The sequence below is a fragment of the Pseudomonas sp. GM_Psu_1 genome (genome assembly GCF_026544185.1).
Taxonomy (GTDB): Bacteria; Pseudomonadota; Gammaproteobacteria; order Pseudomonadales; family Pseudomonadaceae; genus Chryseomonas; species Chryseomonas oryzihabitans.
The window spans coordinates 1-113,722 of record NZ_JALNUX010000011.1 but is presented as its reverse complement, the minus strand read 5'-3'; the positions used below and the strand labels follow the sequence as shown (position 1 = coordinate 113,722).

Annotated in this window: 98 protein-coding genes, 1 tRNA gene, 3 pseudogenes and 1 riboswitch (1 of these 103 cut by a window edge); of the genes and pseudogenes, 55 read left to right on the top strand and 47 right to left on the bottom strand. The window is 66.9% G+C overall.

The features are described 5' to 3' along the window. The 5 genes from OXS31_RS18130 to OXS31_RS18110 all read right to left on the bottom strand — a co-directional run. Positions 1-98: the start of a polyamine ABC transporter substrate-binding protein gene (locus OXS31_RS18130; RefSeq protein ID WP_169853377.1), read on the bottom strand. Its footprint begins 961 nt before the window's first position; the window shows 98 of its 1,059 coding nt (coding positions 1-98); its start codon is at positions 96-98; its stop codon lies off the left edge, out of view. Positions 99-247: 149 nt separating this feature from the next. Further along, complete coding sequence (locus OXS31_RS18125) at positions 248-1,345, bottom strand: polyamine ABC transporter substrate-binding protein (protein ID WP_007160773.1); 1,098 nt, start codon at positions 1,343-1,345, stop codon at positions 248-250. A 105-nt stretch (positions 1,346-1,450) separates the two neighbouring features. Next, positions 1,451-2,809: an aspartate aminotransferase family protein gene (locus tag OXS31_RS18120; RefSeq protein WP_144956957.1), complete on the bottom strand. Its 1,359-nt coding sequence runs from the start codon at positions 2,807-2,809 to the stop codon at positions 1,451-1,453. Between the two features lie 22 nt (positions 2,810-2,831). Continuing rightward, the gene (locus tag OXS31_RS18115) at positions 2,832-4,190 is read right to left on the bottom strand and encodes a glutamine synthetase family protein (protein ID WP_027600160.1); all 1,359 of its coding nucleotides are present in this window, start codon (positions 4,188-4,190) and stop codon (positions 2,832-2,834) included. Between the two features lie 34 nt (positions 4,191-4,224). Beyond that, entirely contained in the window at positions 4,225-4,974 is a 750-nt protein-coding gene (locus OXS31_RS18110; protein WP_027600159.1) for a gamma-glutamyl-gamma-aminobutyrate hydrolase family protein, read from the bottom strand. A 406-nt stretch (positions 4,975-5,380) separates the two neighbouring features. Between OXS31_RS18110 and OXS31_RS18105 the strand changes: the two genes are divergently transcribed. Together OXS31_RS18105 and aguA are read left to right on the top strand one after the other, a co-directional pair. Continuing rightward, positions 5,381-6,757, top strand: a complete 1,377-nt coding sequence (locus OXS31_RS18105; protein ID WP_007160769.1) for a glutamine synthetase family protein — start codon at positions 5,381-5,383, stop codon at positions 6,755-6,757. A 141-nt stretch (positions 6,758-6,898) separates the two neighbouring features. After that, positions 6,899-7,996 (top strand): agmatine deiminase, encoded by a 1,098-nt coding sequence (gene aguA / locus OXS31_RS18100; protein WP_027600871.1) that lies wholly within the window; start codon positions 6,899-6,901, stop codon positions 7,994-7,996. A 60-nt stretch (positions 7,997-8,056) separates the two neighbouring features. On the opposite strand, the gene OXS31_RS18095 is transcribed toward aguA, so the two are convergent. The 3 genes from OXS31_RS18095 to desA form a co-directional block, all read right to left on the bottom strand. Then, positions 8,057-9,433 (bottom strand): OprD family porin, encoded by a 1,377-nt coding sequence (locus OXS31_RS18095; protein ID WP_027600872.1) that lies wholly within the window; start codon positions 9,431-9,433, stop codon positions 8,057-8,059. 776 nt (positions 9,434-10,209) lie between these two features. Continuing rightward, on the bottom strand, positions 10,210-11,187 hold the full coding sequence (locus OXS31_RS18090; protein WP_027600873.1) for a sensor domain-containing diguanylate cyclase: 978 nt from the start codon (positions 11,185-11,187) through the stop codon (positions 10,210-10,212). Between the two features lie 113 nt (positions 11,188-11,300). Further along, positions 11,301-12,494 (bottom strand): delta-9 fatty acid desaturase DesA, encoded by a 1,194-nt coding sequence (gene desA, locus OXS31_RS18085; protein WP_027600155.1) that lies wholly within the window; start codon positions 12,492-12,494, stop codon positions 11,301-11,303. Positions 12,495-12,744: 250 nt separating this feature from the next. Between desA and oscA the strand changes: the two genes are divergently transcribed. The 6 genes and pseudogenes from oscA (at position 12,745) to OXS31_RS18055 (ending at position 18,483) form a co-directional block, all read left to right on the top strand. After that, positions 12,745-12,930: a sulfur starvation response protein OscA gene (gene oscA / locus OXS31_RS18080; protein ID WP_027600154.1), complete on the top strand. Its 186-nt coding sequence runs from the start codon at positions 12,745-12,747 to the stop codon at positions 12,928-12,930. A gap of 77 nt (positions 12,931-13,007) precedes the next feature. Further along, positions 13,008-14,009, top strand: coding sequence for a sulfate ABC transporter substrate-binding protein (locus tag OXS31_RS18075; RefSeq protein ID WP_027600874.1), 1,002 nt, complete (start codon positions 13,008-13,010; stop codon positions 14,007-14,009). A 106-nt stretch (positions 14,010-14,115) separates the two neighbouring features. Next, complete coding sequence (gene cysT / locus OXS31_RS18070; protein ID WP_027600152.1) at positions 14,116-14,928, top strand: sulfate ABC transporter permease subunit CysT; 813 nt, start codon at positions 14,116-14,118, stop codon at positions 14,926-14,928. 10 nt (positions 14,929-14,938) lie between these two features. Further along, positions 14,939-15,805, top strand: a complete 867-nt coding sequence (gene cysW, locus OXS31_RS18065) for a sulfate ABC transporter permease subunit CysW (protein WP_044341592.1) — start codon at positions 14,939-14,941, stop codon at positions 15,803-15,805. Between the two features lie 6 nt (positions 15,806-15,811). Next, positions 15,812-16,780, top strand: a complete 969-nt coding sequence (locus tag OXS31_RS18060) for a sulfate ABC transporter ATP-binding protein (protein WP_145250030.1) — start codon at positions 15,812-15,814, stop codon at positions 16,778-16,780. A 142-nt stretch (positions 16,781-16,922) separates the two neighbouring features. Further along, positions 16,923-18,483: pseudogene (locus tag OXS31_RS18055) on the top strand (methyl-accepting chemotaxis protein). Here the strand turns inward: OXS31_RS18055 and OXS31_RS18050 are convergent. From OXS31_RS18050 to gabD, 3 genes are all read right to left on the bottom strand, one after another. Then, positions 18,480-19,676 carry an HDOD domain-containing protein gene (locus tag OXS31_RS18050; protein ID WP_145250027.1) on the bottom strand — a complete coding sequence of 399 codons (1,197 nt, stop codon included), beginning with the start codon at positions 19,674-19,676 and terminating at the stop codon, positions 18,480-18,482. The pseudogene OXS31_RS18055 and the gene OXS31_RS18050 sit on opposite strands and share 4 nt — an antisense overlap. Positions 19,677-19,789: 113 nt before the next feature. After that, positions 19,790-21,070: a 4-aminobutyrate--2-oxoglutarate transaminase gene (gene gabT / locus OXS31_RS18045; protein ID WP_027600147.1), complete on the bottom strand. Its 1,281-nt coding sequence runs from the start codon at positions 21,068-21,070 to the stop codon at positions 19,790-19,792. Positions 21,071-21,294: 224 nt separating this feature from the next. After that, entirely contained in the window at positions 21,295-22,743 is a 1,449-nt protein-coding gene (gene gabD, locus OXS31_RS18040; RefSeq protein WP_267401171.1) for an NADP-dependent succinate-semialdehyde dehydrogenase, read from the bottom strand. A gap of 342 nt (positions 22,744-23,085) precedes the next feature. Between gabD and OXS31_RS18035 the strand changes: the two genes are divergently transcribed. From OXS31_RS18035 to sugE, 4 genes are all read left to right on the top strand, one after another. Next, positions 23,086-23,162: transfer RNA gene (locus OXS31_RS18035), tRNA-Arg, on the top strand. 253 nt (positions 23,163-23,415) lie between these two features. Then, a complete protein-coding gene (locus OXS31_RS18030) occupies positions 23,416-23,646 on the top strand; it encodes a hypothetical protein (RefSeq protein WP_039975808.1) in 231 nt (76 codons plus the stop codon). A 103-nt stretch (positions 23,647-23,749) separates the two neighbouring features. After that, positions 23,750-24,136, top strand: a complete 387-nt coding sequence (locus tag OXS31_RS18025) for a hypothetical protein (RefSeq protein WP_042137044.1) — start codon at positions 23,750-23,752, stop codon at positions 24,134-24,136. 177 nt (positions 24,137-24,313) lie between these two features. Further along, positions 24,314-24,631 (top strand): quaternary ammonium compound efflux SMR transporter SugE, encoded by a 318-nt coding sequence (gene sugE, locus OXS31_RS18020; RefSeq protein ID WP_007160753.1) that lies wholly within the window; start codon positions 24,314-24,316, stop codon positions 24,629-24,631. Positions 24,632-24,817: 186 nt separating this feature from the next. On the opposite strand, the gene OXS31_RS18015 is transcribed toward sugE, so the two are convergent. Further along, complete coding sequence (locus OXS31_RS18015; protein ID WP_145250024.1) at positions 24,818-25,288, bottom strand: hypothetical protein; 471 nt, start codon at positions 25,286-25,288, stop codon at positions 24,818-24,820. A 28-nt stretch (positions 25,289-25,316) separates the two neighbouring features. Here OXS31_RS18015 and OXS31_RS18010 point away from each other — a divergent pair, with 28 nt between their 5' ends. Beyond that, the gene (locus tag OXS31_RS18010; RefSeq protein WP_267401154.1) at positions 25,317-26,477 is read left to right on the top strand and encodes a PQQ-dependent sugar dehydrogenase; all 1,161 of its coding nucleotides are present in this window, start codon (positions 25,317-25,319) and stop codon (positions 26,475-26,477) included. Between the two features lie 33 nt (positions 26,478-26,510). Here OXS31_RS18010 and OXS31_RS18005 read toward each other — a convergent pair whose 3' ends face one another. After that, a complete protein-coding gene (locus OXS31_RS18005; RefSeq protein ID WP_267401151.1) occupies positions 26,511-27,848 on the bottom strand; it encodes a DUF4214 domain-containing protein in 1,338 nt (445 codons plus the stop codon). 276 nt (positions 27,849-28,124) lie between these two features. On the opposite strand from OXS31_RS18005, the gene OXS31_RS18000 reads away from it, so the two are divergent. The 7 genes from OXS31_RS18000 (at position 28,125) to OXS31_RS17970 (ending at position 36,009) form a co-directional block, all read left to right on the top strand. Continuing rightward, positions 28,125-29,198: a saccharopine dehydrogenase C-terminal domain-containing protein gene (locus tag OXS31_RS18000; RefSeq protein WP_074583995.1), complete on the top strand. Its 1,074-nt coding sequence runs from the start codon at positions 28,125-28,127 to the stop codon at positions 29,196-29,198. Between the two features lie 67 nt (positions 29,199-29,265). Then, entirely contained in the window at positions 29,266-30,237 is a 972-nt protein-coding gene (locus OXS31_RS17995; RefSeq protein ID WP_074583996.1) for a Gfo/Idh/MocA family oxidoreductase, read from the top strand. 77 nt (positions 30,238-30,314) lie between these two features. Further along, positions 30,315-31,955, top strand: coding sequence for a methyl-accepting chemotaxis protein (locus OXS31_RS17990; RefSeq protein ID WP_144956878.1), 1,641 nt, complete (start codon positions 30,315-30,317; stop codon positions 31,953-31,955). Positions 31,956-32,120: 165 nt separating this feature from the next. Then, positions 32,121-32,375, top strand: coding sequence for a hypothetical protein (locus tag OXS31_RS17985; RefSeq protein ID WP_077171556.1), 255 nt, complete (start codon positions 32,121-32,123; stop codon positions 32,373-32,375). Between the two features lie 381 nt (positions 32,376-32,756). Continuing rightward, positions 32,757-33,650 carry an SDR family oxidoreductase gene (locus OXS31_RS17980; protein WP_267401144.1) on the top strand — a complete coding sequence of 298 codons (894 nt, stop codon included), beginning with the start codon at positions 32,757-32,759 and terminating at the stop codon, positions 33,648-33,650. A 5-nt stretch (positions 33,651-33,655) separates the two neighbouring features. Beyond that, a complete protein-coding gene (locus OXS31_RS17975) occupies positions 33,656-35,455 on the top strand; it encodes a glycoside hydrolase family 15 protein (protein WP_145250010.1) in 1,800 nt (599 codons plus the stop codon). Further along, complete coding sequence (locus OXS31_RS17970; protein WP_027600888.1) at positions 35,452-36,009, top strand: DNA-3-methyladenine glycosylase; 558 nt, start codon at positions 35,452-35,454, stop codon at positions 36,007-36,009. The genes OXS31_RS17975 and OXS31_RS17970 overlap by 4 nt, the downstream gene beginning before the upstream one ends. A 142-nt stretch (positions 36,010-36,151) precedes the next feature. Here the strand turns inward: OXS31_RS17970 and OXS31_RS17965 are convergent, their stop codons facing one another. Together OXS31_RS17965 and OXS31_RS17960 are read right to left on the bottom strand one after the other, a co-directional pair. Continuing rightward, entirely contained in the window at positions 36,152-37,105 is a 954-nt protein-coding gene (locus OXS31_RS17965) for a magnesium transporter CorA family protein (RefSeq protein ID WP_027600889.1), read from the bottom strand. Positions 37,106-37,114: 9 nt separating this feature from the next. After that, positions 37,115-38,674 carry a RimK family protein gene (locus tag OXS31_RS17960; protein ID WP_267401136.1) on the bottom strand — a complete coding sequence of 520 codons (1,560 nt, stop codon included), beginning with the start codon at positions 38,672-38,674 and terminating at the stop codon, positions 37,115-37,117. Positions 38,675-38,848: 174 nt separating this feature from the next. On the opposite strand from OXS31_RS17960, the gene OXS31_RS17955 reads away from it, so the two are divergent. Beyond that, a complete protein-coding gene (locus tag OXS31_RS17955) occupies positions 38,849-39,139 on the top strand; it encodes a DUF2845 domain-containing protein (protein WP_042137026.1) in 291 nt (96 codons plus the stop codon). A gap of 204 nt (positions 39,140-39,343) precedes the next feature. On the opposite strand, the gene OXS31_RS17950 is transcribed toward OXS31_RS17955, so the two are convergent. The 5 genes from OXS31_RS17950 to pstS all read right to left on the bottom strand — a co-directional run bounded on the left by OXS31_RS17950 (position 39,344) and on the right by pstS (position 44,651). After that, positions 39,344-40,630 (bottom strand): putative porin, encoded by a 1,287-nt coding sequence (locus tag OXS31_RS17950; RefSeq protein ID WP_007160739.1) that lies wholly within the window; start codon positions 40,628-40,630, stop codon positions 39,344-39,346. A gap of 311 nt (positions 40,631-40,941) precedes the next feature. Further along, positions 40,942-41,706 (bottom strand): phosphate ABC transporter ATP-binding protein PstB, encoded by a 765-nt coding sequence (pstB, locus tag OXS31_RS17945; RefSeq protein ID WP_017638707.1) that lies wholly within the window; start codon positions 41,704-41,706, stop codon positions 40,942-40,944. A gap of 5 nt (positions 41,707-41,711) precedes the next feature. Further along, positions 41,712-42,587, bottom strand: a complete 876-nt coding sequence (pstA, locus tag OXS31_RS17940; protein WP_007160737.1) for a phosphate ABC transporter permease PstA — start codon at positions 42,585-42,587, stop codon at positions 41,712-41,714. Further along, positions 42,587-43,561 (bottom strand): phosphate ABC transporter permease subunit PstC, encoded by a 975-nt coding sequence (gene pstC, locus OXS31_RS17935; RefSeq protein ID WP_007160736.1) that lies wholly within the window; start codon positions 43,559-43,561, stop codon positions 42,587-42,589. The genes pstA and pstC overlap by 1 nt, the downstream gene beginning before the upstream one ends. Positions 43,562-43,637: 76 nt before the next feature. After that, positions 43,638-44,651, bottom strand: coding sequence for a phosphate ABC transporter substrate-binding protein PstS (pstS, locus tag OXS31_RS17930; RefSeq protein WP_027600129.1), 1,014 nt, complete (start codon positions 44,649-44,651; stop codon positions 43,638-43,640). A 394-nt stretch (positions 44,652-45,045) separates the two neighbouring features. Beyond that, positions 45,046-45,212, top strand: a riboswitch (yybP-ykoY riboswitch). Between the two features lie 5 nt (positions 45,213-45,217). On the opposite strand from pstS, the gene mntP reads away from it, so the two are divergent. Beyond that, a complete protein-coding gene (gene mntP, locus OXS31_RS17925; RefSeq protein ID WP_007160734.1) occupies positions 45,218-45,790 on the top strand; it encodes a manganese efflux pump MntP in 573 nt (190 codons plus the stop codon). Further along, positions 45,790-46,626 carry a hypothetical protein gene (locus OXS31_RS17920; RefSeq protein WP_027600893.1) on the top strand — a complete coding sequence of 279 codons (837 nt, stop codon included), beginning with the start codon at positions 45,790-45,792 and terminating at the stop codon, positions 46,624-46,626. The genes mntP and OXS31_RS17920 overlap by 1 nt, the downstream gene beginning before the upstream one ends. Here the strand turns inward: OXS31_RS17920 and OXS31_RS17915 are convergent. Both OXS31_RS17915 and OXS31_RS17910 read right to left on the bottom strand, forming a co-directional pair. Then, the gene (locus tag OXS31_RS17915; protein WP_027600127.1) at positions 46,623-47,165 is read right to left on the bottom strand and encodes a cytochrome b/b6 domain-containing protein; all 543 of its coding nucleotides are present in this window, start codon (positions 47,163-47,165) and stop codon (positions 46,623-46,625) included. The two genes, OXS31_RS17920 and OXS31_RS17915, sit on opposite strands and share 4 nt — an antisense overlap. A 79-nt stretch (positions 47,166-47,244) precedes the next feature. Further along, a complete protein-coding gene (locus tag OXS31_RS17910) occupies positions 47,245-48,918 on the bottom strand; it encodes a phosphoethanolamine transferase (RefSeq protein WP_027600126.1) in 1,674 nt (557 codons plus the stop codon). A 244-nt stretch (positions 48,919-49,162) separates the two neighbouring features. On the opposite strand from OXS31_RS17910, the gene OXS31_RS17905 reads away from it, so the two are divergent. Beyond that, positions 49,163-50,143, top strand: coding sequence for a cation diffusion facilitator family transporter (locus OXS31_RS17905; protein ID WP_267401126.1), 981 nt, complete (start codon positions 49,163-49,165; stop codon positions 50,141-50,143). Here OXS31_RS17905 and OXS31_RS17900 read toward each other — a convergent pair. Together OXS31_RS17900 and OXS31_RS17895 are read right to left on the bottom strand one after the other, a co-directional pair. Beyond that, entirely contained in the window at positions 50,140-50,688 is a 549-nt protein-coding gene (locus tag OXS31_RS17900) for a cytochrome b/b6 domain-containing protein (RefSeq protein WP_267401123.1), read from the bottom strand. The genes OXS31_RS17905 and OXS31_RS17900 overlap by 4 nt on opposite strands. After that, entirely contained in the window at positions 50,688-50,954 is a 267-nt protein-coding gene (locus OXS31_RS17895; protein WP_042137015.1) for a PepSY domain-containing protein, read from the bottom strand. Before OXS31_RS17895 ends, OXS31_RS17900 begins: the two co-directional genes overlap by 1 nt. A 153-nt stretch (positions 50,955-51,107) precedes the next feature. On the opposite strand from OXS31_RS17895, the gene OXS31_RS17890 reads away from it, so the two are divergent. Both OXS31_RS17890 and OXS31_RS17885 read left to right on the top strand, forming a co-directional pair. After that, positions 51,108-51,773, top strand: a complete 666-nt coding sequence (locus OXS31_RS17890; RefSeq protein WP_042137013.1) for a response regulator — start codon at positions 51,108-51,110, stop codon at positions 51,771-51,773. Continuing rightward, a complete protein-coding gene (locus OXS31_RS17885) occupies positions 51,770-53,131 on the top strand; it encodes an ATP-binding protein (protein ID WP_267401118.1) in 1,362 nt (453 codons plus the stop codon). The genes OXS31_RS17890 and OXS31_RS17885 overlap by 4 nt, the downstream gene beginning before the upstream one ends. 10 nt (positions 53,132-53,141) lie before the next feature. Here the strand turns inward: OXS31_RS17885 and OXS31_RS17880 are convergent, their stop codons facing one another. Further along, entirely contained in the window at positions 53,142-54,356 is a 1,215-nt protein-coding gene (locus tag OXS31_RS17880; protein WP_267401116.1) for an MFS transporter, read from the bottom strand. 79 nt (positions 54,357-54,435) lie between these two features. On the opposite strand from OXS31_RS17880, the gene OXS31_RS17875 reads away from it, so the two are divergent. Both OXS31_RS17875 and OXS31_RS17870 read left to right on the top strand, forming a co-directional pair. After that, positions 54,436-54,930 (top strand): MarR family transcriptional regulator, encoded by a 495-nt coding sequence (locus OXS31_RS17875; protein WP_042137007.1) that lies wholly within the window; start codon positions 54,436-54,438, stop codon positions 54,928-54,930. Positions 54,931-54,935: 5 nt separating this feature from the next. Next, on the top strand, positions 54,936-55,742 hold the full coding sequence (locus OXS31_RS17870; protein ID WP_267401111.1) for a helix-turn-helix transcriptional regulator: 807 nt from the start codon (positions 54,936-54,938) through the stop codon (positions 55,740-55,742). Here OXS31_RS17870 and OXS31_RS17865 read toward each other — a convergent pair. Further along, positions 55,705-56,769 (bottom strand): 2-isopropylmalate synthase, encoded by a 1,065-nt coding sequence (locus OXS31_RS17865; RefSeq protein WP_108582451.1) that lies wholly within the window; start codon positions 56,767-56,769, stop codon positions 55,705-55,707. The two genes, OXS31_RS17870 and OXS31_RS17865, sit on opposite strands and share 38 nt — an antisense overlap. Before the next feature lie 151 nt (positions 56,770-56,920). Further along, entirely contained in the window at positions 56,921-58,282 is a 1,362-nt protein-coding gene (locus OXS31_RS17860) for an MFS transporter (RefSeq protein WP_081875226.1), read from the bottom strand. 318 nt (positions 58,283-58,600) lie between these two features. On the opposite strand from OXS31_RS17860, the gene OXS31_RS17855 reads away from it, so the two are divergent. The 3 genes from OXS31_RS17855 to OXS31_RS17845 all read left to right on the top strand — a co-directional run bounded on the left by OXS31_RS17855 (position 58,601) and on the right by OXS31_RS17845 (position 61,344). Next, positions 58,601-60,688, top strand: a complete 2,088-nt coding sequence (locus tag OXS31_RS17855) for a PAS domain-containing protein (protein ID WP_267401096.1) — start codon at positions 58,601-58,603, stop codon at positions 60,686-60,688. Positions 60,689-60,714: 26 nt separating this feature from the next. Beyond that, positions 60,715-60,849, top strand: coding sequence for a hypothetical protein (locus tag OXS31_RS17850; RefSeq protein ID WP_256204021.1), 135 nt, complete (start codon positions 60,715-60,717; stop codon positions 60,847-60,849). 213 nt (positions 60,850-61,062) lie between these two features. Further along, positions 61,063-61,344 (top strand): hypothetical protein, encoded by a 282-nt coding sequence (locus OXS31_RS17845; RefSeq protein ID WP_181084956.1) that lies wholly within the window; start codon positions 61,063-61,065, stop codon positions 61,342-61,344. Between the two features lie 9 nt (positions 61,345-61,353). Here OXS31_RS17845 and OXS31_RS17840 read toward each other — a convergent pair whose 3' ends face one another. Further along, a complete protein-coding gene (locus OXS31_RS17840) occupies positions 61,354-62,136 on the bottom strand; it encodes an aldolase (protein WP_267401068.1) in 783 nt (260 codons plus the stop codon). A 132-nt stretch (positions 62,137-62,268) separates the two neighbouring features. Between OXS31_RS17840 and OXS31_RS17835 the strand changes: the two genes are divergently transcribed. Beyond that, on the top strand, positions 62,269-64,086 hold the full coding sequence (locus OXS31_RS17835) for a nucleotide pyrophosphatase/phosphodiesterase family protein (protein WP_267401065.1): 1,818 nt from the start codon (positions 62,269-62,271) through the stop codon (positions 64,084-64,086). Positions 64,087-64,093: 7 nt separating this feature from the next. Here the strand turns inward: OXS31_RS17835 and OXS31_RS17830 are convergent, their stop codons facing one another. Then, a complete protein-coding gene (locus tag OXS31_RS17830) occupies positions 64,094-64,924 on the bottom strand; it encodes a PhzF family phenazine biosynthesis protein (RefSeq protein ID WP_267401062.1) in 831 nt (276 codons plus the stop codon). 700 nt (positions 64,925-65,624) lie between these two features. Beyond that, positions 65,625-66,389 carry a FadR/GntR family transcriptional regulator gene (locus OXS31_RS17825; RefSeq protein ID WP_027600112.1) on the bottom strand — a complete coding sequence of 255 codons (765 nt, stop codon included), beginning with the start codon at positions 66,387-66,389 and terminating at the stop codon, positions 65,625-65,627. Between the two features lie 152 nt (positions 66,390-66,541). Between OXS31_RS17825 and OXS31_RS17820 the strand changes: the two genes are divergently transcribed. The 5 genes from OXS31_RS17820 to OXS31_RS17800 all read left to right on the top strand — a co-directional run bounded on the left by OXS31_RS17820 (position 66,542) and on the right by OXS31_RS17800 (position 71,204). Beyond that, positions 66,542-67,282: an SDR family oxidoreductase gene (locus OXS31_RS17820; RefSeq protein WP_007160714.1), complete on the top strand. Its 741-nt coding sequence runs from the start codon at positions 66,542-66,544 to the stop codon at positions 67,280-67,282. 43 nt (positions 67,283-67,325) lie between these two features. After that, positions 67,326-68,174: an ureidoglycolate lyase gene (locus tag OXS31_RS17815; RefSeq protein WP_108582447.1), complete on the top strand. Its 849-nt coding sequence runs from the start codon at positions 67,326-67,328 to the stop codon at positions 68,172-68,174. A 107-nt stretch (positions 68,175-68,281) separates the two neighbouring features. Beyond that, a complete protein-coding gene (locus tag OXS31_RS17810; RefSeq protein WP_074585514.1) occupies positions 68,282-69,574 on the top strand; it encodes an L-fuconate dehydratase in 1,293 nt (430 codons plus the stop codon). Further along, positions 69,571-70,431 carry an amidohydrolase family protein gene (locus tag OXS31_RS17805; RefSeq protein ID WP_267401052.1) on the top strand — a complete coding sequence of 287 codons (861 nt, stop codon included), beginning with the start codon at positions 69,571-69,573 and terminating at the stop codon, positions 70,429-70,431. Before OXS31_RS17810 ends, OXS31_RS17805 begins: the two co-directional genes overlap by 4 nt. Continuing rightward, positions 70,428-71,204 (top strand): SDR family oxidoreductase, encoded by a 777-nt coding sequence (locus OXS31_RS17800; RefSeq protein WP_267401050.1) that lies wholly within the window; start codon positions 70,428-70,430, stop codon positions 71,202-71,204. The genes OXS31_RS17805 and OXS31_RS17800 overlap by 4 nt, the downstream gene beginning before the upstream one ends. Positions 71,205-71,408: 204 nt before the next feature. On the opposite strand, the gene OXS31_RS17795 is transcribed toward OXS31_RS17800, so the two are convergent. Both OXS31_RS17795 and OXS31_RS17790 read right to left on the bottom strand, forming a co-directional pair. Continuing rightward, on the bottom strand, positions 71,409-71,546 hold the full coding sequence (locus OXS31_RS17795; RefSeq protein ID WP_169742428.1) for a hypothetical protein: 138 nt from the start codon (positions 71,544-71,546) through the stop codon (positions 71,409-71,411). A 60-nt stretch (positions 71,547-71,606) separates the two neighbouring features. Next, positions 71,607-72,170, bottom strand: a complete 564-nt coding sequence (locus OXS31_RS17790) for a TetR/AcrR family transcriptional regulator (protein ID WP_027600106.1) — start codon at positions 72,168-72,170, stop codon at positions 71,607-71,609. A 73-nt stretch (positions 72,171-72,243) separates the two neighbouring features. Between OXS31_RS17790 and OXS31_RS17785 the strand changes: the two genes are divergently transcribed. The 4 genes and pseudogenes from OXS31_RS17785 to OXS31_RS17770 all read left to right on the top strand — a co-directional run bounded on the left by OXS31_RS17785 (position 72,244) and on the right by OXS31_RS17770 (position 75,516). Next, a complete protein-coding gene (locus tag OXS31_RS17785) occupies positions 72,244-73,116 on the top strand; it encodes an alpha/beta fold hydrolase (RefSeq protein WP_267401047.1) in 873 nt (290 codons plus the stop codon). 63 nt (positions 73,117-73,179) lie between these two features. Further along, positions 73,180-73,540: pseudogene (locus tag OXS31_RS17780) on the top strand (NAD(P)(+) transhydrogenase (Re/Si-specific) subunit beta); the annotation flags it as partial. A 258-nt stretch (positions 73,541-73,798) separates the two neighbouring features. Next, positions 73,799-74,920, top strand: coding sequence for a hypothetical protein (locus tag OXS31_RS17775; protein WP_267401045.1), 1,122 nt, complete (start codon positions 73,799-73,801; stop codon positions 74,918-74,920). Between the two features lie 113 nt (positions 74,921-75,033). Beyond that, entirely contained in the window at positions 75,034-75,516 is a 483-nt protein-coding gene (locus OXS31_RS17770) for a hypothetical protein (RefSeq protein WP_267401043.1), read from the top strand. Between the two features lie 58 nt (positions 75,517-75,574). Here the strand turns inward: OXS31_RS17770 and OXS31_RS17765 are convergent, their stop codons facing one another. From OXS31_RS17765 to OXS31_RS17750, 4 genes are all read right to left on the bottom strand, one after another. Then, complete coding sequence (locus tag OXS31_RS17765) at positions 75,575-76,735, bottom strand: histidine kinase dimerization/phosphoacceptor domain -containing protein (RefSeq protein WP_267401041.1); 1,161 nt, start codon at positions 76,733-76,735, stop codon at positions 75,575-75,577. A 78-nt stretch (positions 76,736-76,813) separates the two neighbouring features. Continuing rightward, complete coding sequence (locus OXS31_RS17760) at positions 76,814-77,065, bottom strand: hypothetical protein (protein WP_042136971.1); 252 nt, start codon at positions 77,063-77,065, stop codon at positions 76,814-76,816. A gap of 102 nt (positions 77,066-77,167) precedes the next feature. Continuing rightward, positions 77,168-77,668 carry a GNAT family N-acetyltransferase gene (locus OXS31_RS17755; RefSeq protein WP_169854777.1) on the bottom strand — a complete coding sequence of 167 codons (501 nt, stop codon included), beginning with the start codon at positions 77,666-77,668 and terminating at the stop codon, positions 77,168-77,170. Positions 77,669-77,784: 116 nt separating this feature from the next. Further along, positions 77,785-78,954: an MFS transporter gene (locus OXS31_RS17750; RefSeq protein WP_267401039.1), complete on the bottom strand. Its 1,170-nt coding sequence runs from the start codon at positions 78,952-78,954 to the stop codon at positions 77,785-77,787. 96 nt (positions 78,955-79,050) lie between these two features. Here OXS31_RS17750 and OXS31_RS17745 point away from each other — a divergent pair, with 96 nt between their 5' ends. Then, positions 79,051-79,944, top strand: a complete 894-nt coding sequence (locus OXS31_RS17745) for a LysR family transcriptional regulator (protein ID WP_267401037.1) — start codon at positions 79,051-79,053, stop codon at positions 79,942-79,944. Positions 79,945-79,949: 5 nt separating this feature from the next. On the opposite strand, the gene OXS31_RS17740 is transcribed toward OXS31_RS17745, so the two are convergent. Together OXS31_RS17740 and pip are read right to left on the bottom strand one after the other, a co-directional pair. After that, entirely contained in the window at positions 79,950-80,174 is a 225-nt protein-coding gene (locus OXS31_RS17740) for a hypothetical protein (RefSeq protein ID WP_267401036.1), read from the bottom strand. Further along, complete coding sequence (pip, locus tag OXS31_RS17735; protein ID WP_267401034.1) at positions 80,171-80,929, bottom strand: prolyl aminopeptidase; 759 nt, start codon at positions 80,927-80,929, stop codon at positions 80,171-80,173. The genes OXS31_RS17740 and pip overlap by 4 nt, the downstream gene beginning before the upstream one ends. 370 nt (positions 80,930-81,299) lie before the next feature. Here pip and OXS31_RS17730 point away from each other — a divergent pair, with 370 nt between their 5' ends. Together OXS31_RS17730 and OXS31_RS17725 are read left to right on the top strand one after the other, a co-directional pair. Then, a complete protein-coding gene (locus OXS31_RS17730) occupies positions 81,300-82,712 on the top strand; it encodes a sugar porter family MFS transporter (protein WP_267401033.1) in 1,413 nt (470 codons plus the stop codon). A gap of 154 nt (positions 82,713-82,866) precedes the next feature. After that, positions 82,867-84,810 carry a methyl-accepting chemotaxis protein gene (locus OXS31_RS17725; protein WP_108582432.1) on the top strand — a complete coding sequence of 648 codons (1,944 nt, stop codon included), beginning with the start codon at positions 82,867-82,869 and terminating at the stop codon, positions 84,808-84,810. 501 nt (positions 84,811-85,311) lie between these two features. Here the strand turns inward: OXS31_RS17725 and OXS31_RS17720 are convergent. Then, positions 85,312-86,748 (bottom strand): dihydrolipoyl dehydrogenase, encoded by a 1,437-nt coding sequence (locus OXS31_RS17720; RefSeq protein ID WP_267401030.1) that lies wholly within the window; start codon positions 86,746-86,748, stop codon positions 85,312-85,314. Between the two features lie 233 nt (positions 86,749-86,981). On the opposite strand from OXS31_RS17720, the gene OXS31_RS17715 reads away from it, so the two are divergent. Both OXS31_RS17715 and OXS31_RS17710 read left to right on the top strand, forming a co-directional pair. Next, positions 86,982-87,503, top strand: a complete 522-nt coding sequence (locus OXS31_RS17715; RefSeq protein ID WP_144956771.1) for a hypothetical protein — start codon at positions 86,982-86,984, stop codon at positions 87,501-87,503. Positions 87,504-87,854: 351 nt separating this feature from the next. After that, positions 87,855-88,898: an acyltransferase gene (locus OXS31_RS17710; protein ID WP_027600083.1), complete on the top strand. Its 1,044-nt coding sequence runs from the start codon at positions 87,855-87,857 to the stop codon at positions 88,896-88,898. Between the two features lie 19 nt (positions 88,899-88,917). Here OXS31_RS17710 and crcB read toward each other — a convergent pair whose 3' ends face one another. Continuing rightward, complete coding sequence (crcB, locus tag OXS31_RS17705; RefSeq protein ID WP_027600082.1) at positions 88,918-89,295, bottom strand: fluoride efflux transporter CrcB; 378 nt, start codon at positions 89,293-89,295, stop codon at positions 88,918-88,920. Between the two features lie 12 nt (positions 89,296-89,307). Continuing rightward, positions 89,308-90,477: a Na+/H+ antiporter NhaA gene (gene nhaA, locus OXS31_RS17700; RefSeq protein WP_267401021.1), complete on the bottom strand. Its 1,170-nt coding sequence runs from the start codon at positions 90,475-90,477 to the stop codon at positions 89,308-89,310. A 258-nt stretch (positions 90,478-90,735) separates the two neighbouring features. On the opposite strand from nhaA, the gene OXS31_RS17695 reads away from it, so the two are divergent. From OXS31_RS17695 to OXS31_RS17675, 5 genes and pseudogenes are all read left to right on the top strand, one after another. Then, positions 90,736-91,905: an HPP family protein gene (locus tag OXS31_RS17695; RefSeq protein ID WP_181902003.1), complete on the top strand. Its 1,170-nt coding sequence runs from the start codon at positions 90,736-90,738 to the stop codon at positions 91,903-91,905. 106 nt (positions 91,906-92,011) lie between these two features. Further along, a complete protein-coding gene (locus tag OXS31_RS17690) occupies positions 92,012-92,443 on the top strand; it encodes a DUF4398 domain-containing protein (protein ID WP_027600079.1) in 432 nt (143 codons plus the stop codon). Between the two features lie 29 nt (positions 92,444-92,472). After that, positions 92,473-92,847, top strand: a pseudogene (locus OXS31_RS17685) (DUF4398 domain-containing protein); the annotation flags it as partial. 115 nt (positions 92,848-92,962) lie between these two features. Next, positions 92,963-93,970: an NAD(P)-dependent alcohol dehydrogenase gene (locus OXS31_RS17680; protein ID WP_108582429.1), complete on the top strand. Its 1,008-nt coding sequence runs from the start codon at positions 92,963-92,965 to the stop codon at positions 93,968-93,970. An 83-nt stretch (positions 93,971-94,053) separates the two neighbouring features. Beyond that, on the top strand, positions 94,054-94,446 hold the full coding sequence (locus OXS31_RS17675; RefSeq protein WP_007160683.1) for a response regulator: 393 nt from the start codon (positions 94,054-94,056) through the stop codon (positions 94,444-94,446). Here the strand turns inward: OXS31_RS17675 and OXS31_RS17670 are convergent. Beyond that, positions 94,443-94,826, bottom strand: coding sequence for a response regulator (locus OXS31_RS17670; protein WP_007160682.1), 384 nt, complete (start codon positions 94,824-94,826; stop codon positions 94,443-94,445). The genes OXS31_RS17675 and OXS31_RS17670 overlap by 4 nt on opposite strands. A 244-nt stretch (positions 94,827-95,070) precedes the next feature. Here OXS31_RS17670 and OXS31_RS17665 point away from each other — a divergent pair, with 244 nt between their 5' ends. Continuing rightward, positions 95,071-98,412 (top strand): PAS domain S-box protein, encoded by a 3,342-nt coding sequence (locus OXS31_RS17665; protein WP_267401006.1) that lies wholly within the window; start codon positions 95,071-95,073, stop codon positions 98,410-98,412. A gap of 1,075 nt (positions 98,413-99,487) precedes the next feature. Here OXS31_RS17665 and prpF read toward each other — a convergent pair. The 4 genes from prpF to OXS31_RS17645 all read right to left on the bottom strand — a co-directional run bounded on the left by prpF (position 99,488) and on the right by OXS31_RS17645 (position 109,114). Further along, a complete protein-coding gene (prpF, locus tag OXS31_RS17660) occupies positions 99,488-100,633 on the bottom strand; it encodes a 2-methylaconitate cis-trans isomerase PrpF (RefSeq protein WP_027600075.1) in 1,146 nt (381 codons plus the stop codon). A gap of 20 nt (positions 100,634-100,653) precedes the next feature. Further along, on the bottom strand, positions 100,654-101,544 hold the full coding sequence (gene yghX, locus OXS31_RS17655; RefSeq protein ID WP_027600074.1) for a YghX family hydrolase: 891 nt from the start codon (positions 101,542-101,544) through the stop codon (positions 100,654-100,656). 109 nt (positions 101,545-101,653) lie between these two features. Further along, positions 101,654-105,772, bottom strand: coding sequence for a CheR family methyltransferase (locus tag OXS31_RS17650; protein ID WP_267401000.1), 4,119 nt, complete (start codon positions 105,770-105,772; stop codon positions 101,654-101,656). 1,008 nt (positions 105,773-106,780) lie between these two features. Beyond that, positions 106,781-109,114, bottom strand: a complete 2,334-nt coding sequence (locus OXS31_RS17645) for a DNA polymerase II (RefSeq protein WP_267400998.1) — start codon at positions 109,112-109,114, stop codon at positions 106,781-106,783. A 210-nt stretch (positions 109,115-109,324) separates the two neighbouring features. On the opposite strand from OXS31_RS17645, the gene OXS31_RS17640 reads away from it, so the two are divergent. Further along, positions 109,325-110,017 carry a 3'-5' exonuclease gene (locus OXS31_RS17640; protein WP_077171514.1) on the top strand — a complete coding sequence of 231 codons (693 nt, stop codon included), beginning with the start codon at positions 109,325-109,327 and terminating at the stop codon, positions 110,015-110,017. A gap of 85 nt (positions 110,018-110,102) precedes the next feature. After that, positions 110,103-111,146, top strand: coding sequence for a zinc-dependent alcohol dehydrogenase family protein (locus tag OXS31_RS17635; RefSeq protein WP_267400997.1), 1,044 nt, complete (start codon positions 110,103-110,105; stop codon positions 111,144-111,146). Positions 111,147-111,151: 5 nt separating this feature from the next. On the opposite strand, the gene OXS31_RS17630 is transcribed toward OXS31_RS17635, so the two are convergent. Continuing rightward, on the bottom strand, positions 111,152-111,643 hold the full coding sequence (locus tag OXS31_RS17630; RefSeq protein ID WP_169742435.1) for a hypothetical protein: 492 nt from the start codon (positions 111,641-111,643) through the stop codon (positions 111,152-111,154). A 243-nt stretch (positions 111,644-111,886) separates the two neighbouring features. Between OXS31_RS17630 and OXS31_RS17625 the strand changes: the two genes are divergently transcribed. After that, on the top strand, positions 111,887-112,906 hold the full coding sequence (locus OXS31_RS17625; protein ID WP_144948034.1) for a branched-chain amino acid aminotransferase: 1,020 nt from the start codon (positions 111,887-111,889) through the stop codon (positions 112,904-112,906). The last annotated feature ends 816 nt before the right edge of the window (positions 112,907-113,722 follow it).

Here is a 113,722-nt window from a genome sequence, read left to right as displayed (position 1 = left end):
AAATCCTCGAGCGTGGTCTCGCCGACGTAATCGCTCCAGTTGTAGACGCGTACCGTCGGCTCGGCGACGGCGGTTCCCATGACGGTCAGGGTGGTCATGGCCAGCAGGGTTTTACGCAACGAAAGCACGGGCGGCTCCTTTCATGGTGGGCATCGGCGACGACACCCTTTCAGCGGTCCATACAGACGTACGGCACGCCGGAGTGACTCCGGCGTGCCGTCCTGTCAGCCGCACGCGGCGGCAGAACTCACTTGCCGGACTTGATGGTGGTCCAGGTACGAGTCATCAGACGCTGGGTTTTGGCCGGAAGATCCGGGAAGGCGTACAGCTTGGCCATGGTTTCCTGGGTCGGATAGATCCCCGGGTTTGTGCGGATCTCTTCGGCCACCAGCGGGGTCGCCGCCTTGTTGCCGTTGGGATACTGCACGTAGTCGCTGACCGCCGCGATCACCTTGGGCTCCATGATGTAGTTGATGAACTTGAGCGCCCCCTCGGGGTTCTCGGCATCCTTGGGAATGGCCATGGTGTCGAAGAAGGTGCCAGCGCCTTCCTTGGGAATGTTGTAGGCCACGGTCACGCCGTTCTTGGCGTCGGCCGCGCGGGCCTTGGCCTGGGCGATGTCGCCGGAATAGCCGACCGCCACGCAGACGTTGCCGTTGGCCAGGTCCGAGATGTACTTGGAGCTGTGGAAATAGGTGATGTAGGGACGCACCTTGAGGAACAGGTCCTCGGCCGCCTTGATCTCCTTGGGATCCTGGCTATCCGGCTTGTAGCCGAGGTAGTGCAGACCGGCGGGAATGATCTCGGTGGGCGAATCCAGCACCGCCACGCCACAGCCCTTGAGCTTGGAGAGGTTCTCGGGCTTGAAGATCAAGTCCCAGGAATCCACCGGGGCATTGTCGCCCAGGGCAGCCTTGACCTTGGCCGGGTTGTAGCCGATGCCGATGGTGCCCCACAGGTAGGGGATGGCGTACTGGTTGCCCGGATCGCTGACTTCCAGGGTCTTCATCAGCTGCGGGTCCAGGTTGCTGTAGTTGGGCAACTTGGACTTGTCCAGCGGCTGGTAGACGCCGGCCTTGATCTGCTTGGCCAGGAAGGAGTTGGACGGCACCACCACGTCGTAGCCGGAACGGCCGGCCAGCAGCTTGGCCTCGAGGGTCTCGTTGCTGTCGTAAACGTCATAGACCACCTTGATCCCCGACTCCTTCTCGAAGTTGGCGATGGTGTCTTCGGCAATGTAGTCGTTCCAGTTGTAGACGTGCAGGACCTTGGGGTCCGCCGAGGCGTTACCGGCAAAGAGGCCGGCCAGGCTCAGCGCTAGAAGAGTCTTGCCAAAAACATTCATGCGGTGGTGCTCCTCAAGTCATCGTTGGTCTTTTGATTCGGTGCGCGGCCAGCGCCCGCGCGCAGTCTGGCAAGGTCCGCCGCCGCGCTCAAGCCTTGCCGGCCATTAGCCACGCTGGCGCAGCAGCTCATGGGTCTGATCGAGACTCAGGCGCGCCAGGGTAACCAGCTCGTCGATGGACTCAGGCGTGATCACCAGCGGCGGCGCGATGATCATGGTATCGCCCACCGCGCGCATCACCAGGCCATTGCGGAAGCAGTGCTCGCGACAGAGCATGCCCGCCCCACCCTCGTACCGCGACCGCGTCTTCTTGTCGCGCACCAGCTCCAGCGCCGCCACCATGCCGACGCCACGGGTCTCGCCCACCAGCGGGTGGTCGGCCAGCTCCGCCCAGCGTTTCTGCAAATAGGGTGCCGTGGTGCTGCGAACCCGGTCGACGATGCCTTCGTCGCGCAGGATGCGGATGTTTTCCAGGGCCACGGCGGCCGCTACCGGATGCCCGGAATAGGTGAAGCCGTGATAGAACTCGCCGCCCTCGTCGAGCACCCTGACCACCTCGTCGCGCACCACCACGCCGCCCATGGGCACGTAGCCGGAGGTGAGCCCCTTGGCGATGGGCATGAGGTCCGGAGCGTTGCCGTAGTACTGGCTGCCGAACCATTCGCCGGTACGGCCGAAGCCGCAGATGACCTCGTCGGCGATGAAGAGGATGTCGTACTTGGCGAGGATCTGGCGCACCCGCGGCCAGTAACTTTCCGGCGGCACGATCACCCCGCCGGCGCCCTGGATGGGCTCGGCGATAAAGGCGGCGACGCGCTCTTCCCCGACCTCGAGGATCTTCCGCTCCAGCTGATCGGCCGCCCAGATGCCGAATTCCTCCGGGCTCATCTCGCCGCCTTCACCGAACCAGTAGGGCTGCGGGATGTGCACGATGTCGGGCAGCAGGCCGCCCTGCTCGTGCATCGCCGCCATGCCGCCCAGGCTGGCCCCGGCCAGGGTCGAGCCGTGGTAACCGTTCCAGCGCCCGATGACCACGCGCTTCTCCGGCTGGCCCTTGGTCGCCCAGTAATGGCGCACCAGGCGCAGCACGGTGTCGTTGGCCTCCGAGCCGGAACCGGTGAAGAACACGTGGTTCATGCCCTCCGGCGCCAGCTCGGCGATGGTCTTGGCCAGCTCCAGCGCCGGCGGGTGGGCGGTCTGGAAGAACAGGTTGTAGTAGGGCAGTTTGCGCATCTGGCGGCTAGCCGCCTCGACCAGCTCTTCCCGGCCGTAGCCGACGTTGACGCACCAGAGTCCGGCCATGCCGTCGAGGATGCGCTGACCCTCGCTGTCCCAGAGGTGCACGCCCTCGGCGCGAGTGATGATGCGCGCGCCCTTTTCGTTGAGCTGGCGATAGTCGGTGAAGGGCGCCAGCAGATGCCGGCGACTCAGGTCCTGCCAATGGGCGGTGGTAAAGGTGTTCACGAAGCCTCTCCTCGGATCGCGGTCAGACGCTGAGCAGCAGGAATTCCCGCTCCCAGGAACTGATCACGCGCTTGTAGTTCTCGTGTTCGGCGCGCTTCACCGCGACATAGCCGCGGGTGAAACGACTCCCCAGATAGCGTTCCAGGGTGGCCGACTGCTCCATGCGCTCCAGGGCGGCTTCCAGGGTCAGCGGCAGGCGCAGGTTGCGACGTTCGTAGCCACGCCCCTGCACCGGCGCGCTGGGCGAGACGTTCTCGATCATGCCCAGATAGCCGCACAGCAGGCTGGCCGCCAGGGCCAGGTAGGGGTTGGCATCGGCGCCCGCCAGGCGATTCTCCACCCGGCGATTCTGCGGATCGGAATCCGGCACCCGCAGGCCCACGGTACGGTTCTCCTCGCCCCACTCCACGTTGACCGGCGCCGAGGTGTCGGGCAGGAAGCGGCGGAAGGAATTCACGTTTGGGGCGAACAGCGGCAGCGCCTCGGGAATGTACTTCTGCAGGCCACCGATGTGGTGCAGGAAGAGTTCGCTCATGCTGCCATCGGGGTTGGAAAACACCGTCTTGCCGGTCTTGAGATCCACCACGCTCTGGTGCAGGTGCATGGCACTGCCGGGCTCGCCGGTCATGGGCTTGGCCATGAAGGTGGCGGTGACGTTGTGCTTGAGCGCCGCCTCGCGCAGGGTGCGCTTGAAGACGAAGATCTGGTCGGCCAGGTGCAGCGGATCGCCGTGGCGGAAGTTGATCTCCATCTGTGCGGTGCCTTCCTCGTGGATCAGGGTATCCAGATCCAGTTCCTGGGCCTCGCACCAGTCGTACATGTCTTCGAACAGCGGATCGAATTCGTTGGCGGCATCGATGGAAAAGGACTGGCGCCCGGTTTCCTGGCGCCCGGAGCGGCCTACCGGCGGCTGCAGCGGATAGTCGGGGTCGTCGCTGCGCTTGGTCAGGTAGAACTCCATTTCCGGTGCGACGATGGGTTGCCAGCCATGCTCGGCATAGAGCTTGAGCACCTTCTTGAGCAGGTTGCGCGGCGACAGCTCGATGGGGATGCCGCGCTTGTCGTAGGTGTCGTGGATCACCAGGGCGGTGGGCTCCAGTGCCCAGGGCACCAGGAACACCGCGCGATCGTCCGGGCGACAGTGCATGTCGATGTCGGCCGGGTCGAGCAGTTCGTAGTAGATGTCGTCGTCGACATAGTCCCCGGTCACGCTCTGCAGGAGCACGCTCTCCGGCAGGCGCATGCCCTTTTCGTTGAGAAACTTGGCAGTGGGGGAAATCTTGCCGCGGGCGATGCCGGTCAGATCGGCGACCAGGCATTCCACTTCGGTGATCTTGCGTTCTTTCAACCAGGCGGTGAGCCGGTCAAGCGGGGTGCTCATAAAGACCTCGAAGGTTCGAGCGGGGTGAACAGCATCAGCGCTCGGCAGCGCGCGCCTTGCAGGCCTTGCCGAACGCCTTGAACAAGGCGAGATAGACCGGGTGACTGCGCACCTTCCATTCCGGGTGCCACTGCACGCCACAGGCGAAGGCGCGGGCCTCGCGGACCGAGACGGCCTCGATCAGGCCATCGGGGGCCAGCGCCTCGGCGCGCAATCCCGGTGCCAGGCGATCGATGCCCTGGCCATGGATGGAATTCACCTCGAAGCGCGCCGGCAGGCCGAGGGCCTCGAACAGGCCACCCGGCCGGACCTCGACGGGATGGTGCAGGCCATAGTGTTCCTCCAGGGTCTCGCCGCGTTCGCGGTGGTCCATCAGGGAATCGACCTCGTGCACCTTCTGGTGCAGGCTGCCGCCAAAGGCCACGTTCATTTCCTGGAAGCCGCGGCAGATGCCCAGCACCGGCACGCCTGCCGCCACGGCGGCACGCAACAGCGGCAGGGTCACGGCATCGCGGGCCGCATCGTGCAGGGTGCCGGGCTCGCTGGGCGCGCCCTGGTAGTGATGGGGCTCGACATTGGAGGGCGAACCGGTGAACAACAGACCGTCCAGGCGCTCGAGCAGGGCGTCGGTGGCGATGAGGTCGGCCAGGGCCGGGATCACCAGCGGCATGCCCTCGGCCCCCTCCACCACCGCGCGCAGATATTTGTCACCGGCGATGTGAAAGGGATGCAGGCCTAGTTGCCTGGTACAGGCTGTGACACCTATGAGGGGCAGCGCGGACATGGGGCACCGGGTTGAACAGGAATCATCCGAGCCTAGTCTTGTTCGTTATTTTTCACAACCACCGGCAAAAAGTTTCGAGATTCTGCACAGAAGCGGCTAAACAGAGGCGTTTCAGCCCGACTAAATGCGCCAAAAACAGGCGCCTGCGCACCACCTCCGAGCAGGGTTGCCTCCAGTTGACTTTGGTCCGCCTTTCGGATTGACTCCAGGGTGGTAACTCCGCTGATTGATATTTTTAACAGGGGCGCTGACAAAGCGTCGGAGCGCAGGCGAGACCGTACTCTCAGGTCGCTGTCGGATCGACAGCGGGCACTCGTGCCCTCACTGCGGTTGGCCCACTGGGCAAACAGGCGCATCAGGCGCTAACCGTTTTGTCGAGCGCAGCCAAAAGCAAAGGTGTTTCATCATGTCGGTACCCCCGCGTGCCGTTCGTTTGGATGAAGCGACCGACTTCCTCAGGGAACACCCTGAGGTCCAGTTCGTCGATCTTCTGATTGCGGATATGAATGGCGTGGTGCGTGGCAAACGCATCGAGCGCAACAATCTGCCCAAAGTCTTCGAGAAAGGAATCAACCTCCCCGCTTCGCTGTTCGCCCTCGACATCACCGGCTCCACCGTCGAAAGCACCGGTCTCGGCCTCGACATCGGCGACGCCGACCGCGTCTGCTTCCCCATCACCGACACCCTTTCCATGGAGCCCTGGCAGAAGCGCCCCACCGCGCAGCTGCTGATGACCATGCACGAGATGGAAGGCGAGCCCTTCTTCGCCGACCCCCGCGAAGTGCTGCGCCAGGTCGTCCAGCGTTTCGACGAGCTCGGCCTCACGGTCTGCGCCGCCTTCGAGCTGGAGTTCTATCTGATCGATCAGGAGAACATCAACGGCCGCCCGCAACCGCCGCGTTCGCCCATTTCCGGCAAGCGCCCCCAGTCGGTCCAGGTCTACTCCATGGACGATCTGGACGAATACGCGGACTGCCTGCAGGACATCATCGACGGCGCCCGCGCCCAGGGCATTCCGGCCGACGCCATCGTCGCCGAATCAGCTCCGGCGCAATTCGAGGTCAACCTCAACCACGTCGCCGATCCGATCAAGGCCTGCGACTACGCCGTGCTGCTCAAGCGCCTGATCAAGAACGTCGCCTACGACCATGAGATGGATACCACCTTCATGGCCAAGCCCTACCCGGGCCAGGCGGGCAACGGCCTGCACGTGCATATCTCCCTGCTGGACAAGGAAGGCCGCAACATCTTTGCCGGCGAGGATCCCGAGCAGAACGCCGCATTGCGTCATGCCATCGGCGGTGTGCTCGAGACCCTACCCGCCTGCATGGCCTTCCTCTGCCCCAACGTGAACAGCTATCGCCGCTTCGGCTCGCAGTTCTTCGTGCCCAATGCGCCGAGCTGGGGCCTGGACAACCGTACCACCGCCCTGCGCGTCCCCACCGGCACGCCCGAGGCGCACCGCATCGAGCATCGGGTGGCCGGCGCCGACGCCAATCCCTACCTGCTGCTGGCCGGCGTCCTGGCTGGCGTGCACCATGGTCTGACCCGGCAGATCGAGCCCGGTCCGGTCACCGAGGGCAACTCCTACGAGCAGCACGAGCAGAGCCTGCCGAACAACCTGCGCGATGCCCTGCGCTACTTGGACGACAGCTCGGTGATGGCGGAGTACATCGATCCGAAGTACATCGACATCTTCGTCGCCTGCAAGGAACACGAGTTGGAGGAGTTCGAGCACTCCATCTCCGACCTCGAGTACAACTGGTACCTGCACACCGTGTAAGCGCCAGCCTGCCGACCGGTCCCGCACCGGTCGGCAGCTGTTCTGCATGACCTCTGGCGCCCTGCGCGTGTTCGCGCCCACGGCGCCCTTTCGATCCTTTCCCTTATCAGCCCACGACGACTCTGGACGGAGAGCCTCGCCATGACCACCCTCACCACGCCGCGTGCCGACGGCTTCCACATGCCCGCCGAATGGGCCGACCAGCGCCAGATCTGGATGGTCTGGCCCGAGCGCCCGGACAACTGGCGCCTGGGCGGCAAACCCGCCCAGGCCGCCTTCACTGCCGTCGCCCAGGCCATCGCCCGTTTCGAGCCGGTCACCGTCGGCGCCTCGGCGCAGCAATACGAGAATGCCCGTGCTCGCCTGCAGCATCCGCATATCCGCGTGGTGGAAATCAGCAATGACGACGCCTGGTGTCGTGACACCGGCCCGACCTTCGTCAGCGATGGCCAGGGCGGCGTGCGCGGGGTGGACTGGAGCTTCAACGCCTGGGGTGGCCTGGATGGCGGCCTCTATTTCCCCTGGCAGCGCGATGACCAGGTGGCGGGCAAAATCCTGGCGATCGAGAATCTGCCGGGCTACCGCACCCCGGACTTCGTCCTCGAAGGCGGCTCCATCCATGTCGATGGCGAAGGCACCCTGATCACCACCGAGGAATGTCTGCTCAACGCCAATCGCAATCCGCACCTGGATCGCGAGACGATCGAGCGCTACCTGAGCGACTACCTGGCGGTGGACAAGGTCATCTGGCTGCCCCACGGTCTCTACAACGACGAGACCAACGGCCACGTGGACAACTTCTGCTGCTACGTGCGCCCGGGTGAGGTACTGCTGAGCTGGTGCGACGATCAGGCCGATCCCAACTACAGCCGCTGCCGCGAGGCCCTGGCCGTGCTGGAACGCGAAACCGATGCCCGCGGCCGCACCTTCAAGGTGCATCGGATCGTTACTCCGGGCCCGCTGTTCGCCAGCGATGAGGAATGCCGTGACGTGGATGCCTGCCTTGGCACTCAGCCACGCCGGGCCGGCGAGCGGCTGGCCGCGTCCTACGTCAACTTCCTGATCGTAAACGGAGGCATCATCGCCCCGACCTTTGGCGTCCCCGAGGATGCCGAGGCCCTTCGCACCCTGCAGGCCTGCTTCCCGGAGCACGAGGTGGTGCAGGTTCCCGGCCGCGAGATCCTGCTCGGCGGTGGCAACATCCACTGCATCACCCAGCAGCAGCCGACCGGTCGCTGATTTCCGGCGGAAACGAAAAAGCCCGTCTCGCGACGGGCTTTTTCTTGACCTGAGCGCGGCTTAGAGCAGCGGCAGGGTGTAGCTGACGATCAGACGGTTTTCGTCAACGTCACGCTGGCCCGGTACACCGGCTTGAGAAACGGCCGGCAGGTCGGAACGCAGCATGGCGTTACGCCAGGTGAAGCCCAGACCTTTCAGCTGGCCTTCTGGGATGACGTAGCTGACGGTCAGGTCGCGTTCCCATTCCATGGCGTCGCCAGTACGGGTACGGATGTTGTCACCGCGCTGATAGATGACGCCAGCGGTCAGACCCTTGACGCCCAGCTGAGCGAAGTCATAAGAGTAGCGAGCCTGCCAGGTGTCTTCGCCGGAACGGGTGAAGTTGTTGATCTGAATATCGGTGATGGCATAGGTCGAAGCGCCACCGTTCTCGTTCAGGTAGGGGAAGGCGCTGTTGCCGTTGCTGCCCTGATAACCCAGACCAAAGGTGTGGCCGTAGATCGAGTAGGTGAACAGGCCGCTGTAGAGGCGGTTGTCGATCTCGCCAGTGGTACGGGTACCACCGTAGTAGCCGCTGGACACGTAGAGGCCGGTGCTGTCGGCCTTGCGGTTTTCGCCCTGGCTGTTGCTATCGAAATAGCGCAAGTCGGTCTTGAAGGTACCGTCGCCCAGCTTGACGCTGTGCACCAGACCCAGGAAGTGCTGGTTGTAGAAGTCTTCCAGCTGACCGAAGTAGTACTGCAGGGTCAGGTCTTTGGTGACCTTGTAGTCGGCACCGACGAAGCGGAAATGATCGCTGTTGCGACGCAGGGCGGCATTCGCGGCACCGTTGGAACCGGCGATGGACAGATCGTCTTCGTCGGTGGAGTTACGGTTCTTGGCACGCTCGAGCTGGCCGGCGGTCAGGGTCACGTTCTTGATGTCCTTGGACGTGACTTGAGCACCTTGGAAGGTCTGCGGCAGCAGGCGACCGTCGTTGGAGACCACGACCGGCAGCTTCGGCATCAGGGTGCCGTAGCGGAACTCGGTTTCGGAGATCTTCATCTTGGCAGTAGCGCCGACATTGGAGAACTCGTCAACGGCGCTGTTATCGGTATCACGCGGGAACATGGTGCCGTTCTGCACGCTGCCACCGCTGGCGCCGTTGGCCTTGCCACCGCTGTCCAGACGCAGACCCAGCATGCCGATTGCATCAACACCGAAACCGACGGTGCCCTGGGTGAAGCCGGACTGATAGTTAAGCAGGAACCCCTGACCCCAATCCATCACGCGGGAAGGATTGGCAGTACCGTTGCGGTTGTCTGTGTTGATGTAGAAGTTACGCAGACTGAGGGTGGCTTTGCTGTCTTCGACGAAGCCGGCAGCGTGGGCAGCGGCGATGACGGACAGGTTCAGACAGGCCGCGGAGACCGCGACCACCAGTGGCTTCTTGACCATGTGTGCTCCAGGGGTGAATCGTTGTTATGCAGCCACCAGAGGTGTCAGCGCCTGCTGGTGGTATGCCCGACGGGCCGTGCGGAAGGGAAAGCTAGAGGGCTTTTGTTTCAATTTGGAGAATTATCCCGGGCCTGGTCGACTTTTAAGTTGCGACCTCCAGCACAGGGTCCCTGCCACCGTCTTCCACGTTGCGAAAGCTAATTGCAAAAAAGCATTTCGTCTAGCGATACCTGGGTGAAAACCCGCCCTGTGGTCTTCCGCTCTGACTGTTCGGTCATGACTCGAGGGAACCTGCGCTGCCCACCCCCTGGGAAAGGTTTGCCTTTTGCTGGGAAACCAGCCTTCCCAACCCAGCGCCGTGACGCTCTAGAGCGGGCGTTTCGAGGGATATTCGGCAACCTTCCAGCTAGCTACTTTTGCCCCGCGAGTCCTGAATTCAAATGAATTTCCGTTCTTCTTCAAGGACTTGTAATTTTTTGCGACTGAGCTGCCAGCCGATTTCCGCAGCAGTCGAGCGCTTTCGTTGCTGACTGGGCGCCACCTGCTTTGCAACAAAAGTCTTTCCAATCGGCGCGGTGACGCTTTTCAGCCTGCAGGCCAGGCGATGGCGGCACGCTGAAGCGAAAGATCGGCGAATGAAGGGAGACGATCGCGTGAACTTTGGAGAGGCCGGGCAGCCGCCCGGCTGGTAGGACAGCGGAGACGCGACGCGCGCAGCCGGCTGAATCGGCGGCCAGGCCATCCGGGATATCGCCGGGCCGCCTGGCAAAGGGACCTCAGCCCTGGACGATCTGATCCTTGCCCTGGCGCTTGGCCCGGTACATGGCTTCGTCAGCCCGGACATAAAGGGTGTCGAGGGACTCGTCGCCCTCGCGCAGGACGGTGACGCCCTGACTGATGGTGACCTTCAGCGGCCCCTCGGCAGTGGGCACCGCCAGTTGCCGCACGGCCCGTTGCAGGCGTCCGCCGATCTGCAGTGCCAGGTCGCTGTCGCAACCCGGCAGTAGCAGGGCGAATTCCTCGCCCCCGATACGGCCGAACAGATCGCCCCGGCGCGTGGTCTGGGCACCGCATTCGGCAACACGCTGTAACACTTGATCACCCATCTGGTGACCGAAGCGGTCGTTGATCTTCTTGAAGTCGTCGATGTCGAGCAGCAGGAAGGCCAGGGGCTCGCCTTCGTTCTGGGCGAATTCGAAGGCGCGCTGGGCGCTTTCGAAGAAATGCCTGCGGTTGCTGCTGCGCGTCAGCACATCGGTGGTGGCGAGCCGCTGCAGCTCTTCCTCCATGCGTTTCTTGTCGGTGATGTCTTCGGCGATGCCCACCACCAGCAGGGGCATGCCGGCTTCGCTGCGCTGGCTGACAAAGCACTTGTCGCTGAGCCAGCGGATCTCGCCGTCGGCGCGGATGATGCGGTACTCGCGCGACTCCACGGCACCCTGCTCGATCACCTGTTCCAGGGTGCGCTGAGCGTATTCCAGGTCGTCGGGATAGATGTTGTTGAGCCAGGTGCTGTAGTCGCTCAGGACCAGCGACTGGGAACGACCGAAGATCTGCTCGTAGGCGGGGCTGACATAGATGATCTGGCGGTTGCGCCAGTCCAGCGCCCAAAGTACGGCATTGACGCTTTCCAGCAGGGCGCTGAAGAGCTGCTCACGATCACGCAGGCGATCTGCCTCGGCCCGCGAGTGCAGGAGAGCCAGAAGATTCTCTTCCGGGGTGGGAAGAGCAGACAGTGGGGGTTGTTCATCCATATACAAATGCGCCTACGCGGGGTCCTGAGGGAGTTAGAGACAGCTGAAACCAGCCTGGTTCAATCCCCGCATAGGGCAGCCCACGGCTTCGGTGGGCTTTTGTGAAGCCTTTCTCAGGCGGTTCCGGCCGGCCGCAGGGAATAGGTTTTCAGCTGTTCGGCGAATTCGCGCAGGGACTGGATACCACTGGCTTCGGCCTCGCCGATCCACTGCCGGGTCGCGGCCAGCATGTCATGGCCATTGGCACTCGTCCGGGCCCAGATCTGCTGCAGCGCCAGGCGCTTTTCGTAGATCAGCTTCAGCGCCTGGCTGTGTTCGAGCAGCTCGTCGATGCGCACCTGATGGCGGGCCTTGAGCAGGCTGGTCTCGCGGGCCAGCAGCCCCCTGGCACGGCGGAACAGCGGACGCTGGGAGGGCGTGGCGCTGACCCGCTCCTGCCGCAACAGCGGGCCGATCACCTGCTTGCGATACTGGGCCATGATCTGGAAGCGGTTGTTGAGGATGGCCATGGCGGTGTCCATGTCCAGCTGCCCCTTGCCTTCGATGCGATGGGCGATGGGGGCGACGCGATTGACCTTGGCCAGGCGCAGCCAGGTGAACAGCTTGATCCAGGCCCAGCCCATGTCGAATTCCCAGCGCTTGACCGACAGCTTGGCCGAGTTGGGATAGGTGTGGTGATTGTTGTGCAGCTCTTCGCCACCGATCACGATGCCCCAGGGGATGAGGTTGGTGGCGGCGTCGCGGCATTCGAAGTTGCGATAGCCCACGGCATGGCCGAGGCCATTGACCACGCCCGCGGCCCAGAAGGGAATCCAGACCATCTGCACCGCCCAAACTGTGAGACCCAGGGCGCCGAACAGGGCGATGTCGATCAGCAGCATCAGCACCACACCCATATTGCGGGTGCGCGGATTGGAATAGAGCTTGCGCTCGATCCAGTCGTCCGGACAGTTCTTGCCATAGATGCGCAGGGTATCGGCGTTGTTGGCCTCGGCCTTGTACAGCTCGGCGCCGCGGCGGACCACGGTGGCCAGGCCCTTGTGCACCGGACTGTGCGGGTCCTCTTCGGTTTCGCACTTGGCGTGGTGCTTGCGGTGGATGGCGGTCCACTCGCGGGTGTTCATTGCCGTGGTCAGCCACAGCCAGAAGCGGAAGGCGTGCTTGAGCGCGGGATGCAGCTCCAGCGAGCGGTGGGCGGAGTAGCGATGCAGGTAGACGGTGACACTGACAATGGTCAGGTGGGTCAGCAGCAGGGTGACCACCACCAGTTGCCAGACCGACAGGTCGAGCAGGCCGTTGTAGCTCATGGACGCAGAGGACCTCGCGCGAGTTGTGTAGTGCAACTGTCACGGAAAGTTCAGTGAACAGGCGTTCGCGCATTATTGCCGGGGCGGGCGATAAATCCAGCCCTCCCTTTTGCTACACAACGTGTCCTTCACAGACTGCTAATTCTAAAAGTGAATAAACAAAGCACTATTAGCAATTTTAAGAAATAAAGATCGGCATCCTAAGATGGCCCACCTCTTCGCCCATCTCTGCCTCCGAGGACGCCATCCCATGAGCTCCGTTCCGTTCCGCAGCCTGGAAAACCAGGACGAAACCGCACTGCTCCGCGATATCCAGCAGGCTTTGCGCGGACTCAGGTTCGGCGCCATCGAGATCACCGTGCACAACGGGCAGGTGGTACAGATCGAGCGCAAGGAAAAATTCCGGCCCCAGAGCGGCCACACCAACAAGCACTGAGTTCTCGAGGTCAGCGGACGAGCGGGCAAGGTGCCCGCCAGACGGTGTCCGGCATTCTCACGTCAAGGAGCCTTTTCATGTCGATTCGCCGTTTCGCCCTGGCCGCGCTGGCCGGTGCCCTGTTCGCCACCCAGGTCCACGCCGTTGAATTGCTCAACGTCTCTTACGATCCGACCCGCGAGCTCTACCAGCAGTACAACGCCGCCTTCGCCAAGCACTGGAAGGCCGAGACCGGCGAAGACGTGACCATCAAGAATTCCCATGGCGGCTCCGGCAAGCAGGCGCGCTCGGTGATCGATGGCCTGCAGGCGGATGTGGTGACCCTGGCGCTATCCGGCGATATCGATGCCCTCAACCTGCGCCAGCAGCTGGTCGACCCCAACTGGCAGAAGCGGCTGGCGGACAACAGCACCCCCTACACCTCGACCATCGTCTTCCTGGTGCGCAAGGGCAATCCCAAGGGCATCAAGGACTGGGACGACCTGGTGAAGAAGGACGTCCAGGTCATCACTCCCAATCCCAAGACCTCCGGCGGCGCCCGCTGGAACTTCCTCGCCGCCTGGGCCTATGCCAAGGCCAAGTACGGCAGCGATGCCGAGGCGCTCAAGTTCGTCACCGAGCTCTATCGCCACGCCCCGGTGCTGGATACCGGCGCACGCGGCGCCACCATCAGCTTCGTGCAGCGTCAGCTGGGCGACGTGCTGATCGCCTGGGAGAACGAAGCCTATCTGTCGCTCAAGGAAGAAGGCGGCGACCAGTTGGAGATCGTCACCCCGTCGCTGTCGATCCTGGCCGAGCCCCCGGTAGCGGTGGTGGACAAGGTGGTCGACAAGAAGGGTACCCGCAAGCAGGCCGAGGCCTACCTGCAGTATCTCTACAGCCCCGAGGGCCAGCGCATCGCCGCGCAGAACTTCTATCGTCCCCGCGATGCCAAGGTGGCGGCGGAATTCAAGGATCAGTTCAAGCCGGTCAAGCTGGTGACCATCGACCAGGAATTCGGCGGCTGGAAAGAGGCGCAGCCCAAGTACTTCGCCGACGGCGGGGTGTTCGACAAGATCTTCGCCGACATCAACAAATAGCGCCCCGGCCGGGACGGCTCACGCTGACCGGCCCGGAACAGGTATCGTTCCACCCCTCTGCGCCCTGGCGAATGCATCGCCGGGGCGCCTTGCAGAAGGACGTCTCATGTCTCGCCGTCTCTCCCCGGTCATACCCGGCTTCGGGTTGACCCTGGGATTTTCCCTGACCTACCTCGCGCTGATCGTGCTGATCCCGCTGGGCGCCATGTTCCTCCACGCCAGCCAGCTGACCCTCGGGCAGTTCTGGTCGCTGATCACCGGGCGCCAGGTGCTGGCCGCCTTGCAGCTGTCCTTTGGCACGGCCCTGCTCGCCGCCTTCGTCAATGGCATCCTCGGCACCCTGTTGGCCTGGGTGCTGGTGCGCTACGAATTCCCCGGGCGCAAGCTGATCGATGCCATGGTCGATCTGCCCTTCGCCCTGCCCACCGCGGTGGCCGGCATCGCCCTGACGGCCCTCTATGCGCCCAACGGCCTGATCGGTTCGCTGTTTCCCTTCAAGATCGCCTATACCCCGATCGGCATCACCCTGGCGCTGATCTTCGTCACCCTGCCCTTCGTGGTGCGCACCCTGCAGCCGGTGCTGGCGGACATCCCCAAGGAGATCGAGGAAGCCGCCACCTGCCTGGGCGCGCGCCCCTGGCAGGTGTTTCGCTACGTGCTGGTGCCGACCCTGCTGCCGGCCTGGCTGACCGGCTTCGCCCTGGCCTTCGCCCGCGGCGTGGGCGAGTACGGCTCGGTGGTGTTCATCGCCGGCAACATCCCGTTCAAGACCGAGATCCTGCCGCTGCTCATCGTCTCCAAGCTGGACCAGTACGACTACACCGGCGCCACCGGCATCGGCGTGTTCATGCTGCTGGTGTCCTTTGTCATGCTGCTGCTGATTAACATCCTGCAGCGCCGCATCCAGCCCAACATCTAAGGACGTCCGCATGAGCCTCATGACTTCCACCAAGGCCGATGCGCGCGCCAACAAGCAGCGCACCCCGGTGGCCATCGCGCTGATCGCCAGCGCCTGGCTGATCTTCCTGCTGGTCCTGGTGCTGCCGCTGTACATGGTGCTGAGCCAGGGCCTGGCCAACGGCATCGGGGCCTTCTGGGACGCCATCAGCGAACCGGATGCGCTCTCCGCGCTCAAGCTGACGCTGTTCGCCACCGCCATCTCGGTGCCCCTCAACCTGGCCTTCGGACTGGCCGCGGCCTGGTGCGTCACCAAGTTCGAATTCACCGGCAAGAGTCTGCTGATCACCCTGATCGACCTGCCCTTCTCGGTCTCGCCGGTGATCGCCGGTCTCATCTATGTGCTGCTGTTCGGCGCCCAGGGGCTGCTGGGCCCCTATCTGCAGAGCGTCGATGTGCAGATCGTCTTTGCCGTCCCGGGCATCGTGCTGGCGACCATCTTCGTCACCTTTCCCTATGTGGCCCGCGAATTGATCCCGCTGATGCAGGAACAGGGCACCCAGGAGGAAGAGGCGGCGCGTCTGCTGGGCGCCAGTGGCTGGCAACTGTTCTGGCACGTGACCTTGCCCAACGTGAAATGGGCGCTGATCTATGGCGTGGTGCTCTGTACCGCCCGGGCCATGGGCGAGTTCGGCGCGGTGTCGGTGGTCTCCGGCCATATCCGCGGCCTGACCAACACCCTGCCGCTGCACATCGAGATTCTCTACAACGAATACAACATCGTCGCCGCCTTCAGCGTGGCGATCCTGCTGCTGATGATGGCCCTGGTGATCCTGCTGCTGCGGCAGTGGAGCGAGAGTCGCCTGAGCCGCCAACTGCAGCACCGTGACGAGGAATAAGGCGCCATGAGTATCGAGATCCAGGGCATCAACAAGAGGTTTGGCGCCTTCCAGGCGCTCAAGGACATCAACCTGCACATCGAGAGTGGCGAGCTGGTCGCCCTGCTCGGCCCCTCGGGCTGCGGCAAGACCACCCTACTCCGCATCATCGCCGGCCTGGAAGCGCCGGACACCGGCAACATCGGCTTCCATGGCGAAGACGTCTCCGGGCGTGACGTGCGCGATCGCAACGTCGGCTTCGTCTTCCAGCACTACGCGCTGTTCCGCCACATGACGGTGTTCGACAACGTGGCCTTCGGCCTGCGCATGAAGCCGCGCCGCGAGCGGCCGAGCGAGGCGCAGATCGCCAGCAAGGTGCACGAACTGCTGAACATGGTGCAGCTCGACTGGCTGGCCGATCGCTATCCCGAGCAACTCTCCGGCGGTCAGCGCCAGCGCATCGCCCTGGCCCGAGCCCTGGCGGTGGAGCCCAAGATCCTGCTGCTCGACGAACCCTTCGGTGCCCTGGATGCCAAGGTGCGCAAGGAGCTGCGGCGCTGGCTGGCACGGCTGCACGAGGAGATCCACCTGACCTCGGTGTTCGTCACCCACGACCAGGAAGAAGCCATGGAGGTGGCCGACCGCATCGTGGTGATGAACAAGGGCCAGATCGAGCAGGTCGGCTCGCCCGGCGAAGTCTACGAGCAGCCGGCGAGCGACTTCGTCTATCACTTCCTCGGCGACTCCAACCGCCTGGCTCTGGGCGAGCAGGAGCTGCTGTTCCGTCCCCACGAGGTGGAGCTGGAGCGTGAGCCGCGACCGGGTTACCACGCCGCCGAAGTGCGCGACATCCGGCCGCTGGGCGCCACCACCCGGGTCACCCTGAGGGTGCCGGAGCAGAGCGAGGTGATCGAGGTGGAACTGGTCAAGGACCACCCGGTGCTGGCCGGGCTGCAACGGGGTGCGCCGCTGCATTTCCTGCCGCGTACGCCCTGACCCGCCGCAGGCGGCTAAGACGAAAGTCGTAGCCGCCGGGACCAGACAGCGGTTGCAACCTCCGGAAAGCCGGCTCCATGATCGACGAAGCTGACAGCCGTCACACTTCGTCCTCGATCGAGCAGAATAACAAGGAGGTCGCATGCCCAGGCGCTGGCCCGTCGCGTTGTCGCTTCACCTGGCCAGCCTCGTGGCGGCCTTGCTGCTCTGGCAGGGGCTGGCGCTATCCACCGTTGCTGGCATGGGGCTGGTCCTGATGGCCGCTCTCTGGCCCTGGTTGCTGCTGCGCAAGCCCGAGGCACCACCCGCTTCCACCCAGTCTTTCGATGAACTGACCGGCGATCTCTCGCGCAGCACGGCGCGCAACGCCGTGGCCATCGCCGGCGTGGCCTTTGCCGCCCAGCAGCTGGCGGCTCGGGTCCAGTCCCAGGCCAGCACGGCCGCGCAGATTTCCAGCAGTGCCTCAGCCCTCACCCAGACCGAGCACGACAGCGCCGCCAGCGCCCGCCAGCGCCCGCCAGGCCCTGGCGGTGGCGCAGCAGGTGCACCAGCGCAGCGAGGCCGGTCAGGACGCCCTGAGTACGGCGATCGCCGCCATCCGTGCCCTCAGCGAGCACGCCCGCCAGAGCCGCGAACTGATCGCCGGCCTGAGTGCCCGCACCGACAAGATCCAGCAGGTCACCGAGGTCATCCAGGGCATCGCCAGCCAGACCAACCTGCTGGCGCTCAATGCCGCCATCGAGGCCGCCCGGGCCGGCGAGCACGGGCGCGGTTTCGCCGTGGTCGCCGACGAGGTCCGGGGCCTGGCGGCGCGGACCTCCAGCGCGACCGGCGAGGTGGGGCTGATCGTCGCCGACATCAGCCAGCAGACCGACGCCGTGGTGGCGCAGATCCAGCAACTGGCCCAGGCGCTGGAAGACGGCGTGCGCCAGGTCGAACGTACCGGCGAAGGCCTGCAGGAGATCGCCGAGCTGGCGCAGACCGCCGAGCGCCAGGCCGCGGACATCGCCCAGGGCACCTCGGCCAATCTCGCCCAGCTGGAAAGCCTGGCCCAGGCGGTGGAGCAGGTGCACAGCGATCTGGCCGACAGCGAGCGCCAGACCAGCCGGCTCAGCAGCGCCGCCGACGAACTGGTGGACATGGCCGAAGCCAGCAGCGAACGTCTGGCCGAGGTCGGCCTGGACAGCTATCACCAGCGCATCTTCGAACTGGCGCGCCAGGGCGCGGATGCCATCGGCCGGCGCTTCGAGGAAGACCTGGCCGCCGGGCGCATCACCCAGGACGCCCTCTTCGACCGCCAGTACCAGCCGGTGCCCGGCAGTCAGCCGGCCAAGTACCGCACCCGTTTCGACAGCTATACCGATGGCGTGCTACCGGCGATCCAGGAGCCGCTGCTGGACCAGCATCCCGGCCTGGTCTTCGCCATCGCCTGTACCCCGGAAGGCTATGTGCCCACCCACAACCGCGCCTTCGCCCATGCGCCCACCGGCGACGTGGCGGTGGATACCGCGCGCAGTCGCAGCAAGCGCCTGTTCAGCGACCGCACCGGCAAGCGCTGCGGCAGCCATCAGCGCCGCCTGCTGTTGCAGACCTACATGAGAGACACCGGCGAGGTGATGCACGACCTTTCGGTGCCGATCCTGGTGAATGGCCGCCACTGGGGTGGACTGCGCCTGGGCTATCGCCCCGATACCGCGCGCTAGCCTAGCTTGAGCTGGGTGACGGCCAGCTGCCAGACCGCCGCCTCCAGCCCCAGCATGCGCCCGGCCTTGTGCTCCAGCAGGGCTTCGAGGGACTCGCCCGGGGCGGGATTCGCCGCCTGCGCCGCCAGGTGCAGGATCAGCGACGGCTTGGGTAACACGCCCTGCAGGCTGTGTACCGCGGCCACCAGTTCGCGCAACTCCAGCGGCAGTCGCCAGTGCCGCTGCAATTCCGCGGAGAATTCCAGGCTGTAGCTCAGCAGCGCGCGCTCCAGCGCGGCTTCGTCGATGGCCCCACCGCCGTCGCACCAGCGCTGCACGCCTTGCAGCACGGCCAGCTCACCCAGGCGGTGCAGCAGGCCGGCGGTATAGCAGCGTTCGGCGTCTTCGCGCACATAGCGCAGCGCCAGCAGCCGGGCGCAGTCAGCAGCGCGCTGAGCCAGGTGCAGATAGCCTTCGGCGCGTCCGGCCAACAGCGGCTCGGCCAGGCGGGTTGCCCGCCGCAGGCTCAGGCCCAGGACCAGATTGAGGGTGAAGCCGACGCCCAGCCGCGGCAGGGCCTGGCCGAGGGTCTGGCAGGACTGGCCGACGCGCTGGGAAGCGCTGTTGGCCGCGGCGATCAGGGTCGCCGTGACCAGCGGATCCTGGCCGAATTCCGTTTCCAGTTCGCCCAGGCTGCAGCTCTCGCTCTCGCGGCAGCGCTGGATGATGGCGGGCAGGTCAGCGAACAGCGGCACGGCGTCGATTTCGGCGGCCATGCGCTGCAGATGATCGTCCAGGGAGCCCAGGGCCGCGGCACTGGCTGCCTGAGAGGCGTCTCCGGCCGGCGGCAACAGACTGTGCAGGCGGCGCAACACCTCTTCCGCCGCATAGGGTTTGACCAGATAGGCCGTTGGTGCCAGGCGCAGGGCAGCGCGCACATAGGCGGCATCGGAATGGTCGGACAGCAGGATCACCGGCTGCAGCGGCTGGGCGCCGCGCTGGCGAATGCGCCGCAACAGGTCGAGGCCGTCGCAATCGGCCGGTCGCTCGACGATGATCAGGGCGCATCTCTTGCGCTGATCCAGTTCGGCGAGGGCCTGATAGCCATGGCCGTATTCATGCACCAGGGCATCGGCACGTACGGCCAGCACCAGCGACTTGAGCAGGTCACGGGTCCAGGGATTGGCGTCTACGATGAGTATCAGGGGCGGCATCCCAACCCACTCCTGCTTGAGGAAAGCGAAGCGGCGGATGATGCTGCAAAGCGAGGTTCGTGCCAAGCGTGTCACAAAAAAACCGCCCTCCAGGAGGGCGGTTTGGGCAGGACTCAGGCCAATTCGGCAAAACACTCGCCGATAATGGCCAAGCCGCGATCCAGCTCTTCGTCGCTGGCGGTCAGGGGCACCAGGATCCGCAGCACGTTGCCGTAGCTGCCGCAGCTGAGCAGGATCAGGCCCTTCTGACGCGCCCGGACCACGATCTGACTGGTCAGCTCGGCATCGGGCTGCTCGATGTCGCCGCCCTTGCCCAGCTCCATGGCGATCATGGCGCCCAGGCCACGGACGTCGCAGATCTGCGCGTGCTGGGCGGCCAGTTCACGCAGACCGGCGGTGAGGCGTTCGCCCACGGCCTTGGAGCGGTCCAGCAGGTTCTCTTCCTTGAAGGTCTCGATCACCGCCAGGGCCGCGGCGCAGGCGATGGGGCTGCCGGCGTAGGTGCCACCCAGGCCACCGGGGGTGACGGCATCCATCACCGTGGCGCGACCGGTCACGCCCGACAGCGGGAAGCCGCCGGCGATGGACTTGGCGAAGGTCACCAGGTCGGCGTCGACGCCCATCTGCTCCATGGCGAAGAAGGTGCCGGTCCGGCCGGCACCGGACTGGACTTCATCGGCGATCAGCAGGATGCCGTGGGTGTCGCACAGGGTGCGCAGGCGCTGCATGAATTCCTTGGGCGCGGCATAGAAGCCGCCCTCGCCCTGCACCGGCTCGAGGATGATGGCGGCGATGTCGCCGGGGGCGGCATCGTTCTTGAAGATGCGCTCGACGCTGGCGATGGCGTCATCGACGCTGATGCCATGCAGTTCGCAGGGGTAGAGCGCGCGATAGACGCCGCCGGGCATCAGGCCCATGCCGGCCGAATAGGGCGCGACCTTGCCGGTCAGCGACAGGGTCATCATGGTGCGGCCGTGGTAGGCGCTGGAGAAGGCGATGACGCCGGCGCGCTGGGTGGCGGCGCGGGCGATCTTGACCGCGTTCTCCACGGCTTCGGAGCCGGAGTTGAACAGCGCGGTCTTTTTCGGGAAGTTGCCCGGCACCAGTTCGTTGAGCTTTTCGCAGACCTCGACATAGGGCTCGTAGGCCAGCACCTGGAAGCAGGTGTGGGAGACCTTGGTCAGCTGCTCCTGCACGGCCGCCACCACGCGCGGATGCAGGTGGCCGGTGTTGAGCACGGCGATGCCGCCGGCGAAGTCCAGGAATTCGTTGCCCTCGACGTCCCAGACCTTGGCGTTCTCCGCGCGGGCGACGAAGATCGGGTGGGTCTGGCCGACGCCACGGGCGACGGCGGCGCTGCGGCGGTGCATCAGGGAATCATTGGTGTGGCTCATTGCAGTCCTCGATGGCCGCTCATCGTGGCGGCCGGCTACGGGAAAGGCGCGGACCGGATTCCGGGCAGCATACGATGATCGACTGCCAACGGCCCGGCGTCCGCGCCGGGGGAAAGCTTTGGTTCAGGCTGAGGGTCTGTCGGGCTTCGACGATAGAGCCGTCTCAACCCAACCTACGGGTGCTGGTAGGTTGGGTTGAGCGCAGCGAAGCCCAACGAGGGCGATCAGACGCCCAGGCAGAGGTACTTGATCTCCAGGTATTCCTCGATGCCGTACTTGGAGCCTTCGCGGCCCAGGCCCGAGGCCTTGACGCCGCCGAAGGGGGCGACCTCGTTGGAGATCAGGCCGGTGTTGATGCCGACCATGCCGTACTCCAGCGCCTCGGCCACGCGGAACACGCGGGACAGGTCGCGGGCATAGAAGTAGGAGGCCAGGCCGAATTCGGTGTCGTTGGCCAGCTCGATTACCTCGGCCTCGTCCTTGAAGCGGAACAGCGGCGCCAGCGGGCCGAAGGTCTCTTCCTTGGACACCTTGGCGCTCTTGGGCACATCGGCGAGGATGGTCGGCTCGAAGTAGCTGCCACCGTTGGCGTGGGCCTTGCCCCCGGCGATGACCTTGGCGCCCTTGCTCACGGCGTCGTCGATGTGCTCCTTGACCTTGGCCGCGGCCTTGGCGTCGATCAGCGGGCCGATGGTCACGCCCTCTTCCAGGCCGTTGCCGACCTTGAGCTTGGCCACGGCGGCCTTGAACTTCTCGGCGAAGGCGTCGTAGACGCCGTCCTGGATGTAGAGGCGGTTGACGCAGACGCAGGTCTGGCCGGCGTTGCGGTACTTGGAGGCGATGGCGCCTTCCACGGCCTTGTCCAGGTCGGCGTCGTCGAAGACGATGAAGGGCGCGTTGCCACCCAGCTCCAGCGACAGCTTCTTGATGGTGGGCGCGCTCTGCTCCATCAGCTTGGCACCGATCTCGGTGGAGCCGGTAAAGGAGATCTTGCGCACGATGGGGCTTTCGGTCAGCTCGGCGCCGATCTCGGCGGCGGAGCCGGTGACCACGCTCAGCACGCCCTTGGGAATGCCGGCGCGCTCGGCCAGCTCGACCAGGGCCAGGGCCGAATAGGGGGTCTGGCTGGCGGGCTTGATCACCATGGTGCAACCGGCGGCCAGGGCCGGACCGGCCTTGCGAGTGATCATCGCGGTGGGGAAGTTCCACGGCGTGATGGCGGCGGTGACGCCGATGGGCTGCTTGATCACCAGGATGCGCTTGTCAGCCTGGTGGCCGGGGATGGTGTCGCCATAGATGCGCTTGGCTTCTTCAGCGAACCACTCGATGAAGGAGGCGGCATAAGCGATCTCGCCCTTGGCCTCGGCCAGCGGCTTGCCCTGCTCCAAGGTCATCAGCCGGCCCAGGTCGTCCTGGTTCTCGATCATCAGCTCGTACCAGCGACGCAGCTTGGCCGAACGCTCCTTGGCGGTCAGCGCCCGCCAGGCCGGCAGGGCGCGGTTGGCGGCGTCGATGGCGCGCTTGGTCTCGGCGCGACCAAGCTTGGGAATGGTGCCCAGGGTCTCGCCGGTGGCCGGGTTGTCCACTTTGACGGTGGCACCGCTGTCGGCGTCGATCCAGGCGCCGTCGACATAGGCTTGCTGGCGAAACAGGGAAGCGTCTTTGAGCTGCATTACGGTCTCCTTGGCTGAAAGGGCCGGAAGCAAGGGCATGACACCCCTGCGCCTGCGATAGGGTCAGGCCTGGAAACGCTGGCATCGCCACCGTTCAGTGCCCGCTCGAGCAACGTCCGAACCGCCCTGGGCGTTCGAAATATTGAACGCATCCTAGGAGAATATTGAACCCCCGCGCAAGAGCGCCGGAGCGGTTTTCGCGCGGACTTCCTCCTTGTTTATGCAGCCCTTGCCAAGCCCCGCGAAACAGTCGTTCAAAATCAACAACATCGTGCATGCGGGCATGGACGGTCGGAGGCAAGGTGAGTATGATGGCGACCGATTCAGCGTCACCGAATCGCTGCACTCGTAGCTCAGCTGGATAGAGTACTGCCCTCCGAAGGCAGGGGTCGTGGGTTCGAATCCCGCCGAGTGCGCCATCTCCTGTTCACCGTCGCGTGAACCTCAGCAAAGCCCGCCATCGCGCGGGCTTTGTTGTTTATGGCTGTCGCTCAAGCCGTTCCGAGACGCTCAAAACGTTCTGTAAAAGGCGATCGCCAGATCACCGGCGTGAATTATCTGACCATTATCCCTGGCGCTAACGCGATTCTGCTCTAAGCTCTGACCTCTAGACCCGCTCCAACAGGCCGGCCGGATGCCGATACCCTGGTGATCACCCTGCAAGGACGCCTCATGAGATACCTCCTGACCAGCTCGGTCACCCTCTTTCTCGCCGCTCCGCTCCTGACCGAAGACACCGCCCTGGCCCAGGCCGGCCATGCCCTGCGTCCGGGGATAGAGGCAGCGGCGCACGCCCTCAACCTGTCGCTGCTGCAGAGCAGCGCGGTTGGCAGGGGGCCGGTGGCCGACGGCGCGCGGCTGCAGCTGGCGGCGCTGGAACGGCAGGCGCGGCTGGACGACTAGGGCTTCAAGGCGTTTGCCAAGGCCCGGCGCAGAGCCATTCTTGAACGAAGCGCCCGTCCCGGGCTCTCAAGGTCTCCACCATGGCCACCCCGAGGAGACCTGGATGAAATCCCTGATTCCCCTGTTGCTGCTGCCCCTCGCCCTGGGTGCCTGTACCCGGGAGCCGCTTCGGCACGACGATCTCGGCCTGCCCAGCTGCAATCTGCAGCAGCAGCGTGAATTGCCGGGCGAGCTGGGCGGCGCCATAACCGATCCGCGGCAGGCGCATGTATCCATGCGCGCCAATGTGCTGCTGGCGGATGTGAGCACGGCGCGCAAGGCGCAGCGGATCAGTCAGGAACAGGCGACCGCCTTCAGCGAGCGCATTGCCGCGGTGCGCAGCCAGACCGATGCCCTGGTCGGGCAGCAAGGCTTTCTCAGCGCGGCCGAACGCGCCAGCTTCGACCGGGAATTCGACGGGATCGCCATGCAGATCTGCCAGCCGCGCTAGCGGGTGATGGGTAGCGACTGCCAGGCCGGGTCGAACGGCGCGGCCATGAACGGCTAGGATAGTAGAGCCGATCAGGCGGTGGAGCAGCCTGCCGCCCTTCTCTCTTGGCCCCCGGGGACGACCCCGGCGATTGGTGGGCAGCGTTCCGGGACGGCCCGGTTTTACAGGAGGCCGTCGTTGGCTTGGTTCTATCTGGTGTGCGCGGGACTGCTCGAGGTGGTCTGGGCGTTCTATATGAAGCAGTCCGCGGGCTTCACCCGTCTCACGCCCACGCTGATCACCGGGGTCGCCATGGTGGCCAGCGTGGCGCTGCTGTCGATCTCAATGCGCAGCCTGCCGCTGGGCACCGCCTATACGATCTGGACCGGTATTGGCGCGGTCGGCGCCTTCATGGTGGGCATTCTGGTGCTGGGCGAGGCGGCGAGTCCGCTGCGCATCCTGGCCGCCGCGCTGATCGTCAGCGGGCTAGTGCTGATGAAGCTGACCTCGTCCTAGGTTCTGTACGAAAACTGCCTGCGCTCGGTGATGCTTTGTTGAAAACCGCCTGGCTGGCCAGCCCCGTCGGAATGCTCATTTACCGCTCGTAAACTCGCTCGCGAGCCCGGTCCGCCTCCTCCAGCGCTTTTCGCCTCGCCTGACCTTCGCTCGGCGACTTTTCGTACAGAACCTGAGCGCCCTCCCCTAGCGCGGGATCACCGAGCGCGCCAGCCAGATGAATAGCAGCCCGCCGAGCAGTCCACCCACGGCCATCGCCAGCAGCCCCTCCAGGGTGCGCGTCGCATAGATGAGCACCGGCATGGGCGCGAAGGCGTCGATCAGGCGGATGGCGGCGATCAGGCTGAGGCTGCTGGCCAGCGGCAGCAGGCAGGCGCGATAGGCACCGCCGTGACGACCGAGCCAGAGGGCCGCGGCAAAGGCTGGTAACCAAGCGGCGAGCACGATCGCGGCATAGACGGGTCCGAAGCCCAGCAGATCCGCCAGCGAGGTCCGCCAGCGCGTGGGCAGGTCGATCGGCTGGCCGAGCCCCTGGAGGGCGGCCAGGTTGTACTGGGTCTGCACCAGGCTGCCCCAGGCGGTGGCCAGCAGCAGGGCCGCGGCGAACGCCAGCAGGGTGCGCGGTTGCAACAGGGCGCGCCAGAGCGGTTGAGGCATGGTCGGAAGATCTTTTGGAGAGAGGCAGATGCTAGCGAAAGCGGGTACCCGGAGTAGACCTCAAGCGTTACCTAAAGCTTCCGGCCGCTGGGCCTGGCTGGCTTGGCTGGCCCTGCTGGCGGTTCCGCTGGCGCTGGCGACGCCGGCCTATCGGATCGAGACGGTGGCGACCGGACTGGACCGGCCCTGGTCGCTGGCCTTCCTGCCCGATGGCCGGGCGCTCCTGACCGAGGGCGCCGGGCGCTTGCGGCTGCTGGTCCCCGACGGCGCAGGTCGCCTCGGGCTGCAGGCGCAAGCCATCACCGGACTGCCGGACCTCTACACCGAAGGCCAGGCCGGACTGTTCGAGGTGCTGCCGGATCCGGACTTCGCGCGTAACCAGCTGATCTATCTCTCCTATGCGACAGGTACGCGCCAGGCCAATCACTTGAGGGTGGTACGCGCGCGGCTGGAGGGCGAACGCCTGCAGGACGTCCAGCCGTTGTTCACCAGTCAGCCGGCCAAGGCCTTCGGCCAGCACTTCGGGGCGCGGATGGCCTTGCTCGGCGACGGCACCTTGGCCATCGCCCTGGGTGATGGCAACGTGGAACGTACCGACGCCCAGCGACTGGATACCCATCTGGGCAAGATCGTGCGCATCACCCGCGACGGCCAGGTGCCGGCGGACAATCCCTTCATCAAGCGACCCGGCGCCCTGCCGGAGATCTACAGCCTGGGCCATCGCAATCCCCAGGGCCTGGTCTGGGTGGCCGAGCGCCAGGCGCTGTACGAGCACGAGCACGGCTCCAAGGGCGGCGACGAACTCAATCTGATCCGCAGCGGTGCCAACTATGGCTGGCCGCTGACCACCGGCGGCGTGGACTACACCGGCGCGCGCATCTCGCCCTTCCGTGAATTGCCGGGCATCACTCCACCACTGCTGGAGTGGACCCCCTCCATCGCCCCGGCCGGCATGACCTGGTACGACGGCCAGGGCTTTCCCGCCTGGCGCGGCAGTCTGTTCGTGGCGGCGCTGCGGGAAAAATCGGTGCGGCGAATACCGCTGTTGAACGGCCAGCTTGGTCAGCAGGAGCTCCTGTTCCAGGAGCTGGACCAGCGTCTGCGCGACGTGCGCAGCGGACCGGACGGCAATCTCTGGCTGTTCACCGATGGTGAGGACGGGCAGCTGTTGCGGGTGGTGCCGGGGTAGGAGGGGCCACTGCGAGAGACCCCAATGGCCTGATCAGGCCGCGACGAAGGTGTTGCTGGTACCCAGCAGGGTCAGTTCGTCGCTGGGGTTGTTGTAGGCGTCGTAGACGAAAGCCCCTGGCAGGTAGAGGCTGTACTGATGGCCCTCCTGCAATTCACTGGTCAGATGGATGTCCAGCAGATTGGTCAGCTGACGCACCGTGGCAGCCCCTTCGAAGCCGATCTTCTCACCCGTGGTGACATCGAGCAGAAAGGCTTTCTCCAGCAGCGCCGGGTCCACCTTCACCGGTATCGGATAGGTTTCCGAGTAGAGGTCCCGCGTGCCGCGATAGATCGAGTCGTCGAACAGCAGGCTGATGAAGTCATCCGCATAGGGATTGAAGTAGGACTGCTGATTGATACCGGTCAACCGTGGCGGCGTGAGATCGGCGGGCAGGACGGTAAGGTCCCGCGGCAGCGCTGTTACCGCGACGTTTCCGGCGGTATCCGTGGTCTCGACCAGGATCGAGCCTTGCGCATAGAAGCCAGGCTCCAGCTTGGGCGAAGGCCAGCGTCCTTCTCCCTGCTGCCAGGTCTGACCGCCGTCGCTGGAACTGCGCCACTGCTCGATGTCGCCATCGTCGAAGAAACGGAATTGCAGCAGGTTCTCGGTGGTGGGGCCACGCGTGCTGAGCAGATGAAGCTCCGCGCCTTGGGTGTCGATCCGCCACTGCGCCTGGTTCGCCAGGGTCTGGGCGTTACTCGCGCTATCGAGGTAACTGACCTGCAGCTGACCTGCCTGGTAGTAGCCCGCGTTGAGCTGCAGGGTATGGCTGCCGGCGCTCGCGGCGGTCCAGCTCTGCCCGCCATCCAGGCTGTAACTCCAGGCCGTCACCCCATCCGGCAAGGTCACGTCCACCTGGCCGTTGCGGGTGATGCCATCGGTGGCCGACACCCCGGTGTCCTCGTGCAGGGCGACGCCCGGCGTGAGCGGCTCCCATTGCGCGAGGCGCGTCTGGAACAGCTGCTGATCGGCGCTCTGGCCATCCGGGCGGCCGAGGTAGTCGATCATCTCGACGATGACCGCGGCGCGGGCATCCTGGTGGGTGCTGCCAAGCGTCTCCAGCCGGCCCAGCCAGAAGGCCTTGCCACCGGCATCGGCGCTGCGGCCAAGCAGATCGCCATAGCAGCCGTCGATGAAGGCGCTGGCGCTCTCGTCGGCGGGTTGCGCCTGCAGGCGCTCGGCACCATTGAGGAACAGGCGGACCAGTTGGGCGTTGCTCAAGCCCTCGTCCAGCTTGGCGACCCAGAAGCGAAAGCCTTCCGCATCCGGGGCACGGCCCAGCACGCCCCAGTAACAGGCGTTTACCCATGCTGCATTGTCCACGACCATGGTCTCTCCTCCTTGAAGCGGCCACCCGCTGTGGCCGATTCCCTGGCTTATAGAAGGCGGCGGTACGCGGCGCCGACCTGTATCCAGATTCCTGTGGCGTGCTCGACAGCCTTTCGCCTAGGGCGATAAGCAAAAAGCCAGATGAAACGAGCACCTCCATCGAATCGTCGAAACCCCCGACGATTCGTCAAATAAGAGACGACAGTTCGACGCTCTGACGCTCACATCTGACAGCGCCACTTTTTAAGCTGGAGCCTCAACCACGGAGGATCCGCCATGAAAGTCACCCTGCTCGGCGCCGGCCATATCGGCTACACCATTTCGCAATTGCTGCACGCCAGTGGCGACTATCAGGTGACGGTGGCGGATCGCGACGAGCGCGCCCTGGCGGCTATTGCGGCCCTGGGCGTCAAGACCCGGACCCTGGATACCGCCGACGCCAGCGCCCTGGCCGCGGCCCTGGACGACCAGGACGTGGTGCTCAATGCCCTGCCCTATCACCTGGCGATTTCCGTGGCCCAGGCGGCCAAGGCCACCAATACCCACTATTTCGACCTGACCGAAGACGTCAAGGCGACCAAGACCATCCGCCAGCTGGCCGAAGGCGCGAGCAATGCCTTCATGCCCCAGTGCGGTCTGGCGCCGGGCTTCATCGGCATCGCCGCCCACTCCCTGGCCAAGCGCTTCGACAGCGTGCGCGAGGTGAAGATGCGCGTCGGCGCCCTGCCGGAATTTCCCACCAACGCCCTCAAGTACAACCTGACCTGGAGTGTCGACGGCCTGGTCAACGAGTACTGCCACCCCTGCGAAGCCGTGCGCAACGGCGAGCTGCAACTGGTGCAGCCGCTGGAAGGCCTGGAGCACTTCTCCCTGGACGGCGTGGAATACGAGGCCTTCAACACCTCGGGCGGCCTGGGCACCCTCTGCGAGACCCTGCAGGGCCAGGTGGAAACCCTGGACTACAAGACCGTGCGCTATCCCGGTCATCGCGACCTTATGAAATTCCTGCTGGAAGACCTGCGCCTGGCCAGTGACCAGGAGCAGCTCAAGACCATCCTGCGCGGCGCCGTGCCCACCACCATGCAGGACGTGGTGCTGGTGTTCGTCACCGTCAGCGGGATGCGCGGCGGCAAGCTGGTGCAGGAGGTGTTCAGCCGCAAGATCTTCGCAGCCGAGCGCGACGGTCGCCTGACCAGCGCCATCCAGATCACCACCGCCGCCGGTATCTGCACCGCCCTGGATCTGTTCCGCGAAGGCAAGCTGCCGCAACGCGGCTTCATCGCCCAGGAGCAGGTGGACATGGAGGCCTTCCTGGCCAACCGTTTCGGCAAGGCCTACCAGCCGGTCTGATCGGCGAAGCTTAGCGGCAGACCAGGGGTCCCATAACGGAACAGTTGCCGTTAGAGGACCCCTCGTCATGCTCAGCGTCGCCATCGTCGGTTGCGAACAGATCCACGCCCAGGACTACCTGGAGACCAGCCTGGCCGATCCGCGGGTGCGGGTGGTGGCGGTGGCCAGCGAACGCGATCCCGCCCGCGCCCGGCGCCTCGCCGCCCCTCAGGATCTGCCGGTAGTGGACGACTTCACCCGGCTGCCCGAAGTGGACCTGGCCTTCGTCACCACCGCGATCGAGGATCACGAGGCGGCGGTGAGCGCCCTGCTCCCGCGCGCCCGACATCTCTTCGTGGAAAAGCCGCTGGCCGTCTCGGCAGCACGAGCCACCGCCCTGGCCGAACAGCTCGCCGGGCATTCCTGCTTCAGTGGCTTCTATCTGCGCACCGATCCGGCCCTGCAGCTGTTGCGCCAGCGGGCGCGGGACGGCGCCATCGGTGATCTAAGTCACCTGTCGCTTACCGCCGGCCACCCCGGGCTGCTGGAGGGCTGGCTCAGCGACTGGCCGGCGCACCTGGACGAGCGCCGCATGGGCTATGGCGCCTTTGGCGATCTGGCGGTGCATCTGCTGGATTTCAGCGCCTGGTTATGCGGTGAGGCCCTGACCGTCACGCACAGTCGGCTGGACCGCGATCCGCGCTGGCCACTGGATCATGGCGGCGAGGCCCTGCTCCAGGCCGGTGCTCTGCCGATTCATCTGCGTGCCAGCGCCACCCTGCGCGGTCCGCGCCTGGCCATTCGACTGGACGGCAGCGAGGGAACCCTGGAGCTCTCCGCGGGGCGGCTGGTGCTGCACGACGCCAAGGGCCATCGCCAGGTGCTGGTCGAAGGGGTGGACCCCGGCGTACCCCAGGGCGCCCAGGCGGTGTTCGATCAGTTGCTCGGCCAGCCGCGGCCGGAACTGGCCAGCCTGGCGGAGGCGCTGGCGGCCAATCGACTGCTTGATGATCTCTATGGGCGCGTTGAAGGCGGATTCGAACGCTCCGGGGCCACCTAAAGGTCGGACTGTTGGTGCCGATAGCGAGGGTATCCAGCGCAACTTGCTGATACCCACCTCGCAGAAAGGAAGGCTCCATGGTCTGGTTCAACAATCTGGCGCTGGCGAAGAAACTCGCCGTGGCCTTTGGTCTTTGCACGGCGATCACCCTGGGCATTGGCGCAGTGGGCATGAATGGACTCAACAGCCTCAATGCGCTGCTGAATAACCTGCTGGGCGACAATCTGCGCTCCATCGTTCTGCTCAACGATGCCAAGAGCAATGTCATCGGTCATAACCGCGACCTCTTCCGCCTGCTGTCCATGGCCTATGGCGAGGCACCCCAGAACGACCAGGAGGCCGTCATCGCCTCCATGAAGAGCAACCAGGCCGATGCCGAAAAGCCCTTCGCCGCTTACCGGGCCACCCCGCTGGAAGACGATGAAAAGCAGGCTGGCGATGCCTTCGAGCGTGACTGGAAGACCTATATCGCCGGTGTCGACAGCATCCTGGCGCGCTTGGCCGCCAAGGACGTGGCCGGTGCGGCCAAGCTGCTGAACGAGCAGGTGCAGCCCACCTATCGCAAGACCATGGCCTCCTTCAAGATCATGGTGGAATCCAACAAGCGCCAGAGCACTGAAGCCGGGGTCGAGGCAAAGACTACCTATGACAAGGCCTTCTGGACGCTCGCCGGCGGCCTGCTGCTGGCCACGCTCTGCGCCCTGGCGCTGGGCATCATCATCACCCGAATGATCGTCACGCCGATCCGCCAGGCGGTGACCAGCGCCGAGCGCGTCGCCCAGGGCGACCTGACCCAGGCGATCCAGAGTTCGCGCCGTGACGAGGCCGGGCAACTGCTGCAAGCGCTGGGTGGCATGCAGCGCAGCCTGAAAGACACCGTGCAACAGATGGCCGGTGCCTCCAGCCAGCTCGCCGCGGCCGCTGAGGAACTGCACGCCGTGACCGAGGAGACTTCCCGGGGTCAGGTCCGCCAGCACGATGAACTGCAGCAGGCTGCCACCGCCGTCAACCAGATGACCGCGGCCGTGGAAGAGGTGGCGCGCAATGCCACCTCCACCTCCACCGCCTCCCAGGACACCAGCCGCGAAGCCCAGCAGGGTCGCGAGCAGGTGCAGCAGGCGGCCCAGGCCATGGCGGTGATGACCGGCGAGATCACCGATTCCACCCAGAAGGTGCAGACGCTGGAAGGCCAGGTGCGCGAGATCGGCAAGCTGCTGGAGGTGATCCGCGGGATCGCCGAGCAGACCAACCTGCTGGCGCTCAATGCCGCCATCGAGGCCGCCCGGGCCGGCGAACAGGGCCGCGGCTTCGCGGTGGTGGCGGATGAGGTCCGCGCCCTGGCCCATCGCACCCAGGGTTCCACCGGCGAGATCGAACGCATGATGAGCGCCGTGCGCAGCAGCGCCGAGGAAGCGGTGAGTGCCATGCACAAGAGCCAGTCCCTGGCCGACAGCACCCAGGCGCGCGCCAACCAGGCGGGTGAAGCCCTGGACCGCATCGCCGCCGGGGTCGCCCAGATCGAGGAACGCAACCTGGTGATCGCCAGCGCCGCCGAGGAGCAGGCCCAGGTTGCCCGCGAAGTGGACCGCAATCTGGTCAATATCCAGGACCTCTCCACCCAGACCGCCACCGGTGCCCAGCAGACGGCCGCCTCCAGCCAGGAGCTGTCGCGACTGGCCACCTCGTTCCAGGGCCTGGTGGCGCAATTTCGTTATTGATCGGCCGTTCAGGAAACTTCCGACCAGCGGTCAGCGTGCCCTCGCCCCTGCGAGGGGCAGGCTTTCGGCATGGCCATGGACCGGCTGACCCGGCGCGCCCATGTTCGCAATTGAACATTGCGCGCCCGCGCGGCTCTGAGCTGAAACACCTGAATGGATGCTCCCATGCGTTTTACCTACGATGCCCGTCGCAGCTATCGCCTGATCGGCCTGGACGATGGCCGTCTGGCAGGCCAGTTGCTGTGCGGGCAGCTGTACATCATGGTCGGAGGGGATGGTAAGCAACCAGAGTCCTATGCCCAGCTGGAAGACGATCAGCTGCGCACCGCCGAAGGCCGGCTGATCGGCTGTCGCGAGGCGGATATCCTCACCCTGCAACGGACCGGTGTCGCCCTGCGACTGGAGCCGCTCGACGCCTGAGCGAGACGCCTAGCGCGGCCCCCTTTGCTCCGGGCCTCCGCCGGGCCCGCCGTGGCCACCATGACCACCCCCTCCAGGCGGTGGCATGAACAACCAGCATCCGGACAGGGACAACAGGGCCGCCAGCACGGCCACCTTGACGCCTTTCATCACCACCTTTACCTCCACTCCAGAAGAGCCCTTCCCTTCTCGTCGTCACTGGACGCCCGGGCGGGCCGGAAAAGGCGTAGTCGTGGGTAAAAACGGGGTAAGAAAGCTGTCCAGCTCGATACAACCCCTATGAATCGGCGGGAACCTCTCCTGCGCGTTGCGGCTCCATTTCCTTGAACGTCATCGAAAAGATGCCAAACGGGCGCCTTTTGGCCCCCTTCAGGAGATGTCATGTCCAGCGACAACCAATACGCCATGCAGAACCCCCTCACCCAGTATCCCCAGCCGGAATTTCCCAAGCAGCCCCAGGAGGCTCCGGGTCTGGCCCAGGTCATGGAGCCGCGCCCCGATCATGGCGAGACCAGTTACAAGGGTTTCGGTCGACTGGCCGGGCGCAAGGCACTGATCACCGGTGCGGATTCGGGGATCGGTCGGGCTACGGCCATCGCCTATGCCCGGGAGGGTGCCGATCTGGTGCTGAACTACCTGCCCGAGGAAGAGGCCGACGCCCAGGAAGTGGTCAAGCTGGTGGAAGCCGAAGGTCGCAAGGCCGTTTGCGTTCCCGGTGACCTGAAGGACGAAGCCTTCTGCACCCAACTGGCCAGCAAGGCCAAGGAGGCCCTGGGCGGTCTGGACATCCTGGTCAACGTGGCCGGCAAGCAGACCGCGGTGCAGGACATCGCCGAGCTGACCACCGAGCAGTTCGACGCCACCTACAAGACCAACGTCTACGCCCTGTTCTGGCTGTGCAAGGCCGCCCTGCCGCATCTGCCGGCCGGCGCAGCCATCATCAACACCACCTCGATCCAGGCCACCCAGCCTTCCGAATTCCTGCTCGACTACGCCTCGACCAAGGCGGCCATCACCAACTTCACCAAGGCCCTCGCCAAGCAGGTCGCCAGCAAGGGCATCCGCGTCAACGCCGTGGCCCCCGGTCCCTTCTGGACCCCGCTGCAGCCCAGCGGCGGCCAGCCCCAGGAAAAAATCCCCACCTTTGGTGGCGAGACGGTGTTCAAGCGTCCCGGCCAACCGGCGGAACTGGCACCCATCTATGTGCTGCTGGCTTCCCAGGAATCGAGCTATGTGACCGGTGAGGTCTATGGCGCCACCGGAGGCATGGGCTGACGGCCGTGGCGGCCTTCGACCCCGCCCGCCAGGACGGCTACGCGCCCCTGGCGGGCTATGCCGCCCTCTCCGACGGCCGTTCGGTCGCCCTGGTGGCGCCGGACGGCTCGCTGGATTGGTGGTGCGTACCCAACATGGATTCCGCCCCGCTGTTCGACCGCCTGCTGGACGCCCCGGCCGGCGGTTTCTTTTCGATCGCCCCGGTGGCCGACTACCGCGTCGAGCGGGCCTACCGGGAAGACAGCAATGTGCTGGAAACCTGTTTCCACACTGTGGATGGCAGCGTGCGCCTGACCGAATCGCTCAACAGCGGCTCGGCCGGTCGCCTGCCCTGGTGCGAACTGGGGCGCCGGGTGGAAGGCCTGTCCGGACGGGTCGAGCTGCGCATCGAACTGGTGCCCGGCACCCAGGGCCAGACCGTCTCGCCCTGGATGCGCAGCACGCCCAATGGCGAGGTCATGCACGTGGACGGGGTCATGGCCACCCTGAGGTATTGCGAGCGGCTGGAGATCCTCCAGTGCGACGACCGCCGACTGGTGGCACGCCTGGTGCTGGAAGCCGGGCAACGCAGCGTCCTGGCGCTGACCGCGACCGAGAACGAACCGCTGGTGGTGCCCTCGCTGGACGAGGTGGACCAGCGCATCGACCGCAGCGACCAGGCCTGGCGCGAGTGGGCCCAAGGTTTTGCCTATCGCGGCGAATTCCTCAGCGAGGTGAAGCGTTCGGCGCTGGCCCTCAAGCTCTTGCTCTACTCCCCCACCGGCGCCATCGTCGCCGCGGCCACCACCTCGCTGCCGGAACGCATCGGCGGCGACAAGAACTACGAATACCGCTATGCCTGGGTGCGCGATGCGGTCTTTACCATCAAGGCCTTCCTGCGCCTGGGTGCCCTCGGCGAGGCCCAGGCGGCCCTGGCCTGGATCCAGAACGTCATCCGCCGCCACGGCAATCGCCTGCACACCTGCTTTACCCTGCAGGGTGAGCTGGCACCGGCAGAGCGCACCATTCCCGTGCCGGGCTATCGCGACTCCCAGCCGGTCCGCGTCGGCAACCGGGCCAGCGCCCAGTGCCAGCTGAGTCTCTATGGCGACTTGCTGGAGACCTTTCGCCTCTATGCCAGCAAGGGCCATGTGCTGGATTTCGCCACTTCCAGCCTGCTCACCGACCTGGCCAATCTCTGCGCCGATGGCTGGCGCCAGCCGGATGCCGGCATGTGGGAGCTGCCCGAAGAGCGCCACTACACCCTGTCGAAGCTGGGCTGCTGGTTCGCCCTGGATCGCGCCGTGACCCTGGCCCGCGAAGGGCACATCCCCGACGCCATGTGTGGCCGCTGGGAGCGCGAGCGCGATCGCATCCGCGACTGGGTCAACGAACACTGCTGGAGCGAGCGCAAGCAGGCCTATACCTTCTATGCCGGCACCGAACGCCTGGACGCCGGGCTGCTGCTCGGTATCCGCTTCGGCTTCGACGGGGGTGAGCGGTCGGTGAGTACCCTGGCGGCCATTCGCCGCGAGTTGGCCCGCGGTCCGCTGGTTTATCGCTACAGCGGCGCCGAACGGGAGGAAGGGGCCTTTCTTGCCTGCTCCTACTGGATGGTCGAGGCGCATGCCGTGCTGGGCGAGGTGGATCAGGCGCGCGAACTGATGCGCGAGGTGCTGGCCGCCAGTCTCAATGGCGTCGGCCTGATGACCGAGATGCGCGATCCCCATGACGGCGCAGCCCTGGGCAACTTTCCCCAGGGCTTGAGTCACCTGGCCATGGTGCATGCGGCGCTGATTCTGGAAGAACCGGAGCCTGAGGCGTGAGCGATCTGGATTTCAGCCGTCCGGTGGACGAGGTCGCCCGGCAACTGGTCGGCGCCACGCTCAGGGTCGCGGGCGTCGGCGGCCTCATCGTCGAGACCGAGGCCTATGACGGCGAAGACCCGGCCTCCCACAGCTTTTCCGGCCCGACTCCGCGCAACCGCGCCATGTTCGGCCCGCCCGGCCATGCCTATGTCTATCGCTCCTACGGCATCCACTGGTGCTTCAACCTGGTCTGCCGCGAAGCCGGGCATGGCGCCGGCGTGCTGATCCGCGCGCTGGAGCCCCTGTGGGGGCTGGAGGTGATGCGCGAACGCCGGGGCGGGCTGGCCGATCGCCTGCTCTGTGCCGGTCCCGGCCGGCTGTGCCAGGCCCTCGCCATCGACGGCAGTCACGATGGCCTGCCGCTGACCGAGCCGCCCTTCCTGCTGGAGCCGGCGGCTGCCGAGGTGGCGGTGCTCGCGGGCCCGCGTATCGGCATCAGTCGCGCACGCGAGGTGCCCTGGCGCTTCGGTCTGGCCGGTTCGCGCTATCTGAGTCGTGGCTTTCCTGGCTGAGCACCGCCGCGCGGTGCTGGCGCCGGCCGCGACGCAGATCGACGATCAGGGTCAGGAGGCCGAAGGCCAGAATCGCCAGGACGATGCCCAGGCCGAGTAGCTGCTTTACCATATTGTCCTCTGATGCTGTCGATGAAGCGCGCTAGGCCGCGCGCGCGGCGGATTCGGCCCGACGCCGCAACGAGCGGCGCAGGATCCAGGTCAGGGCGAGACTCAGGGCCGCCATGGCCGCCAGCAGCAGCGAATAGGACAGCCACCAGGGATGGCCGGCGGTCATCATGCTGAATTCGGACATGCCGCCGATGCCGGCGATGAGGTTGAGCGGCAGGAACACCACGTTGATCAGCGTGAGGTTGCGCAGGGTCAGGTTCATGCTGTTGTTGGCCAGGTTGCCGCGGGCATCCATGAGGCGGGCGAACACCGTGGCGTAAAGGTCGGCCTGGCGGCGGCACTGGTCGTTCTCGATGATGAGGTCTTCCAGGCGCGCCCGCAGCGCCTCGCCCAGTTCGCGCCTTTCGGCGACCTGCCGCAGTCGGTCGAGCACCGCGCCGTTGCCCTGCAGGGCGTTGATGTAATGGATCAGGCTCTCGCTGAGATTGAACATCTGCAGCAGATGCTCGTTGCCCAGGGAGCTGTCGAAGCGCTGCTGCAATTCGCGGCCGACCAGCCTGATGACCTTGAGATGCCCCTGGTAATGATGGACGCTGCGAAACAGCAACTCCACCAGCACATCCAGCGGATCGTGCAGCGGCTGCACCGGCCCCTCGCCGGCCAGCAGCGACGGGCCGGCGGAGATGACCACCAGCCGCTCGGGATGCCAGAGCAAGCCGAAGGAAGACACCTCGAAGGCGAAGCGCGCCCCGCCGGCATAGCGTTCCGGACGCTTCCAGATCAGGAAGAGTTCGTCGCCCTGCACTTCCAGGCGCGAGACCTCGTCCGGGTCGAGCGCCGAGGCCAGGCGGTGGCTGTCCAGGGGAAAGGCCTGTTGCAGCCAGGCGCGCTCCCGGGCATCCGGATCGCTGCACAGCAGCACCGGCGCCGAGCGGTCGCCCGCCGGCAGCAGGCCACCCTCCCGCAGGGTGAAGGCTTCGATCATGGCGTGCTCCTACCAGCCCTGGCGCCGCTGCTCCAGGCGCCGGACGAAATCCTCCAGCACCCGTCGATAGAGGCTCTCGCCCAGCAGGCCGTCTTCGATACCGGCGTCCAGATTGGGGTTGTCGTTGACCTCGATGACCACCAGCCGATCCCGATCCTGCTTGAGATCGACGCCATAGAGGCCATCGCCGATCAGGGCGGCGGCCTGCACCGCCAGCTCCACCACCGCGGGAGGCACCGCGGCGATGGCCACCGCCTCGCAGCGCCCTCCGGTACTGCCGGATTCCGCCTTGTGGTTGTAGATCTGCCAGTGACCGGCGGACATGAAGTAGCGACAGGCATAGAGCGGCTCACCGGCGAGCACGCCGATGCGCCAGTCGAATTCGGTGTAGAGGTACTCCTGGGCCAGCAGCAGCACCGAGCGCTCGAACAGCTCCGCCGCGGCCTGGCGCAATTCGGCGGCGTCGGCCACCTTGAGCACGCCGCGGGAAAAGCAGCCGTCGGGAATCTTCAGCACCAGCGGATAGCCCAGGCGCCGCCCCACCTCTTCCAGGTCCTGGGGTCGTTCGCGATAGAGGATTTCGGTACGCGGCATGCCCAGGCCGTGCTGGGCCAGCAAGTCGCTGAGAAACACCTTGTTGGTGCAGCGCAGGATGGAGGCGGGATCGTCCAGCACCACCAGGCCTTCGCTCTCGGCCTTGCGGGCGAAGCGATAGGTGTGGTCGTCGACCCGGGTGGTGGCGCGGATGAACAGGGCGTCGTATTCCGCCAGCCGGCCGTAGTCCTTGCGCTCGATCAGCTCCACGGCCACCCCCAGATCACGCCCGGCGGCGACGAAACCGGCCAGGGCCGCGGCATTGGAGGGCGGCAAGGACTCCTCCGGGTCATGCAGGATGGCCAGGTCGTAGCGCGCCTGGCGCCGCGAGGCCGGTTGCCGCCAGATGCGTCGGTTGAACGCATCCAGGGCATCGGCGAAGGCGTATTGCTGGGCGTCCTGCAGGCGGTGCAGGGCGCCGCTCTTGATCCCGGCGATGTGCCAGTGGCGACTGTGGCGCAACTCCACCTGCAGGATCGGGCACGGGAAGGCGTCGAACAGCTGCCTGGCCAGCGCCTGCAGCGGCGCGAACTCGGTGCGGCCAAAATAGAGGTTGAGGGTGAAGCCCTCGGTGGCGCCCAGTGGGTGCTCGGCCAGGGCCTGGTCCACCAGGGCGTCGAGGTCTTCCAGCAGCAGGCCGTAGAGCGCCTTGCGATTGAGTTCGCTTAGGGTCCGCACCGAGGGGATGACGCGATGACCGCGCGCCTCCGCCAGCAGCGAGCAATAGTAGCCATGGCCCAGATAGCGGTAGTTGCGACAGAGGTTGAGCACCTGGATGCGGCCACCGCCCGCGGTGAGACGGCGGTCTTCCAGGTACTCCTGGGCCGTGACGATGCTTTCGCTGGGCAGGTAGTCCGACCAGTCTTCCTTGCGCTCGACGATGATCAGCAGGGTGCTGCTGGCCGGCAGGTGCAGCACGGGTTCGGGACGGGGAACGGGGGTGGCGACGGGCAGGCGGGCTTGAATCGCGACCATGATGCGGACCGGGCTCTGGCGGAAGGGGTGTCCAGCAATACGCCTTCCGCCGGCGGCTGTCCCGCGCCGTTACGCAGGCTTTATGCCCTGGCGGCGGAGTTGACCGAGACTTTGCGCCGGGCACGTCGTTCGGCGGTTGGCTAAGCTTGGCGAACGTCCTGCCCTGGAGTCCTCATGAAGCCCCGTCAGCTGCTGCCGATCGTCCTGCTGTGTCCCCTCCTCGCCCAGGCCAGCCTGCGCTGTGGCCAGAGTCTCGTCGAGGAAGGCGACAGCGTCGAACAGGTCCTCGCCGCCTGTGGCGCTCCTGCCGAGCGCAAGATCAATCCGCCGGCACTGCGCAACAACAACGTGCCCAAATTCAATGCCGCCGAGACCCAGTTCTGGACCTATGCCCCGGAGAACGGCGCCTCGCGTCACCTCAAGTTCATCGACGGCAAGCTGGTGGAGATCAGGGTGGAGCGTTAGTGGGCGGGAGCTTCCCTCACCCCAACCCTCTCCCAGAGGGAGAGGGGGAAAAGCAGCAGCCCCGGCGTAGGGGCGGAGCGGCTTCTGCGTAGGTTGGGTTGAGCGCAGCGAAGCCCAACAGGTGCCAGGCGAGTCTCTCCATCGCGCAGGCAAAAAAGAACCGCCCGAGGGCGGTTCAAGCGGAGCACGACCTGAGGGCCGTGGTTAGAACTTGGCTTCCAGGTCCAGCTGCAGGGTCTTCACGTCGGCATCGGTGCGGAAGCGGCTGGCGGTGTCGGACTCGGCGAGGAAGTAGGTCAGGCCGACGCCGAAGTTCTTGTCGATGTCGTAGCCGAGCTTGAGCTTGTGGCCGCGGGCGCCGGTCGAGCCGTTGCCGAAGTCGGAGTCGGTGAAGGCGCCCACCACGGCGTTGCGCTGGACATCGCGGTAGTTGTATTCCAGGCCGACCCGCTGCATCAGCTTGGTCTTGGCGCCCACCAGCCAGGCGGTGTCCTCGCCGTCGTCGGCCTTGTCGTTGACCACGTACTGGCCATAGAAGGACAGCGGCACCCACAGCTTGGTCAGGTCCAGCTGGGCGAAGCCCTCGTAGAGCTGGAAGCGGTCGGTGGTGTTGCCATTCACCGCCAGGGCGCAGGGCGAGGTGACCGAACCGGTGGTCGGGCAGGTGCTGTCCTGGTCCTTGTCGTAGGCGTAGACGCTGCCGCCGACCATCAGCTTGGCGGCATCGCCCAGGTTGAAGCGACTGCCCAGCTGGCCGGCGTAGAGGCGCAGGTCGTGCTTGAACTCATAGCCCTCGCCGTCGACGTTGTCCTTGAGCACATAGTAGCCGGTGCTGCCGAACAGCTCGGCGCCGCCGCCGAGGTCGTATTTGTAGGTGCCGGCCAGGCCTTCAGGGTTGATGTCGGCGTCCCAGATGACGTCGCCGGTGCTGACCCACTGCTGGCCCATCTTGCCGCCCACCAAGTGCAGATTCGGCAGCGCCGTGGGGTGGTAGTCGATATAGGCCTGATCCAGCCAGAGCTGCTTCTTGTTGAAGTAGCCGTTGAGGTCCTGGTTGGTGGAGCGGGCATCGTCGCCGCCGCCGGTGGCGATGCGGATGCCGGTGTCCACCTGCGGATTGATCTCGCTGTAGGCGCCCAGTCGCGCCCGGATGCGCTGGCGGTCGCGGTCGCGACCGTTGTCCGGCTCGCCGCTGATGTCGATGCTCTCGTGGCGCACCCGCACATCGCCCTTGATCTGGGTCTTGGCGGCCCAGGCCAGTTTCTTCTCGAAGTCGGAGGTCTTCTGCTGCTGGGCGACCTGGGCGGCGCGCGCCTGCTGCTCCTGCTGCAGGTCGCCGCGCAATTCGGCGTACTGGGCGGGGGTGATGGAGCCGTTGGCCTTGAGCATGTCGAGCAGCTTCTCATCGACAGCGGCACTCGCGGTGGCCGAGCAGGTGGCCAGGAGCACGCCCGAGAACAGCGCCGTGAATCGATAAGGGTTAACAGACATCGGCAGATCTCCTTTCAAGACAATCCAGGGGGTGGTGGCTGGCAGTGCAGCCCGTCACGAAGCTGGCTCAGTCTCGGCAGAAGAGATGTCGTTTTGCCTTCAATAAAGTAAAACTTTTAATACAAGCCTTTGAAATTAAATGAAAATTTCACGGTAACGCCATGCGTTGCCAGCTTGGGAAAAGTCTTTCTCGGACGTGAAGACAGTTTTCTCCGCCGAGAAACCAGGCGACCGCCCTGCCCCGCCCCTTTCCGCTCGCCCATGAAAAAGGCCACTCCGGGGAGTGGCCTTGCCGAGAGCCGGCGAAATCCTCAGCCGAAGCGACCGGTGATGTAGTCCTCGGTCTGCTTCTTGTCCGGCTTGGTGAAGATCTTGTCGGTCTTGTCCACTTCGATCAGCTCGCCCAGGTACATGAAGGCGGTGACGTCGGAGCAGCGCGCCGCCTGCTGCATGTTGTGGGTGACGATGACCACGGTGAACTCCTGCTTGAGTTCGGCCAGCAGCTGTTCGATGCGCGCGGTGGAGATGGGGTCCAGGGCCGAGGTCGGCTCGTCCAGCAGCAGCACCCGCGGACGCAGGGCGATGGTGCGGGCGATGCACAGGCGCTGCTGCTGACCGCCGGAGAGACCCAGGGCGCTCTGGTTGAGCTTGTCCTTGACCTCGTCCCACAGCGCCGCGCCGCGCAGGGCCTGTTCTACGCGATCCTGCAACTCCACCCGGGACAGCCGCTCGTGGTGGCGGATGCCGTAGGCGACGTTGTCGGCGATCGACATCGGGAAGGGCACCGGCTTCTGGAACACCATGCCGATGGTGCTGCGCAGGCGGCTCAGCGAGTACTTGGGATCGAGGATGTTCTCCCCGTCCATGAGGATCTCGCCGGTCGCTTCCAGCCCCGGGTATTCCGAGTAGATGCGGTTGAAGATGCGCAGCAGCGTGGACTTGCCGCATCCGGACGGGCCGATGATGGCGGTGATCTGCTTGGCCGCGATGTCCAGGTTGATCGACTTGAGCGCCTGGTGGCCCTTGTAACGGAAGCCGACGTCGCGCGCCTGCAGTTCCGGTATCTGCGTCTGCATGGTAGTCACTTGGAATCCCGGTTACGAAAGAAGAAGCGAGAGGAGAGGTTCAGGAGCAGCACGAACAGCGTCAGCAGTAGGGCGCCGGCCCAGGCCAGGTGCTGCCAGTTCTCGAACGGACTCATGGCGAACTGGAAGATGGTCACCGGCACGGTGGCCATGGGCTTGAGCACGTCGGCGTTCCAGTACTGGTTGCCGAAGGCGGTGAACAGCAGCGGTGCGGTCTCGCCGGTAATGCGGGCGATGGACAGCAGCACCCCGGTCACCACGCCGGCGCGGGAGGCGCGCAAGAGGATCTGCAGGGTCACCTTCCACTGGGGGATGCCCAGGGCCAGGGCCGCTTCGCGCATGGCCGGCGGCTGCAGCTGCATCATCTCGTCGGTGGTACGGGTCACCACCGGCACCACCAGCATGGCCAGCGCCAGGGAGCCGGCGAATCCGGAGAAGCCCAGGCTGCCGCCGGAGTACTGGTTCAGGGTCACCACCACGGCGGTGTAGATGAACAGGCCGATGACGATGGACGGCGCCGACAGGAGGATGTCGTTGACGAAGCGCACCACCAGGCCCAGCTTGGAGTGGCGGGCGTATTCGGCCAACCAGAGTCCGGCGAGGATGCCGATGGGCGCGCCGATGGCGGTGGCCAGCAGGGTGATCAGCACGCTGCCGAACAGGGCGTTGGCCAGACCGCCGTCGGCGGCGCCGGGCGGCGGCGTCATCTCGACGAAGATGGCCGGGCTCAGGGCGCTGACGCCCTTGATCAGGGTGGTACCGAGGATCCAGGCCAGGAAACCCAGGCCGAGCACGGCGGCGGCGCTGCCGAAGATCAGCGCGATGCCGTTCTTGATCCGCCGCTTGCGATAGAGATAGGCGTCGATGTGCATCAGTTACCTGCCTTGCGCGACAGTTGCGTCAGCATCAGCCGTGCCGCCAGCAGCACGAAGAAGGTCACCACGAACAGCAAAAAGCCCAGGGCGATCAGCGACGAGCGGTGCAGATCGGTGTAGGCCTCGTTGAATTCGTTGGCGATCACCGAGGCGATGGAGCTGCTCGGCATCATCAGCGATAGGGAGAACTGGTGGGCGTTGCCCAGCACGAAGGTCACCGCCATGGTCTCGCCCAGGGCGCGGCCCAGGCCGAGGAAGGCGCCGCCGACCACCGCCGAGCGGGTGTAGGGCAGCACGATGTCCCAGCAGACTTCCCAGGTGGTGGAGCCCAGCGCATAGGCCGATTCCTTGAGCTGCGCCGGCACGCTGCGAAACACCTCGTACATCACCGAGGTGATGAAGGGCAGGATCATGATCGCCAGGATGATGCCGGCGGTCAGCATGCCGATGCCCAGCGGCGGCCCCTGGAACAGCACGCCGATCACCGGGATGGCGCCGAGGTAGTCGTTGATGAAGGGCGAGATGTGCGCGGCCATGAAGGGACCGAAGACGAACAGGCCCCACATGCCGTAGATGATCGAGGGGATACCGGCCAGCAGTTCCACCGCCGTGGCCACCGGACCGCGCAGCCAGGTCGGGGCGATCTCGGAGAGGAACAGGGCGATGCCGAAGGCGGTGGGCACGGCCAGCAGCAGGGCGATGAAGGAGGTCATCAGGGTGCCGTAGATGGGCACCAGGGCGCCGAACTTCTCGGCCCCGACATCCCATTCGGCCGAGGTGATGAAGTCCAGGCCAAAGGTCATGAAGGCGTGGCGACCGCCCCAGAGGGTGGACGCGGCGGCGCCGACCAGTACCAGCAGTACCAGGAGCGCGGCGGAAAACAGCAGCCGGCGGAACCAGACATCGGCGCGGGTATCCCGGCGGATGCGCTGTTCCTGAGCGGCGGAGAGGGGCAGGGTCTGGTCGGTCATGGAGCTTTCCGTCTACCTGGAAGGACGCGCGAAACCGCCTGGACCCCAGGGGATCCAGGCGGCGGGACAGGCGTGCTTACTTCTTGAAGTCGGACGCCCAGTAGCCTTCGATCTGCTTGACCAGGGTGTCCGGGACCGGGACGTAATCCAGGGCCGCGGCATCCTTCTGGCCATGCTCCAGGGACCACTTGAAGAAGTCGAAGGCGACCTTGCTGCGCTCTTCGTTCTTGGGTTCCTTGTACATCACGATCCAGGTGGTGGCGGTGATCGGCCAGGCGTCGGCGCCCGGGGCGTTGGTCATCAGCAGGTTGAAGTCCTTGGCGCTCTTCCAGTCGGCGGTGGCGGCGGCGGCCTGGAAGCTCTTGGCTTCGGGCTGCACGAAGTTGCCGGCGGCGTTCTTCAGCTGCACATGGGTCATCTTGTTGGTCAGCGCATAGGCGTACTCGACGTAGCCGATGGAGCCCTTGATCTGCTTCACGTAGGCGGCGATACCCTCGTTACCCTTGCCACCCACACCGACCGGCCAGTTGACGGTGGTGCCGAAGTTGTACTTCTCCTTCCACTCCGGGCTGACCTTGGCCAGGTAGTTGGTGAAGTTGTAGGAGGTGCCCGAGCCGTCGGAACGACGCACCACGGTGATGGCGCCCTCGGGCAGCTTCATGCCGGGGTTCAGCGCGGCGATGGCCGGGTCGTTCCAGGTCTTGATCTCGCCCATGAAGATCTTGGCCATGGTCGGGCCGTCGAGCTTCAGCTTGCCGGGCTCGATGCCATCCACGTTGATCACCGGCACGATGCCGCCGATGATGGTCGGGAACTGGCCCAGACCGCCCTTCTGCAGGTCGTCGGTGCTCATGGGGGCGTCGGTGGCGCCGAAGTCCACGGTGCCGGCCTTGATCTGGGCGATGCCGCCGCCGGAGCCGATGGACTGGTAGTTGATACGGTTGCCAGTCTTCTCGCTGAAGCCTTGCGACCACTTCGACAGAACGGGGAAGACGAAGCTCGAGCCGGCGCCCGTGACATCCACGGCGTGAGCGGCGGTGCTCAGGCAAAAGGCCGACAACAACAGAGAGAGGCTGAACGTGCGTTTCATGGTGGCTCCATTACCTAGTGAGGGCTGGCGCTAGGCTATTGCCGAAATGTGACAATTAAGTGTCAGCGGCATGACGAAACGGGGACGGCAGAGCGCCATCATGGGCGACGGGCTGGCGCTCGGCCTCGCGACCAGTGAGGGCACGCTTCCCGCCCTGCTCGGCGGGAGCAAGCGACCTCCGGGCATCCATGGGCGACGTCCGCGCAGGGCACCGGTAGCCGCTAGTCGTCTCTCACAGCATCCTGTGCCGAGCCCCCAATCCAGCAAGAGCGCGCCCTGCAGAGCATTCACCGTCGCTTTTGGAGGACTCGACGGCAGAAGATTTAGCCAAGGCTATATATATTAGAACTATCTACAAGATAGACTTTCTCTATCCGGATGGGTAAGGTGGCGGCCTCTTTGGGGAGTAGCCTGCTTCCACCGCGGTGGAAAGCGTCCTGATCAACATACTCGGCAACCGCCGTGGTCAGGACAGCCAGTCAGGGTTGGCGAGACCAGAGGCATCACCGCGCCACGCCGGGCGTGCGGGGATGTCTTGTGGATCGAGCCCGGCCGGCGCTGTCACGATGAACCCCGCTTCCCTGATGTTTCTGGCCTTCGCCATGTCCACCGATGCCTTCGCCGCCGCGGTCGGCAAGGGTGCCAGCCTGCACAAGCCCTGCCTGCGCGAAGCCCTGCGCACCGGCGCCATCTTTGGCGTCATCGAAGCCATCACCCCGGTAATCGGCTGGGCCGTCGGCCTCACCGCCGCCCAGTACGTCCAGCCCTGGGATCACTGGATCGCCTTCACCCTGCTCACCGTGCTCGGCCTGCGCATGATCTGGGCCGGCTTCGGCGCGCCCGAGGCCGAGGAAGAAAAGCCCCGCCAGCATTCCTTCATGCTGCTGGCCCTGACCGCCGTGGCCACGAGCATCGATGCCCTTGCCGTGGGCGTGGGCCTGGCCTTCATCGACGTCAACATCATCACCGCCGCCCTGGCCATCGGCCTCGCCACCATGATCATGGTCACCACCGGGGTGATGCTGGGCCGGGTGATGGGCAACCTGGTCGGCAAGCGCGCGGAGATGCTCGGTGGCGTGGTGCTGATCGTGATCGGCGCGGCCATCCTGCATGAACACCTGGCCGCCGTTGCCAGCTGATGGCTCGCCTCTGGCGTAGCGCCCTCCTCGTCCTGGCCGCCCTGCTGCTGGCCGCATTGGGCTTTCTCGCCTGGCAGCGCTTCTGGCCGGCCCAGGCCGCTCCCGGCTGGCGCTACGAAGTGGCCCATGCCGACATCGCCAAGGCCAGCGCTCTGGCCTGGCAGGGCGATGCCCTGCTCACCGCGGAAGAACTCAAGGATGGCAAGGGCCGCCTGCTGCGCATCGATGCCCAGGGCCGGCGCAGCGTGCTCAGCGAGGGGCTGTACAAGCCCGACGGCCTGGTGCCCTACCAGGACGGCTTCGCCTACAGCCAGGAAGGCGGCACCCATCCCATCCGCTGGTTCGACGCCGCCGGCAGTCGCGATCTCTTCACCGGTATCAACGCCCAGGGGCTCTGGGCCGAAGGCAAGCGGCTCTATGCCGTGGAAGACCGCAAGGGGGCCGGCCGCCTGCTGCGCTACGACGCCGCCGATGGCAGCCTGACCGTGCTGCGCGACCACCTGGACGAGGCGGAGTCCTTTACCCGCTGCCCGGACGGCAGTGCCTTCTATACCGAGAAATCCCGCGGCCTGGTGCGCCAGCTGAGCGACGATGGCCGGGATCCGCCGGCGCTGCGCGATCTGCGCGAGCCGAGCTTTCTGCTCTGCGACCGCCGCGGCCTGTGGATCAGCGAAGACTCGACCCACCGCGCCCGTCTGCTGCTCTGGGATCGCCAGTCGGCCCCGCGCGCCATTCTGACCTTCCTGCGCGCGCCCCAGGCCTTGCTGCCGCGGGGCGACGGCTATCTGCTGGCCGAAGGCGGTCGCGACCGCATCATCGCCCTCGAACCGCGTTAAAGCATGCGCTTCAAGGTGTCGTCCTTGCGCACCAGGTGATGCCAGAGCGCGGCCAGCAGGTGCAGGCCGATCACCCAGTAGAAGGCCTTGCCGAGCCAGAGGTGCACGCCCTTGAGCGTCTTCGCCAGTGCCGGGTCCACCGGGAAGGGCGAAGGCAGCGCCCAGGTGCTGGACGGGATCTTGACCGCGCCGATGGTCAGCCAGACGGTGAACAGCCCGAGCAGCGGCTGGGCCAGCAGAAAGGCATAGAGCGCGTAGTGGGTCAGTCGGCCGATGGTCTCCAGGCTTCGCGTCAGCGGCGGCGTGATCGGCGGTACCGGATGGCGGTGGCGTACCAGCAGCCGCGGCAAGACCAGCGCCAGGACCAGCAGGCCCACCCAGAAATGGCTGAGCGTCACCCACTGGCGCTCCAGCGAGCCCCGCTCGAACTGCCCGCGGTTGAGGATCAGCACATAGGCCAGCAATACCAGCAGGGCCATGAGCCAGTGCAGCAGCCGGGCGCTGCGCGCATAGCGGGAGACAGAGGAAGCGGAAGGCATGACGGGATCCTGCGACTGAGATGAAGAGGCGCCGGCAGTGTAGCGGCGCCCCGGAGCCAAGGGTAAGACGGCCGCGGCGCTAACCGCAGGGCGCTGACGAGGTATCCAGCAGCAAGGTGCTCAGCTGCTGCGGCGGCTGGTGCACCAGGCCGGAGGGCGATTCGCAGACACGCTGCACGAAATTGTCGCTGAACAGCAGCTTGCCATGGACGAAGTACTCGTCGGGGCGGCGATTGGGATTGTCGATACGGGTCCCCAGCCGCTGCGCCAGCCAGCTGCCGGCCTCGTAGTGGCTGATCCAGCGCTCGCCCTGCAGCTCGGCCAGGGCCTCTGCCGGGGCCTCCCGCGCCACCACGATCACCGGCACGTCGCTGACCTCGGGCACCAGGTCGTTGTGCCCCCAGTGACCGCCCTCCCCCAGCCGCTGGCCATGGTCGCCGGTGATGATCAGATAGCGCTCGCCGTCCAGGCGGTCGAAGTCGGCGAGGATCTCGGCGAGCAGGCCGTCGAGATAGTGCAGGGAATTATCGTAGGCATTGGCCTGGCCCTCGGCCCCGCTATCCGGCCAGGGCGCCGGGGTGCGCTCGTGGCGATAGTTCTGCGCATAGGGCAGGTGCGCGGTGCGCAGGTTGAGCACCACGAAGTTGCGCGGCGCCCACCGCTGTTCGTCGAGGATCTCCAGCAGGGCACGGTCCTGGCGTTGCAGGAAGCGCAGCGGATGGTCCTCGCGGGTGATGGCGACGTCCAGGTAGCGACTGCCCAGGTGCGCCAGCAACTTGGACTCCTGGGACGACAGCCAGTGGGTGCGAAAGCCGGCGGCCTGGGCGAAGCGAAACAGGTTGATCTCGCCGCTGCGCAGGCGCCCGTCCTGGCCCGGTTCGCGGATCGGATTGAGCAGGTAGGGCAGGCTCACATCGGTGGCCACCCCTGCCGCCACGCCGGGGCGGATCAGCGTCTGGGGATTGGCCGCCAGATAGGCCGACAGCTGTGGCGTGGTATCGCGCGCATAGCCAAAGGCGCCCAGGCGATCGCTGCGCAGGGAATCGGCCACCACCAGCCAGACGTGCCGCGCGCTGCTGGGCACCGGGGCCAGTCCATAGGGCGCATAGGCGGTGGGCGGCAGGACGACGTCGTCACGCCCGGCCAGGCGCACCGCCCAGGCGGAAAAGGCGTTGAGGCTGTTGTGCAGCCCGCTGCGCGCGGGGCTGGGCACGAAGGCATCGAGGTTGCGATAGGTGGCGCGATAGGGTTTGGACAGCAGCACCGCGGCGATCAGGATCAGCGCCCAGCGACTGGCCGGCAGCGGCACCCGGCCGGGCAGCTGGAGATGCAGGGCGATCAGCAGTCCATAGGGCAGCCCCACGCACAGCAGCACCGGCCAGTGTTCGGGCAGACTGAGCCACAGCGTCTGGCGCACCTCCGCGGTGTCGCCCAGCAGGGCCTGGATGTCGATGGCGCTGAGCGGCTCGCCGAAGAAACTCAGGTTGCCCAGCTGCAGCAGCTGCATCAGGGCGAACCCCAGCAGGATGAACGCCGCTAGGCGCGGCAGATTGCTCAGCCAGAGCGCCAGGCTGAACACCCAGAGCGCGGCCACATAGCCCGCTTCCAACTCGGCGCGGTTGTTTGGCGTGAAGCCTTGCTGCAGGAAGTCGTCGGCCAGCAACAGCAGGCAACTCAGACTGCTCAGGAGCAGCAGATTGCGCCAGGGTCGCCAGCCCGAAGCGCGGGGGCGGGAGAAGGCAGCGAGCAGCATCAGGGCGCCCGGCGCCCGCGCGAAGGGAGACTGGGGAAGGCGATCATGAGCGGGCTCCGGCGACAGGGAGCCGCTACCCTGAGGGGCGAACCTTAATGAAGTCTTAGCAACTCATGCCCGGTAACAGATGACCAAGGGGTCAGCTGACTGCCCGATCCGCTTGACCCTGAAGTCACTTCAGGCTTCAGGATCGTCAGCGAAGGGCCCGTGCCCACTGCCTCCTCAATGCTCCGGAGACCTGTAGATGAGTGGCTGCACCTCTCACCACGATCATGACCACGACCACGACCACGACCACGACCACGATCATCAGCATGGCCACGACCATGGCCATGGCCATGGTCATTCCCACGCCCCGCGGGTGACCGCCGACAACGAGCGCAAGCTCAAGCTGGTCTTCGCCCTCACCTTTGGCTACGCCATCGTCCAGGCCGTGGGCGGCTGGTGGTCCGGCTCCCTGGCGCTGATCGCCGATTCCGGCCACATGGTCTCGGATGCCGCGGCGCTGCTGCTGGCGCTGGTGGCCTACCGGGTGGCGGCCAAGGCGGCCAATGCGCGCTTCACCTATGGCTTCCACCGGGTGCGCATCCTCGCCGCCCTGACCAATGGCGTCGCCCTGCTGCTCTTGGTCCTGTGGATCGGCTGGGAAGCCATCATGCGGCTGCGCGAGCCGACCGAGGTGCTGTCCGGCCCCATGCTGGCGGTGGCGGTGATCGGCCTGGTGGTCAATATCGTCGGCTTCGTGGTGCTCAACGGCGGGCACAAGGACGACAGCAACCTGCGCGGCGCCCTGCTGCATGTGGCCGGCGACCTGCTGGGTTCGGTGGGCGCCATCGTCGCCGCCCTGGGCATCCTCTGGACCGGCTGGACCTGGCTGGATCCGGCGCTGTCGATCCTGGTCGCCCTGCTGATCGTCAAATCGGCCTGGACCCTGGTGCGCGATGCCGGCGCGGTGCTCTTGCAGGCGGCGCCGCGGGAATTCGACACGGCCGGTGCCACGGCGGCGGTCCGCGCCCTGCCGGAGGTGGCCGAGGTGGGCCATCTGCACGTCTGGACGCTGACCGATGAAACCCGCATCGCCACCCTGCACATCACCCCGGCGCCGGGCAGCGATCCCCTGCGTCTGCCGACCCTGGTGGGCGAGCTGCTGCGCAGTCGCCATGGCCTGCAGCACGTGACGGTGCAGGTGGATCCGCCGGGTACCCTCGACGGGCACTGCGCCTAATCGGGCGTGGACCGGTCGTCGAGCGGACGACGGCGACCGGTCAGCATCGACAACGGCAGGTTGTCGCCCACCCTCAGACTTTCCACCACGGCGGCCACGGCATGCAGGCAGACCAGCGCCAGCAGGCCGTTGGCGAAGCAGGCGTGCAGGTCCTCGGGCCAGTCGGCGGCCCAGAGGGCATCCACCTCGCGCATGAGGAAGCCGGTGACGCCCAGGCCGCCGATGGCGGCCATCATCAGCAGCATCACCAGGGCGCCCAGCGGCGAATGGCCGAGACGATGATGGGGCCGCCCCTGCCAGAGATCGCGCAGATGGGCGCCCAGCCGCGCGCGGGTCGGCCAGCAGTCGCTCCAGCGCGCGCTGCGCGGGCCGACGAAACCCCAGACCAGGCGCACCAGCAACCAGGCGCTGGCGTAGTAGCCGATCCAGCGGTGCCAGAAGGCGCCCTTCTCGTTGAAGAAATAGTTGGCGAAGAAGGCAGCGGCGACCGACAGGTGGAACAGCCGCACCAGGGGATCCCAGAGCCGCACGGTCGCCGCGCTCATCAGCTGCCGATCTCGCTCTTGACCGCCTTGCCGCTCACCGGATCGTGATAGATCTCGACCTTGCGCCTGTCCTTGTCGAAGCCGTAGATCTCGTAGCAGTTGCCCTTGGTGATCTTGAACTTCTTGATCTCGTAGCCCTGGTCACGCAGCTGCGCCTGGAATTTCTCGGCGTCCTGCCAGGTGGACTTGTCCGCCTGGGTGCACTGGGGTTCGGCGGCGAGGGCCAGGGGACTTGCGAACAGCAACGGCAGCAACAGGCGGCGCATGGCGACACTCCTCGTGGTGGGAGTGACCAGACTCGACGGCGAAGCTTAATGCAGTCTTAGGATGCAACGCCCGGTAACAGTTGCCCCTGCCGCTGCGCCAGGACGCCAGCGATGATGGCGGGCTAGAGCCATCAAAACGAGAGGAAGGCGGTCGTGCGGGTACTGCTGGTGGAAGACGATGCGGCCCTGGCCCAGGGCATCCGCATGGCCCTGCGCGGCGAGGGCTATACCCTGGACTGGGTGGCCGACGGCCTGGCCGCCGAGCACGCCCTGGCCGCCGAACGCTTCGATCTGGTGCTGCTGGACCTGGGCCTGCCGCGCCTCGACGGCCTCGACCTGCTGCGCCGCCTGCGCAGCCAGCCCGACGGCCAGGTGCCGGTGCTGGTGCTCACCTCCCGCGACGCCAAGGCCGATCGCATCCAGGGCCTGGATGCCGGCGCCGACGACTACCTGGTCAAGCCCTGCGACCTGGACGAACTCAAGGCGCGCCTGCGCGCCCTGATCCGCCGCAGCTGTGGCCGCGCGCAACCACTGCTGGAGCACGCCGGCATCAGCCTCGACCCGGCCAGCCAGGTGGTGCACTACCGCGGCGCCGAGGTGGTGGTGACGCCCATGGAATACCAGCTGCTGCACCAGCTGCTGTTGCGGCCGGGCGCCGTCATCACCCGCGAGCGCCTGAGCAATACCCTGTATGGCTGGCAGGAAGCCGCCTCGGGCAACACCCTGGAAGTGCTCATCCACAACCTGCGCAAGAAGCTCGACAGCGGCCTGATCCGCACCGTGCGCGGGGTGGGCTATCTGCTGGAGCGTCAGCCATGATCGCCATCCGCACCCGCATCCTCGCCCCCACCCTGGCCCTGGTGCTGGCTGGCAGTCTGGCCCTGGCTCTGCTGGCGCTGCGCGACAGCCATCGCGAGATCGAGGGCATCTACGACGCCCAGCTGGTCCAGGGCGCGCGCCTGCTGGAAGGCCTGCTGCAGGCCGGCACGCCGGCGGCGGATCGTTGGCCGGAGCTGATCCGGGTATTCGATCGGGCCATGCAACCCGTTCCCGGCAGCGTGCCGGCGCACCCCTACGAGAATCAGCTGACCTTCCAGGTCTGGACCGCCGATGGCCGGCTGCTGGCCCGCTCCGGCAATGCGCCGCGGCTGACCGAGGTGCCGCCGGAGGGCCTGCACGAGGTGTTCGAGAACGGGCGCGAATGGTGCGGGATGCTGGTGCGTACCGCCGATGGCGGCCTGCGCATCTGGGTCGGCGAGCGCGAGGACCTGCGCCAGGACCTGATCCAGCGCATCGTCAGCCATACCCTCTGGCCGACGCTGGTGGGCCTGCCGCTGCTGGTCGGGGTGCTCTGGCTGCTGCTGGGTTGGGGCCTGCGACCGTTGCAGGATTTCGCCCGCGGACTGCGCGAGCGCGATCCCCACAGCCTGGCGCCGCTGCCGACCGGCCCGCTGCCGCCGGAGTTGCAACCCATGCGCGGCGCCCTGGATCACCAGCTCGCCCAGTTGCGCGCCCTGCTCGATCGCGAGCGGCGCTTCATCGCCGACGCCGCCCATGAATTGCGCACGCCCCTGGCGATCCTCGACCTGCATGCGCAGAACGCCCAGCGCGCCGAGACGGCCGCGGAGCGCGACGAAGCCCTGGGCTATCTGCGCCAGGGCGTCAGCCGGGCCACCCGCCTGGCCAGCCAGTTGCTGACCCTGGCGCGACTGGAACCCGGTGCCACCCTGGTCCAGCCGCTGGCCCTGGAGCCCCTGATACGCGAAGAGCTGGCGGAATTGACGCCGCTGGCGCTCAGGCAGCAGGTGGAGCTGGTGCTGGCGGCCCAGGCCGGACCGCCGGTGCTCGGCGATCCGGACGCCATCGCCATCGCCCTGCAGAATCTGGTCACCAACGCCCTGGCCTTCGCCCCCGCCGGCAGCGCGGTGGAAGTCGGCATCGAGGCCAGCCAGGACCAGGGCGTCCTGCTGCGGGTGAAAGATCGCGGCCCCGGGGTGGACGAGTCCGAGCTGGCGCGGTTGTGCGATCGCTTCTACAGCGCCGGCAACCCCCAGGGTGCCGGGCTGGGGCTGGCCATCGTCGAGACCATCACCCGCCGCCTGGGCGGTGCCCTGACCTTCAGCAATCGCCCCCGGGGCGGCTTCTGCGTGGAGTTGCGCCTGCCGCGCGCCGGCTAGGTTCAAACAGCTAGGCCCGCTGGTAGCCGCGCGCCACCACCGGGCGCTCCGGGCGGGTCAGGCGCAGGCCGAGGCCCATCAGCAGCACCACGCCCATGGCCATCAGCAGCCAGGCGTTGGCCAGGCTGTCCAGATGGTCGCGCAGGATGCCGGCGGCCAGCGGCGCCAGGCTGGCGATCAGGTAGCCACCGCCCTGGACGAAGCCAAGCAGCGCGCCGGCGTCGGCGAGATCGCGCACCTTGTCCATCGCCAGGATCAGCGACAGCGGAAACAGCGCGCCGATGCCCAGGCCGAGCAGGATGGCGGTGGGCACCGCCAGCTGCAGCGGCGCCAGCGCCAGGCACAGCAGCCCCACCAGCACCACGCCGAGCACCCCCAGCACCAGCGGCCGGCGATTGCGCAGGCGGGCGATGGTCGCCGACAGCAGGAGACCGGCGCTGACCTCGGCCAGACTCACCCCGCCCAGCAGCAGGCCGCTGTCGGCCGGTTGCCAGCCGAGGCCGGTGTAGTACGGCGGCAGCCAGGCCAGCACCAGGGTGTAGGCCGCGGTCCCGATGCCGAAGAAGGCCAGCAGCAGCCAGCCCTGGCGCTGCCGCCAGGGTTGCGCGCGGGTTGCCGCGTCCTGCGCCGGCGCATCCGGACGGGCCAGGGCCAGCCAGGTGCCGAGCGCCAGCAGCACCGGCAGGGTCCAGAGCGCCAGGCCCTGGGCCCAGCCCCACTGCTCGGCCAGGGGCGCGGCGGTGGCCGCCGCCACGGCCGCGCCGCCCATGATGCCGGTGGTGTAGAGGCCCATGAGGGTACTGGTGCGCTGCGGATGGCAGCGGCGGATATAGGCGGGGATCAGCGCCTGGACCAGGGCGATGCCAACGCCGCCCAGCCCGGCGGTGAGGATCAGCCCCAGGCCGCTCGGCTCTTCCCAGCGCAGCGCATTGGCCAGGGCCAGCAGCAGCAGGCCGAGGGCGATGCCACGGCGTTCGCCGAGCCAGGCCTGCAGACGGGCGCCGCCCAGGGCGCAGAGGCCCATGGCGGCGATGGGCAGGGTGGTCAGCGCCCCGGCGCCACTGCCTTCCAGGCCGGTGGCGGCCTGGATGCCATCCAGCAGCGGACCGATGGCGGCCAGGATGGGTCTGAGGTTCACGCCGACCAGCAGCACCAGCAACACGGCCAGGAAGGCATCCTGGCGCGGTGCGGGCGTGTTCGGGGATGAAGGTGACACGGAAAGCATGGACAATCTCCAGAGTGACGCGATATTTCTCTTGATGAGAAGTATCTTAACATCAAGATATATTTCCGAGGTAAGCCGGATGGCCGATCGCGCCGAATTCGCCGTGGACCAGTGGCACCGCGAGCGCCCCGACCTTGATGCCCTGCCCATGCGCCTGGTCGGTCGCCTGGGCGAGATGGCCCAGGTGCTCAATCGCGACGTCCTGCAGCCCTTCTTCGACGAACACCGGCTGCACTATGGCGAATTCGACGTCCTGGCCACCCTGAGGCGCGCCGGCGAGCCCTATGCCCTGAGTCCGACGGTGCTCTATGAATCGGCCATGATCTCCTCGGGCGGCATGACCAATCGCCTCGACCGCCTGGAGCGCGCCGGGCTGATCGAGCGGCGCAAAAATCCCGAGGATCGCCGCAGCACCCTGGTGGCCCTCACCACGGACGGCTTCGCCCTGATCGACGGCCTGATGGCCGCCCACGTCGACAACGAACGCCGCGCCCTGGCCACCCTCAGCGAGGCCGAGCAGCGGCAGCTGGATGCCCTGCTGGGCAAGTGGCTGGCCGGCCGCGCGCCGTCCTGACGGCCATGTACCTCGACTTCAGCTCGTGCAATGGCCTGCACGCCGTGGCCCAGGACTATGCCCATGGCGAGCGGGTGCCGCCCCATCGTCATCGCCAGGCGCAGCTGATTCACGCCCTCTGCGGCATCGTCATCGTCAACACCGCCCAGGGGCGCTGGGTGGTGCCGCCCGGGCGCGGCGTCTGGGTACCCGCCGACGAAGAGCACGATCTGCACCTGCTGGGCCGGGTCGAGGTGCGCACCCTGTTCGTCGATCCCCAGGCGCGCGCCGAGTTGCCGACGCGCTGCCAGCTGATCGCCGTCTCGCCGCTCCTGCGCGAACTCATCCTGGCCGCCCTGCCCCTGCCTGCCGATCGACCGGCCGAGGGGCGTGCCCGCTCTATCCTGCAGCTGATGCTCGACGAGCTGCAGGGCTCGCCCACCGCCGGCCTGCACCTGCCCTGGCCGGTGGATGCCACCCTCGCCGCACTCTGCCGCCACCTGCGCCAGCACCCGGGCGAGCGCTGGACGCTGACCCGCGCCGCCGCGCGGCTGGCGGTCAGCGAACGCACCCTGAGCCGGCTGTTCCTCAAGGAAACCGGCCTGACCTTCGGCCAGTGGCTGCAGCGGGCGCGGCTGGATTCCAGCCTGACCTCGCTGGCCGCCGGCCACGCCATCGTCGACGTCGCCCTGGACCATGGCTATGCCAGCCCCAGTGCCTTCGCCACCCGCTTCCGCCAGGTGTTGGGGGTGTCGCCCTCGGCCTATCGCGGCCAGACGGAGTTGCCCCCCGCCCCTAGCCCGCCACCCGGCCCAGATCGGCCGGATCTATGATCCCCAGCGGCGCGGCCTGCGCTGGGTAGGCGGCCAGGGCCAGGCGACCGCCATAGGGATGGCGCGGATGGATGGTCAGCTGGTTGCAGGCCTCCACCACGCTGGCCACCTCTTCCAGGCGGGAGAAGTCGATGCCCGGCGTGATGCCCTGGCTGTAGAGATTCAGCGCCAGGGTCACCAGATCGACGTTGCCGGTGCGTTCGCCGTTGCCGAACAGACAGCCCTCCACCCGCGTGGCCCCGGCCAGCTGGGCCAGTTCGGCGCAGGCGACGCCGGTGCCGCGGTCGTTGTGCGGATGGACGCTGATGGTCACATGGGGCGCCGGACCCAGGCCGCGGATGAAGCCCTCGATCTGGTCGGCATAGACATTGGGCGTGGCCACTTCCACCGTCGCCGGCAGATTGAGGATCAGCGGGCGCTCCGCCGAGGGCTGCCAGGCCTCGCGCACCGCCTGGCAGATCTCCAGGGCGAAGTCGGCTTCGGTGAAGCAGAAGGTCTCGGGCGAATACTGATAGGTCCAGGCCGTCTCCGGCTGGGCGTCGCACAGGGCGCGCACGCGCTGGGTACCGGCCACCGCCATGGCCAGGGTGGCGGCGCGATCCTGGTCGAACACCACCCGGCGAAACAGCGGCGCAGTGGCGTTGTAGAGGTGCACGATGGCGCGGGGGACGCCCTCCAGGGCCGCGAAGGTGCGCTCGATCAGCTCGCTGCGCGCCGGCGTCATCACCTGCAGCCAGAGATCGTCCGGCAGTCCGTCCGCGGTGACCAGTTCACGCACGAAATCGAAATCGGTCTGGGACGCCGCCGGAAAGGCCACCTCGATTTCCCGGTAGCCGATCGCCAGCAACAGGGCGAAGAAGCGCCGCTTGCGCTCCAGCCCCATGGGCTCGATCAGCGCCTGGTTGCCATCGCGCAGGTCGGTGGAGCACCAGCGCGGTGCCTGGGTCAGCTGACGGCCCGGCCATTGGCGGTCGGGCAACGGGGGCACGGCAAAGGCGCGGTACTTGGTCTGGGGTTGCTTGAGCATGGGGGACTCCAGGACTGGGTCCCCGAGTCTGAGCGCCCCGCCGGTCCGCTGCGCTCGCGAGCAGGACAGCCCCCTGCGCGATCCGGACAGCCCGCGGCATGCAAAAAGCCGCCGGGGATGACCCGGCGGCTTGCTTGTCAGCGACCCGCGGTCAGCCCACCGAGATGCGCTCCAGCGGTACCGGCTTGAGCCGCGGCGTGAGCACATGGATGACCACGATGGCCACCAGGTAGGCACTGCCGGCGACGATGAAGATCGGCTGGTAGGACTTGAAGATCTCCAGGATGTAGCCGTTGTAGGTGGTCATCAGCATGCCGCCGATGGCGCCGGCGGTACCGCCGATGCCGATCACCGAGGCCACGGCTTCCTTGGGGAAGAGGTCCGACGGCAGGGTCATCAGGTTGGCCGACCACGCCTGGTGGGCCGCGGCGGCGAGACCGATGATGCCCACCACCAGCCACAGGCTGGAGACGAACTGGGCGGTGACGATGGGCACGACCGCCAGGGCGCAGAGCAGCATGGTGGTCTTGCGCGCCAGGTTGGCGCTGCGGCCGAGCTTCATCTGCTTGGAGGAGCCCCAGCCGCCCATCACCGAGCCGATGTCGGCCAGGATATAGATGGCGATCAGCGGCGGACCGAAGGATTTCAGATTCAGGCCGTAGGTCTTGCCGAGGAAGTCCGGCAGCCAGAACAGGTACAGCCACCAGATCGGATCGGTGAGGAACTTGCCGGCGGCATAGGCCCAGGTCTCGCGGAAGGTCAGCAGCTTGAACCAGGAGATCTTGACCGCGACGGCCGGCTTGGCCGATACCGGGGAGCCATCGTCGGCCTGGATGTAGGCCAGCTCTTCGCGACTCACCTTGGGGTGTTCGTGGGGGCGGCGATAGATCAGCAGCCAGGCGATCAGCCACAGGGCGGTGACCAGACCGATGGAGATGAAGGCCGCGCGCCAGCCCCAGGCCAGGGTGATGGCCGGCACCAGCAAAGGTGTGATGATAGGGCCCATGGCGGTGCCGGCGTTGAACAGCCCGGTGGCCTGGGCGCGTTCCTTTTGCGGAAACCATTCCGAGACCGCCTTGAGGCTGGCCGGAAAGCTGCCGGACTCGCCGAAGCCGAGGGTGAAGCGCACCAGCACGAAGTGGGTGACGGTATGAGCGATGCCGTGACCGATGCTGGCGATGGTCCAGATGGTGAAGGCCAGGGCGTAGCCGATGCGCACCCCGACCTTGTCGATGATGCGGCCAAAGGTCAGGAAGCCGATGGCGTAGGCGCACTGGAACCAGAACACGATCTTGGCGTAGTCGGTCTCCGTCCAGCCCAGGTCCGCCTGCAGCGTGGGCTTGAGGATGCCGATCATCTGGCGGTCGATGTAGTTGATGCCGATGGCGATGAACAGCAGGGCGCAGATCAGCCAGCGGTAGCGGGTGAAGCGGGAGACTTGCGGGGTAGCGGCGACGGGCGTGTCCTGCGGCCGCAGGGCGGACTCCGTCTCGGGAGTGACCTGGATAGTCATCGAATAGGCTTCCTGACTTGTTGTTATTGACCGGCGTGAACCGGGGTCGTTGGAAAGCTGTTACCAGATATTCATATGACATCGTATGAGTGACTTTGGCAGGTGTCAATCCACCCAAAGCAGAGTGGTCAGACATCTCTCAAGTAGCTAGTCCCTGGCCACCCGACTCGGTCTTCGCGCTCACCTCAGCCTCTCTGACCGGCCCCTGAACCCTACCTCAAAGAATCTGTGACGCGCCCGGCACTTTTTCGCCCCAAGCCGTCTAATGCCGGTCTTTGAGGCGAAGCCGTCGTCTCATCTCTTCTCGCCGAGCCTGCCGTGCCTGTCGCCGACATCCCTTCCCTGCTGGCGCGCCTTGCCGAGCTGGAGCAACGCAATCAGCAGCTGCGCCAGCAGCTCGATGCCCGCGCCGTGCCTGCGGAAAACAGCGCGACCCTGACCAGCGAACGCTACCAGTTCCTGTTCAACGCCATGGACGAGGGCTTCTGCATCATCGAATTCCTCGACGGGCCCCACGGCCCCTTGAGCGACTACATCCACATCGAGGCCAATCCGGCCTATGCGGCCCATGCCGGTATCCCCAATGTGGTGGGCCAGAAGCTGCGCGACATGGTCGGCGACGAGGCTCAGGCCTGGCTCGACCGCTATGGGCACGTGCTGCGCACCGGCGAAGCCATCCGCTTCGAACAGGAACTGGTGGCCACCGGGCGCTACCTGGAGCTGGCCGCCTTTCGCATCGAGCCGGCCAGCCGCCGCCAGGTCGCGGTGCTGTTCCAGGACATCACCGCGCGCAAGCGCGCCGAAATCGCCCTGCGGCAACTCAACGAAACCCTCGAAGAACGGGTGCAGGCCGCCCTGGCCGCCAACCGCATTCTGGCCAAGGTGGTGGACGCCGCCAGTGCAATGATCCATGTACTGGACTTCGATTTCCGCTGGCTGGCGGTCAATGGCTCCGGCGCCGACCTCTTCGAACAGGTCTTTGGCGTCCGCCCGCAGTTGGGGGCGTCCTACCGCTCGGCCCTGGACAGTCGCCCGGAGATCAGCGAACGGCTGTCCGCGCAGTGGCAGCGCGCCTTTACCGGCGAAGCCTTCAACGAGATCGTCTCGGTCGGCGAGGCACCGCTGCAGCGCCACTACGAACTGCAATTCAGCCCGCTGCTCGATGCCGACGGCCAGCGCATCGGCGCCTATCAGTTCGCCTACGACGTCACCGAGCGCCTCAACGAGCAGGAGCGCATCCGGCTGATGGAAGAAGCCCTGCGCCAGTCGCAGAAGATGGAGGCCGTCGGCCAGCTCACCGGCGGCATCGCCCATGACTTCAACAACCTGCTGACCGGCATCCTCGGCTCGCTGGAGATGCTCGACCTGCGCCTGCGCCAGGGCCGGCTGCAGGACCTCGAGCGCTACACCGGCACCGCCCGCAGCGCCGCCCAGCGCGCCGCCGCCCTGACCCACCGGCTGCTGGCCTTTTCCCGGCGCCAGACCCTGGATCCGCAACCGGTGGCGCTGGAGCAACTGGTCATCGGCCTGGAAGACCTGATCCAGCGCAGCATAGGTCCGCAGATCGCCCTGGAGCGCGAAGCCGATCCCCGGCTCTGGCTGACCCATATCGACGGCCTGCAGCTGGAAAACGCCCTGCTCAACCTCTGCCTAAACGCCCGCGACGCCATGCCCGACGGCGGGCGCATCCGTATCGTCCTGAGCAACGAGCGCCTGGACGCGACCCAGGCCGAGCGCCAGGCCCTGCCCGTGGGCGACTTCGTGCGCCTGAGCGTGGGCGATACCGGGAGCGGCATGAGCGACGAGGTCCTCGCCCGGGTATTCGATCCCTTCTTCACCACCAAGCCCATTGGCCAGGGCACCGGCCTGGGACTGTCCATGGTGCATGGCTTCGTGCTGCAGTCGGGTGGCGAGATCCGCATCGACTCCGCGCCCGGCGCCGGTACCTGGGTACACCTCTATCTGCCGCGTCATCACCTGGCGCCGCTGGCCGACAGCGCCTTGCCGGCCGAACCGGAGCCTCACGCCCCAGGCCACGGCGAGACCATCCTGGTGGTCGACGACGAACCCACCATCCGTACGCTGCTGGTGGAAGTCATGCTCGCCCAGGGCTACCGGGTACTGGAGGCGGCCGATGCCGCCACCGCTCTGGCCCTGCTCTCGCCCGATAGCCCGCTGGACCTGCTGATCACCGATGTCGGCCTGCCCGGCGCCCTCAACGGCCGCCAGCTGGCCGACGCCCTGCGCGGACTGCGACCGGAGCTGCCGGTGCTGTTCATCACCGGTTATGCGGAAAGCCAGGTCATCGACGACGCCCATCTCGAAACCGGCATGCGGGTGCTGACCAAGCCCTTCACCCTGGATACGCTGGAGCGGCGGATCCAGGCGATGCTGCAAAGGAGCTGAGTCGCGAGCAGGTCAGGCGTGCCGTGATGTCTCTTTGCTATCATCGGCCCTCCGCGTCGCTACCCGTGCCCTCGCTCATGGACAAGCTCTCCCTGCTGCACCTCCTGCTGATCTTTACCGCCATCGCCTGCATGGCCCTGCTGGCCTCGCTGATCCGCTAGCGACGTTAAGCCAGCCATAAGCCGGGCGGTGGCAAGCTCTCTTCCATGCCGAAAGGCATCGTAGAAGCTGACATCTGCGCTTTTAGCCCGGGAGGATCCCGGGCTTTTTTTCGCGCCGACAAAATGCGCAACAGTCCACGGGTCCGCGTTTTGCCACTCCAGCGCTCTCCGCCGGGCCTGGCATGATGGGGCTCTGGTCCAGGAGGGACAGCCATGATCACCAGGATGCCGTCAGCCCACGCTCAGTCGCTCGCCTTCGATGTCTGCCCGCTGGGCGCCGAGGTCCCGTCCCTGTCCATCGAGATCCTCCAGCAGGGCTTTCTGGCCCTGGATCATCATGGCCAGCTCGACATGAGTCGCATCATCAAGCGCCAGTTGCGCGAGCGCCTGGTCGAGCAGCTGGATGCCCAGCTGCCCGTGGTCGCGGCCGCCGCGCTTGAGCTGTCCGCTCCGCAGGTGCAGGCCGTGCCCCAGCGCCGCAGCCACGGCGGCTGACCGCCCCACTCAGTCCCGGTAATCCGGCTCCAGCCGCAGCAGCTGGCGCTTCACGCTGTCCAGGTGCAGCCGCGCGCTGTCGGCGTTGCCCTGCAGCATCTGCTGGCAGGCGGCGTGCGCGATGGCCGGTGCCACCGGCTTCAGCGGCCGGCCGCTGGCCATGGCCTTGAGTTGCACCTCGGCGGCGCGCTCCAGGTAGTAGAGGTCGTCCCAGGCCTCGGCGATGCTCGGCCCCAGTACCAGGGGTCCGTGATTCTTCAGCATGACCACCGCCGCGTCCCCCGCCGCCCGGGCGATGCGTTCGCCTTCCGTGGCGTCCAGCGCCAGGCCGTTGTAGTCCTCGTCCACGCTCAGACGGTCATAGAATTTCAGCGCGGTCTGCCCGGCCCAGACGAAGGGCTCGCCCTCCAGCAGACAGAGCGCCGTGGCATTGGGCATATGGGTATGGAAGGCGGCCCGTGCCTCCGGATTGAGGCGGTGCAGCTGGGCGTGGATATGGAAGGCGGTGGCCTCGGGGGCGCCCTCGCCCATGACCACGCCACCGTCGAAGTCGCAGATCAGCAGCGAGGATGCGGTGACCTCGGCGAAGGCCAGGCCATAGGGATTGACCAGGAACAGCTCGTCGTGGCCGGGCACCACGAAGGAGAAGTGATTGCAGATCCCCTCGCCCAGGCCCAGGCGGGCAGCCATGCGGAAGCAGGCGGCGAGATCGATGCGGGCCTGGCGGATGGCCGGGGTGTCCAGATCGAGGTGACGGGCAGCGGCAGTGGTACTCGCGAAGGCGTGGGCCATAGGGGTGCTCCTTGGAAAGAGGCCGGAGTGCTGCACAAAGGATGCCGCCCCCTGTCATGGCGCTGTCATCATAAAATTGCAGCAATCTCTTGTTACATCTCTGCCATCTTTCCTCCCTGCAGAGAGTTTTCCATGGCCTTCCTTCCGACCCGTCTCGCCCGTGCCTGCAGCCTCGCCCTTCTCGCCAGTTCGGCCGTCATGGCTGCGGAGCCGGCGCGCAACGTCATCCTTTTCATCCCCGATGGCCTGCGCGCCAACATAGTCGACACCCAGACCGCGCCGAATCTGGCCCAGTTGCGCCGCGAGGGCGTGAATTTCCAGAACAGCCATTCGCTGTTCCCGACCTTCACCACGCCCAATGCCTCGGCCCTTGCCACCGGGCACTACCTGGGCGACACCGGGGATTTCAGTAACACCATCTACACCGGCTTCCCGGTGCCGGGCGCCAACAACAGTGTCACGCCCTTCCTGGAAAACGACGAGGTGCTGGGCGATGTCGACGAGCATTTCGCCGGCAACTACCTGGACGAGGAAACCCTGCTGGCCGCCGCGCGCCAGGCGGGCCTGTCCACCGCCGCCGTCGGCAAGCTCGGCCCGGTGGCCATCCAGGACGTGACCGCCCGCGACGGCGAAAAGACGGTGATCGTCGACGACTCCACCGGTCACCCCACCGGCATTCCCCTGAGCGCGGCCATGCAGGACGCCCTGAAACAGGCCGGTCTGCCGCTGGAAGCCCCGAGCCGGGGCGCCAACGGCAAGGCCGGCAACGCCACCACGCCCGGCACCCTGAGCGCCAACGTCGAGCAGCAGCGCTACTTCCTCGACGTCACCAACCAGGTGCTGCTGCCGCGCTTCAAGGCGAGCGGCAAGCCCTTCGTGCTGGTGTTCTGGTCGCGCGACCCCGACGGCACCCAGCACAACCAGGGCGACAGCCTGGGCAAGGTCACCCCGGGCATCAACGGCCCCACCAGCCTGGCCGCCATCCGCAACGTCGACGCCAACCTCGGCGCCCTGCGCGCCCGGCTCAAGGAGCTGGGCCTGGACGGCAACACCGACATCTTCGTCAGCGCCGACCACGGCTTCTCCACCATCTCCAAGGAGAGCAAGACCAGTCCGGCGGCCAAGGCCAGCTACCCCGACGTGCCCAAGGGGCAGCTGCCGCCCGGCTTCCTCGCCCTGGATCTCGCCGCCGCGCTGAAATTGCCGCTGCTCGATCCGGACGCCAAGGGCGCCGCGGTGGCGATGGACCAGGGTCAGCACCCGAGCAAGGCCAATGGCCTGATCGGCCCGGACGCGGCCAAGCCGGAGGTGGTGGTGGCGGCCAACGGCGGCTCGGACCTGGTCTATCTGCCGCAGGGCGATGCCAAGACGCTGGCGCCCAAGGTGGTCGCGGCGCTGCTCAAGCAGGATTACGTCAGCGGCCTGTTCGTCGACGACGACTTGGGCAAGATCCCTGGCACCCTGCCGCTGTCGGCGATCAACCTCAAGGGCTCGGCGCTCACCCCCTACCCGGCCATCGTGGTCAACTTCCGCTCCTATGACAGCGGTTGCGGCAAACCCGACGTCTGCGCCGTCGAGGTGGCCGACACCGGGCTGCAGCAGGGCCAGGGCATGCACGGCAGCTTCAGCCGCGGCGACACCCACAACTTCATGGCGGCCATCGGCCCGGACTTCCGCAAGGGCTTCGTCGACCTGAGTCCGGTCAGCAACGCCGACGTCGGCCAGACCCTGGCGCACCTGCTGCACCTGGAGATCCCGGCCAAGGGGCAACTGGTCGGCCGGGTGATCGGCGAGAGTCTGGAAGGCGGCAAGCCGGTCAAGGCCAGCCACCGGGTGCAGCGCTCGGCACCGGCGGCGGGCGGGCTGGTCACCGAACTCAAGACCCAGAACGTCGGCGACACCCGCTACTTCGATGCGGCCGGCTTCAAGGGTCGCTCGGTCGGGCTGTGATCCGCGCCTAGAGGCTGAGGGTGCCGCGGATGCAGTCCTGCACCGCGCCACCCACCCAGATCTGGTCGGCGATGCGGGCTACCCGCACCCGGCCGCGCCGGCCGAGAACCGTGCCCTGGCTGGCCAGATAGCGCTCCGGCGCCAGGCCCGCCGGGATCAGCCACTGCGCCAGGCTGGCGTTGAGGCTGCCGGTGACGGGGTCTTCGGCGTATTCCTCGCCCATCAGGGCGCGTACCTCGAATTGCGCCTCGGCCGCGCTGCCCGTCCAGGGGGCGATCAGGCCGACGTTGAGGCCTTCCAGGGCGGCATAGTCCGGGCGGAGCTCCAGCAATTCCTCACGACTCTCCAGCAGCACCGCCACCCAGCCGGGGCCGTTGTCCGCCCACTGGCTGGCCTGGATGCGCGCGGGCGCCAGCCCAATGCCCCGGGCGATGCGCGCCAGTATCTCGGGCTCCACCGCACCGCCTCGCACCAGCGGCGGCGCGGCAAAGGCCAGCTCCTCTCCGGCGGCGCGGATCGGCACCAGGCCGGCGCCGCATTCCTGGATCACTTCGCCGCCCTTGGGCCGCCCGCCTTCGCGCAACCAGACATGGCAGCTGCCCAGGGTCGGATGGCCGGCGAAGGGTAGCTCGCGCTGCGGGGTGAAGATGCGCACCCGGTAGTCCGCCGCCGGATCGGTGGGCTGCAGCAGGAAGGTGGTTTCCGACAGATTGGTCCAGCGCGCCAGCGCAGCCATCTGCTCGGTGGACAGCGCATCGGCGCCGCAGACCACCGCCAGGGCATTGCCCTCCAGGGGGCGCTGGGCGAACACATCGACCTGATGAAAGACGAGGGGCATGGCGGCGGACTCCTTGGGCAAAGCGCCGATTGTCCGCGGCCGGGCGCCGGTGGGGCCAGCCACAGCCGGGTCGCTAAATGGCCGTACAGACGGGCGTTGCGCGGGGTTTGGGTGGAAAACGCTGCGTGGTTTTCCACCCTACGGTGTCGCCCTACGGCATCGACGCGAGCTTGCCCTCACCCCAGCCCTCTCCCAAAGGGAGATGGGGCGGGTCTGCGCGGGGTCAGCGCCCTGCGTAGCGTGGACAACGGCGCAGCCTTGTCCACGAACCTGCCGCTCACCCGTAGGTTGGCGCTGAGCGCAGCGAAGCCCAATGGGCACTAGCCACCCTCACCCCAGCCCTCTCCCCAAGGGAGAGGGGGCGGTTCCGCGCGGAGGGGTAGCGCCGTGCCGTAGCGTGGACAACGGCGCAGTCTTGTCCACGAATCATCGCTCACCCGTAGGCTGGCGCTGAGCGCAGCGAAGCCCAACGGGCACTAGCCACCCTCACCCCAGCCCTCTCCCCCAGGGAGAGGGGGCGGTTCCGCGCGGAGGGGTAGCGCCGTGCCGTAGCGTGGACAACGGCGCAGCCTTGTCCACGAATCATCGCTCACCCGTAGGTTGGCACTGAGCGCAGCGAAGCCCAACGGCCAGGCTACCCGCCCTCACCCCAGCCCTCTCCCTGAGGGAGAGGGGGAAAAGCCGAGGCACCTCCGCCTCCTCACTCCACCGCCGGCCGCGCGAAGATGCGGGTCACGGCATCGAGGTGCGCGGCCATGGCCTGGCGGGCGGCGTCGGGGTCGTGGGCTTCCAGGGCTTCGAGGATGGCCAGGTGCTCCTGCTGGGAGCGGTCGGGCATGTCTTCGGGGGTGTAGCGGCGCTGCAGCAGCTGGAACATGCTGCCGTAGCGGTGGCCGAGCAGATGGCGCAGCAGCAGCGCATAGGCCGGATTGCCGCTGGCCTGGGCGATGCGGATATGGAACAGCCGGTCGCCGGGATGGGTGGTCGACCCCAGGCGATTGTCCTCGACGTTGCGCCCATAGGCCGCGCGGATGCCGGCCAGTTCGCTGGCGCTGGCATGGCTTGCGGCCAGAGCGGCGGCCTCCGGCTCCACCAGGCGGCGCGCCTGCAGCAGGGCGAAGGGCGGAATCTCGGCGTCCAGATCCAGCGCCAGGCTCAGCTCCGGATCCATCTCCGCCCACTGGCCGCGCCCGGCCAGTTCCAGCACCGGGGTGTCCGGCGGCGGCGGGGCGCTGGGCGCGCAGACCCGCACGCCGTCGCCGACGCGCACGTCCACCAGGCCGATCACCTCCAGGGCGATCAGCGCCTCGCGCACCGAGGCACGACTCACCCCCAGCTGCTTGGCCAATTCGCGCTCGGCGGGCAGGCAACTGCCCGGCGGATATTCGCCGCCGTCGATGAGGGCGCGCAGCTGGTCGGCGATCTGCCGGTAAAGCCGTGGTTTTTCAATCACCTGAAGGGGCATGGCGGTCTCGTCTCATGCAGGTCGCGCAGTCTGCCGCGAAAAAATCCTTGCCTGAGAGCCTAGCAGGGTCTAAACAATAGGACCAATGGCCTGACCATTGATCGCTGGCGGTCAGGCGACTCACAACAATAATCAGCCAAGAGGTCTCCCGCATGAGTCATGCAGGCAAACGCGTCCTCGTCACCGCCGCCGGCCAGGGGATCGGCCGGGCCACCGCCCTCGCCTTCCATCGCGCCGGTGCCGAGGTCATCGCCACCGACATCAATGCCGCCGCCCTGGACAGCCTCGAAGGGCTGCGTACCCGGGTGCTCGACGTCACCGATGCGGCGGCGGTTACCGCCCTGGTCGCCGACCTGGGCAGCCTGGACGTCCTGTTCAACTGCGCCGGCTACGTCCACGCCGGCAGCATCCTCGACTGCGACGAAGACGCCTGGCGCTTCTCCTTCGAACTCAACGCCACCGCCATGTACCGCATGATCCGCGCCGTGCTGCCCGGCATGCTGGCCCAGGGCGGCGGCTGCATCATCAACATGGCCTCGATCGCCTCCAGCCTCAAGGGCGTGGCCAATCGCTGCGCCTATGGCGCCAGCAAGGCGGCGGTGATCGGCCTGACCAAGTCGGTGGCCGCCGACTATGTCGGCCAGGGCATCCGCTGCAACGCCATCTGCCCCGGCACCGTGGATTCCCCCTCGCTGCACCAGCGCATCGCCGACCAGGCCGCCCGCGAAGGCCGCAGTGAAGCCGAGGTGCAGGCCGCCTTCGCCGCCCGCCAGCCGATGGGTCGCGTGGGTCGGCCGGAGGAGATCGCCGCCCTCGCCCTGTATCTTGCCTCCGACGCCGCCGCCTTCGTCACCGGGACCGCCCAGGTGATCGATGGTGGCTGGAGCGTCTGACGCCGTTTTTCGTCCGCACCCTTTTCCCCTCATAGGAGCTCCGATGAAACTCTTGCGCTACGGCCCCCAGGGCCAGGAAAAACCCGGTCTGCTGGATGCCCAGGGCCGGCTTCGCGATCTCTCCGGCCAGGTGGCCGATCTCGCCGGCGAGGCGCTCGGCGCCGAATCCCTGGCCCGGCTGCGTCAGCTGGACCCAAACAGCCTGCCGCTGGTGGACGGCACCCCGCGCCTGGGCCCCTGCGTGGGCCGGGTCGGCAAGTTCATCTGCATCGGCCTCAACTACGCCGACCACGCCGCCGAATCCGGCCTGGACGTACCCAAGGAGCCGGTGGTGTTCAACAAGTGGACCAGCGCCATCTGCGGGCCCAACGACGCCGTGCAGATCCCCCGCGACTCGACCAAGACCGACTGGGAAGTGGAGCTGGGCGTGGTGATCGGCAAGGCCGGGCGCTACATCGACGAAGCCAACGCCCTGGATCACGTGGCCGGCTATTGCGTGGTCAACGACGTCTCCGAGCGCGAGTGGCAACTCGAACGCGGCGGCACCTGGGACAAGGGCAAGGGCTTCGACACCTTCGGCCCGCTCGGCCCCTGGCTGGTGACCGCCGACGAGGTGGCCGATCCGCAGAATCTCGACCTCTGGCTGGAGGTCGACGGCCACCGCTACCAGAACGGCAACACCCGCACCATGATCTTCACGGTGGCCCAGATCATCGCCTACCTCAGCCGCTGCATGAGTCTGCAACCGGGTGACGTCATCTCCACCGGCACGCCGCCGGGCGTGGGCATGGGCGTCAAGCCGCAATCGGTGTACCTCAAGCCCGGCCAGGAAATGCGCCTGGGCATCCAGGGCCTGGGCGAGCAGCACCAGCGCACCGTCGCCGCCGACTAGGGCAAGCCACCCCCACCCAAACCTGGCAAACCTCCGTGCCCGCTTTTCATCGAGCGGGCATGGGGCCGGGTTCGCTCAGCCCGCGAAAACCCCTCGAGGACAGCGCCATGCCAACAACAATTACCGGCCTGCAGATCGAAGACATCCGCTTTCCCACCAGCCAGGCGCTGGATGGCTCCGATGCCATGAATCCGGATCCGGACTACTCCGCCGCCTACGTCATCCTGCAGACCGACCAGCCGGGGCTGGAGGGTCACGGCCTCACCTTCACCATCGGCCGCGGCAACGAGATCTGCTGCGCCGCCCTGCGCGCCCTGGAACCACGGGTGCAAGGCCTGACCCTGGAGTGGATCCAGGAAGACCCGGGGCGTTTCTGGCGCCACATCACCGGCGACAGCCAGCTGCGCTGGATCGGCCCGGACAAGGGCGCCATCCACCTGGCCACCGGCGCGGTGGTCAACGCCGCCTGGGACCTCTGGGCGCGCGCCGTGGGCAAGCCGGTCTGGCGCCTGGTGGCGGAGATGAGTCCCGAAGAGCTGGTGCGCTGCATCGACTTCCGCTACCTCACCGACTGCATCACCCCCGAGGAAGCCCTGGCCCTGCTGCGCCAGCGCGCCGAGGGCAAGGCCGAGCGCCTGCAGCGCCTGGAAGCCGAGGGCTATCCCTGCTACACCACCTCGGCCGGCTGGCTCGGCTATCCCGACGACAAGCTGCGCCGCCTCTGCCAGGAGGCCATCGACGCCGGCTTCTCCCACATCAAGCTCAAGGTCGGTCGCGATCTCGCCGACGACATCCGCCGGGTGCGCATCGCCCGCGAGGTGATCGGCCCCGAGCGCCACCTGATGATCGACGCCAACCAAGTGTGGGAAGTCGGCGAGGCCATCGACTGGGTGCGCGAGCTGGCCTTCGCCCAGCCCTGGTTCATCGAGGAACCCACCAGCCCCGACGACGTGGAGGGCCATCGCGCCATCCGCGAGGCGGTGGCGCCGGTCAAGGTGGCCACCGGCGAGATGTGCCAGAACCGCATCCTCTTCAAGCAATTCATCATGCGCGGCGGCCTGGACGTGGTGCAGCTCGACGCTTGCCGCCTGGGCGGCCTCAACGAGGTGCTGGCGGTGCAGCTGATGGCCGCCAAGTACGACCTGCCGGTCTGCCCCCATGCCGGCGGCGTTGGCCTCTGCGAATACGTGCAGCACCTGGCGATGATCGACTACCTCTGCGTCGCCGGCACCCACGAGGGCCGGGTGGTGGAATACGTCGATCACCTCCACGAACACTTCGAGGACCCCTGCCGGGTGCGCGGCGCCGCCTATCTCGCGCCCCAGGCGCCGGGGTTCTCCATCGCCATCAAGGCCGCCTCCCGGGCGCGTTATCGCCATGCCGGAGGGCAGCCGTCATGAGCCCGCGCCTGGATGCCCACCAGCACTTCTGGCGCTATCGGCCGGCCGAATTCGCCTGGATCGACGGGCGCATGGCCGGGCTGCAGCGCGACCATCTGCCGGCCGATCTGCAACCGCACCTGCAGCGGGCCGGTTTCGACGGCTGCATCGCCGTGCAGGCGCGCACCCAGGAAGAGGAGACGGACTTTCTGCTCGACCTCGCCGCCCAGACGCCCTGGGTGCAGGCGGTGGTCGGCTGGACCGATCTGCGCGCCGCCGACCTGGTGGCGCGCCTGGAACGGCGCCAGGGCAGTCGTCACCTGCGCGGCTTTCGCCATCCGGTGCAGGACGAGGCCGATCCAGGCGCCTGGCTGGCCGATGCCGCCGCCAACCGGGGCGTCGCCACCCTGCAGCGGCATGGCTATCTCTATGAACTGCTGATCCACGCCGAGACCCTGCCCGCCGCCACCGCCTTCGCCGCCCGCCATGACCACGGCGTGCTGGTGCTGGACCACCTGGGCAAGCCACCGGGCCGGGTCGCGCCCGCCGACTACGCTCGGCTGCTGGCGCCCCTGGCGCGGCTGCCCCATGTGCATTGCAAGCTGTCTGGGCTGGTCACCGAGGCCGACTGGCAGGGCTGGCAGGCGGAGCAATTGCTGCCCTATGCCCGTATCGCCCTGGAGGCCTTCGGGCCGGAGCGCCTGCTGTTCGGCTCGGACTGGCCGGTCTGCACCCTGGCCGCCAGCTACGCCGAGGTGGTCGACCTGGCCGAGCAGGCGCTGCTGGAGCTCACGACGGGTGAACGCGCCGCGGTCTTTGGCGGCAACGCGGCCCGGCTCTATGGCCTGGGCACCCAGCCGCGGGAGGCCGTGGCATGAATCTGCACCTGACCGACAAGGTGTTCCTGGTCAGCGGCGGCGGCTCCGGCATCGGCGCCGCCATCTCCCTGGCCCTGGCGGCCGAGGGCGCCGTCCCGGTGATCCTCGCCCGCGAGCCGCTGGCAGCCGACTTCGCCGCGCAACTGGCCGAACGTCAGCCCAGGGCTCGGGCCTTCACCGTGGAGCTGTGCGACGAAGCCGCCTGCGAGCGGACCGTGGTCGCCGTACAGGACGCCTATGGGCGCATCGATGGACTGGTCAACAACGCCGGGGTCAACGATGGCGTCAGTCTCAGCGCCGGTCGCGCCGCCTTCGTCGCCTCCCTGGAACGCAACCTGGTGCATTACTATCACCTGGCGCACCTCTGCCTGCCGGCATTGCGCGCCAGCACCGGCGCCATCGTCAACATCGCCTCCAAGACCGCCCTTTCCGGCCAGGGCGACACCAGCGGCTACACCGCGGCCAAGGGCGGCGTGCTGGCCCTGACCCGCGAGTGGGCCGCCTCGCTGCTGGACGACGGCATCCGCGTCAACGCGGTGATCCCCGCCGAGGTCATGACCCCGCTCTACGAACGCTGGCTGCAGGGCTTTCCCGACCCGGCTGCCAAGCTCGCCGCCATCACCGCGCGCATCCCCCTCGGCCGCCGCATGACCACCCCGGAGGAGATCGCCGACACCGTGGCCTTCCTGCTCTCGCCACGCTCCAGCCATACCACCGGGCAGTGGCTGAGCGTCGATGGCGGCTATCTGCATCTGGATCGGGCGTTGACGTGAGGGAATGAGGCGGAGGAGCAGGAAGGCGCCCTCACCCCAGCCCTCTCCCCTGGGGAGAGGGAGCGGTATCGGAGTCAGCGGTTGGATCATCCATACGTGGAAAACGCTACTCGGTTTTCCACCCTACCCATCCGACGTAGGTTGGCGAGAGCGAGCTCCCGTAGGGTGGACAACGGCGCAGCCTTGTCCACGCGGCAGGCACCGCTAGCGCTTCGGACTCAACGGGCTGTCGTCCAGGTCCTCGCGCTCTTCGGTGGTGGTGGTATTCGCCGAATCCGGCACATCGCCGTATTCGTCGTAGTCGTGGGGGGTCTGCTTATCATCCGCGGGTTCGGGATTCATGGGGTACTCCGCTCGTAGAGGCACCCTTGGTGGAGTCCGCCGGCCCCGGCGGCGTTCCCGCTAGACTAGCGCCACCAGACGTTCGGCGACCCGGTCGAAGGGTTCGATGCTGCGCTGGGCGCGGCACAGCGGGATCACCCCCTGCACCGCCGCCACCAGCAGCGTGGCCAATCCCGCCGCCGCCTCTTCCGCATGGCCATGCTCGACCAGCGCCACCTGCAGCCGAGCCTCCCAGCGGCGATAGATGCCCGCCGCCGCGTCCAGCTCGCGCTGGGCGATCTCGTCCACCGGTTCTTCCACCGCCACCGCCATCACCGGGCAGCCGACGCGAAAGTCCGAGTCCAGCAGGATGTCGCGCCAGAGTCGCAAAAAGCCCTGGATCCCCGCCAGCGCTCCGGCCTGCAGCTGGCGCTCCAGATCGCGACTGACCTGGGCGCCGGCCAGCTCCACCGCCTCCACCACCAGTTGGTGCTTGCCACCGGGGAAGTGATGATAGGTGGACCCCAGCGGCGCCTCGGCGCGCTTGATGGTCTCGCGGATACTGGTGGCATTGAGGCCGTGCTGTGCCAGCATGGCCGAAGCCGCCACCACCACCCGTTCCCGTACCGTCGACTGCTCGGTCATCCATTCTCCTTGCTATGACAGTCGTCATAATCTACCGTCCAGGCATTATAACAACTGTCATAGGGACCACCCCATGCCCAGCGACGCCCTCGTCGAGGACCTGATCACCGCGGACGGTTATCGCCTCAGTACCAGTCGCTATCTCGCCCAGGGGCCGTTGCAGGGACGGCTGATCGTCGCCGGCGCCACCGCCGTGCCCCAGGGCTTCTATCGACGTTTCGCCCAGCACGCCGCGGCCCGCGGTTTCGAGACCCTGACCTTCGATTACCGTGGCATCGGCCGTTCGGCGCCGGCCTCGCTCAAGGGCTTTCGCATGGACCTGCTGGACTGGGCGCGCCAGGACCTCGCCGCCGCGGTGGACAGCATGGCCGAGGGCGACATCCCCCTCTACCTGGTCGGCCACTCCTATGGCGGCCATGCCTTCGGCCTCCTGCCCAACCACGCCAAGGTGGCCGGCTTCTATGTCTTCGGCACCAGCGCCGGCTGGTACGGCTACATGCCGCCACTGGAGCGCCTCAAGGTGCTGACCATGTGGAAACTGGTCCTGCCGGTGCTGACCTGGTGGAAGGGCTACTGCCCCTGGAGCGCCCTCGGCCTGGGCGAAGACCTGCCGCGCGACGTCTATCGCCAGTGGCGCCACTGGTGCAGCTATCCCCACTACTTCTTCGACGACCCGGCCATGCAGGGCATCGAAGCCGGCTACGCCGCGGTGCGCACCCCCATCGTCGCGGTCAACGCCCTGGACGATCTCTGGGCCACCCCGCAATCGCGCGATGCCTTCATGCAGGCCTATCGCAACGTCGACCTCCAGCGCGAAGACCTCGACCCCCGCCAGCACGGCGGCGCCATCGGCCACATGGGTTATTTCCGCGCCAGCGCCCAGCCGCTGTGGGATAGGGCGTTGGATTGGTTCGCTGCCCTGCCTCGGATGCCCGCGCCGAACTAGATTCCAAGCGAGCCGCCGGCTCGATCACCTGTCACTTTGCCAAAAGCTTGCCATCGTTTCGAACACCCGGTGGTCGGCCGCATGCCCGGCCATATAAACGTGTTGCTGGCCGAAGCCGAGATGCCCTACGGCCAGGTGTTCGAGATGGACGACATCACCTCCGAGTTTGGCCAGGCCGACGGGGTGCTGGTGCTCCGCGCCAAGGATGTGGTCAACCCGGCTGCCAACAACGACCCCAAGTCGCCCATCGCCGGCATGCCTATCTTCGATAGCCTTCAAGGCCAAGACGAACATCGTCAATAAGAGATCCGTGGCCAGCGGCTATGTGGGTCTCGGCAACGAACTCTTCTACCTGGACAATACCCTGATGGTCTTTGGCGACGCCAAGAAGGTCATCGAGGAGACGGTCAAGGCGGTGGATTAAGTCGGAGCCCCTCGCGACCGCTTGAGTGGTCGCGAGGGATTTTCCTTGGCGCTCCATAAGACATACGTTTCTCTTTCGAAGCCTCCAGGCTTACGCACTCAACGCAAGGTTGTTCACGCAAGGATCAGCATCGCTCCTTCGACCGATTGCGCCTTCAGCCTTATCAGTCAGATTATTTCTCAGCGCCTCACCTATCCCCTATCCCCCAATCGAACGCTCACGCTCCGGGCTCTCCCGCCCCTCACAAGGACCGTCCCCATGCAAACCTCCCGCTCCCTCATGGTCGCGTTACTGCTAGCCAACACCGGTGCCGCCTGGGCCGCGTCCAATACGGCCAACGTCCAGCAGAACGGCGGCTTCAATGTAGTGAACCTGAACCAGGGCAGCGATTTGTCGGCGCGCAACCAGGCGGATATCCAGCAGAGCGGCAGCTTTCTCAATGCCCAGGTCACCCAGCAGAACGATGCCGACGACCACGTGCGGGTGGTGCAGACCAATGCCAGGAGCGCGGTCGAGGTCAATCAGGTTTGGGGATCGCAGCGCCTGGTGGATATCGAGCAGCGCGATGGCGGCTATGACCGGGTGCAGGTCGATCAGGGGCCGGGCAGCGGCAACGCGACGGTGGTGCGCCAGAGCGGCCTGCGGCAGGACATCTCTGTCCACCAGGATGGCGGCTATCACCGCATCGACATCGAGCAGAGCAGCTACGCCGCGGGCCAGAACACCCTGACGGTCCGCCAGGATGGCCTCGACGGCAAGCTGGACCTGGCTCAGCACGGTGACCGCCAGGACCTGCAGGTGACCAGCTTCGGCCTGCGCAACGAGGCCTGGGTGAGCCAGAACGGCGAGGACTCGACCACGATCGTCGAGCAGCGCGGCAATGACAACTATGTCGGCCTCAAGCAAGGCGGCGAGCGGGTGGATTCCAAGGTGGTGCAGGAGGGCAACAGCAACGATGCCCGCGTTCGGCACTCCAGCAGCTACGCGCGGCCCAGTACCGTCGACATCGCCCAGCGCGGCGATCTCAATCGCGCGGACGTGAATGTCTATGGCGTGGGTAGCACACTGACCCTGGCGCAGACCGGAAACAGCAATGGCGCCTCTGCCACCGTCTCCGGCGAGGGTAATCAGCTGGATCTGGCGTCCAATGGCGACGCCAATGGCATCACTGCCTATTACCTGGGCAACGACGGCCAGCTGAAGGTCGATCAGCAGGGCGACAATCTTGGGGTGACGGCCTACGTGACCGGCAATGCCTCCAGCATCACCGTCGCCCAGAGCGGCAGCCAGCACACCGCCGACCTTACCCAGAACACCGCGGGCAATGCCATCAACCTGACCCAGAGCGGCTTTTCCAACCACGCCGTCATCAGCCAGTAGCCAGGCATCAGCGGGGCCCCTCCGGCAGCCGCCGAGGGCCCCGCCGCCACTCTCGCTCAATCTTTGCCCTTCGCGGCCGTTATCCTTGAGATGTACCTTTCAAGGAGTCCGCGATGTCCAGCACGCTGTCGGTAAATGGCATCGGCCACGGCATCTTGCGCGCGCCCACGCTCAGGCTGGGTGGCGCGACGGCCAAGCCCACCGCCGAGGAAGAGGCGGCCAAGGTCGAGCAATCCAAGAAGCCCAAGGGGATCGGCAAGCCCAATCCGCTGAACCAGATCAAGGACCAGGCCGAAGCCGACGCTGCCCCTGCCAGCGAGAAGGGCAGCACCGGCAACAAGACCCTGGATACCCTGCAGAAGGCCATCGACATGGCCAAGCGGCAACTGGAGCTGGCGCAGAAGCAGTTGCGCGCGGTGGAAGCCCGGAGCAAGGGCGAGACCAAGGCCGAGCAAGAGGCCAGCCAGGCTGCGCGCGAAGCCGCCCAGGCCAATGTCGCCGCCGCCAGCGAAGCCCTGACGACGGCCTATGCCGCCTATACCGAAGCCCTGAAAAAGGCCGGCGAAAGTACTGGCGGAGTGAGCGCCAAGGCCTGATGCTGGCTAGGCGCACCTGCTCGCACTACGGCAGCAAAGACGGCAGCAGCTGAAGCCTCTACCCCTTCACCCTGAAGCTCAGCCGCAACTCGGTTCCGCGCTCGCCGGCGCGGGACCATTGGGCGTGGGCGCCGATCTGGCCGGCGAGGCCCTCGATCAGCTTCATGCCGGTGCCCGAGCCGGGCTTGCGGGCGGAGGTCTGCAATGGCAGGCCCTTGCCGTCGTCCTGGATGCGCACGCGCCAGGTGTCGTCCTCGGCGAGGTCGATGTCCACCGCCAGCAGGCCGCCCTCGCCCTCGAAGGCATACTTGAGGCTGTTGGAGGCGAATTCGGTGAGGATCATGCCCAGGGGCACGGCGGTGTCCGGGTCCAGGTCGACGTCGGCGATGTTGATCTGCAGCCGCACCTGGCCGGAGTGCTCCTGGTGCAGGTGGCAGAGATTCTCCAGCAGCTGCATGACGAAGGGCCGCAGCCGCAGTTGCTGGGCGGTGTTGGCCGCATAGAGCTGCTCGTGGACCAGGCGCAGGGCGTCGATGCGCGCACCGATGCCCTGCAGCTCCTGGCGGGCCTCGTCGGACTGGGCCGCGCGGGATCTCAGCCAGACCAGCCCGGCGATGATGGCGATGTGGTTCTTGATGCGGTGCTGCATCTCTTGCATCAACCGGGTGTTGGCCTGCAGGGCGTCGTTGAGGTCGCTGCTCTTGAGCAGGCGGTCGATCACCGGGCCGAGGATGGTGGCGTAGGTGCGCAGGAATTCCACGTCTTCCTCGCCGAAGTCCCGCGGCTCGCGGGCGTCGACCTGCAACAGGCCATAGGGTCGGCCGCCGGGCAGGAAGATCGGCACGTTCACCAGCGCCTGGACGCCGTGGTCACGCAGGAAATCGGGCAGGTCGAAGCGGTCTTCCTTGGAGATGTCCGGGGTGATCACCGGGCGGCTGACCTTGATCGAATAGGCTTCGGAGGAGCGCTCGCCGAGAGACACCTTGGCCTGGCCCACCACGCCCGGATTCCAGCCAACGCCGGCGCGGACCAGCGCCTGGTGCTCGCCGCGCTCGATCTCCAGCACCTTGGACAGTTCGGTGCCGAGGGCATCGCCCACCAGGTGGCAGGCGCGCATGAGGATCTCGTCCAGATCCTCGCAGCGCAGCGCGAAGTCGCCAAAGTCCGCCAGCAACTTCTGCCGCTGGGTCAGGGCCTGGACCCGCTGTTCATCGTTCATCGAAGGCTTTCCTTCTGGCATGGGCAAGGCACCGGGATAACGGCGTCAGCGAGCGCTGACCCGGGCTGCCTGCCGTCGCTAATCGTCCGGATAGATCTCGTCCGCCGTGATGGCCGGCAGGCTGCCGATGGCGCGCAATTCGTTGATGGCGTCGCGGATCACCTCGTAGAGCAGCGCGGTGTTGCGCACCAGGGTCTGGTTGAGCACGCGCGACACCCGCGCCGGCCGGGCGGGATCGATGAGGGTGATCAGCAGGTTGTCACCCTGGGACTGGATCTCGTGCTTGATGGGCGGGTCCAGCGCCGCCAACTGGCTTTTCAGTGCTTGCATGCCGTCTATCCACAGAAGGTCGTTTCTGAATAGTCGGACTGGAAACAACGATCGGGCGTTCAGTGCGTCGAGGGTGACGCACCGAACGGCTGGCGCAGCGCCTCAGAGGGGCGCGTCTTCCTCGCGATAGATCCGCATTCCACGCGCCTGGTAGTTGGCCAGGGCCGCCGGGTGATCCAGGGTGCAGGTGTGCACCCAGACGCGCTCGGTGCCGGGCCAGTCCCAGGCGGAACGGAGGGCGTGACTGAGCAGCGGACCGCCGAAGCCGAGGCCCATGAAGGCGCCGGCCAGGCCGAAGTAGCGGATCTCGACATTGCGGCCGTCCGGGCGGTACAGCTCGTAGTACCCGGCGATGGCGCCACGGTGATAGGCGACCCAGGTGCGGTGCCCGTCCTGCTCCACCAGCGCGCGCCACTGGGCGTCGCTCCAGCCGTTCAGATCGCTCCAGTCCCAGGCCTGGCCGACCAGGGCATAGAGAAAGCGATTGAATTCGGGTTGCGGCACCTCGCACTCGACGATCTGCAGGTCGGGCCGTGGCGGCTTCTCGCGCAACTCGGTCGAGGCCGTCATTTCGAGGTAGAAGGTGGTGCAGGTCCGGTCCATCGCCAAGACTCCCTGGGAAAGGTCAGACCCGATTGTGACCAGAGCAACGGGGGTGGTGCCAGTCTGATTGCGACGCCCGCGGAAAGCGGATCGCCGCAGGTGACGTGGCTACCCGGCTACCCGGCTACCGCGGCCCCGGCTGCCCGACCACACCAGGCCAGCGCCAGGGTCATCAGCAGGCCCAGGGCGGCCATGCCGGCGCCGGCCAGGGAGATCGCCGGATAGCCGAGACCGGCGTCGATCACCGCGCCGCCCAGGGCCGCGCCGAGGGCATTGCCCAGGTTGAAGGCGCCGATGTTGACCGCCGAGGCCAGGTTGGGGGCGTCCTTGGCGGCTTCCATCACGCGCATCTGCAGCGGCGGCACCAGGGCGAAGCTGGCGATGCCCCAGACGAGGATGGCCACGGCAGCCGCCAGCGGCCAGCGCATCAGTACGCTGAAGGCCAGCAGCACCACGATGAGCACGCCCAGGGAGGCGATCAGGGTGCGGTCGATGGATTTGTCCGCCGCCTTGCCGCCCCAGAGATTGCCCAGGGTCAGGCCGACGCCGAACAGCACCAGCATGGCGGTAATGAAGGCGGTGGAGCCATGGGTCTCGCGGGCGAGGATCGGCGCGATATAGGTGAAGACGGTGAACATGGCACCGGAGCCAATTACGGTCAGCCCCAGGGCGGCCAGCACCGGCGGACGACCCAGCACGCGGATCTCGGCCAGTACCCCGTCGCTCGGCGGCAGGGCCACGTTGGGCAGGGCGAACCAGAGCGCGGCCATGGTCAGCAGGCCGAGTCCGGCGATGCCCCAGAAGGCCTGGCGCCAGCCGAGCAACTCGCCGAACCAGGTGGCCAGGGGCACCCCGCCGATGGTCGCCAGGGTCAGACCCATGAACATGGCGGCGACCGCCCCGGCGCGCTTGTCCGGGGCGACCACGCTGGCCGCCACCAGGGCGCCGACGCCAAAGAAGGCGCCATGGTTGAGCGAGGTCACCACCCGGGCGATCAGCAGGCTGGTGTAGTCGGTCGCCAGCGCCGACATCAGGTTACCGAGGGTGAAGATGGCCATCAGGCCGATCAGCAGATGACGGCGCGGAATGCGGCCGGTGGTCAGGGTCATCAGGGGCGCGCCGATCAGTACGCCCAGGGCATAGGCGCTGATCAGCAGGCCCGCCGCCGGAATGGACACGCCAAGATCGGCGGCGATGCCTGGCAGCATGCCCATGGGCGCGAATTCGGTGACGCCGATGCCGAAGGCACCGGTGGCCAGGGCCAGCAGGGGTGGATTGATACGCATGGGAAAGACTCCTTATCTATGCCGCGAATGCTAAGCTCCCCGCTCAAGTGCCGGTATACGGCGGTTTTGGCATGCACCTTTGCCCTGGAGTCACAAGTGGATCTGAATGGTCGCTCGGGAGAGATGGCGGTGTTCGCCCAGGTGGTGGAGGCCGGCAGCCTATCCGCCGCCGCCAGAGCCCTGCGCCTGACGCCTTCGGCGGTGAGTCGCTCCATCGCCCGTACCGAGCAGCGCCTCGGCACGCGACTGCTGTTGCGCACCACCCGGGCCATCACCCTCACGGCCGAGGGTGAGGCCTATCTACGCGCGGCGCGACGCATCCTGGCGGACCTGGCCGAGGTGGAAGACGCCATCGCCGACCAGGGCGTACCGCGCGGGCGCCTGCGCGTCAGCGCCGCCCTTGGTCATGGCCGCATGACCCTGGTGCCGCTGGTGGCGGCCTTCAGCGCCCGCTATCCGGACATCGTCGTGGACCTTGCGCTGGGCGACGAGGTGGTGGACATCCTCGCTGGTCAGGCCGACGTGGCGATCCGCTTCGGCCAGCTGGCCGACAGCCCCCTGAGCGCCCGACCCATCGGCGTCACCGGGCAGGTGGTGGTGGCCTCGCCGGCCTATCTCGCCCGCCACGGCACACCCCAGGTGCCGGAAGACCTGCTAGAGCACAATTGCCTGAGATTCAACTTTCGCCGCGCCCTGCCCGACTGGCCCTTCGTCCGTGACGGCCAGGCCTTCGCCCTGAAGATCAGCGGCAACATCGAGTGCAACAGCGGCGAGGCCTTGGCGCTGCTGGCCCGCGAAGGCGCCGGTATCGCCCGCATCGGGGAATTCAGCGTGGCCGACGACCTGCGCAGCGGCGCCCTGGTGCCTTTGCTGGAGGCCTGGAATCCGGGCGATCTGGAACCCATCCACGCGGTCTTCGTCGGCGGCTCGACCATGCCGGCGCGGGTACGGGTGTTCGTGGATTTCCTGGTGGAGCGGCTGGGCAGCTGACGCCATCAGGCAAAGCGCCCGTCCCGCTTGAAACGCTCCGTGGCTTCGATCAGGGCACTGGTAGTGCCGGGCTCCGTGGGCGCGTGCCCGGCGTCGTTGACGATCTTGAGCACCGAGCCGGGCCAGGCCTTGTGCAGCTGGTAGGCGGAATTCGGCGTGGCGATCATGTCGTGGCCGCCCTGGACCAGGTAGCAGGGCAGTTGGCGGATGCGCGCCAGGCCCTGGATCAACTGGTCTCTTCGAGAAACAGCTGATGCTTGAAGTACCAGGCGTCGAGCACGGCCATGCCCAGCGTGGTCTGCTCGTCGGCGGCCTGGGCTTCCACGCCTTCCGGATCGTGGCGCAGCAGGGAGCAGCTGGCCGAGTACCGCACCCAGGCCCGGGCGGCGTCCAGGCGCGCCTGCGGATCTTCGCCGAGCAGACGTTCGAGGTAGGCGTCCAGAGCCGCATCGCGCCGGTCTTCCGGAATCCAGCTGACGAAATCCTCGTAGGCACGGGGGAAGAAGCGCCGCATGCCGTGCAGGTACCAGTGCACCTCGTCGGAGGTGCCGAGAAAGATGCCGCGCAGCAGGAAACCCAGGCAGCGCTCGGGGTGGGCCTCGCCATAGGCCAGCGCCAGGGTGGTGCCCCAGGAGCCGGCGGTGAGCAGCCAGCGCTCGATACCCAGGTGCTCACGCAACCGTTCGAGGTCATCGATGAGGTGCTGGGTGGTGTTGTCGCGGGTTTCGGCCAGGGGGGTGGATCTCAGGGCGCCGCGCTGATCGAACAGCACGATGCGGTAGTGATCCGGATCCCAGAAGCGCCTCTTGCTGGGCTCGGCCCCCTCGCCCGGTCCGCCGTGCAGGTAGACCACCGGCACGCCCTGGGGATTGCCGCATTCCTCCCAGTAGAGTTCGTGCAACGCGCTCACCCGCAGCCGACCGCTGCGGTTGGGCTGCTCGATTTCCGGAAAGGGCTGGTAGGTGACGGCGCAGGGTGCATCCATGGTCGTTTCTCAGGTGGGCTTCGAGGTAGCTGAGCCAGCGCCGGCCGCCCGAGTTCCAGTCGAAGCGGCGCCGCAAAACGACTGCCCGCCGCACCCGCGCCGGGCTGCACGCCCAGCGCCGGTGGGCTTGCGGGGCTCAAGGCGGGCCCTTCGCGAAAACCCCTCGCGCCGCGCCTGCGGCGCGGCCCGTTGGTCGGAACGGGACTGCCACGCGCCCTGGGGAACTCCAGCCGGCATCCCCGCCCTAATCCCCCACGCCTGCACTCGTGGCGCCCCTTCGCTGACTCGAAACGTTGCATTCGTTCGCTTCGCTGGCCTGGGGGCGCCCGCTGCCGGCCCCCTTCGTGTCTTGCCAGGATCCCGCTCTGCCATGTCCGCTTCCGCTTCCCCCGCCGTCGACCCCGACCAGAAGGCTTCGGCCCGCCGGCTGATCTTCATTACCGTGCTGGTCGCCACCATGGGCGCCCTGGCCTTCGGCTACGACACCGGCATCATCGCCGGCGCCCTGCCCTTCATGACCCTGCCACCCGACCAGGGCGGCCTGGGCCTCAATGCCTATACCGAGGGGCTGGTTACCGCCGCCCTGATCGTCGGCGCGGCCTTCGGTTCGCTGGCGGCGGGTTATCTCGCCGATCGCTATGGCCGCCGCACCACCCTGCGCCTGCTGTCGATCCTCTTCGTCGTCGGCGCCCTGGGCACCGCGGTGGCGCCCTCGGTGGAACTGATGGTGGTCGCACGCTTCGTGCTCGGCCTGGCGGTGGGCGGCGGGTCGGCCACGGTGCCGGTGTTCATCGCCGAGATCGCCGGCCCCAAGCGCCGCGGTCGCCTGGTGAGTCGCAACGAACTGATGATCGTCAGCGGTCAGCTGCTGGCCTATGTGCTCAGCGCCCTGCTCGCCTGGCTGGTGCACGACAACGGCATCTGGCGCTACATGCTGGCCATCGCCATGGTGCCGGGCATCCTGCTGTTCGCCGGTACCTTTCTCTTGCCCACCTCGCCGCGCTGGCTGGCGGCCAAGGGTCGGATCGAAGAAGCCGAAGCCGTGCTGGAACGCCTACGCGACACCCCCGAGGAGGTGCAGCGCGAGGTCGAGGAGATGCGCGAGAGCGAGGAACAGGCCAGGCATCGCCCGCCATTGCGCGAATTGCTGAGCCAGGGCTGGGTGGTCAAGTTGCTTCTGCTGGGCATCGGCCTGGGCTTCGTCGCCCAGTTCACCGGGGTCAACGCCTTCATGTACTACACGCCGATCATCCTCAAGAGCACCGGCATGGGCACCAGCGCGGCCCTGACCGCCACCATCGGCAACGGCGTGGTCTCGGTGATCGCCACCCTGCTCGGCATCTGGGCCATCGGCCGCGCCGGACGCCGTACCCTGCTGCTGATCGGCCTGGTGATCGTGGTCGTGGCGCAACTGGCGCTGGGCAGCGTGCTGCTGTGGCTGCCGCCAGACCTCACCCAGAGCTACCTGGCGCTGGCCTGCATCCTGGTGTTCCTGCTGTTCATGCAGATGTGCATCGCGCCGGTCTACTGGCTGCTGATGTCCGAGCTGTTTCCCAACCAGGTCCGCGGCCTGCTGACCGGGGTGGCGGTGGCCGTGCAGTGGCTGTGCAACGCCACCGTGGCCTTCAGCTTTCCGGTGGCCCTGGAAGCCATCGGCAACTACACCTTCTATGTCTTCGCCGCCATCAACCTGGGTTCGCTGCTGTTCGTCTATTTCTGCCTGCCGGAGACCCGCGGCAAGTCCCTGGAAGAAATCGAACGTCATCTGAAGAAAGAGTTATAGCGGGTCGTTAGCCGACCGATCGGCGATTTTCCGGCTTGTTACGGACCAAATGGAATAATTTCTCATCCCGTATCAAGTCGGACTTATCCGGGCCGATGCAGAGTGAAGGCATGTCGCCGTCATTCTTCGCGCCAGGGCGCGACCGGGGCTTTCGATGAACATCAAGCAGAAACTCACCTCGCTTTTCGCGGTAACCGCCTGCCTCCCGGTGATCCTGGTGGCGGGCGTGGTCATCATGAACGTGCGCAGCCAGGCCACCGGCGATTTCCTCGACGGCAGCGGGCGCGAAATCCGCCAGATCGATCGCAACATCCAGCAGTTTTTCTCCGGCATCCAGCAGAACGTCGACTTCCTCGCCAAGGAGCCGAACATCGTCGCGCTGCAAGGCCTGAAGAACTACAGCGGCGCCGACGCCGCCCAGTTGCCGCAGCCGGAAGCCGGCCAGCAGGCGCTGGCCTATTTCACCCGTTTCGCCAAGACCCACCCCACCACCGCCTACCTGTCGGTCGGCCTGGCCGATGGCGGCTATGTCAGCTGGCCGGACGACGCCAAGCTGGCCAACTACGATCCGCGCGTGCGCCCCTGGTACCAGGCGGCCATGAACAATCCCGGCAGGGTGGTGCGCACCCCGGCCTACTACTGGGCCACCGACGACGTCTCGCTGATGGGTGTGGTGCGGACCATGGAAGACGCCAGCGGCAAGGTCCGCGGCGTGGTGGGCCTGGACATCTCGCTCAAGCAGCTCACCGATCTGGTCAAGAGCATCACCCTGGGTCAGAGCGGCTACCTGCTGCTGGTGGAAGACAGCGGCAACGTGCTGGTCGACCCGCGCGACCCCAAGCACAACTTCAAGCAGCTCAAGGAGCTGGGTGACGCCTACCAGACCCTCAGCGGCATCCAGAGCGGCCTGGGTGAGGTCAATCTCAACGGCACCGACTACATGGTCAACGTCTATCCGGCCAAGGATCTGGGCTGGAAATTCATCGGTCTGATCGAGCGCAGCGAAGTCATGGGCAAGGCCACCGCCCTGACCTGGCAGATCGCCGGCATCACCGCGGTGCTGGCACTGCTGTTCGCCGTGCTCGGCGCCGCCTTCGCCGGCATGATCGTGCGGCCGATCCGTGGCGTCTCTGCCGGCCTCGAATCCATCGCCCAGGGCGAAGGCGACCTGACCAAGAGCCTGACCGTGCAGGGCAAAGACGAAACCGCCACCCTGGCCGGCTGGTTCAACCAGTTCCTCGCCAGCATCCGCCAGCTGGTGCAGCGCATCGGCCAGGCCTCCAACGACCTGCAGCAGGCCTCGCAGACCACCACCCAGGCGGCGGCCAGCATGAACGAGGTCGCCGGTCGCCAGCGCGAAGCCGTGGAGCTGGTGTCCACCGCCTTCAACGAGATGGTCGCCACCTCCAACGAGGTCGCGCGTTCCTGCAGCCAGGCCGCGGCCTCCGCCGACGCCGGTCATCACAAGGTGCAGGAAGGCTACGGCCAGATCGAGAAGGCCACCGGCAACGTCAACCAGCTCAGCGGCAGCCTGGCCCAGTCGGCCCAGGCCATGGCGGTGCTGGAACAGGACAGCCACAACATCAACACCATCCTCGACACCATCCGCGGCATCGCCGAACAGACCAACCTGCTGGCGCTCAACGCCGCCATCGAAGCGGCGCGGGCCGGTGAGCAGGGGCGTGGCTTCGCCGTGGTGGCCGACGAGGTGCGGGCCCTGGCCAAGCGCACCGCCGACTCCACCGGCGAGATCGACGGCCTGCTCGGCAGCCTGGCGCGGCGCACCCAGGAGGTCACCCGCCAGATCGAGACCAGCCTGGAGCTGTCGCAGACCAGCGTGGCCTCCATCAGCGAGGCGCGTGGCAGCTTCGAAGGCATCCGCCAGTCGGTGGACGAGATCCGCGACCAGGCCCTGCAGATCGCCGCGGCGGCCGAGGAACAGCACCAGGTGGCCGAGGACATCAACCGCCACATCGCCCAGATCCACGACGACGCCCAGCAGGTGGAAGGCCTGGCCCAGTCCACCACCCGCGACTCCTCGCGCCTGTCGCAACTGTCGGGCGAACTGGACGGCCTGGTGCGGCGCTTCAAGGCCTGATGACTGTTTGGCGGTAGCAGAAGCCCCGCGGGTGATCCCCCGGGGCTTTTTGTTGGCCGGGATTCCGGGACGCGTGGATAAGGCTGCGCCGTTATCCACCCTACGGACGTTGAACCTCCCCGCTGCGCCGGACAGCCCCCTCTCCCCCTGGGCGAGGGTTGGGGTGAGGATGCCTTGAGCCAAACCGTAGCGTGGAAAACGGCGCAGCCTTTTCCGCTGGCTGGTCGGGCATCTCGTTGGGCTTAGCTGCGCTCAACCCAACCTACGGGGCTGGTGGTAGCAGACGCCCCTCGGGTTACTCCAGCGGGACTCTTTGTAGACCGGGCATTCGGGGACGCGTGGATAAGGCTGCGCCGTTATCCACCCTACGGACGTTGAACCTCCCTGCTACGCCGGACAGCCCCCTCTCCTCCTGGGAGAGGGTTGGGGTGAGGGTGCCTTCAGCCAAACCGTAGCGTGGAAAACGGCGCAGCCTTTTCCACTGGCGGATCGAACACCCCCTCAAGCCCCGGACGGCAGACCCTGGTCGCGATCGCCGCGCAGGTTGCTGTGGGCAGCCTTGCAGATCTCGCGCAGGCCGCTCTTGAGGCCTTCTTCGAGGGTAGGGTGGTAGAAGGGCATGTCCAGCAGCGAGCTGGCGGTCTCGCCGTGGATCAGCGCCAGCACCAGCAGATGGCCGATATGGTCCATGCCCGGCCCGACCATGGCCGCGCCGGTCAGCTTGCCGGTACCCGGTTCGGCATAGAAGCGGGCGATGCCCTGGTTGCGCGCCTCGACCCGGGCGCGGCCCTGGTCGTGGTAGGACGAGGTGCCGATCAGACTGCCCTGGTCGGGCGGACTGCCCAGCACGGCCACCGGCGGATCGGTGAAGATCAGCGAAAACAGCGGCGATCTCGGGGTCGGTCGGACCTCGGGATAGCAGGCGGCATTGTGCCCGGCGATGGCCCCCTCGTCGGAGGCCTCGTGGAGGATCGGCCGGTCATGGTCGGCATCGCCGGCGATAAAGATCGACGAGGAGCCACACTGCATCGTCTCGGGGTCGTAGACCGGGGTGCCATGGTCGTCCAGCTCGATGCCGGTGGTCTCCAGCCCCAGCCCCTTCAGCCGCGGCGGTCGCCCGGCGGCCACCAGCACGTAGTCGAAGTCGCCGTCGCCGCTCGCCGCGCCGGACCAGGACAGCCGCACGCCCTCGCCTTCGCGCCGGGCATCCACCTCGACATTGAGGTACAGGGTCAGGTCCTGTTCCAGGATCTTGCGCAACTCGGCCTTGACCTCCAGGTCCTCCAGCGCGCCCAGGCCATCGTCCTGGCCGAACAGGGTGACGGCCACGCCGAGGCGGGCCATGGCCTGGGCCAATTCCAGGCCCACCGGACCGGTGCCGATCACCGCCAGCGAACGCGGCAGATCGGGGAGTTCGAAGATCGTCTCGTTGGTCAGCGCCCGCTCGCCGAGGGCGCCGAAGGGTTCCGGCACCAGGGGGTAGGAGCCGGTGGCGATGATCACGCTACGGGCGCTTATCGTCTTACCATCGCTGAGCTGCAGGCGATCCGGCGCCACGAAGCGCGCCGTCGCGCGCTGGGCCACGCCCTCGGGCAACTTGGCGAAACCCTCCTTGGTGGCGGCGACGAAATGATCGCGCTCGCGCCGCACCCGCGCCATGACCGCCGCGCCATCGACGCTGACGCTGCCCACCTCGATGCCAAAGGTGCCGGCGCGGCGGACGGCATGATGAGCCTCCCCGGCGACGATCAGCAGCTTGGAGGGCATGCAGCCCACGGAGGCACAGGTGGTGCCGGCCCAGCGGTCGTCGATCAGCAGGGTGCGCGCGCCCTGGCGGCGGGCGGCGCGTTCGGCGGCGAGGCCGGCGGTTCCGGCCCCGATCACGGCGACATCACATTCGAGATCGGCGGGGGTCGTAGCGGCTGCAGGGTCACTCATCTCATCACCTGACGTTGTGAAGGGTTACCCGACTCGCGCCAGGTCTCCAGCAAGGGACCCCAAGCGCAACGTTGAGGTTGCATCCCCAAGGCGTGACCCACTTCGACAAAAAACCGACAATTCTTGTCAGGAGCGTCAAATTCCATGCCACTCGTCACCTTATACTGGCCATCTGGAACCATTGAGGGTGTCCTATCCTCAATTAGCCAACTTAAATGGACGCAGGCACTCACATGGAACGTGACATCAGCAAGATTCCGCTCATCAACGATTGGTCCTATCTGATCGCCCTGGAAACTGGCCTGTTCACCCGGGGCGAACTCAGCGGCGCGGTGCTCAAGGCCCTCAATGACCAGGCCCGCCTGCTCTCCCGTCGCTACCTGGTGCAGAAGTCCAAGCTGGACGTACGCAAGCTGACGCCCGCCGAGAGCGAGATCCTCGATACCCTCAGCGACACCGCCGCCAGCCTACGTCGCCGCCAGCGGCTGCCGCACAACATCGTCAAGAGCCTCAGGGCCGGCGGCCTGATCGCCGCGGTCGAGCGTAGCGTCTGCGCCTCGGGCATCCTGCAGTGCCACAACGGCTTCTATGAAGACGGCCTGGAGCCGGGCGCCTTCGAGCGGATCGTCATGCGCCATCCCCATGAATTCGGCGATCACGCCCGCCAGAGCGCTGCCCTCTACTTCGCCCAGGAACCCTTCGCCCTGGAACCGTCGCAAGACGTGCACGACCAGCCGCTGCAGGCCAGCGCCTGATGAGCGAGGCGCACGCAATGACCGGGGCGGCCGGGAGGCCCCAGACCCCGTTCGCCTGCGCGCGTCTCGCCGCCCCCGTTCCCGCGTGCGGTACCGCTTTTCCGGAGTCCTGGCGCATGACGCCCGCTTTCGCGCCGCTCAGCCCCCCATAGCACCCCTGCCCTCGCCGGCCGGCCGATCTCGCTGATCGCGTCGGCTGTCGTCCTTTCGTTGCCGGCCCAGCCGGCAGCGGCCTTTGCCTGCGCGCGTCTCATGACGAGCGTCTCTGCCGATGCCGTTCGCGTCGCCGTCCAGCCGGAGTCCGCTCCCGGAGGGTGGCCGCGGCATGGGCCACGGCTGCGAGGAGCAGACATGACTACCGCCCACGTCCCCCAGGGACGCAACAACTTCGATTTCCTGAGATTCGCCGCGGCCTCCACCGTGGTGATCGGCCACGGCTTCTGGCTCTCGGGGCATATCGGCGCCGAGCCGATCCTCAACTTCACCGGCTTCACCGACGCGGCCAACATCGCCGTCTATGTGTTCTTCGTGATCAGCGGCTTCCTGATCACGGCGTCCTTCCAGCGCAGTCGCAATCCCCTGGACTTTCTGCTCAAGCGCGCCCTGCGGATCTTTCCGGCGCTGATCGTCTCGGTGCTGTTCTCGGTGCTGGTGGTGGGCTGGCTGGCCACCAGCCGGGAAACGAGCGCCTACTTCAGCGATCGCCAGACCCTGGGCTTCTTCAAGAACATCCTCTTGATGACGCGCTTCGAACTGCCTGGCGTCTTCACCGGCAATCCCTTTCCGGACACGGTGAACGGCAGCTACTGGACCCTGCCCTACGAGGTGTTCATGTACCTGTCGCTGCTGATCATCGGGGTGCTGGGGCTGCTGACCCGCTCGGTGGTCATGGCCACCCTGGTGGTGCTGGTGCTGGGCAACTTCCTGCTGCTGCCGCAGATGGGCATCGCCAGCTTCGTGCTGCACAAGGTGTTCAGCCTGGGCATGTTCTTTTTCGCCGGCGCCCTGCTGCAACTCGCGGGACCGCGCATCCCCTGGCGCCTGGAGATCGCCCTGGCGCTCTGCCTGCTGTCGCTGGCGGCCATCGTCTGGCATGTCCTGCCGGTGATCCACCTGGTGTCGCTGGCCTATGTGATCATCTACCTGGCCCAGGTGCAGGTACCGGTGCTGCATGGCTTCGGCCGCTTCGGCGACTATTCCTACGGCCTCTACCTGTTCAACTTCCCGGTCCAGCAACTGCTCATGCACTGGTTTCCCGACAGCTTCTCGCTGCCTGGTTTCCTGCTGGTGAGCTATGTCCTGACCCTGGGGTTCGCGGTGCTCTCCTGGCACCTGATCGAGGCGCCGGCGCTGAGATTCAAGCCGCGGCGCCAGGCCCCGGTGGCGCCGGCCTGAGGCCAGCTGGCCGGGCGTCTCAGCCGAGGCGACCGGCCAGGGCAAAACCGGCCAGGGTCAGCAGCAGCGACCCCAGCACATGGATGGTCACGGTGAGCGCCGCCCAGCCCAAGCGGCCGCTCTGCAGCAATCCCACCACCTCGGCGGAAAAGGTCGAGAAGGTGGTGAAGCCACCGCAGAAGCCGGTCACCAGCAGCAGGCGCCACTGGGCTTCCAGCCCCGGATAACGGGAGAACAGCCCCAGCGCCAGGCCGATCACGAAGCCGCCGACCAGATTGACCAGCAGCGTGCCCAGGGGCAGCAGCGGAAACAGCGCATTCAGCCGCAGACCGACCCACCAGCGACAGGCGCTGCCGAGGGCACCGCCAAACATCACCGCGAACAGCGCATAGGGCATCTCAGACTCCTCTCAACAGCGAGGGGCGGCGAGGAGCAGGACGGCAACGCCCGCCAGGGCCGACAGCAGCGACCCCAGCAGCACGCCGATCTTGACCTCGTCGACCAGGAAGGGCGCCCCCGGAAAGGCCAGGGCGCCGATGAACAGGCTCATGGTAAAGCCAATGCCGCAGAGCAGCGCCACGCCATAGAGCTGCAGCCAGCTGGCACCCTCGGGCAGCCGCGCCAGACCGCTGCGGATGGCCAGCACCGCCATCAGGGAAATCCCGATCTGCTTGCCAAGGAACAGCCCCAGGGTCACGCCCAGGGGCACCGGATCCAGCAGATTGGCCGGCGACATCCCGGCCAGGGAGACCCCGGCATTGGCGAAGCCGAACAGCGGCACGATCAGGAAGGCCACCCAGGGATGCAGCGCGGACTCCAGCTTGAGCAGCGGCGAGGCGTCGTCGGCCTCGGTGTCGCCCAGGGGAATGAACAGCGCCAGGATCACCCCGGCCAGGGTCGCATGGATGCCCGAACGCAGCATGCAGAACCATAGCAGCGCCCCCACCAGCAGATAGGGCAACAGGGCGGTGACCTTGAGGCGATTGAGCACGAACAGCACCGCCACCAGACCGGCCGCGGCCAGCAGCATGCTGCTGGAGAGGTCGCTGGTGTAGAACAGCGCGATGATCAGCACGGCGCCGAGGTCATCGAGGATCGCCAGGGCGGAGAGAAACACCTTGAGCGACACCGGCACCCGCGAACCCAGCAGCGACAGCACGCCCAGGGCGAAGGCGATGTCGGTGGCGGCGGGAATCGCCCAACCCGAGAGGGTCTGGGGATCGTGGCGATTGACCAGGGCATAGAGCAGCGCCGGCACCAGCATGCCGCCCAGGGCGGCGAGCCCCGGCAGGGCGCGATCGCCCCAGCTGGCGAGTTGGCCGACCGCCATCTCGCGCTTGATCTCCAGCCCCACCAGCAGGAAGAAGATGGCCATCAGGCCGTCGTTGATCCAGTGACCGAGGGACAGACCACCCACATACCAGTGCAGACTGGCGAAATAGCCCTCGGCCAGCGGCGAGTTGGCGACGATCAGGGCGATGGCGGCGGCCACCATCAGCACGACACCACCGGCCGCTTCGGCCGCGACGAAGCGATTGAGATAGGCCAGGGCCTTGGCCGGAGAAAAGGGAGAGTTCATGGGCAGCCGTACTCCGCGCGGCGGCCCGACCTGCGCTCGATTCAACCTGTCCTACCGCGTGGCTGCGGCGACACCCAGCCGATGATCCTACTACGGCAGCCGCAGCGGTCGCAGCAGAAAATCGCCTGGAGACGGCAGCCGCTCTGGGTCGCCGCCTGGCCGTAGACCCGGGCGCCGAGCGCGCCGCGCCGGTCTTGCCAGGGCTGCGTCCAGGAGGGACCATCAGCGCCCTCGTTCTGCCCAGCAGCTGCCTTTCCCATGTCCCAGGAACCCCTTACGCCGTCGCCTTCGCCGTCTCTCTTCGCCCGCCTGGCCCAGGGCCTGCGCGCCTTCTGGCCGGCGCCGCTGCCCATCGACGGACGCGAGCGGCTGCGCGCCAGCCTCGGCGCCGGCCTCGGCATCCTGCTCGCGGCCCTGCTCGCCGCCTGGTGGCTGGAAGGCCAGCCGGTGCACCAGCATGGCGCCCTGGCATTGGCGCTCGTAGCGCCGCTGGGCGCCAGCGCCGTACTGGTGTTCGCCCTGCCCTCCAGTCCGCTGGCGCAGCCCTGGTCGGTGGTGGGCGGCAACACCCTGTCGGCGCTGATCGGCATCGCCTGCGCGCTGTGGATTCCCGAAGCCAACCTGGCCGCCGCCGTGGCGGTCGCCCTGGCCATCGCCGCCATGTTCACCCTGCGCTGCCTGCACCCGCCGGGTGGCGCCTCGGCGCTGCTGATGGTGCTGATCGGCGCCCAGGACTTCAGCTATGCCTGGAGTCCGGTGGCGCTGGATTCGCTGCTGCTGGTGAGTGCCGGCCTGCTCTACAACAACCTGACCCGCCGCCCCTGGCCCCATGTGCCGCGCCCGGCCGAGCCGAGTGGCGAGACGCGCCTGCAGCGCGCCGACCTGGACGCCGTGCTGGCACGCTACAACCAGGTGCTGGACATCAGCCGCGACGACCTCGCCGAATTGCTCGAACAGGTGGAGGCGCGCGCCTACCAGCGTAAGATGGGCGAGTTGCGCTGCGCCGACGTCATGAGCCACGAACCGGTGACGGCCCGCGCCGAGATGCCGCTGCAGCAAGCCTGGGCGCTGATGCGCGCCCGGCGCATCAAGGCGCTGCCGGTGGTGGATCGCCAGGGTCATCTGCTGGGCATCGTCACCGTCGCCGACTTCATGCGGCAGATCGATCTGGACGTCCACGAAGGCCTCGGCTGGCGCCTGAGATCGCTGGTCCGCCCGCGCACGCGCCAGGAGGAAAACAGCGTCGGTCACATCATGACCCGTACCGTGCGGGTGGCCAGCGCCGACCGCCTGCTGATCGATCTGGTGCCGGTGTTTTCCGAGAACGGCCACCGCCACATCCCCATCATCGACGGCTCGCGCCGCCTGGTGGGCATCATCACCCAGTCGGATCTGATCCGCGCGCTGTACCAGGCGGTACGGGCCTGACCGCAGCGAGCCGCCCTCGGCTGGGGTTCTGCAGCGAACCTCGCCGCGTTTTCGTCGTCTCAAAGGCACTGTCGCCCATTCCGGGCGACCTGCCAGGAATGTTCGGATGAAAACCGGTCCCGCTCGTGCCTCTTCGTTCTCCGCGCCTCGTGCGCTGCTCGCCAGCCTGGTCCTGGGCGGCGGTCTGCTGCTCGCGGGCTGCGCCGGCAACCCGCCGACCGCGCAGATGGCCGTGACCCAGTCCGCCGTCAACGAAGCCGTGAGCGGCGGCGGCAACCAGTTCGCCCCCATCGAGACCAAGTCGGCCCAGGACAAGTGGACCCAGGCCCAGGCAGCCCTGTCCAACGAGAAATACGACGAGGCCAAGCGCCTGGCCGAGCAGGCCGAGTGGGATGCCCGTCTGGCGACCCGCAAGACCCAGGCCGCCAAGGCCCAGGCGGCGCTGCAGGATGCCCAGAACAGCATCCAGCAGATCCGTGAGGAAGGTCAGATCAACCTCCAGCTGCAACAGAATCTACAGAAAAAGGTGCAGCAGTAAGGCTGCCCGCTCTCTTGAAGGACGAAACCATGCGTAAACGTTTTCTGCTCCCGCTGATGTCGGCGCTGACCCTCACCCTGGCCGCCTGCGCCACCCCGCCCAACCCCAATCTGGAAAAGGCGCGCAACGACTACGCCGCTCTCGAATCCCAGCCCCAGGCCACCCAGCTGGCAGCGCTGGAAACCAAGGACGCCGGCACCTGGCTGGCCAAGGCCGACAAGGCCTACAAGGACGGTGAGAACGAGCGCACCGTCGACCAGCTGGCCTACCTGACCCAGCAACGCATCCAGACCGCCATGCAGACCATCAAGCTGCGCATGGCCGAAGCCGAGCTGAAGAAGGTCGACGCCGAACGCGGCGAAGCCCGCCTCAACACCCGCACCCAGCAGCTGCAGCAACTGCAGAAGGCGATCAAGTAAGGTCCAGGGCGCAGGTCCCCTGGCGGGAATCCTGCGCCCCCTGCCGTGGTCCTCTACTGACCCGCGAGCGTCCTGCTCGCCACAGTCCGGAGGATTTCTCATGCACGCCATACGCCTACGCAAACCCGGTGGTCTGGACCAGCTGGAGCCCTGCGAGCTGCCCGATCCCGGGCAGCCGGGGGCTGGCGAGATCCGGGTGCGGATCAAGGCCAGCTCGCTGAATTTCCATGACCTGGGCGTGGTGCTGGGCAAGATGCCGACCGCCGATGGGCGCATTCCCATGTCCGATGGCGCCGGGGTGGTCGAGGCGGTGGGCGCCGGGGTCAGCGAATTCGCCGTGGGCGATCACGTGGTCTCGACCTTCTTTCCCCACTGGCTGGACGGCGAGCCGCCCATCGATGACTTTTCCACCACGCCCGGCGATGGCGTCGACGGTTTCGCCTGCGAGGTGGTGGTACGTCCAGCCACCGCCTTCACCCGCGCGCCCAAGGGCTACAGCCATGCCGAGGCGGCGACCCTGACCACCGCCGGGCTGACGGCCTGGCGCGCCCTGGTGGTGGACGGTGGCCTCAAGGCCGGTGACAGCGTGCTGGTCATGGGGACCGGCGGCGTCTCCATCTTCGCCCTGCAGATGGCCAAGGCCATGGGCGCCACGGTGATCGCCACCTCGTCCTCGGACGAAAAGCTGCAGCGCGCCTATGCCCTGGGCGCCGATCACCTGATCAATTACCGTGAAGAGCCGGAATGGGGCGCCAAGGTACAGGCCATCACCGGCGGCCGTGGCGTCGACATCGTGGTGGAGGTGGGCGGTCCGGCGACCCTGGCGCAGTCCATCCAGGCCGCGCGCATCCATGGGCACCTGGCGCTGATCGGGGTGCTCACCGGCGTCGAGGGCCAGGTCCCCACCGCCAACCTGATGCGCCGCCACCAGCGACTGCAGGGTTTGATCGTCGGCAGTCGTCGCCATCAGCAGGAGATGATCCGCGCCCTGGAAAGCACCGGGATTAAGCCGGTCATCGATCGCAGCTACCCGCTGAACGAGATCGCCGCGGCCTTCGCCTTCCAGAAGGACGGCAGCCATTTCGGCAAGATCGTCCTGGAGTTCTGATAATGGTCAGACGAAAGCCAGACTGAGCCCAGCAGGCCTCTGCTAGACTTCCGGAATCGTCTCATCGCGTTCCGGAAGTCCCGATGACCTCGCCTGATCCCCTCCCCTATCTCGTCGTCATCGAAGACAACGGGCTGCTCGCCGAACTGCTGAGCAATCACCTCGAAGAGCGACTGGGCTGGACCTGTGTTCGCTTCGACAACGCCGACGACGCCCTGGTGCATCTGCTCCAGCAGCAGCAAAGCCCCGGGCTGGTGATCACCGACCACCTGATGCCCGGTCAGCTGCGTGGCGGCGAACTGGCGGAGATGCTGTTGCAGCGCTGGCCCGCGCTGCCTATGGTGATCACCTCGGGCTACGGCTACGAGATCACCACGGCGCTGCCCGAGCAGGTGATCTTCCTGCAGAAGCCCTGGACGCTGGACGAGGTGGATTCGGCGGTACGCCTGGCACGGGCGCGCCAGGCGGCGGGCTAGACACCCAGCTGGCCGCAGGCCTTGAGCAACTGGTCGATGGTCCAGGGCTTGGGCAGGAACAGCGCCCGCTCCTCGCGCTCGGCGTACTGCTGGCCGGTATAGCCGGAGGACACCAGGATCGGCAATTGTGGAAAGCGCTGACGCACCTGCTTGGCCAGGGCGAGTCCGTCCAGCCGACCCGGCATGCGCACGTCGGTGAACAGGAGATCGGGCGGTAAGGGATCGGACTCGAGCCAACCCCAGGCGGCGTCGGCGGTATCGAAGGACTGGACGGCATAACCTTCCATCTCGAATACCTCCGTCGCCAGCGATCTCAGCACCGGATCGTCTTCGACGACCAGCACGGTGGTAACAGCAGCGGAAGAAACTACATCGGTCATGGCAACGCTACTTCATTAGTACGACTAAATAGACCGAAATTTCTCGAATTGGATCACAAGGCTCGGATGGGCGGCTGGCAGCCGGGTGCCGGCACTTGTCTGATGCCGTAACGGCTACTTAATTCCCTGTCTGTCGGAAAAAGGTGCTGGCAGATCGCTAGCCATCGCCCGACTCTCTTACTCTAAGGCTCTCGCCGGACGTCACCGCCGTCCGCTTCCGCTGCTCACGCGCTCGAACGACCCCATGGCTGAATCCGCTCTCTCCCACGCTGAACTCCAGGCCGAAGTCCGTCGCCTCCGCGCCGCGCTCGACCAGTGCACCGCGCTGCCGCCCCAGGACGCCCAGCGGCGTCTGGCGATCTTTGATGGGGCCATCGATTTCGCCATGATCGTGCTCGATCCGGCCGGGGTGATCACCGACTGGAACAGCGGCGCCGAACGCCTGCTGGGCTGGACCGCCGCAGAGATTCGCGGCGCGCCGGTCGAGCGCTTCTTCACCCCCGAAGACAACCAGATCGGCCGGGCCGCGCTGGAAATGCGGCTGGCGCTGCAGGACGGTCGCGCCGAAGACGAACGCTGGCACCTGCGACGCGACGGCACCCGCTTCTGGGCCAGCGGCGAGATGCATCCGCTGCACGACGACGCCGGCCGCCATACCGGCTTCGTCAAGATCCTACGCGACCGTACGCCCCAGCATCTGGCCGGCCAGGCCCTGCGTGACAGCCAGCGCCACGTGGGCGAGGTGCAGCAGAAACTGGCGGAAAGCGAGCGCTATTGGCGCGGTCTGTTCGAGCAACTGGACGAGGGCTTCATCCTCGGCACCATTCTGCGCGATGAGCACGGTCGCGGCTGCGACTGGCGCTATGACCAGGTCAACCGAGCCTGGTGCATGCACTTCGGCCTGAGCGCGGAGCAGGCGATCGGCCAGACCGCCCGGACCCTGTTTCCCGAACTCGAAGACCTCTGGGTGGAGGATTTCACCCGGGTGGTGGATACCGGCCAGTCGTTCAGCTACGTGCGGCAATTCCAGGCCAACGGGCGCTGGTACGAAGGTCATGCGCACAAGGCCGGCGCGGAGAGCTTCCTGGTGCTGTTCCTGGATGTCACCGAACGCGAGCAGGCCGCCCAGGCGACCCGCGACGAAGAGCGCTATCGCCGCGCCCTGGCAGAGCTGGGCGAAGGCTTCAGCCACCTCAACGACATCGAGGCGGTCACCGAGCTGGCCTGCACAGTGCTGGGCACCCTGCTGGACGCCCAGCGGGTGGGCTACGGCCTGGTGGACGCCGACGCCGAGACCATCAGCGTGGAGCACGACTGGACGATCTCGGGCGGGTGCAGCCTGATGGGCACCCTGAATTTCCGCGACTATGGCAGCTGTATCGAGGACTTCAAGCGCGGCGAGACCGTGGCCATCGAGGATGTGCGCGAGGATGCCTGCACCTGCCACAACCTGGCCGCCATGCAACGGCTGGACACCCGCGCCTTCGTCAGCACCCCGCTGTTCGAGCACGGCCATTTCGTCGCCCTGCTCTATGTCAGCGCCAGCCAAGCGCGGTGCTGGACGCCGGCCGAAGTGCAATTCATCCGCGAGGTCGCCAATCGCACCCGCTCGGCGACGGCGCGGCTGACCGCGGAGCGGGCCCTGCGCGACAGCGAACTCAATCTGCGGCTGGTGGCCGACACCCTGCCCTGCCTGATCGCCTTCGTTGATCGCGAGCTTGTCTATCGCTTCGCCAACATCGAGGCGCCCAAGTGGTTCAAGGACGCCCCGGAAAGCATCCTGGGTCGCAGCATGGCCGAGGTCTTCGCCCCGGAGCTGTTCGCGGCTCGGCGTCCGGCCATCCAGGCCGCCCTGGACGGCACCCCGGCGCGGCTGGACCTGCCCTGGGCCTGGCCGGACGGCCGGCGACGCATCGCCGACATCCACTATCGTCCGCGGCGCGATGCGCGCGGGGCGGTGGACGGCTTCTATGTCTTCGCCCAGGACGTCACCGCCCAGCGCGACGCCCAGACGCTGATCCAGGCGCAGAATCTCAGCCTCAGCCAGGAGGTCCAGGCGCGCACCGCCGAGCGCGACCGGCTCTGGGCGCTCAGCGAAGACCTGCTGCTGACCGCCGATTTCAATGGGCAGCTGCTACGGGTGAGTCCCTCCTGGTCGCGCGGCCTGGGCTATTCCGAAGCCGAGTTGCTCAGCCGCCCCTACCGGGAACTCATCCATCCCGACGATCTGCCAGGGGTGCTGGTGGCACTGGACGAACTGCGCCGCAGCGGCCTGCCGGCGCGGGTGGAAAACCGCGTGCTGGCGGCGGACGGCAGCTGGCGCTGGCTGTCCTGGACGCTGTCGATGGACACCGAACAGGATCGCCTCACCGGCGCCGGGCGCGACATCACCCGGGAAAGGGACGCCGCGGAGACCCAGGCGCTGCTGGAAGAGCAGTTGCGCCAGTCGCAGAAGATGGAAGCGGTCGGCCAGCTCACCGGCGGCCTGGCCCATGATTTCAACAACCTGCTCGCCGGCATCGTCGGCAGTCTGGATCTGCTCACGGTACGGATCGGCCAGGGCCGGCTGAACAATCTCGAGCGCTACACCACCGCCGCCCAGGGCGCCGCCATCCGCGCCGCCGCCCTGACCCACCGGCTGCTGGCCTTTTCCCGCCGGCAGACGCTGGATCCCAAGCCCACCGACGTCAATCGCCTGGTGGCCGGCATGGAAGACCTGATCCGCCGCACGGTGGGTCCGGCCATCCAGATCGAGGTGGTGGCCAGCAGCGAGCTGTGGTCGACCCTGGTCGATCCGCCGCAACTGGAAAACGCCCTGCTCAACCTCTGCATCAATGCCCGCGACGCCATGCCCGAGGGCGGTCGCATCTTCATCGAGACCGCCAACCGGGCGCTGGATGCGCGCATGGCCCGGGTCCGCGACCTGGAAGCGGGCGAATACATCGCCCTCTCGGTGACCGACAACGGCTGCGGCATGCCGCCCGAGGTGATCGCCAAGGCCTTCGATCCCTTCTTCACCACCAAGCCGATCGGGGTGGGCACGGGGCTGGGCCTGTCGATGATCTACGGCTTCGTGCGCCAGTCCGGCGGCCAGGCGCGCATCCATTCCCAGGTCGATCAGGGCACCAGCGTCACCCTCTTCCTGCCGCGTCATCGCGAAGCGGCCACCGGCGTCGACCTCGCCGCCAGCCAGCCGACCCTGCCGCGCCAGGGCCACGGCGAGACGGTGCTGGTGGTGGATGACGAACCCACGGTACGGATGCTGGTGGTGGAGGTGCTGGAGGAACTGGGCTACGCCGCCCTGGAAGCGGCGGATGCCAGCTCCGGCTTGCGCCTGCTGGAATCCGACGTGCGCATCGACCTGCTGATCAGCGACGTCGGCCTGCCCGGCGGCATGAACGGCCGCCAGATGGCCGACGCCGCCCGCCAGCGCCGCCCGGGCCTCAAGGTGCTATTCATCACCGGCTACGCCGAGAACGCCGTAGTCGGCAACGGCCACCTGGAGCCCGGCATGCACGTGATGACCAAGCCCTTCGCCATGGACGCCCTGGCGGTGCGCATCCGCGATCTGATCGAAGGGACCTGAGGTCAGCGTCCGAGTGGATCATCCCTCACCCCAGCCCTCTCCCGGAGGGAGAGGGGGCGGTTGGGGGCGTAGGGTGGATAGCGGCGCAGCCTTATCCACGAATGGCGGGAAGGTTCGCCCAGTGGAAAACGCTGCGCGGTTTTCCACGCTACGCCAGGACATCGGCTGGATCGCGGCCATGGGCCGCTCCTACGGGAAGCGGTCGCGCCAGGCTTGACCGCCCCCTCTCCCCCTGGGAGAGGGTTGGGGTGAGGGCGCTCCAGCGCGGAGGTATCCCCGCTGTTGGCCTTCGCTGCGCTCAACCCAACCTACGCGGTCGATCTCGGCCGTAGGGTGGATAACGGCGCAGCCTTATCCACGAATGGAGCCGGGGCTTGCCCAGTGGAAAACGCTGCGTGGTTTTCCACGCTACGCCAGGACATCGGCTGGATCGCGGCCATGGGCCGCTCCTACGGGAAGCGGTCGCGCCAGGCTCGACCGCCCCCTCTCCCTCTGGGAGAGGGCTGGGGTGAGGGCGCTCCAGCGCAGAGGTATCCCCGCTCTTGGGCTTCGCTGCGCTCAACCCAACCTACGCGGTCGATCTCGGCCGTAGGGTGGATAACGGCGCAGCCTTATCCACGAATGGAGCCGGGGCTTGCCCAGCGGAAAACGCTGCGCGGTTTTCCACGCTACGCCAGGACATCGGCTGGATCGCGGCCATGGGCCGCTCCTACGGGAAGCGGTCGCGCCAGGCTCGACCGCCCCTCTCCCCTGGGAGAGGGCTGGGGTGAAGGCGCTCCAGCGCAGAGGTATCCCCTCCGTTGGGCTTCGCTGCGCTCAACCCAACCTACGTGGCCGTAGTGTGGATAACGGCGCAGCCTTATCCACGGATGGAGCCGGGGCTTGCCCAGTGGAAAACGCTGCGTGGTTTTCCACGCTACGCCAGGACATCGGCTGGATCGCGGCCATGGGCCGCTCCTACGGGAAGCGGTCGCGCCAGGCTTGACCGCCCCCTCTCCCTCTGGGAGAGGGCTGGGGTGAGGGCGCTCCAGCGCGGAGGTATCCCTCCGTTGGGCTTCGCTGCGCTCAACCCAACCTACTCTGCCGGTACCCGTACCCAGCCTTCCATCAGGCGCCGGGCGCTGCGGCTCATGCTGGCCTTTTCCACCTGCCAGACGCCGCCGACCTCGCGCGCCCGGGCGCCGACCGCCACGGTGCCGGCGGTATGGCCTATGCGGACCTGGCGGCCGTCCAGGTCGCCGGTCAGGGTGTGGACCAGGGTCCCCGGCAGCGCCGCGGCCACCGCCACGGCGACCGCGCCGGTGCCGGGGATGGCGTGGTGCAGCTTGCCCATGGAGATCATCCGCGCGATGACGTCGAGTTCCTCGGCCTGGACCTGCTTGCCACCCGCCACCCGGTAGGTCTGGGGTGGGGCGATCAGGCACAGCTTGGGCGTATGCGGCCGCTCCGCCGTGGCCTGGGCGGCGGTCGCGGCCAGCCCCATGGCCACCGCGCCCGCCGCGCGCAGGGCCTCCAGGCGCGCCAGCAGCGGCCCATCGCCGTTGACCTGCGCCTGGGTTTCGGTGCCGCTCAGGCCCAGGGTCTCGGCGCGCACGAAGACGGTAGGATTACCGGCATTGAGCAGGGTCACCGGCAGCCGGCCCAGTCCCGGGACGTCCAGTTCGTCGACCGCCCGCCCGGTGGGCAGCACACTGCCGTCGCTGCCCGCCGGATCGAGAAAGTCGAGCACCACCTCGGCGGCCGGAAAGGCCACGCCGTCGAAGCGAAAATCGCCCTCCTCCTGCACCTCGCCATTGGCCATGGGAACGTGGGCGAGGATGCGCTTGCCCAGGTTGGCCTGCCAGATGCGCACCCTGGCCAGGCCGTCGCGCGGCGCCTGGACCAGGCCCTCGCTGATGGCGAAGGGGCCGACGGCAGCGCTGAGATTGCCGCAGTTACCCGACCAGTCGATCACCGGTACCTCGATGGCCGGGGCGCCGAACAGATAGTCGACGTCACAGTCCGGGCGGCAGGACGGCGCGATCACCACCACCTTGCTGGTGCTGGAGGTGGCTCCGCCCAGGCCGTCGATCTGCTTGCCGTAGGGATCGGGGCTGCCGATCACCCGCAGCAGCAGCGCATCGCGCGCCGGACCGGCCGGCGGCAGGTCGCGGGCATGAAAGAACACGCCCTTGCTGGAACCGCCACGCATGTAGACGGCGGGGATACGCAGTTGCGGCATCAGAGGTCTCCGTCAGGTGCCTAGGCGAGATAGCGGCCGAACCAGCCCAGGGTGCGGTCCCAGGCCAGGCGCGCAGCGGCTTCGTCGTAGCGCGGGGTGGAATCGTTGTGGAAGCCATGGTTGGTGCCGGCATAGCGATGCACCTCGTAGGTCTTGCCGGCCGCCTGGAGCGCCGCTTCGTAGGCGGCGGCGCCCTCGTTGATGCGCGGATCGTTCTCGGCGTAGTGGATCAGCAGCGGCGCCTTGATCGCGGCCACCTCCTCGGGGCGCGGCTGACGTCCATAGAAGGGCACGGCGGCAGCCAGTTCCGGGTAGGCCACGGCGGCCGCGTTGGCCACCCCGCCGCCATAGCAGAAGCCGGTGATGCCGACCTTGCCGGTGCTGAATTCGTGACCCATCAGGGTTTCCACGGCGGCGAAGAAATCGTTCATCAGCTTTTCCGGATCGACCTGCTGCTGCAGTTCGCGACCCTTGTCGTCGTTGCCGGGATAGCCGCCCATGGCGGTCAGGCCATCCGGCGCCAGGGTCAGGTAGCCGGCCTTGGCCAGGCGCCGGGCGACGTCTTCGATATAGGGATTGAGGCCGCGATTCTCGTGGACCACCACCACCGCCGGCACCTTGCCGCTGGCCTTGGCCGGGCGCACCAGATAGCCACGGACGCGGCCATGGCCCTTGGGCGAGGGGTAGTAGACGTATTCGGCGACGATGTCCGGATCGGTGAACTCGACTTGGGTGGCCAGGGCATAGTTGGGCGTCAGGGCCGCCAGCACGCCGGTGGCCGACAGCCCCAGCACCGCGGCGCAGGCGCCGGCGCGGTCGAGGAAGTCGCGGCGGCTGATGCGACCGTGCACATAGAAGTCGTAGAGCTCGAGCAGTTCGGGCGAGAAATCCTTGGCGGTGAGACGGGTCATCGCGGCGCTCCTCTGGCGGGAAACGGGGCCGCCGGCCCGGTTGGGCGGGCGCCCCGATGGCTCCCGAGTGTGCCGCGAATCGTCTGACTAAGCTACCGTCCGCGCGCCCTCAACCGGACGCCTGCAGCTCCTGCAGGATGGCGATCAGCGCCTCGAAACTGACCGGCTTGTTCAGATGCCGGGCGAAACCCGCCGCCCGCGCCTTGTCGATGTCCAGCCGGGTGCCGTAGCCGGACAGCGCCACCGCCGGCGTGCCGACATTGCGATCGCCCGCCCGTATCTGGCGCAGGAATTCGTGGCCGTCCATCTCCGGCATGCCGATGTCGGAGAGGATGACGTCGAAATCCTGCGCCTGGGCCAGCGCCAGGCCGCTCTGGGAGTCGGTCGCGGCGGTGACCAGGATGCCCTCCTCTTCGAGCAGCAGTTGCAGGGTCTCGACGATATCGGGGGAATCGTCCACCAGCAGCACCCGCAGCCCGACAACGGACTGGCCTTCCGCCTGCGCCTCGTCCAGCTGGCGTTCGTCGTCCTGGCACAGCGGCAGCCAGACGCTGAAGCGCGCGCCCAGGCCAAGGCCCTCGGAATGGGCTTCGATGCGCCCGCCATGGGCCTCCACCAGCTGCTTGACCAGCGCCAGGCCGATGCCCAGGCCATGCTGGGCGCGAGCGGTGTATTTCATTTCCGCCTGGCCGAACATGTCGAACACCCGCGGCAGGAAATCCGCTGCTATGCCCTGCCCGGTATCGGTGACGTCCAGCCGCGCCTCGTCGCCGTCCACCCCCAGGCTGATCTCCACATGGCCGCCGGCCGGGGTGAACTTGATGGCGTTGTTGAGCAGATTCCAGACGATCTGGCCAATGCGGGTGGCATCCGCCTGGACATGCAGCGGCGTCTCCGGCAGCCGGGTGCAACTCACCTGCACCTCGCCTGCCAGCGGACGAATCACGTCGGCGATCTCGCGCAGCTGCTGGGCCAGGTCCAGACTCCGGCGCTCCAGCTTGAGCTTGCCGGTACGGATGCGCGACAGGTCGAGCAGGTCATCGATGATCTGTGCCTGGCTGCGCACCGCGCGCTGGATGGCTTCGGTAGCACGGCGCGCCAGGGGTACCTCGCGCAGCACCGGCGAACGGGTCAGCAGCTCGCTGTTGAGCTGGATGAGATTGAGCGGGTGCTTGAGTTCATGGGACATCACCGCGAAGAACTCGTCCTTGAGCTTGCCCAGCGCCTGACTCTGGGCCAGGTGGTTGGCCGTTTCACTGGCGCGTACGTGATCGGCGGTGGCATCCCGGGCGATCTTGGCGTAGCCCTCACCGCCAGAGGCGTTGCTCATACGGCTGAGCACCCCGGTGCAGTACAGCCGGCTGCCGTCCTTGCGTCTCAGCCAGCGTTCGTCGTGGGCGACGCCCGCTTCCCGGGCCTGGCGCATCTCGGCGTCCGGTACCTGGGCGGCGACGTCTTCCGGGGTGAAGATCAGGCCCATTGGCTGGCCCAGGGCCTCGCGCTCGCTGTAGCCGAACAGCCGGGTGGCCCCGCCGTTCCAGCTGTTGATGATGCCGGCGGCATCCAGGGTGACGATGGCGTAGTCCTGGATGTTCTGCGCCACCAGGCGCATGTTTTCTTCGCCGGCGCGGGCGCGATCCTGCGCCAGGCGCCGGTCGGTGATGTCGATGAAGGTCAGCACCGCGCCCTCGATGCGATCCTCGGCGGTGCGATAGGGCAGCAGTCGCGCCAAATACCAGCGCTCGTCCTGGCTGCGCACCTCGCGCTCGATCAGCCGGAGCGATTCGAAGACCTGGTTGGCGTCGGCGGCCAGCTCGGGGTAGTCCAGCCGATGGGTGATGTCGAGCAGCGAACGCCCGGTATCGCTGACGATCATGTTGAAGATGCTCACCGCGCGCGGAGTGAATCTCTTGATGCGCATGCCGCGATCGACGAACACCGTGGCGATGTCGGTGGAGGTGATGAGGTTCTGCAGATCGTCGTTGATCTTGCCGGTTTCCTCGATCTTGGACTTGAGCTCGTAGTTGACGGTGATCAGTTCCTCGTTGATCGATTGCAGTTCTTCCTTGCTGGTCTCCAGTTCCTCGGTGGCCGACCGCAACTCCTCGTTGATCGCCTGCAGCTCCTCGTTGGACGCCTTGAGCTCCTCGGTAGAGGTCTCGGACTGCTCGATGGTCAGCTGCAGCTGTTCCTTGGTGCGCTGCAGCTCGGCCTCCAGCTGGGTGAGCACGCTGTCCTTGGCCTCGGTGTGATCGCCGCCGGCGTCGGTGCTCATGACGTCTTCGACTTCGTCGAAGAGCACCAGCATGTAGTCGGTACTGGTGTCGCTGTCGCGGAAGGGGCGCACCACCATGTTGATGTAGTAGCTGCGGTCGTCGCGCTGGATATGCACGCGACGCGCCTCGACGCTCTTGTTGCTCTGCAACGCCTGGAACAGCGCCGTACGCAGCTCCAGGCGCAGTTCCTCCAGCACCAGCGCTGGCAGGCTGTAGCTGGGCTCGCCGCCGACGTAGCGCAGGAAGCGCCCGGCCCGCTCGGACATGTGCACGATATTGGATTCGCGGTCGACGATGATGCTCGGCGGCGCGTACTGCTCCAGTACCCGCTGATGCACCTCGGCGAAGGAGACCTTCTTGCGCCGGCCGACCTGGTGCGGCGGCAGGCGCACGCTGTGCATGCCCGGATTGAGATTGAGCAGCGGCGTGGGCCGCACCACGCTGGTGGTGTGCTTGGCGCGGTAGATGCGGTTCTTCTTGTCCACCGTGGCGAACAGACTGCTCTGCACGTCGGCCGACTCGGAGCTGCCGAGGAACAGATAGCCACCCGGCTTGAGGGCGAAATGGAAGGTGTGCAGGATCTCGGCCTGCACCTCGCGATCCAGATAGATCAGCAGGTTGCGGCAGCTGATGAGATCCAGGCGGGAAAACGGCGGATCGCTGAGCAGGTTGTGCTGGGCGAACAGCACCTTCTCGCGCAGCTCCTTTTTCACCCGGTACTGATTCTGCTCCTTGAGCAGGTGCTGGCGCAGGCGCGCGGGGGCGACGTCGGTGACGATGGAGCCCGGATAGACGCCATGCCGGGCCACCGCCAGGGCATGCTCGTCGAGATCGGTGGCGAACACCTGCAGCCGGGCGCCGGACTGGCGCAACTCGGCCTGTTCGGTCAGCAGCATGGCCAGCGAATAGGCTTCCTCGCCACTGGAACAGGCGGCGCTCCAGACGCGCAATTCCTGGTCGTCTTCGTTGACCGGCAGGTGCTCGAACAACTCCGGAATGACATCGCGTTCCAGGGCCTCGAAGGCCTCGCGATCGCGAAAGAAGTTGGTTACGCCGATGAGCATGTCCTTGAGCAGCGCCGGCGTCTCTTCCGGATGCTCATGGAGAAAGCCGGCATAGGCCGGCATGTCGGCGATGGCGTTGACCTGCATGCGCCGCTCCACCCGGCGCAGCACCGTGGCGGTCTTGTACTGCTTGAAATTGTGTCCGGTGCGGGTGCGCAGCAGGGTGAGGATGTCGCGTAGCGCCAGCTGCATGGCCTTGCTGGACGGACCGGGCACCCGGGACTCATAGTCCAGCTGGCGCAATTCGCTCTGGCTCAGGCTGCTGATGGTGGTGGCCAGTTCCAGCAGCTTCTGCGGCATCTCCACCACGGGCAGGATGAAATCCACGGCGCCCGCGGCGATGGCGCTGCTGGGCATGGAATCGAATTCGGCATCTTCCGGCGCCTGGGCCAGGGTCACCCCGCCCTGCTCCTTGATCCGCCCCAGGCCCACGGCACCATCGGCGCCGTTGCCCGAGAGGACGATGGCCACGGCATGGGTCCGGTGCACATCGGCCAGGGTGCGAAAGAACAGATCCACCGCCACATGATCGCCCTGGGGGCGTTCCGCTGGACTCAGGCGCAGATAGCCATCGTTCATGGTCAGGTCATGGCCTGGCGGAATCACATAGACCTGCTCGGCCTGGATGGGCACCGGCTGGGTGACCTGATGCACCGGCAGGCGGGTAGCGCGCTGCAGGATCTGGTCAAGGTTGCTCTGGTGTTCCCGCGACAGGTGCATCACCACCACGAAGGCCATGCCGCAGTCGGCCGGCAGGGCTTCGAAGAAGCGCAGCAGGGCCTGGATCCCCCCGGCGGAAGCCCCGATTCCCACCACCGGAAACGGCAGATCACTGGGGGTCAGGTGCTTGGAACTGTTGGGTTTGGCCACATCTGCCTGTTTGCTCATCTATCCGCCGTCAGAAAATCCGCAAGAAATCGTGATCGCCGCACCTGCACCGATCCAGCCAGGCCCTCCTCCCTTTCGCCCGGAAAAGGCCTGCCGCCGGCCGAGTATAACGAGCGCACGCCAAAGGGGCGGCCCTCATCCTGCCGCAAGAAGGCGTGGATCGGGGTGTACCGCCTGAATGGGACTGACGAGCGTCGGGCAAGTGCGAGCGAAACGCGGGAAAGGGCTGGGGTGAGGGTGTCCCACGGTCGGCCAATGGCTACACCGGAAACTACGCGTGGATGAGGCTGCGCCGTCATCCACCCTACACAGGACCCACCCCCCACGCCGATTCGCCCCCTCTCCCGCCTGCGGGAGAGGGCGGGGGTGAGGGTGCTTCAGGCGGCGCGAGTGGCCACGTCAGGAAGCACGCGTGGATAAGGCTGCGCCGTTATCCGCCCTACGCCGAACTCACCCCCCACGCCGATCCGCCCCCTCTCCCGCCTGCGGGAGAGGGCTGGGGTGAGGGTGTTCCTGGCTACGTGAGTGGCCACACCGGAAACTACGCGTGGATGAGGCTGCGCCGTCATCCACCCTACGCAGGACCCACCACCCATGCCGATCCGCCCCCTCTCCCGCCTGCGGGAGAGGGCTGGGGTGAGGGTGCTCCAGGCAGCGCGAGTGGTCCCGCCTGGATGCCCGCGTGGATAAGGCTGCGCCGTTATCCGCCCTACGCCGAACTCACCATCCACGCTGATTCGCCCCCTCTCCCGCCTGCGGGAGAGGGCTGGGGTGAGAGTGCTCCAAGCTACGCGATTGGCCCCGCCGGAAACTACGCGTGGATGAGGCTGCGCCGTCATCCACCCTACGCAGGACCCACCACCCACGCCGATCCGCCCCCTCTCCCGCCTGCGAAAGAGGGCTGGGGTGAGGGAGGGTGTTCCAGGCTACGCGAGTGGCCACACCGGAAACTACGCGTGGATGAGTTGCGCCGTTATCCGCCCTACGCGGCAACATCACTCCAGCCCCCTAGAACAACCCCATCTGCTGATCCAACAGCCGGTCGAAGCGGTCCCCGGCGAAGGGCAGGATGGCGTCGGCCACCGGGGCCAGCTGGCGCTGCACATAGTGGTCGTAGTCCGGCGGCGCATGGGGAAACTCGACCGGTTCGGCGCCGGCGGTGGTGATCAGGTAGCTGATCCAGCCGCCGCGGCGAAAGCGGCTGCGGCGGCCCAGGCGGGCGCCTTCCGCCTCCAGCAGGCGCGCCGCGCGGACCTGCGGCGAGAGGTTGCTCTGGTATTCCTCTAGCGGCCGGCGCAGGCGCTTGCGATAGACCAGCAGGTCGTCAAGGTCGCCGGCGCGGGTGCGGGCGACGAAGTCGCGCACATAGTCCTCATGGGGCTCGCCGGTGAAGATGCGCAGGTAGAGCTCGCGCTGGAAGCGCTGGGCCAGCGGCGACCAGTCGCTGCGCACCGTCTCCAGGCCCTTGAACACCAGTTCCGGCTGACCGTCCGTCCCGGGTCGCAACCCGGCGTATCTCTTCTTGCTGCCCTCCTCCGCGCCGCGGATGGTGGGCATGAGAAAGCGGGAAAAATGGGTCTCGTATTGCAGCTCCAGGTGGCTTTCCAGCCCCAGCTCGGTCTGCAGCTGCGCGCGCCAGTAGGCGTTGACCGCTGCCACCAGGTCGCGACCGATGCGCTCGGCCTCGGCCTCTTCGTGAGCGCGGCCGAGCCAGACGAAGGTGGAATCGGTGTCGCCATAGATCACCCGATGGCCATGCGCCTCGATCAGCTCGCGGGTCTGGTGCATCACCGCATGACCGCGCAGGGTGATGGATGAGGCCAGGCGGTGATCGAAGAAGCGGCAGTGCGGGGTGCCCAGCACGCCATAGAAGCTGTTCATGATGATCTTCAGCGCCTGGGCGAGGGGCGCATTGCCGGCGCGCTTGGCCGCATCGCGCCCCTCCCAGACCCGCGCCACCATCTCCGGCAGGCAGTGCCGGGTGCGATGGAAGCGCGCGCCGCGAAAGCCCGGTACCGTCTCCGCCTCGGGCAGCGCCAGGCCCTCCACCAGGCCCACCGGATCGATGAGAAAGGTGCGGATCAGCGAGGGATAGAGACTCTTGTAATCCAGCACCAGCACCGAGTCGTAGAGCCCGGGCCGGGAATCCATGACGAAGCCGCCAGGGCTGGCCTCGGGCGGCTGGGCGCCGAGATTGGGCGCGACGAAACCCTGGCGGTGCATCAGCGGCAGATAGAGGTGGTAGAAGGCGGCGATGGAGGCGCCATGCCGCTCCAGCGGCAAGCCGGTGACGCTGGCCCGCTCCAGCAGGAAGCGCAGCAGGCCGGTCTTCTCGAAGATGCGCGTGACCAGTTCGCAATCCACCAGGTTGTAGCGCGCCAGGGCGCTCTTCTCGCCGGCGAACATGCGATTGATCGAGGCCATGCGGTCGTGGGGATTGTCGATGGCCTTGCCCTCGCCCAGCAGGGTGCGGCTGACGTTCTCCAGGCTGTAGGAGGGAAACACCCAGGTCGCCGACTTGAGCGCCTCCACCCCATCGATGATCGGCCGCCCGGCCAGCAGGGCGTGGAAGGGCCGGCCCTGGCCGCCGGGTTCGTAGCGATCGTCCTCGACGGCGCCGCGGCCCAGGTGCAGGGTCACGCCCAGTTTGCGCGCGTGCTCGTGGAGCACGCGGATGTCGAATTGCAGCACGCTCCAGCCGATGATGACGTCGGGATCATGACGCGCCATCCAGGCGTTGAGGCGTTCGAGCAGGGTGGCGCGGTCGGCAACGTATTCCAGGTCGAAGTCCACCGCGGCGTCTTCCCCGGTCGGCGGGCCGAGCATGTACACCTGGCGCTGGCCGCAGCCGTGCAGGCCGATGCTGTAGAGCTCGCCGCGCTCGCTGGTCTCGATGTCCAGCGACAGGGTGCGCAGCGTGGGGCGGTAGTCGGGATCCGGCCGCAGGGGCGCGCCGTCGGCGGTGGGCAGCGTCACCGGCGCGGTGATGAAGCGCTCCATGAGAAAGCGATCCGCCGGGGCGATATCCGTCTCGTAGACGTCGATGCCGGCGGCGGGGAGGCGCTGCTCCAGTTCGCGCAGGGTGCGATAGCGCGGCGCATAGAGCCCCAGGACGGGGCGCCGCTGGAAGTCCTGCAGCGCCAGCTCGCGGATCTCCACCCCGGCCGGCAGCAGGCGCTCGATGTCCGCCCGTCGTGCGGCCGGGGCAAATGCCACCGCCTGTTGCCCCGGCACCCGCAGCTGGTGCGGACCGCTGTCGGTGGCGAACCAGAACACCAGCTCCATCCCGGTGGAAGTCTCGCGCCAGAGGCGTGTCAGCAAGAAACCCTGGACGGCGGCCAAAGCGGTGGCGCTCCTCGACATGGATGAAAGACCCATTCTCGCAAGGCCAGCCGATACAGGCGACCTCGGCGCGCCCGGTGGTCCGCTCGTCGCCCCCGCCGAATGGCCTGTGTCCTGTGGCGATGATCTTGCATCGAATGCCCACACCCGTCGTAGAGCCGACTGTTCGGCGCCTGGGCGCACCCTAGCTTTCAGTTGTCAGGCCGTGTCATGAATCCGTTGTCGTCGTCGTTTCCCACCGCTGCCGCACCCCGCTACAACGCCCAGCAAGCGCGCGTGCGCGAGCAGGCGTTTCGCTGGCTGGAACAGGACGTCCTGGTGCTGGATACCGAGGCGACCGGCCTGGGCGAGGATGCCCAGCTGATCGAGGTGGCGGTCATGACCCTCAGTGGCCGGGTGCTGCTCGATACCCTGGTCCGCCCAGGCATCGCCGTACCGCGCGAGGCGACCCTGATCCATGGTCTGACCGACGCCCACCTGGCCCAGGCGCCGCGCTTTCCCGAGGTGTTCGCCACCCTCTGGCCGCTGCTGCGGGGCCGCACCGTGCTGGCCTATGGCATGGCCTTCGACTATCGCCTGCTGGCGCACAATGCCCGCCTCCACGGCCAGGCCCTGCCGCCGGAACTGGAGCGCGAGACGCCGCCGGTGCAACTGGTGGATGGCACCCGCCTGCACTGCCTGATGCAGCTCTATGCGCACTTCTGGCAGGAGCCGAGTCTGGACAGCCGCAGCCAGGACGGCTGGCGCCGCAAGTCCCTGGCCATGGCCGCCCGCCAGCAGGGCGTCGTGGTGCAGGAAACCCATCGCGCCCTGCCCGATTGCCGACTCAAGGCCGCCCTGGTGCAGGCGCTGGCCGGGGAGGCACCGGCCACCTGGCAGGGTCTGCAGGCGCTGGCGGGCTAGCCGAGCGGCAAGGTACCGGCTGGCAGACAGGCTAACGCTGCGCGACTTGCCATACTGGAGTCGTCATCCCGCCCGAGGCCCCGCCATGAAAGCCGTCGTCTACGAAGCCTTTTCCGCGCCACCCCACCTGTGCACGGTGCCGGACCCCACTCCCGAAGCCCATGGTGTGGTGCTCAGGGTCATGGCCACTGGCGTCTGCCGCAGTGACTGGCACGGCTGGGTCGGCCATGACAGCGACATCGAATTGCCCCATGTGCCGGGCCACGAACTGGCCGGGGTGGTCGAGGCGGTGGGCAGGGACGTGACCCTCTGGCGCGTCGGCGACCGGGTGACGGTGCCCTTCGTCGGTGGCTGCGGCGCCTGTCCGCAGTGCCATGCCGGCCACCAGCAGGTCTGCGATCACCAGTTCCAGCCCGGCTTCACTCACTGGGGATCCTTTGCCCAGTACGTCGGCATCCACCAGGCCGATCTCAATCTGGTCGCCCTGCCCGAGCAACTGGACTTCGCCACCGCGGCCAGCCTGGGCTGCCGTTTCGTGACGGCCTTTCGCGCGGTGGTCGATCAGGGCCGGGTCAGCGCCGGCCAGTGGGTGGCGGTGCACGGCTGCGGTGGCGTCGGCCTCTCGGCGATCATGATCGCCCGCGCCCTGGGCGCCCAGGTGGTGGCCATCGACATCACCGCCGACAAGCTGGCCCTGGCGCGTCGGCTTGGCGCGGTGGCGACGATCGATGCCACCCAGGTGGCCAGCGTGCCCGAAGCGGTGCAGGAACTGACCGGGGGTGGTGCGCACCTCTCCCTCGACGCCCTCGGCCATCCCACCACCTGCTGCAATTCCATCGCCTGCCTGCGCAAGCGCGGCAGGCACGTCCAGGTCGGACTGCTGCTGGGTGACCAGGCGACCCCGGCGCTGCCGATGAATCTGGTGATCGCCCGGGAACTGGAGATCCTCGGCAGCCACGGCATGCAGGCCCATCGCTACGACGTGCTGATGGCCATGCTGCGCCAGGGCACCCTGGCGCCGGAGAAACTGATCGGCCGCGAGATCAGCCTGGCCGAATCCGGCGCGGCGCTGATGCACATGGACAGGTTCGAAGGCACCGGGGTGACCGTCATCACCCGCTTCGACTAGCCGGGCTAGTCGGCCTCCGCCGCCTGCAACACCCAGCGCAGGCCCTGCAGGTCCTCGGCGGACAGGGTCTCGCGCAGGCGGCAGAGGCGATAGTGAACGCGAGTGTTCATGGCCACCCACTCCAGGTCCTGGCGGGTGGGCTGGGCGACGAAGTATTCGCCATAGCGCTCGTCCAGCCCGGCCATGCGGTACTGGCCCTTGAGCGGCAGATAGATCTGGTTGTTCATCTCCCAGCGACTGGCGCTGCAGCCATGGAAGCGCACCTTGTCGCCAAAGGTGGACAGCTGGGTGCGAAAATCGGTGGTGGCATTGCCCGCACTGGTCTTGAACTGGCTGGCGATGACGCTGAAGACGATACCTTCCGGCGAAGGCGCGCCCCGCCATTCGATGACCCGGCGATTGAGCGCCGTGTCGAATCCATCGGTGAAGATACCGGCGGCCTGCGCCGTGAGCGTTGGCAGGGTCAAGGCACCCAGCAACGCCATCATTGTTTTCAAAACGAGCTCCTGGTGATGACCCCGGCGTCTAGCCTGAGGCAGCAGGCCGAGGCGGCAAAGGGCCAGCTTCAGACTTTGGAGACCCGATTGGCTGAAAGGTGCCCCCGCCGGTCCGGATAAGCGGTATCTTTCACAGTCTAGCGACGAGCCCGTCTCGTCCAACCCCTTGAACCGTCGCCGGCGAGGCGTACGGCCCGACCACGAAACGACCGGCCAAGCCGCCGGAGAGCACTGCGAGGATCTATGAGCGCTGCGGACATCGATTGGAAGACCCTCGGTTTCGACTACATCAAGACCGACTTCCGCTATATCGCCACCTATCGCAACGGCAGCTGGGGACCCGGCGAGCTGACTCGCGACAACCAGCTGCACATCAGCGAAGGCTCCACGGCCATCCACTACGGCCAGCAGTGCTTCGAAGGCCTCAAGGCCTATCGCTGCCAGGACGGCTCCATCAACCTGTTCCGCCCCGACCGCAACGCCGCGCGCATGCACAAGAGCTGCGCCCGCCTGCTGATGCCGCCGGTCCCCACCGAGATGTTCGTCGACGCCTGCCAGCAGGTGGTCAAGGCCAACGAGGCCTGGATCCCGCCGTATGGCACCGGTGGCGCCTTCTACCTGCGCCCCTTCGTCATCGGCGTGGGTGACAACATCGGCGTACGCACCGCTCCCGAATTCCACTTCGTGGTGTTCGGCATCCCGGTCGGCGCCTACTTCAAGGGCGGCATGACCCCGCACAACTTCGTCATCTCCAGCTACGACCGCGCCGCACCCCAGGGCACCGGCGCCGCCAAGGTCGGCGGCAACTACGCCGCCAGCCTGATGCCCGGCGCCCAGGCCAAGGCCGAAGGCTTCGCCGACTGCATCTACCTGGACCCCCTGACCCATCGCAAGATCGAGGAAGTCGGCTCGGCCAACTTCTTCGCCATCACCGGCGACGGCAAGTTCGTCACCCCGCGCTCCGAGTCGGTGCTGCCGGGCGTGACCCGCATGTCGCTGATGGACCTGGCGCGCGAGCGGCTGAACCTGGAAGTGGTCGAGGGCGACGTCCATATCGACCAGCTCGACCAGTTCGTCGAAGCCGGCGCCTGCGGCACCGCGGCGGTCATCACCCCCATCGGCGGCATCCAGTACGGCGAGAAGCTGCACGTCTTCCACAGCCTGACCGAAGTCGGCCCGGTGACGCGCAAGCTGTACGAAGAACTGACTGGCATCCAGACCGGCGACAAGCCGGCGCCGGAGGGTTGGATCGTCAAGGTCTGACTCGCGGTTGGTTTGGTTTGAAGAAGGCGCCTCAGGGCGCCTTTTTCATTGGACAAGGGGTTGGCGGTAGGTTGGGTTGAGCGCAAGCGAAGCCCAACGCTACGGTGCTACAGGCTTGGCTTTGTCGGTGCCTTGGCTGCTTATCGAGTGCGTTGACGGTTTTGATTTCGCCCACCCGGGCGAGTCACTTTTGCCAATCGCGGCTGCGCGCCCCGGACAAAAGTAACCAAAAACGCTTGCCCCGGACATCCGGCCCTCCGCTGCGCTCCGGGTCCGCTCACGCCAGCGCCGCTCCGGGGTCGGCCTACACGGGCCGTCCATGGCCCGTTAGGCCTCTCGCCGCATCCATGCGGCTCGACCCACTCCACGACACTGGCGTTCGCCCTCCTGAACGGGGCGATTCACGTGCCTGATGCTTTGGGTGCAAACCGGTAGGGTGGACAACGGCGCAGCCTTGTCCACGCGTTAAGCGTTACTCCCTCAGTGGAAAACGCTGCGCGGTTTTCCACGCTACAACCTATGAACACCCAAGTATCAGGCTTGCGTCCCGTCCCCGTCAGTGAGGCCGAGTGCAGGCGTTGCGCAGGGGAATGCGAGGCAGGACGCCGAGCAAGGCGCGAGGGGCAGGAGGCCCCTTCGTGCCGTGCCCCCGGAGCGGCGCCGGAGCGCGGGGACCCGGAGCGCAGCGAAGGGCCGAAACGTGGGGACAAGCGTTTTTGGTTACTTTTTTGGCGTTTGAAAAAAGTGACTCGCCCGGGTGGGCGAAACAGCAACCATCAGCAAACCACGATAATAAGCCAGTACAACAGCTCAAAC

Coding starts and splice junctions, on each gene's coding strand:
- OXS31_RS17875 (WP_042137007.1), top strand. CDS start 54,436: ATGGCCGATCGCGCCGAATTCGCCGTGGACCAGTGGCACCGCGAGCGC.
- OXS31_RS17820 (WP_007160714.1), top strand. CDS start 66,542: ATGAGTCATGCAGGCAAACGCGTCCTCGTCACCGCCGCCGGCCAGGGG.
- OXS31_RS18015 (WP_145250024.1), bottom strand. CDS start 25,288: ATGCCTCAACCGCTCTGGCGCGCCCTGTTGCAACCGCGCACCCTGCTG.
- OXS31_RS17675 (WP_007160683.1), top strand. CDS start 94,054: ATGACCTCGCCTGATCCCCTCCCCTATCTCGTCGTCATCGAAGACAAC.
- OXS31_RS17825 (WP_027600112.1), bottom strand. CDS start 66,389: ATGCCCCTTCAGGTGATTGAAAAACCACGGCTTTACCGGCAGATCGCC.
- nhaA (WP_267401021.1), bottom strand. CDS start 90,477: ATGAACTCTCCCTTTTCTCCGGCCAAGGCCCTGGCCTATCTCAATCGC.
- OXS31_RS17665 (WP_267401006.1), top strand. CDS start 95,071: ATGGCTGAATCCGCTCTCTCCCACGCTGAACTCCAGGCCGAAGTCCGT.
- OXS31_RS17905 (WP_267401126.1), top strand. CDS start 49,163: ATGAGTGGCTGCACCTCTCACCACGATCATGACCACGACCACGACCAC.
- oscA (WP_027600154.1), top strand. CDS start 12,745: ATGAGCTCCGTTCCGTTCCGCAGCCTGGAAAACCAGGACGAAACCGCA.
- OXS31_RS17880 (WP_267401116.1), bottom strand. CDS start 54,356: ATGCTTTCCGTGTCACCTTCATCCCCGAACACGCCCGCACCGCGCCAG.
- OXS31_RS17835 (WP_267401065.1), top strand. CDS start 62,269: ATGGCCTTCCTTCCGACCCGTCTCGCCCGTGCCTGCAGCCTCGCCCTT.
- OXS31_RS17910 (WP_027600126.1), bottom strand. CDS start 48,918: ATGCTGCTCGCTGCCTTCTCCCGCCCCCGCGCTTCGGGCTGGCGACCC.
- OXS31_RS17690 (WP_027600079.1), top strand. CDS start 92,012: ATGAAAACCGGTCCCGCTCGTGCCTCTTCGTTCTCCGCGCCTCGTGCG.
- OXS31_RS17775 (WP_267401045.1), top strand. CDS start 73,799: ATGCAAACCTCCCGCTCCCTCATGGTCGCGTTACTGCTAGCCAACACC.
- OXS31_RS17955 (WP_042137026.1), top strand. CDS start 38,849: ATGAAGCCCCGTCAGCTGCTGCCGATCGTCCTGCTGTGTCCCCTCCTC.
- OXS31_RS17900 (WP_267401123.1), bottom strand. CDS start 50,688: ATGAGCGCGGCGACCGTGCGGCTCTGGGATCCCCTGGTGCGGCTGTTC.
- desA (WP_027600155.1), bottom strand. CDS start 12,494: ATGAGCTACAACGGCCTGCTCGACCTGTCGGTCTGGCAACTGGTGGTG.
- OXS31_RS18000 (WP_074583995.1), top strand. CDS start 28,125: ATGAAAGTCACCCTGCTCGGCGCCGGCCATATCGGCTACACCATTTCG.
- OXS31_RS17755 (WP_169854777.1), bottom strand. CDS start 77,668: ATGGACCGGACCTGCACCACCTTCTACCTCGAAATGACGGCCTCGACC.
- OXS31_RS17920 (WP_027600893.1), top strand. CDS start 45,790: ATGGCTCGCCTCTGGCGTAGCGCCCTCCTCGTCCTGGCCGCCCTGCTG.
- OXS31_RS18095 (WP_027600872.1), bottom strand. CDS start 9,433: ATGGTCAAGAAGCCACTGGTGGTCGCGGTCTCCGCGGCCTGTCTGAAC.
- OXS31_RS17770 (WP_267401043.1), top strand. CDS start 75,034: ATGTCCAGCACGCTGTCGGTAAATGGCATCGGCCACGGCATCTTGCGC.
- OXS31_RS17760 (WP_042136971.1), bottom strand. CDS start 77,065: ATGCAAGCACTGAAAAGCCAGTTGGCGGCGCTGGACCCGCCCATCAAG.
- gabT (WP_027600147.1), bottom strand. CDS start 21,070: ATGAGCCACACCAATGATTCCCTGATGCACCGCCGCAGCGCCGCCGTC.
- OXS31_RS17815 (WP_108582447.1), top strand. CDS start 67,326: ATGAAACTCTTGCGCTACGGCCCCCAGGGCCAGGAAAAACCCGGTCTG.
- OXS31_RS17995 (WP_074583996.1), top strand. CDS start 29,266: ATGCTCAGCGTCGCCATCGTCGGTTGCGAACAGATCCACGCCCAGGAC.
- OXS31_RS17730 (WP_267401033.1), top strand. CDS start 81,300: ATGTCCGCTTCCGCTTCCCCCGCCGTCGACCCCGACCAGAAGGCTTCG.
- pstB (WP_017638707.1), bottom strand. CDS start 41,706: ATGCAGACGCAGATACCGGAACTGCAGGCGCGCGACGTCGGCTTCCGT.
- OXS31_RS17790 (WP_027600106.1), bottom strand. CDS start 72,170: ATGACCGAGCAGTCGACGGTACGGGAACGGGTGGTGGTGGCGGCTTCG.
- pip (WP_267401034.1), bottom strand. CDS start 80,929: ATGGATGCACCCTGCGCCGTCACCTACCAGCCCTTTCCGGAAATCGAG.
- OXS31_RS17725 (WP_108582432.1), top strand. CDS start 82,867: ATGAACATCAAGCAGAAACTCACCTCGCTTTTCGCGGTAACCGCCTGC.
- pstS (WP_027600129.1), bottom strand. CDS start 44,651: ATGAAACGCACGTTCAGCCTCTCTCTGTTGTTGTCGGCCTTTTGCCTG.
- OXS31_RS17695 (WP_181902003.1), top strand. CDS start 90,736: ATGTCCCAGGAACCCCTTACGCCGTCGCCTTCGCCGTCTCTCTTCGCC.
- mntP (WP_007160734.1), top strand. CDS start 45,218: ATGAACCCCGCTTCCCTGATGTTTCTGGCCTTCGCCATGTCCACCGAT.
- OXS31_RS18115 (WP_027600160.1), bottom strand. CDS start 4,190: ATGAGCACCCCGCTTGACCGGCTCACCGCCTGGTTGAAAGAACGCAAG.
- OXS31_RS17850 (WP_256204021.1), top strand. CDS start 60,715: ATGTCTCTTTGCTATCATCGGCCCTCCGCGTCGCTACCCGTGCCCTCG.
- OXS31_RS17845 (WP_181084956.1), top strand. CDS start 61,063: ATGATCACCAGGATGCCGTCAGCCCACGCTCAGTCGCTCGCCTTCGAT.
- OXS31_RS17950 (WP_007160739.1), bottom strand. CDS start 40,630: ATGTCTGTTAACCCTTATCGATTCACGGCGCTGTTCTCGGGCGTGCTC.
- OXS31_RS18025 (WP_042137044.1), top strand. CDS start 23,750: ATGAAATCCCTGATTCCCCTGTTGCTGCTGCCCCTCGCCCTGGGTGCC.
- aguA (WP_027600871.1), top strand. CDS start 6,899: ATGACCACCCTCACCACGCCGCGTGCCGACGGCTTCCACATGCCCGCC.
- OXS31_RS17800 (WP_267401050.1), top strand. CDS start 70,428: ATGAATCTGCACCTGACCGACAAGGTGTTCCTGGTCAGCGGCGGCGGC.
- OXS31_RS17870 (WP_267401111.1), top strand. CDS start 54,936: ATGTACCTCGACTTCAGCTCGTGCAATGGCCTGCACGCCGTGGCCCAG.
- OXS31_RS17715 (WP_144956771.1), top strand. CDS start 86,982: ATGGAACGTGACATCAGCAAGATTCCGCTCATCAACGATTGGTCCTAT.
- OXS31_RS17805 (WP_267401052.1), top strand. CDS start 69,571: ATGAGCCCGCGCCTGGATGCCCACCAGCACTTCTGGCGCTATCGGCCG.
- OXS31_RS17650 (WP_267401000.1), bottom strand. CDS start 105,772: ATGAGCAAACAGGCAGATGTGGCCAAACCCAACAGTTCCAAGCACCTG.
- pstA (WP_007160737.1), bottom strand. CDS start 42,587: ATGCACATCGACGCCTATCTCTATCGCAAGCGGCGGATCAAGAACGGC.
- OXS31_RS17840 (WP_267401068.1), bottom strand. CDS start 62,136: ATGGCCCACGCCTTCGCGAGTACCACTGCCGCTGCCCGTCACCTCGAT.
- OXS31_RS17635 (WP_267400997.1), top strand. CDS start 110,103: ATGAAAGCCGTCGTCTACGAAGCCTTTTCCGCGCCACCCCACCTGTGC.
- OXS31_RS17640 (WP_077171514.1), top strand. CDS start 109,325: ATGAATCCGTTGTCGTCGTCGTTTCCCACCGCTGCCGCACCCCGCTAC.
- cysW (WP_044341592.1), top strand. CDS start 14,939: ATGAGCCTCATGACTTCCACCAAGGCCGATGCGCGCGCCAACAAGCAG.
- OXS31_RS17885 (WP_267401118.1), top strand. CDS start 51,770: ATGATCGCCATCCGCACCCGCATCCTCGCCCCCACCCTGGCCCTGGTG.
- crcB (WP_027600082.1), bottom strand. CDS start 89,295: ATGCCCTATGCGCTGTTCGCGGTGATGTTTGGCGGTGCCCTCGGCAGC.
- OXS31_RS17750 (WP_267401039.1), bottom strand. CDS start 78,954: ATGCGTATCAATCCACCCCTGCTGGCCCTGGCCACCGGTGCCTTCGGC.
- OXS31_RS17865 (WP_108582451.1), bottom strand. CDS start 56,769: ATGCTCAAGCAACCCCAGACCAAGTACCGCGCCTTTGCCGTGCCCCCG.
- OXS31_RS17990 (WP_144956878.1), top strand. CDS start 30,315: ATGGTCTGGTTCAACAATCTGGCGCTGGCGAAGAAACTCGCCGTGGCC.
- OXS31_RS17625 (WP_144948034.1), top strand. CDS start 111,887: ATGAGCGCTGCGGACATCGATTGGAAGACCCTCGGTTTCGACTACATC.
- OXS31_RS18110 (WP_027600159.1), bottom strand. CDS start 4,974: ATGTCCGCGCTGCCCCTCATAGGTGTCACAGCCTGTACCAGGCAACTA.
- OXS31_RS17985 (WP_077171556.1), top strand. CDS start 32,121: ATGCGTTTTACCTACGATGCCCGTCGCAGCTATCGCCTGATCGGCCTG.
- OXS31_RS17960 (WP_267401136.1), bottom strand. CDS start 38,674: ATGGTCGCGATTCAAGCCCGCCTGCCCGTCGCCACCCCCGTTCCCCGT.
- OXS31_RS17965 (WP_027600889.1), bottom strand. CDS start 37,105: ATGATCGAAGCCTTCACCCTGCGGGAGGGTGGCCTGCTGCCGGCGGGC.
- OXS31_RS18105 (WP_007160769.1), top strand. CDS start 5,381: ATGTCGGTACCCCCGCGTGCCGTTCGTTTGGATGAAGCGACCGACTTC.
- OXS31_RS17980 (WP_267401144.1), top strand. CDS start 32,757: ATGTCCAGCGACAACCAATACGCCATGCAGAACCCCCTCACCCAGTAT.
- OXS31_RS17670 (WP_007160682.1), bottom strand. CDS start 94,826: ATGACCGATGTAGTTTCTTCCGCTGCTGTTACCACCGTGCTGGTCGTC.
- OXS31_RS17785 (WP_267401047.1), top strand. CDS start 72,244: ATGCCCAGCGACGCCCTCGTCGAGGACCTGATCACCGCGGACGGTTAT.
- OXS31_RS17860 (WP_081875226.1), bottom strand. CDS start 58,282: ATGACTATCCAGGTCACTCCCGAGACGGAGTCCGCCCTGCGGCCGCAG.
- OXS31_RS17830 (WP_267401062.1), bottom strand. CDS start 64,924: ATGCCCCTCGTCTTTCATCAGGTCGATGTGTTCGCCCAGCGCCCCCTG.
- OXS31_RS17895 (WP_042137015.1), bottom strand. CDS start 50,954: ATGCGCCGCCTGTTGCTGCCGTTGCTGTTCGCAAGTCCCCTGGCCCTC.
- OXS31_RS17710 (WP_027600083.1), top strand. CDS start 87,855: ATGACTACCGCCCACGTCCCCCAGGGACGCAACAACTTCGATTTCCTG.
- pstC (WP_007160736.1), bottom strand. CDS start 43,561: ATGACCGACCAGACCCTGCCCCTCTCCGCCGCTCAGGAACAGCGCATC.
- OXS31_RS18090 (WP_027600873.1), bottom strand. CDS start 11,187: ATGGATGAACAACCCCCACTGTCTGCTCTTCCCACCCCGGAAGAGAAT.
- yghX (WP_027600074.1), bottom strand. CDS start 101,544: ATGACCCGTCTCACCGCCAAGGATTTCTCGCCCGAACTGCTCGAGCTC.
- prpF (WP_027600075.1), bottom strand. CDS start 100,633: ATGCCGCAACTGCGTATCCCCGCCGTCTACATGCGTGGCGGTTCCAGC.
- cysT (WP_027600152.1), top strand. CDS start 14,116: ATGTCTCGCCGTCTCTCCCCGGTCATACCCGGCTTCGGGTTGACCCTG.
- OXS31_RS18075 (WP_027600874.1), top strand. CDS start 13,008: ATGTCGATTCGCCGTTTCGCCCTGGCCGCGCTGGCCGGTGCCCTGTTC.
- OXS31_RS18050 (WP_145250027.1), bottom strand. CDS start 19,676: ATGCCGCCCCTGATACTCATCGTAGACGCCAATCCCTGGACCCGTGAC.
- OXS31_RS17915 (WP_027600127.1), bottom strand. CDS start 47,165: ATGCCTTCCGCTTCCTCTGTCTCCCGCTATGCGCGCAGCGCCCGGCTG.
- OXS31_RS17765 (WP_267401041.1), bottom strand. CDS start 76,735: ATGAACGATGAACAGCGGGTCCAGGCCCTGACCCAGCGGCAGAAGTTG.
- OXS31_RS18005 (WP_267401151.1), bottom strand. CDS start 27,848: ATGGTCGTGGACAATGCAGCATGGGTAAACGCCTGTTACTGGGGCGTG.
- OXS31_RS18125 (WP_007160773.1), bottom strand. CDS start 1,345: ATGAATGTTTTTGGCAAGACTCTTCTAGCGCTGAGCCTGGCCGGCCTC.
- OXS31_RS17810 (WP_074585514.1), top strand. CDS start 68,282: ATGCCAACAACAATTACCGGCCTGCAGATCGAAGACATCCGCTTTCCC.
- OXS31_RS17680 (WP_108582429.1), top strand. CDS start 92,963: ATGCACGCCATACGCCTACGCAAACCCGGTGGTCTGGACCAGCTGGAG.
- OXS31_RS17795 (WP_169742428.1), bottom strand. CDS start 71,546: ATGAATCCCGAACCCGCGGATGATAAGCAGACCCCCCACGACTACGAC.
- OXS31_RS18060 (WP_145250030.1), top strand. CDS start 15,812: ATGAGTATCGAGATCCAGGGCATCAACAAGAGGTTTGGCGCCTTCCAG.
- OXS31_RS18030 (WP_039975808.1), top strand. CDS start 23,416: ATGAGATACCTCCTGACCAGCTCGGTCACCCTCTTTCTCGCCGCTCCG.
- gabD (WP_267401171.1), bottom strand. CDS start 22,743: ATGCAGCTCAAAGACGCTTCCCTGTTTCGCCAGCAAGCCTATGTCGAC.
- OXS31_RS17720 (WP_267401030.1), bottom strand. CDS start 86,748: ATGAGTGACCCTGCAGCCGCTACGACCCCCGCCGATCTCGAATGTGAT.
- OXS31_RS18010 (WP_267401154.1), top strand. CDS start 25,317: ATGCTAGCGAAAGCGGGTACCCGGAGTAGACCTCAAGCGTTACCTAAA.